Source organism: Paraburkholderia sp. J67 (assembly GCF_905220265.1).
Taxonomy (GTDB): Bacteria; Pseudomonadota; Gammaproteobacteria; order Burkholderiales; family Burkholderiaceae; genus Paraburkholderia.
In genome coordinates this window covers 57,672-173,014 of the sequence record NZ_CAJMZK010000007.1, presented here as the reverse complement: position 1 = coordinate 173,014, position 115,343 = coordinate 57,672, and the positions used below count along the sequence as shown (strand labels likewise).

At 64.2% G+C, this 115,343-nt stretch carries 86 protein-coding genes (2 of these 86 cut by a window edge); 67 read left to right on the top strand and 19 right to left on the bottom strand.

Going from position 1 to position 115,343, the window contains the following annotated elements; genetic code table 11:
* Positions 1-649, bottom strand: the 5' portion of a protein-coding gene (locus U5782_RS15970; protein WP_322044817.1) for a PDR/VanB family oxidoreductase. Its footprint begins 296 nt before the window's first position; 649 of the gene's 945 nt are visible here — the first part of the coding sequence; its start codon is at positions 647-649; the stop codon falls past the left edge of the window.
* Positions 646-1,233: a dimethylamine monooxygenase subunit DmmA family protein gene (locus U5782_RS15965; RefSeq protein ID WP_322044816.1), complete on the bottom strand. Its 588-nt coding sequence runs from the start codon at positions 1,231-1,233 to the stop codon at positions 646-648. Before U5782_RS15965 ends, U5782_RS15970 begins: the two co-directional genes overlap by 4 nt.
* Before the next feature lie 599 nt (positions 1,234-1,832).
* On the opposite strand from U5782_RS15965, the gene U5782_RS15960 reads away from it, so the two are divergent.
* Genes U5782_RS15960 through U5782_RS15950 form a run of 3 tightly spaced genes read left to right on the top strand, consistent with a single transcriptional unit; the run spans position 1,833 to position 4,117 of the window.
* Positions 1,833-2,657 (top strand): sensor histidine kinase, encoded by an 825-nt coding sequence (locus tag U5782_RS15960; protein WP_415914347.1) that lies wholly within the window; start codon positions 1,833-1,835, stop codon positions 2,655-2,657.
* Entirely contained in the window at positions 2,629-3,318 is a 690-nt protein-coding gene (locus U5782_RS15955) for a response regulator (RefSeq protein WP_322044814.1), read from the top strand. Before U5782_RS15960 ends, U5782_RS15955 begins: the two co-directional genes overlap by 29 nt.
* Positions 3,319-3,352: 34 nt before the next feature.
* A complete protein-coding gene (locus U5782_RS15950) occupies positions 3,353-4,117 on the top strand; it encodes a PAS domain-containing protein (protein WP_322044813.1) in 765 nt (254 codons plus the stop codon).
* Between the two features lie 90 nt (positions 4,118-4,207).
* On the opposite strand, the gene U5782_RS15945 is transcribed toward U5782_RS15950, so the two are convergent.
* The 3 genes from U5782_RS15945 to U5782_RS15935 form a co-directional block, all read right to left on the bottom strand.
* The gene (locus U5782_RS15945; RefSeq protein ID WP_322044812.1) at positions 4,208-5,905 is read right to left on the bottom strand and encodes an APC family permease; all 1,698 of its coding nucleotides are present in this window, start codon (positions 5,903-5,905) and stop codon (positions 4,208-4,210) included.
* A 62-nt stretch (positions 5,906-5,967) separates the two neighbouring features.
* Positions 5,968-7,392, bottom strand: coding sequence for a hypothetical protein (locus U5782_RS15940; protein WP_322044811.1), 1,425 nt, complete (start codon positions 7,390-7,392; stop codon positions 5,968-5,970).
* A 268-nt stretch (positions 7,393-7,660) separates the two neighbouring features.
* The gene (locus U5782_RS15935; protein WP_415914346.1) at positions 7,661-8,752 is read right to left on the bottom strand and encodes a LacI family DNA-binding transcriptional regulator; all 1,092 of its coding nucleotides are present in this window, start codon (positions 8,750-8,752) and stop codon (positions 7,661-7,663) included.
* Positions 8,753-8,872: 120 nt separating this feature from the next.
* Here U5782_RS15935 and U5782_RS15930 point away from each other — a divergent pair, with 120 nt between their 5' ends.
* From U5782_RS15930 to U5782_RS15845, 18 genes are all read left to right on the top strand, one after another.
* Positions 8,873-9,958 (top strand): fatty acid desaturase family protein, encoded by a 1,086-nt coding sequence (locus tag U5782_RS15930; RefSeq protein ID WP_322044809.1) that lies wholly within the window; start codon positions 8,873-8,875, stop codon positions 9,956-9,958.
* 34 nt (positions 9,959-9,992) lie between these two features.
* Positions 9,993-10,301 carry a MocE family 2Fe-2S type ferredoxin gene (locus U5782_RS15925; RefSeq protein WP_322044808.1) on the top strand — a complete coding sequence of 103 codons (309 nt, stop codon included), beginning with the start codon at positions 9,993-9,995 and terminating at the stop codon, positions 10,299-10,301.
* 4 nt (positions 10,302-10,305) lie between these two features.
* The gene (locus U5782_RS15920) at positions 10,306-11,538 is read left to right on the top strand and encodes an NAD(P)/FAD-dependent oxidoreductase (RefSeq protein ID WP_322044807.1); all 1,233 of its coding nucleotides are present in this window, start codon (positions 10,306-10,308) and stop codon (positions 11,536-11,538) included.
* A gap of 658 nt (positions 11,539-12,196) precedes the next feature.
* Positions 12,197-13,054, top strand: coding sequence for a sugar phosphate isomerase/epimerase (locus U5782_RS15915; RefSeq protein WP_322044806.1), 858 nt, complete (start codon positions 12,197-12,199; stop codon positions 13,052-13,054).
* A gap of 199 nt (positions 13,055-13,253) precedes the next feature.
* On the top strand, positions 13,254-14,486 hold the full coding sequence (locus U5782_RS15910) for a SpoIIE family protein phosphatase (protein WP_322044805.1): 1,233 nt from the start codon (positions 13,254-13,256) through the stop codon (positions 14,484-14,486).
* 15 nt (positions 14,487-14,501) lie between these two features.
* Entirely contained in the window at positions 14,502-15,062 is a 561-nt protein-coding gene (locus U5782_RS15905; protein ID WP_322044804.1) for a SiaB family protein kinase, read from the top strand.
* 19 nt (positions 15,063-15,081) lie between these two features.
* Positions 15,082-15,468 carry a DUF1987 domain-containing protein gene (locus U5782_RS15900; RefSeq protein WP_322044803.1) on the top strand — a complete coding sequence of 129 codons (387 nt, stop codon included), beginning with the start codon at positions 15,082-15,084 and terminating at the stop codon, positions 15,466-15,468.
* Between the two features lie 14 nt (positions 15,469-15,482).
* Entirely contained in the window at positions 15,483-16,208 is a 726-nt protein-coding gene (locus U5782_RS15895) for a GGDEF domain-containing protein (protein WP_322044802.1), read from the top strand.
* A gap of 197 nt (positions 16,209-16,405) precedes the next feature.
* Entirely contained in the window at positions 16,406-16,843 is a 438-nt protein-coding gene (locus U5782_RS15890; protein ID WP_322044801.1) for a MarR family winged helix-turn-helix transcriptional regulator, read from the top strand.
* Between the two features lie 643 nt (positions 16,844-17,486).
* Entirely contained in the window at positions 17,487-18,992 is a 1,506-nt protein-coding gene (locus U5782_RS15885; protein WP_322044800.1) for an efflux transporter outer membrane subunit, read from the top strand.
* A gap of 70 nt (positions 18,993-19,062) precedes the next feature.
* The gene (locus U5782_RS15880; protein WP_322044799.1) at positions 19,063-20,223 is read left to right on the top strand and encodes an HlyD family efflux transporter periplasmic adaptor subunit; all 1,161 of its coding nucleotides are present in this window, start codon (positions 19,063-19,065) and stop codon (positions 20,221-20,223) included.
* A 70-nt stretch (positions 20,224-20,293) separates the two neighbouring features.
* Positions 20,294-21,853: a DHA2 family efflux MFS transporter permease subunit gene (locus U5782_RS15875; protein ID WP_322044798.1), complete on the top strand. Its 1,560-nt coding sequence runs from the start codon at positions 20,294-20,296 to the stop codon at positions 21,851-21,853.
* Positions 21,854-22,048: 195 nt separating this feature from the next.
* The gene (locus U5782_RS15870) at positions 22,049-22,486 is read left to right on the top strand and encodes a MarR family winged helix-turn-helix transcriptional regulator (protein ID WP_322044797.1); all 438 of its coding nucleotides are present in this window, start codon (positions 22,049-22,051) and stop codon (positions 22,484-22,486) included.
* A gap of 282 nt (positions 22,487-22,768) precedes the next feature.
* The gene (locus U5782_RS41645) at positions 22,769-23,392 is read left to right on the top strand and encodes a GNAT family N-acetyltransferase (protein WP_415914334.1); all 624 of its coding nucleotides are present in this window, start codon (positions 22,769-22,771) and stop codon (positions 23,390-23,392) included.
* 148 nt (positions 23,393-23,540) lie between these two features.
* Positions 23,541-23,924 carry a tautomerase family protein gene (locus U5782_RS15860; protein WP_322044795.1) on the top strand — a complete coding sequence of 128 codons (384 nt, stop codon included), beginning with the start codon at positions 23,541-23,543 and terminating at the stop codon, positions 23,922-23,924.
* Between the two features lie 143 nt (positions 23,925-24,067).
* Complete coding sequence (locus tag U5782_RS15855; RefSeq protein WP_322044794.1) at positions 24,068-25,204, top strand: thiolase family protein; 1,137 nt, start codon at positions 24,068-24,070, stop codon at positions 25,202-25,204.
* A gap of 162 nt (positions 25,205-25,366) precedes the next feature.
* The gene (locus tag U5782_RS15850) at positions 25,367-26,425 is read left to right on the top strand and encodes an alkene reductase (protein WP_322044793.1); all 1,059 of its coding nucleotides are present in this window, start codon (positions 25,367-25,369) and stop codon (positions 26,423-26,425) included.
* Between the two features lie 91 nt (positions 26,426-26,516).
* Positions 26,517-27,272, top strand: coding sequence for an SDR family oxidoreductase (locus U5782_RS15845; RefSeq protein ID WP_322044792.1), 756 nt, complete (start codon positions 26,517-26,519; stop codon positions 27,270-27,272).
* Positions 27,273-27,574: 302 nt separating this feature from the next.
* Here U5782_RS15845 and U5782_RS15840 read toward each other — a convergent pair whose 3' ends face one another.
* On the bottom strand, positions 27,575-28,144 hold the full coding sequence (locus U5782_RS15840) for a TetR/AcrR family transcriptional regulator (protein WP_322044791.1): 570 nt from the start codon (positions 28,142-28,144) through the stop codon (positions 27,575-27,577).
* Positions 28,145-28,344: 200 nt separating this feature from the next.
* On the opposite strand from U5782_RS15840, the gene U5782_RS15835 reads away from it, so the two are divergent.
* From U5782_RS15835 to U5782_RS15810, 6 genes are all read left to right on the top strand, one after another.
* Entirely contained in the window at positions 28,345-29,073 is a 729-nt protein-coding gene (locus U5782_RS15835; protein WP_322044790.1) for an SDR family oxidoreductase, read from the top strand.
* Between the two features lie 53 nt (positions 29,074-29,126).
* The gene (locus tag U5782_RS15830; protein ID WP_322044789.1) at positions 29,127-29,723 is read left to right on the top strand and encodes a 2-hydroxychromene-2-carboxylate isomerase; all 597 of its coding nucleotides are present in this window, start codon (positions 29,127-29,129) and stop codon (positions 29,721-29,723) included.
* 39 nt (positions 29,724-29,762) lie between these two features.
* A complete protein-coding gene (locus U5782_RS15825) occupies positions 29,763-31,412 on the top strand; it encodes an AMP-binding protein (protein WP_322044788.1) in 1,650 nt (549 codons plus the stop codon).
* A gap of 386 nt (positions 31,413-31,798) precedes the next feature.
* On the top strand, positions 31,799-33,250 hold the full coding sequence (locus tag U5782_RS15820; RefSeq protein ID WP_322044787.1) for an MFS transporter: 1,452 nt from the start codon (positions 31,799-31,801) through the stop codon (positions 33,248-33,250).
* Between the two features lie 58 nt (positions 33,251-33,308).
* A complete protein-coding gene (locus U5782_RS15815; RefSeq protein ID WP_322044786.1) occupies positions 33,309-34,781 on the top strand; it encodes an MFS transporter in 1,473 nt (490 codons plus the stop codon).
* 111 nt (positions 34,782-34,892) lie between these two features.
* Positions 34,893-35,096: a hypothetical protein gene (locus U5782_RS15810; RefSeq protein WP_322044785.1), complete on the top strand. Its 204-nt coding sequence runs from the start codon at positions 34,893-34,895 to the stop codon at positions 35,094-35,096.
* Between the two features lie 32 nt (positions 35,097-35,128).
* On the opposite strand, the gene U5782_RS15805 is transcribed toward U5782_RS15810, so the two are convergent.
* Both U5782_RS15805 and U5782_RS15800 read right to left on the bottom strand, forming a co-directional pair.
* On the bottom strand, positions 35,129-35,563 hold the full coding sequence (locus tag U5782_RS15805) for a DUF6691 family protein (RefSeq protein ID WP_322044784.1): 435 nt from the start codon (positions 35,561-35,563) through the stop codon (positions 35,129-35,131).
* Positions 35,560-36,006: a YeeE/YedE family protein gene (locus U5782_RS15800; RefSeq protein WP_322044783.1), complete on the bottom strand. Its 447-nt coding sequence runs from the start codon at positions 36,004-36,006 to the stop codon at positions 35,560-35,562. Before U5782_RS15800 ends, U5782_RS15805 begins: the two co-directional genes overlap by 4 nt.
* A gap of 465 nt (positions 36,007-36,471) precedes the next feature.
* Here U5782_RS15800 and U5782_RS15795 point away from each other — a divergent pair, with 465 nt between their 5' ends.
* The 5 genes from U5782_RS15795 to U5782_RS15775 all read left to right on the top strand — a co-directional run bounded on the left by U5782_RS15795 (position 36,472) and on the right by U5782_RS15775 (position 41,502).
* Complete coding sequence (locus U5782_RS15795; protein WP_322044782.1) at positions 36,472-36,939, top strand: rhodanese-like domain-containing protein; 468 nt, start codon at positions 36,472-36,474, stop codon at positions 36,937-36,939.
* Between the two features lie 102 nt (positions 36,940-37,041).
* Positions 37,042-38,010 carry a serine O-acetyltransferase EpsC gene (epsC, locus tag U5782_RS15790; protein WP_322044781.1) on the top strand — a complete coding sequence of 323 codons (969 nt, stop codon included), beginning with the start codon at positions 37,042-37,044 and terminating at the stop codon, positions 38,008-38,010.
* Positions 38,007-38,270, top strand: a complete 264-nt coding sequence (locus tag U5782_RS15785) for a helix-turn-helix transcriptional regulator (protein WP_322044780.1) — start codon at positions 38,007-38,009, stop codon at positions 38,268-38,270. Before epsC ends, U5782_RS15785 begins: the two co-directional genes overlap by 4 nt.
* A 270-nt stretch (positions 38,271-38,540) precedes the next feature.
* A complete protein-coding gene (locus U5782_RS15780) occupies positions 38,541-39,473 on the top strand; it encodes a family 2A encapsulin nanocompartment shell protein (protein WP_322044779.1) in 933 nt (310 codons plus the stop codon).
* Complete coding sequence (locus U5782_RS15775) at positions 39,448-41,502, top strand: family 2A encapsulin nanocompartment cargo protein cysteine desulfurase (RefSeq protein ID WP_322044778.1); 2,055 nt, start codon at positions 39,448-39,450, stop codon at positions 41,500-41,502. The genes U5782_RS15780 and U5782_RS15775 overlap by 26 nt, the downstream gene beginning before the upstream one ends.
* A gap of 52 nt (positions 41,503-41,554) precedes the next feature.
* Here the strand turns inward: U5782_RS15775 and U5782_RS15770 are convergent, their stop codons facing one another.
* Together U5782_RS15770 and U5782_RS15765 are read right to left on the bottom strand one after the other, a co-directional pair.
* On the bottom strand, positions 41,555-42,295 hold the full coding sequence (locus U5782_RS15770; RefSeq protein ID WP_322044777.1) for a hypothetical protein: 741 nt from the start codon (positions 42,293-42,295) through the stop codon (positions 41,555-41,557).
* Positions 42,296-42,388: 93 nt separating this feature from the next.
* On the bottom strand, positions 42,389-43,081 hold the full coding sequence (locus U5782_RS15765; protein WP_415914332.1) for a nitroreductase: 693 nt from the start codon (positions 43,079-43,081) through the stop codon (positions 42,389-42,391).
* A gap of 169 nt (positions 43,082-43,250) precedes the next feature.
* On the opposite strand from U5782_RS15765, the gene U5782_RS15760 reads away from it, so the two are divergent.
* The 12 genes from U5782_RS15760 (at position 43,251) to U5782_RS15705 (ending at position 68,389) form a co-directional block, all read left to right on the top strand.
* Positions 43,251-43,982 carry a 4'-phosphopantetheinyl transferase family protein gene (locus tag U5782_RS15760; protein ID WP_322044776.1) on the top strand — a complete coding sequence of 244 codons (732 nt, stop codon included), beginning with the start codon at positions 43,251-43,253 and terminating at the stop codon, positions 43,980-43,982.
* A 497-nt stretch (positions 43,983-44,479) separates the two neighbouring features.
* Positions 44,480-44,698: an MbtH family protein gene (locus tag U5782_RS15755; RefSeq protein ID WP_322044775.1), complete on the top strand. Its 219-nt coding sequence runs from the start codon at positions 44,480-44,482 to the stop codon at positions 44,696-44,698.
* Between the two features lies 1 nt (position 44,699).
* The gene (locus tag U5782_RS15750) at positions 44,700-45,494 is read left to right on the top strand and encodes a thioesterase II family protein (RefSeq protein ID WP_322044774.1); all 795 of its coding nucleotides are present in this window, start codon (positions 44,700-44,702) and stop codon (positions 45,492-45,494) included.
* A 90-nt stretch (positions 45,495-45,584) separates the two neighbouring features.
* Positions 45,585-47,027 (top strand): peptide synthetase, encoded by a 1,443-nt coding sequence (locus U5782_RS15745; protein WP_322044773.1) that lies wholly within the window; start codon positions 45,585-45,587, stop codon positions 47,025-47,027.
* Positions 47,028-47,245: 218 nt separating this feature from the next.
* The gene (locus tag U5782_RS15740; protein WP_322044772.1) at positions 47,246-58,597 is read left to right on the top strand and encodes a non-ribosomal peptide synthetase; all 11,352 of its coding nucleotides are present in this window, start codon (positions 47,246-47,248) and stop codon (positions 58,595-58,597) included.
* Positions 58,594-65,370 carry a non-ribosomal peptide synthetase gene (locus U5782_RS15735; RefSeq protein ID WP_322044771.1) on the top strand — a complete coding sequence of 2,259 codons (6,777 nt, stop codon included), beginning with the start codon at positions 58,594-58,596 and terminating at the stop codon, positions 65,368-65,370. The genes U5782_RS15740 and U5782_RS15735 overlap by 4 nt, the downstream gene beginning before the upstream one ends.
* 24 nt (positions 65,371-65,394) lie before the next feature.
* Positions 65,395-66,423 carry a TauD/TfdA family dioxygenase gene (locus U5782_RS15730; RefSeq protein WP_322044770.1) on the top strand — a complete coding sequence of 343 codons (1,029 nt, stop codon included), beginning with the start codon at positions 65,395-65,397 and terminating at the stop codon, positions 66,421-66,423.
* 34 nt (positions 66,424-66,457) lie between these two features.
* Positions 66,458-66,718: an acyl carrier protein gene (locus U5782_RS15725; protein WP_322044769.1), complete on the top strand. Its 261-nt coding sequence runs from the start codon at positions 66,458-66,460 to the stop codon at positions 66,716-66,718.
* Positions 66,719-66,835: 117 nt separating this feature from the next.
* On the top strand, positions 66,836-67,012 hold the full coding sequence (locus tag U5782_RS15720) for a hypothetical protein (protein WP_322044768.1): 177 nt from the start codon (positions 66,836-66,838) through the stop codon (positions 67,010-67,012).
* An 81-nt stretch (positions 67,013-67,093) separates the two neighbouring features.
* Complete coding sequence (locus tag U5782_RS15715; protein ID WP_322044953.1) at positions 67,094-67,567, top strand: type VI secretion system tube protein Hcp; 474 nt, start codon at positions 67,094-67,096, stop codon at positions 67,565-67,567.
* Between the two features lie 46 nt (positions 67,568-67,613).
* Complete coding sequence (locus tag U5782_RS15710) at positions 67,614-68,096, top strand: DUF2778 domain-containing protein (RefSeq protein WP_322044767.1); 483 nt, start codon at positions 67,614-67,616, stop codon at positions 68,094-68,096.
* The gene (locus tag U5782_RS15705; protein ID WP_322044766.1) at positions 68,093-68,389 is read left to right on the top strand and encodes a hypothetical protein; all 297 of its coding nucleotides are present in this window, start codon (positions 68,093-68,095) and stop codon (positions 68,387-68,389) included. Before U5782_RS15710 ends, U5782_RS15705 begins: the two co-directional genes overlap by 4 nt.
* A 122-nt stretch (positions 68,390-68,511) precedes the next feature.
* On the opposite strand, the gene U5782_RS15700 is transcribed toward U5782_RS15705, so the two are convergent.
* Positions 68,512-69,336, bottom strand: a complete 825-nt coding sequence (locus U5782_RS15700) for a helix-turn-helix transcriptional regulator (RefSeq protein WP_322044765.1) — start codon at positions 69,334-69,336, stop codon at positions 68,512-68,514.
* A gap of 185 nt (positions 69,337-69,521) precedes the next feature.
* Between U5782_RS15700 and U5782_RS15695 the strand changes: the two genes are divergently transcribed.
* The 10 genes from U5782_RS15695 to U5782_RS15650 all read left to right on the top strand — a co-directional run bounded on the left by U5782_RS15695 (position 69,522) and on the right by U5782_RS15650 (position 90,552).
* The gene (locus U5782_RS15695) at positions 69,522-71,753 is read left to right on the top strand and encodes a TonB-dependent siderophore receptor (RefSeq protein WP_322044764.1); all 2,232 of its coding nucleotides are present in this window, start codon (positions 69,522-69,524) and stop codon (positions 71,751-71,753) included.
* Between the two features lie 46 nt (positions 71,754-71,799).
* Positions 71,800-79,635, top strand: coding sequence for a non-ribosomal peptide synthetase (locus tag U5782_RS15690; protein WP_322044763.1), 7,836 nt, complete (start codon positions 71,800-71,802; stop codon positions 79,633-79,635).
* On the top strand, positions 79,632-80,534 hold the full coding sequence (locus U5782_RS15685; RefSeq protein ID WP_322044762.1) for an ABC transporter substrate-binding protein: 903 nt from the start codon (positions 79,632-79,634) through the stop codon (positions 80,532-80,534). Before U5782_RS15690 ends, U5782_RS15685 begins: the two co-directional genes overlap by 4 nt.
* An 8-nt stretch (positions 80,535-80,542) precedes the next feature.
* On the top strand, positions 80,543-82,561 hold the full coding sequence (gene fhuB, locus U5782_RS15680) for a Fe(3+)-hydroxamate ABC transporter permease FhuB (RefSeq protein ID WP_322044761.1): 2,019 nt from the start codon (positions 80,543-80,545) through the stop codon (positions 82,559-82,561).
* Positions 82,562-82,582: 21 nt separating this feature from the next.
* Positions 82,583-84,283, top strand: a complete 1,701-nt coding sequence (locus tag U5782_RS15675) for a cyclic peptide export ABC transporter (RefSeq protein WP_322044760.1) — start codon at positions 82,583-82,585, stop codon at positions 84,281-84,283.
* Positions 84,284-84,323: 40 nt separating this feature from the next.
* Complete coding sequence (locus U5782_RS15670) at positions 84,324-85,154, top strand: ATP-binding cassette domain-containing protein (RefSeq protein ID WP_322044759.1); 831 nt, start codon at positions 84,324-84,326, stop codon at positions 85,152-85,154.
* 123 nt (positions 85,155-85,277) lie between these two features.
* Complete coding sequence (locus U5782_RS15665) at positions 85,278-87,824, top strand: penicillin acylase family protein (RefSeq protein ID WP_322044758.1); 2,547 nt, start codon at positions 85,278-85,280, stop codon at positions 87,822-87,824.
* A gap of 131 nt (positions 87,825-87,955) precedes the next feature.
* Positions 87,956-89,128 carry a PepSY-associated TM helix domain-containing protein gene (locus U5782_RS15660; RefSeq protein ID WP_322044757.1) on the top strand — a complete coding sequence of 391 codons (1,173 nt, stop codon included), beginning with the start codon at positions 87,956-87,958 and terminating at the stop codon, positions 89,126-89,128.
* Complete coding sequence (locus U5782_RS15655; protein ID WP_322044756.1) at positions 89,125-89,319, top strand: hypothetical protein; 195 nt, start codon at positions 89,125-89,127, stop codon at positions 89,317-89,319. The genes U5782_RS15660 and U5782_RS15655 overlap by 4 nt, the downstream gene beginning before the upstream one ends.
* A gap of 282 nt (positions 89,320-89,601) precedes the next feature.
* On the top strand, positions 89,602-90,552 hold the full coding sequence (locus U5782_RS15650) for a LysR family transcriptional regulator (RefSeq protein WP_322044755.1): 951 nt from the start codon (positions 89,602-89,604) through the stop codon (positions 90,550-90,552).
* On the opposite strand, the gene U5782_RS15645 is transcribed toward U5782_RS15650, so the two are convergent.
* Entirely contained in the window at positions 90,538-91,251 is a 714-nt protein-coding gene (locus tag U5782_RS15645) for a TetR/AcrR family transcriptional regulator (protein WP_322044754.1), read from the bottom strand. The genes U5782_RS15650 and U5782_RS15645 overlap by 15 nt on opposite strands.
* A 288-nt stretch (positions 91,252-91,539) precedes the next feature.
* Here U5782_RS15645 and U5782_RS15640 point away from each other — a divergent pair, with 288 nt between their 5' ends.
* The 7 genes from U5782_RS15640 (at position 91,540) to U5782_RS15610 (ending at position 99,080) form a co-directional block, all read left to right on the top strand.
* Entirely contained in the window at positions 91,540-92,304 is a 765-nt protein-coding gene (locus U5782_RS15640; protein ID WP_322044753.1) for an enoyl-CoA hydratase/isomerase family protein, read from the top strand.
* A gap of 2 nt (positions 92,305-92,306) precedes the next feature.
* On the top strand, positions 92,307-93,542 hold the full coding sequence (locus U5782_RS15635; protein WP_322044752.1) for a CoA transferase: 1,236 nt from the start codon (positions 92,307-92,309) through the stop codon (positions 93,540-93,542).
* Entirely contained in the window at positions 93,526-94,866 is a 1,341-nt protein-coding gene (fahA, locus tag U5782_RS15630; protein ID WP_322044952.1) for a fumarylacetoacetase, read from the top strand. The genes U5782_RS15635 and fahA overlap by 17 nt, the downstream gene beginning before the upstream one ends.
* A gap of 87 nt (positions 94,867-94,953) precedes the next feature.
* Entirely contained in the window at positions 94,954-96,312 is a 1,359-nt protein-coding gene (locus U5782_RS15625; protein ID WP_322044751.1) for an MFS transporter, read from the top strand.
* A 93-nt stretch (positions 96,313-96,405) separates the two neighbouring features.
* On the top strand, positions 96,406-97,608 hold the full coding sequence (locus tag U5782_RS15620) for a porin (protein WP_322044750.1): 1,203 nt from the start codon (positions 96,406-96,408) through the stop codon (positions 97,606-97,608).
* Positions 97,609-97,793: 185 nt separating this feature from the next.
* Positions 97,794-98,066: a superinfection immunity protein gene (locus tag U5782_RS15615; RefSeq protein WP_322044749.1), complete on the top strand. Its 273-nt coding sequence runs from the start codon at positions 97,794-97,796 to the stop codon at positions 98,064-98,066.
* Between the two features lie 90 nt (positions 98,067-98,156).
* Complete coding sequence (locus U5782_RS15610; RefSeq protein WP_322044748.1) at positions 98,157-99,080, top strand: LysR family transcriptional regulator; 924 nt, start codon at positions 98,157-98,159, stop codon at positions 99,078-99,080.
* A gap of 253 nt (positions 99,081-99,333) precedes the next feature.
* Here the strand turns inward: U5782_RS15610 and adh are convergent, their stop codons facing one another.
* Positions 99,334-100,854 carry an aldehyde dehydrogenase gene (gene adh, locus U5782_RS15605; protein WP_322044747.1) on the bottom strand — a complete coding sequence of 507 codons (1,521 nt, stop codon included), beginning with the start codon at positions 100,852-100,854 and terminating at the stop codon, positions 99,334-99,336.
* A 271-nt stretch (positions 100,855-101,125) separates the two neighbouring features.
* On the opposite strand from adh, the gene U5782_RS15600 reads away from it, so the two are divergent.
* The gene (locus U5782_RS15600; RefSeq protein ID WP_322044746.1) at positions 101,126-101,503 is read left to right on the top strand and encodes a BON domain-containing protein; all 378 of its coding nucleotides are present in this window, start codon (positions 101,126-101,128) and stop codon (positions 101,501-101,503) included.
* Between the two features lie 26 nt (positions 101,504-101,529).
* Here the strand turns inward: U5782_RS15600 and U5782_RS15595 are convergent, their stop codons facing one another.
* From U5782_RS15595 to U5782_RS15575, 5 genes are all read right to left on the bottom strand, one after another.
* Positions 101,530-102,273 (bottom strand): type IV toxin-antitoxin system AbiEi family antitoxin domain-containing protein, encoded by a 744-nt coding sequence (locus U5782_RS15595; RefSeq protein ID WP_322044745.1) that lies wholly within the window; start codon positions 102,271-102,273, stop codon positions 101,530-101,532.
* A 127-nt stretch (positions 102,274-102,400) separates the two neighbouring features.
* Positions 102,401-103,144 carry an SDR family oxidoreductase gene (locus tag U5782_RS15590; RefSeq protein WP_322044744.1) on the bottom strand — a complete coding sequence of 248 codons (744 nt, stop codon included), beginning with the start codon at positions 103,142-103,144 and terminating at the stop codon, positions 102,401-102,403.
* A 155-nt stretch (positions 103,145-103,299) separates the two neighbouring features.
* Complete coding sequence (locus U5782_RS15585) at positions 103,300-105,018, bottom strand: Ig-like domain-containing protein (RefSeq protein WP_322044743.1); 1,719 nt, start codon at positions 105,016-105,018, stop codon at positions 103,300-103,302.
* Positions 105,019-105,339: 321 nt separating this feature from the next.
* On the bottom strand, positions 105,340-106,323 hold the full coding sequence (locus U5782_RS15580; RefSeq protein ID WP_322044742.1) for a DUF6492 family protein: 984 nt from the start codon (positions 106,321-106,323) through the stop codon (positions 105,340-105,342).
* A gap of 33 nt (positions 106,324-106,356) precedes the next feature.
* A complete protein-coding gene (locus U5782_RS15575; protein WP_322044741.1) occupies positions 106,357-108,456 on the bottom strand; it encodes a hypothetical protein in 2,100 nt (699 codons plus the stop codon).
* Between the two features lie 232 nt (positions 108,457-108,688).
* On the opposite strand from U5782_RS15575, the gene U5782_RS15570 reads away from it, so the two are divergent.
* The 5 genes from U5782_RS15570 (at position 108,689) to U5782_RS15550 (ending at position 115,272) form a co-directional block, all read left to right on the top strand.
* Positions 108,689-109,408, top strand: coding sequence for a polysaccharide biosynthesis/export family protein (locus U5782_RS15570; protein ID WP_322044740.1), 720 nt, complete (start codon positions 108,689-108,691; stop codon positions 109,406-109,408).
* A 130-nt stretch (positions 109,409-109,538) separates the two neighbouring features.
* On the top strand, positions 109,539-110,762 hold the full coding sequence (locus U5782_RS15565) for a hypothetical protein (RefSeq protein WP_322044739.1): 1,224 nt from the start codon (positions 109,539-109,541) through the stop codon (positions 110,760-110,762).
* Complete coding sequence (locus tag U5782_RS15560) at positions 110,740-112,395, top strand: glycoside hydrolase family 44 protein (RefSeq protein WP_322044738.1); 1,656 nt, start codon at positions 110,740-110,742, stop codon at positions 112,393-112,395. The genes U5782_RS15565 and U5782_RS15560 overlap by 23 nt, the downstream gene beginning before the upstream one ends.
* A gap of 49 nt (positions 112,396-112,444) precedes the next feature.
* On the top strand, positions 112,445-113,788 hold the full coding sequence (locus tag U5782_RS15555) for a lipopolysaccharide biosynthesis protein (protein ID WP_322044737.1): 1,344 nt from the start codon (positions 112,445-112,447) through the stop codon (positions 113,786-113,788).
* Positions 113,789-114,444: 656 nt separating this feature from the next.
* Entirely contained in the window at positions 114,445-115,272 is an 828-nt protein-coding gene (locus U5782_RS15550; protein WP_322044736.1) for a WecB/TagA/CpsF family glycosyltransferase, read from the top strand.
* A gap of 59 nt (positions 115,273-115,331) precedes the next feature.
* Here U5782_RS15550 and U5782_RS15545 read toward each other — a convergent pair whose 3' ends face one another.
* Positions 115,332-115,343, bottom strand: the 3' end of a protein-coding gene (locus tag U5782_RS15545) for an undecaprenyl-phosphate glucose phosphotransferase (RefSeq protein WP_322044735.1). The gene runs 1,401 nt beyond the window's last position; the window shows 12 of its 1,413 coding nt (coding positions 1,402-1,413); the start codon falls outside the window, past its right edge — the gene reads right to left on this strand; the stop codon is at positions 115,332-115,334.

Here is a 115,343-nt window from a genome sequence, read left to right as displayed (position 1 = left end):
CGCGGCGCGCGGGCCAGCCAAGTGCGCGCGCGGATTCGCGCACGGCTTCAATCAGCGATTGCGGGCCGCACACATAGACGTGCGCGCCAGCCGGTTGCGCGGCCAAAACGCGTTGCACGTCGAGTCGTGTGGCGTGGCCCGTTGCGCTGTCGTAAGCGTGAAATCGCGCGCCGAGGCGCATCTGCAATTCGCTCGCATAGGCGTCGGAGAGGCCGCCGCGCAGCGCGTAGTGCAATTCGAAATCGGCATGACGGCGTTCGAGTTCGGCGATGTGCGCGATGAACGGCGTGATGCCGATGCCGCCTGCGATCAACACGTACCGCCGTGCCGTGGCGTGCAGCGCAAACAGATTCGCGGGGCGGGTGACGCGCAACGTCATGCCGGGTTCGATGGCGGCGTGCACGAAGGCGGAGCCGCCGCGCGAGGGATCGGCTTTGCGTACGGCGATGCGCCAGGCGCTCGGGTCGGCGGGATCGCAGGCGAGCGAGTAGGCGTTGCGCATTTCGCGCTCGGCCGTCGGCATGACGAGTTGAATATGGCTGCCCGACGAGAATGCGGGCAAACGACCGCTTACGGCGTGAAGCGTGAGTTCGCGCACGACCGGCGTGAGCAGACGCGCGGCGCTGACCTTGACTTCGAGCGTGTTCATGCGCGGGCCTCCGCATAGGGATGGTCGGCGTCGGCGCAGACGCCGAGCCAGGCGCCCAGACGTTCAGAGAAGTGGCCACGGACGGCCAGGCGCACGTTGCAGCTTGTGCACGCGACTTCATCGCCAGTGGCGTAGTCGTGCGCTTGAGCGCAATGCACGCAATACACCGTGCGTTGTGCGCCAATCGTTGTGGCGGCAATCTCCTCGCGATCGAGCCCGGCGGCGCGCGCGAGGCGCTGCATGCGCCAGATGAACGCTTCGTCGCCTGCCAGATAGAGGCGCGTGCCAGGCGAGCACTGTGCGAGCGTGTTCGCGAGTTCGGTGGCGAGATCGTCTTCGCTCGTGCAGAAGGTCGCGTCGATGGCGAGCGGCGTTGCGCGCTCCATGCTGAGCACGCGTGACGGCGCGCCGAGTTGTGCCAGGCGCGCGACGAAGGGCGTGGTGGCATCGAGCGTGTGACGCTGCGCGACGAGCAAATGAAACTGCGCGTTTTCGCAGGGTGCAAGCGGCGCGTAATGTGGCGCGCTGCTGAGGCGCTCCGGTGCATGAAGCGCAGGGGCTGGCGTGAGAAGAACAGATGTCATGGGCGGCTCGGCTCAAAACAGTGCATAGGGGCGGCTTCGGTGCGTGGCGCGTGCGTCATCGCGGGGCATGGACTCGCTTGCTTCGGCATCGGTGCAACGTCGACATTGCGTTTCTTTCTGTGCAACATCGTTTCCTGCCAGTAATCGGCGCTCAATCCTGAAGAGGAGGTACGCCTTTCGAGGTAAAAGGCGCGACGGCATGGACTTTGCTTGATCCGGTGCATTTATTTCGGGCGGGAGCCATGTCGGCGAGACGCGAGTTTGGGCAGCTTGAGATGGCGGGCGCGCACGGCGCTGCGCGCGTGCGCGATGCGCTGCTCGATTGCGTTGCCGCATTGGTCTCGGGTACGGCCTGGCGCGAAGCTACGCAGACCTTGCTGGCACGCATCGAAGCCGATGTGCCCGGCAGTCGCGCGCGTCTTTACGAAGGCGGTGGCGCCACGCCGGATGAAGGCGATTTCATGTGCCTCACGAGTGCTGAGGCGTCCACGCATTCCCTGTGCGCATTGCGCGCGCCGTCGCACGACAAACCAGTGAAGCAGGCGGCGCGCGTGTGTGGCGCGTGCCGCGCGCACGGCCGCCATCGGCTCGTTGCGCGCATGGGCGAGCGCGCTCTCACGCTCGACTTGCAAGCGCGGCGTGCCGGCGACACCACCCAGGCTCAGTGCGCCGCGCTTGCGGATGCGCTCGGCAAGGCGGCGCATTTGCTCGGCGGTCTGCGCGAGAGCGAACCGGCGCGCAACAACGAGCGCAACAACGAACGCAACAGCGAACTCGACGCCGCCCGCGCCCTCACGCGAGAACTGCACGATTCCGTCGCGCAACAACTCGGCGTGATCTCTTTCGTCGTCAGCCAGATCCAGCAGCAGATGCGGCGCTCCGAAGTGTCCGAAGCGCTGGTCGCCGAATTGCGTGCGCTCGTCACTCGCCTGCAACGGCAAGTGCGCGAACTCATCACGTCGGCGCGGCTCACGCACGACGGCCGCTCGCTGCGCGAGGCGCTGGCCGGCTCGGTCGAGGAATTCGCGCGGCGCTCGAACGTCGTGTTCGAGATCGACAACCGTGTGCCCGCATTGGCGCTCGCGCCCGACGTGGAAATGCATGTGCTGCAGATCGTGCGCGAGGCCTTGTCGAACGTGGTGCGTCATTCGCATGCACGCCACGCATGGATCGAACTTGCCGCCCATGCGCGCGGCACGCTGCGCGTCGCGGTCACCGACGACGGCGTGGGCATCGCCGCCGAGCCCGTCGATGCGAGCCATCACGGCTTGAACATCCTGCGCGAGCGCGCGCGGGCGATCGGCGCGCACATCGACATCGAAAGCGCCGGGGAGGCGGGCGGCACACGCATCCGCCTGATCGTCCCCGGTCTCAACCTCGACGAGGAGCCACCGGGTGAGCCCGACCACGCTGCTGCTGATTGACGACCATCCGCTGTTCCGCCGGGGGCTGGCCGACTACTTCAATGCGAGCGGCGAATTCGTCGTGGTCGGCGAAGCGTCGAGCGGGCGTCAGGGCATCACGCTCGCGGGCGAATTGCAGCCCTCGATGGTGCTGATCGATCTGCATATGCCGGGGCTAGGCGGCCTCGCGGTGCTCGACGAATTGCGCCAGTTGGGGATGGCCTGCCGCAAGGTGGTGTTGACGGCGTCGATGGACCGCGCGGAACTGCTCGCTGCGCTGCGTCTGGGCGCCGACGGCTACATGCTCAAGGAAACCGAACCGGACGTGCTGCTCAGCTACGTGCGCAACTGCGCGAACGGCATGGTGGCGCTCGACGAAGGCGTGCGCGATCTGCTGGCCGATCAGGGCGCGGGCGAGGAGGAGCGTCACGGCGCGATTGCCCACGCTCCCCCCCACGTTGCGGAGCTTGCGCCTTCGCGCCGTGCCACGCTGACCGAGCGCGAAGCGCAGACGCTCGCGCTGATCGCGCAGGGCATGAGCAACAAGCTGATCGCCCGGCAACTGGGCATCAGCGAAGGCACCGTCAAGGTGTATGTGAAGAATCTGCTGCGCAAGCTCGACGTGCGCTCGCGGCTGGAACTGGCGGCGAGCGTGCATCGCGACGCGCTCGCGCGGCACTAGGCAGACATCGGTTAGATACCAGGCAGGAAGGACTATGGCATCGCTGGCAGGCGGTTTCGACGATATCGGCACGGTGGCGGGACTCGATGCGTTTCCCGTACCGCTTCTGACGCTCGACATGGACGGTATCGTGCGCGGCGCGAACGCGGCCTGGGTGCACGCCATGAAGGCCACGCGCCCAGGTGTGCCGTTCGAGCGCGACGTCCACCCCGAAGACCGCGCGCGCTGGCAGACACTGTTGCGCCAGGCGCGCGCGGGCTATGACGGCGCACGCGGCGGCGGCGTGCGTGGGCGCTTGCGTCTGCTGCATCCCTCGGGCGATCTGCGCTGGTTCGACTGCACGGTGGCGCGCGCGGGTGTGTCGTACTGCGTGGCGCTCGCCGACGCGACCCAGGCGCAACGGCGCGAGGCCGCGCTCGAGGCGCGCCTGCGCGGCGCGCTCGGCCTGCTCGACGGCATGCCGGGGCTGCTCTATCGCGGCCGCAACAACCGCTCATGGACGATGGAGATCGTCAGCGCGGGCTGCGAGGCGCTCACGGGCTATCCGCCCGAGTGGTTCGTCGACAGCCACGAGCACAGCTTCAGCCAGCTGATCCTGCCGGACTATGCCGACTACGTCTGGTACGGCGTGCAGGAGGCGCTGGCGGCGCGCGCGGCGTTCGAATTGCGTTACTGCATTCGCGGCGCGGACACGCGCGTCAAGGCGGTGCTCGAAAAAGGCGTGGGGATCTATTCCGAAGGCGGCGAAGTGCTGGGCATCGAGGGCGCGATTTTCGAGGTGCGCGATAGCGCGCCCTGATAAACCACGTACGAAGCACAAAAGCAGAGGGCGCGCGGTGAGTTTTCCGCGCGCCCTCTGGCTTTCTGGCTCTACCTTGACGCTAGTTGATCACGGCGCGATCCAGTGCATCACGACCACCACCAGGATTCCCAGCACGATCGCCCCATAAGGCAGCCAGCCGGCGCGTCGCTCGGGCGCCTTGAGCGTGGGCGAGGCGAGGTCCATGTCGTTGAGCATCGCATCCGGAAAGCGGCCCTTGTCGGTCACGTAGTGGCGCCACAGGAACACCGGCACGATCAGCGCCGCGAACACCACGCCGGAGATCAGCGTCCCCTTGCCCCACACATCGGCGCCCAGACCCATCAGCGCGAGATTGACGAAAGAGAGCAGCGTGCCGAGCGCGAGCACCCATTTCGGCGCGCGGAACGGCCGAACCCAGTTGCTGCGGTCGAGCCGGTGAATCCACGCGGCGTTGAGGTTGAGGAAGTTGAAGATGATGTAGCCGACATTCGACATGGCCAGCACGACCACGTAATCGGACATCAGCAGCAGAAACAGGTTGAACGCGAGATCGGTCCACATCGCGCGCGTGGGCGCGCCGTTCTCGTTGACGTGCGAGAGATACTTCGGCAGCCAGCCATCGACGGAAGCCTGATAGAGCGTGCGCGACGAACCGGCCATCGAGGTCATGATCGCGAGCACCAGCGCGAATGCGAGCATCGGCTTGAGGATGAACGCGCCCCATGTGCCTGTGTGAACGATCTGGGCCATCGCGTCGGCCACGCCCATGCCGCTATAGATGCCCGGCGAAAGGATGCCGTCGTAGACGGCCGCCTGCGTGACGTTGCCAGCGGCGTCCTTCACTTCGGGCGTAACGAGCTGGCCGAGGCCGAGCGCGCCCTGGAACGCCAGCGGCACCATCGTGAAGAACACGAGGCACAGCAGACCCGAATAGAGGATCGCCTTCACGGTGTCGCGGCGCGGGTCGCGGAATTCGCGCGTGTAGCACACGGCGGTTTCGAAACCGTAGGTGGACCACGCGGCGATGAAGAGGCCGCCCGCCATCAACTGGATACCGCTCAGATCCCATGCGCCGTCGATCACATGACCCGCCGCGTCTTTCGCGAGCGGATAGAGCGGCAGCAGATGCGCACGCGGCAGATCGCCCGTGAGGATCGGATAGAGGCCGACGAGCAGGAGCGGCAACAGCGCGGACACGGCGAGGATCATCTGTAGCCGCGCGGCCTGGAGGATGCCGCGATGCTGGACCGCGAAGGTGGCGAGCAGAATGATCGCGCCGATGATGAAGGTCGCGTTGATGCGCAGCGACAGGCCGCTTGCCAGCCAGCCCAGATCGACGAGCGTGAGCTGCCAGGTGTTGATGGCGGCGGTGGCGGGGAACAGCATGCTGAGCACGTAGCCCGCACCCAGACCCGAACCGATCGCGAGCACCGGCGACCACGCAAACCAGTTGCACCACACCGATAGCGGCGCGAGCAGCTTGCTGTAGCGCACCCAGGCGATGGCGCCATAGACCGAGGCGCCGCCCGACTTGTGCGGAAAGAGCCCGGCGATCTCCGCATAGGAAAACGACTGGATCAGGCCGAAGCAGATCGAGACCGCCCAGATGATCCAGGACGGCTTGCCGACCGTCGCGGCGATCGAGCCGATCGAAAACAGCACCAGCGCGGGCACGCCGCTCGCCACCCAGAATGCGCCGGCCCAGCCGATCTTGCGCTGCAACCCGGCGGCTTCGCCGGGCGCAGCCACGAACAGATCGGCATTCCCTTCGTTGATAGAACTCATCTTCGTCTCCGTGGATGCGGCGTTTGTCCGCCACGAGACGATGGCCAGCCAATAAGTGCGGATCAACTGGCGTGAAGAGGTACTCCTTCGGAGGCAGGGGTGTCGTGCGCGTTTGGGGTGCACTGGCTTTCGGGAGGGTTACGGATCGTGCCGTCACGCTTGCCTTGGCTGTCGTTTTGACTGTGCAGCGGCGCAATGCCAAGCCCACGGCGCTTCAGATTCACCGTCTTCGCGGAGAGGCCGACGCGTTTTGCCAGTTCGAAATCGGATATCCGTCCCAGCAGGCCGAGCTCCTCTTCCGTCCACGTATGACGCAGCGGCGGAATACCCAACTCAGTGCGCTTCTTGTACACGGTGGTGTTGCTGCAACCGATGCGCTCCGCGACGGCTGCGTCACTTGCCGTGCCGAGCAGCGCAATCTGCTCGTCGGTCCAGAGTCGTCGTGCCCTGACGGCCGGAAGTCCACGTTTCGCGCGCTCGTAGCGCACGGTGTTGTAGCTCTTGCAGAAGCGGTGGGCCAGTTCCAGATCCGGCATGGTGCCGACCAGCGCGAGACCCTCGGCGTGCCAGTCGCCCACGGGCTCGCCGGGCTGCGCGAACGGTGCCCGTGCTGTCGCTGCGGCGTGCCAGTCCGCCGGCCTGCTGCCGCGCTCGGCGACCGCGGCCAGACCCAGCTTGCGGCGCTGCAATCGCACCGAGACCGTGGACACGCCGATACGTCTGGCGAGCCTCGCGTCGGGAATCTTGCCGAGCAGCTGGAGTTCCTCGTCACTCCAGTGATGCCGCGCGCGCTCGATGCCCAGGCGCCTGCGCTTCTTGTTGACGACCGTCTCGGACAGATCGAGACGCCGCGCGACCTTGGCGTCGGACATCGTGCCGAGCAGGGCAATTTCGTCCTCGGTCCATTGATGAAACGTCTGGCAGGCGGGAATGCCCCGGATGAGGCGGCCGCGCAGGATCACGCCGACGCTCACCCCCGCCTGCTTCGCCAACGTGGCGTCGGGCACCTTGCCGAGCGATGCGAGGATGTCCGGGCTCAGATCGATCGCGCGCGTCCTGGGCGCGATGCCGAGTTTGCGGCGCATGTGGCTGACCGTCTGCGCAACGATGCCGAGGCGCTGCGCCGCTTCCTGGTCCGTGATCTTGCCGAGCAGGGCGATCTTCTCGCGCGTCCAGTGATGGCCGACCATGCCGCGTTCGCGCGCGGATGCGATGCCGAGCTCACGCCGTTTCGCACTCACCGTGGGCAGCGAGGCGCCGGTGATGTCGGCCACCCGTGCGTCGGTCATGGTGCCGAGTAGCGCTACGATTTCCGGCGGCCACAGATAGCGCGGGGGGCGGCCGCGACGGTCGTGACTGCGCGGGCGGCGGGCGCCGCCTCGAGATTCCTCGATCGCGGTGCGACGGCGCGGTGAACCGGGGTTGACGCGTGGCTTCTGGGGCGTGGCAGTGGGCGGCGTTGTGGCGAGGATGGGGAAGATCGGCATTTAATTTGTCATCCTTATCAAATGGGGGAGTTTCGGGGTGACGAACGATAGAGAGAGGCTGCTACCGGCGCACGCCGCTGCCATAGCCCGGTTTTCGTGTCTCGCATGCCCCTGCCCTCGCAAAAGCGCGGCTTTGCCGCTGATTTCGCTAGAGTGGGCTAAATATCGCTTTCGAAACACCCGAAAAATCCGAATTTGAGCGGACGTTGGGCGCAGCACGCATCGAGCCGTAGAAATTCCCCAGTCACTTGATACGCGACAATTTTTGTCAAAGACGCAGATACGCGCTCTGCCGCACGTTTGCTGAGCAAAACACGCGAAACTCCACGGGCTGGTCGTCAGGCGCCCGCTCGACGATGCCGCACGCATACAACGCATGTTGCAAGGCGGCGATCACCTGGCCGTCCGGGTCCTGGTCGATGGCGATATCCATGATGCCCGCGTCGATGTACTGCCGGTGCGCGTCGAGCATCTCGTGGCCGATCCAGACCACCTTGCCCGCGATCCCGGCCTTGTTTAACGCGGCCTCGATGCCGGCCGATCCGTAGCCCGTGTTGTAGATCCCGCTGAGCGGCCCGCGCCGCAGCGCCGCGTTGACGGCGCGGTAGCAGCGCTCGTCCTGGTCGAGCGATTCCGTGGCCGATACTTCGCAGACCAGATGATCGAAGCGCGTGCCAATCTCCGCCCGACAGCCCTCGATGCGATCCGCGTGCGCGCGATAGTCGAGCCGCGAGGGCAGGAGCAGCACACGGCCAGGTCTCGCCAGGCGGCCGAGGAAATAGCCGGCGGTGTGGCCGGCGCGCAGATTGTCGATGCCGGCGTAGTGCAGCCGGTCGATGCCGCCGATGTCCGTGACCATCGTCACCACGGCTTCGCCCCGCGCGATGGCTGCGGCGAGCGCAGCGCGCACCTCGGGCGTGTCCTGGGCCGTGACGATCAGGGCGGCGCGCCGGTGGCGCGAGCGGCCAATCGAGGCGGGCAGGCGCGCCTCGTCGGCGGTGGAGAGCATGGTGCGGTGCACGATGACGCGCCGGTCGAGCATCTGCGTCGAGCGTTGCAGCGCCTCGCGCAGGCGGCCGAAAAACGGCGAGTCGCTGGCAGGCACCAGGACGTCGATATGGACGAGGCCATGCTGCGTGTCCGGCAGCAGGCGCGGCACCGCAAGCTGCCTGGCGGCAGCGATCACGCGCTCGCGCGCCTTCTCCGAGACGCTGCCGCGCTCGTTGAGCACGCGATCCACCGTGGTGGCGCTTACGCCGGCCAGCTCGGCGATCTCGACGAATCGTGCGGTGCGCTTGCGCCAGCGCGGCGGGGTTTCCTCGGGCACGGCCTCTCTCCAGATCGACGGAATGATCGCCATGCTGGAAGAAAGACGAAATTTCGTCAAATTTCCCGTTGAGGTCGACCCGGCGCTGGCCTATGTTCGTCACATGCGTACCGCACCCAACGAAGCGGGACCATCCTGGACAAGGAGACACAGGTGGCGACTACACAAAGACCGCAAGATCCCCAGGCGCCGCACACGACGGCGCGCGATGCTTACCGGCTGATTGGCGGCGCAGGCGAACGAGCGCGGGCCGCTGGCCTCGTCAACGCGGCCTGGTATCAATGCGCGGTGCCGCGCCCCGTGATGAAACGATTGATGCAGCGCAGCGACGCGCGCGCGATCCGCGACACGATGCTCTGGTACGCCGCGATCCTCGCGAGCGGCGCGCTGGCCGCACTGGCGTGGCATGCGCACTCGCTCTGGGCGATCCCGGCCTTTCTGCTGTACGGCACGCTCTATTGCAGCCCCGCCGATTCGCGCTGGCACGAGGCGGGGCACGGCACGGCGTTCAAGACACGCTGGATGAACGACGTGCTCTATCAGGTTGCGTCGTTCCAGGTGTTCCGGCGCGCGACGGTCTGGCGCTGGAGCCACGCGCGCCATCACACCGATACGCTGATCGTCGGCCGTGATCCGGAAATCGCCGCGCCGCGCCCCACCGACTGGCTCGGCATCGCGCTCAATGTATTCGCGCTCAAGCACGTGTCTCACGAATTGCCGAAGATGGTGGGCGCCGCGTTCGGCAAGGTCGGCGCGGAAGAGGCCACCTTCATCCCCGCTTCCGAGTGGCCGAAGGTGGTGCGCGAGGCGCGTCTGAGCCTGGGTGTCTATGTGCTCGTGATCGCCGCCTGCATCGGCTTTCATTCGATCTTGCCGCTGCTCTTTATTGGCCTGCCGAGCCTCTACGGCGCATGGCTTTACCTCTATTTCGGCCTGACCCAGCACGCGGGCATGCCCGAAAACGTGCTCGATCATCGCCGCAACTGCCGCACGGTGAAGATGAATCCGCTGTTCCGCTTTCTGTACTGGAACATGAACTATCACGTCGAGCACCACATGTTCCCGATGGTGCCGTTTCATGCGCTGCCGGAACTGCACGAAGTCGTGAAGGCCGATATGCCGCCGCCTTACCGCAGCAGCCTCGCCGCGTATGCCGAGATCATCCCGGCGCTGGTCCGCCAGACCCGCGATCCCTTGTACGCCGTTGCGCGTCCGATACCGGACGCGGCGCAAGCCTGATTGATCAGTACACCCTATAAAACTGGAGGCGAACATGACGCAATGGATCGACGCGGCGGCGCTGGACGATATCGATGACGAGGACGTGATGCGCTTCGATCACGCGGGCCACACCTTTGCGATTTACCGCGTCGGCGACGCTATCTACGCGAGCGACGGACTGTGTACGCACGAGCAGGTGCATTTGAGCAACGGACTGGTGATGGGTCATGTGATCGAATGCCCGAAACACAACGGCCGCTTCGATGTGCGCGACGGGCGCCCGCTGGGCGCGCCGGTTTGCGAAAAGCTCAAGACATGGCCAGCAAAGGTCGAGGGTGGCCGCATCCTGATCGAGGTGTGAGGCGATGAATTCCGAACGAGTCATGGTCATCGTCGGCGCGGGCCACGCGGGCGGCCGGGCGGCGCAGGCGCTGCGCGAAGCGGGCTGGAAGGGGGGTGTGGCGATGATCGGCGCGGAGCGGCATCTGCCTTACGAGCGCCCGCCGCTTTCCAAAGGGGTGCTGACTGGCGAGCGTGCTGTAGAGCAATGCCATTTACGTGCGCAGGACGCCTGGCGTGCCGATCTGATCGAGCATGTGGTGGGCGAAGTGGAAGCGATCGAACCGGAGGCGCGCACGCTACGTCTTGCCGACGGCAGGCGCTTTGCGTATGAATCGCTATTGCTGGCGACCGGTGGGCACCTGCGCCGCCTCGCGATTCCGGGTGCAGAGCTTGATGGCGTGGTTGGCCTGCGTACGTTGGACGATGCGGCGGCGATTGCGCCACGTTTTAGCGCGCAGGCGCGCGTTGTCGTGATTGGCGGTGGCTTTATCGGGCTGGAGGTGGCGGCGTCGGCGCGCTCGCGCGGCTGTAGCGTGTCGGTTGTCGAGGGGGCTGGGCGATTGCTGGGGCGCTGTGTGCCGGCGGCCGTTGCTGTGCAGGTCCAGGCATTGCACGAACGGCACGGCGTGCGGGTTTTGTTGGGGGCGACGCCTTTGTCTATCTCTCGCCGTGAAGAGGGGGCGCTCGCTGTGATGCTCGATTCGGGGGAGGTGCTAGAGGCCGATACGGTGATTGTCGGCATCGGCATCGAACCGGCGGACGAATTGGCCCGCATGGCGGGGCTGGAGACCGCGCGGGGCATCGTTGTGAATGAGATGCTCGAGAGTTCGGAGCGTGGGATTTACGCGGCTGGCGATGTTGCCTTGTTTCCTAGCCGGTTTGGCCGACATCGTATTCGGCAGGAGACGTGGCATAACGCCGAAACGCAGGCGCGAGTGGCGGCGCGCAATATGCTCGGCGCGGGCGAGCCGTATCGCGATGTGCCCTGGTTCTGGTCCGATCAGTTTGATCGGCAATTGCAGGTGGCTGGAGAGCCTGCTCTTGGTGTGCGGTCTGTCGTCAGGGAGTTGGGGGGCGATGGGGGGATTCTTTTTGATCTTGATCTGGATGGGCGACTTGTTGCCGTTAGTGGGTTTGGGGCGCTTGAGGTAATCGGTAAGGATATGAGGGTCGCGCGCATGCTGGTTGAGCGTGGTGGTTCTGTCGATGACAGTCTTCTTGCTGATCCTGGTTTCAAACTTAAAGGGCTGATTTGATTTTTTTGTGCTTCATTTTTTGTTGGCATTTCCTTGTTTTCTTGTCGGTCTATTAGCGTTGCCCCTGTGCGGGGCGGCACCTACTTTTCTTTGCCGCGGCAAAGAAAAGTAGGCAAAAGAAAGCCGCTCAAACCGCCAGTGTGACGCCGTTCACAACCAGCCGTTGAGGGGGAATGGTATAGGAGCGTCTGCCACCTCGCACCACCGAACGAAGTGACAAAGGACTCATTCATCCCGCTGCTCGCTCCGCGCGCAGCGGACGGGGCTGCAAGGGAAAGCCCTGTACTCACGGCATTTTCGCAAGATCTAGCAAACCTACGGTTTGCCAATTATGCCCCACGGGGCGCTCCGCGCCCCCGGATGTATGACGGCCTTGTCACTTTGTTTAGTGATGCGATGTGACGGATGCTCCTATACCTTTCCCCCTAAAAGGCGGTTTGCGGACTTCGTCACACTAGCGGTGTGAGCGGCTTTCTTTTGCCTACTTTTCTTTGCCGCGGCAAAGAAAAGTAGGTGCCGCCCCGCACAGGGGCGACGCTAATAGACCGACAAGAAAACAAGAAAATGCCAACACGGCAAGAACCACGAAACCAGGCGTAATCGCCAAAAAAATCTCGCCACATATAACATTCGACCGCAAGGACAAAAGGGAGTCAAGATGCCACAAAGCCTGCTTGTATTTCAGTCACTCTGGGCGATGGAGCGCCGCCACACCGACGGCTACGAGCGCACGCTAGAGGAGAACTTGCGCCTGATAGCATCATCAGGATTCGACGGCGTGAGCGCACACTACACAGATCGCGCAGCAGTAAAACAGCTATCCCAACTCCGAGCCGAATACGGCTTGAACGCCGAAGCCCAATGCTTCCCCCGCACGATCGACGACTTGCAACCGATACTGGAAAACGCCGTAGAATTCGGCGCACACCACATCGACATACAACCCGACGTCCGCCCAAGAACAGTGCCCGAATGCATCCAGTTGCTAGACGGCTGGCAACGCCTCGCGGAACAGACCGACATCCCGGTCTACATAGAAACCCACCGCGACCGCATGACAACCGATCTGTTCTTCACGCTAGATCTCCTCGATGCCCGCCCAAATCTAAAACTGCTCGGCGACATCTCTCACTACCTGGTCGCCCGCGAATTCGCCTGGCCAGTCTCCGAAGAGAACCACGCACTGATGCACCGTATCCTCGATCATTCCTGGTCGTTTCATGGCCGCGTGGCGAGTCGCGAACAGGTGCAGATCGAATTATCGTTCGCACCGCATCGTATGTGGGTCGATCTGTTTCTCGACTGGTGGCGTTATGGCTTTGCGTCCTGGCGCCGCCGTGCGGGCGCAAACGATACACTGGCGTTCACCTGCGAACTCGGACCGAAGCCGTACGCCATCATCGACCGCGATGGCAACGACACAACGGATCGTTGGCAAGAATCGTTGCTGCTGAAAGACTGGATACGGACGCTCTGGAGCGAAGTGGAGAAGGCCATCCCGATTCCTGATGCCTGAACAAGCGTCCACCCATTCCATTACTTCGTATTACCACACACGCTGCAATAAAGCCCCCTGCGCAAACGTTGTCGCCACAACCAATCGACACCAGGCAGAATTAAATGCTTTGCGTCTGGAAATCATTAGGCAAATGTAACGAAAATGACATAAAGAGTCTTTAGCGTGCTGATTCTCTCATCTGACGAATCAGTTCGCCATGCATCCAGCGCTTGCGCAATTTCACCGTTCCGGTTTGTCCGGAGGTCCACGTTGCGCTGGCGATCTGTGTCAGACGGCGCCGGCCATCGACGCTTCGGATTCCAATTCGCGCGTGATGGAAGTCTTCTACTCGCGCCGCGATCTCATCAGCGTTGCCGTCATCGAAGGCGATCGTCCGATCGGGCTGATCAACCGCGATATTTTCCTGTCGCAGATGAGCAAGCCGTTTCATCGCGAGCTCTACGACAAGAAAAGCTGCATCGCGTTCATGGACAAGGAGCCGTTGATCGTCGATGCCGACATGAGCATCGAAGCGCTCACGTTCAAGACCGTCGAGGTGGGCGAGAAGGCGCTGGTGGACGGCTTCATCGTCACGCGCGATGGCCGTTTCGCCGGCGTCGGCAATGGGTTGCAACTGCTGGGCGCGGTGGCTGAAACGCAGGCGGAGAAGAATCGCCAGATCATGCAAAGCATCGAATACGCGAGCGTGATCCAGCAGGCGATGCTGCGGGCCTCGCGCGAAACGCTTTCGACCATGCTGCCTGATGCCGCGCTGGTCTGGGAGCCGCGCGATGTGGTGGGCGGCGACTTCTATCACTTTGCCTCGTTTGCCGACGGCTGGTTCGGCGCCGTGGCCGACTGCACCGGGCATGGCGTGCCCGGTGCGTTCATGACGCTGCTGGCTTCGGCGTCGCTCTCGCAGGCGATCGAGCGGCTGGGTCCGCGCGATCCGTCGAAGCTGCTTGCGGCAGTCAATCGCAACGTCAAGGGCTTGCTCGGCCAGGTCAAGGGAGCGGGCGATGCGCCGCAATCCGACGATGGGCTGGATGCGGCGTTCTTCTGGTATGACGCTGCGCGCCAGCAGTTGCTGTTTGCCGGCGCGCGCGTCGCGCTGCACGTGTTGCGTCCGGACGCCGAGCAGTTCGAGACCATTGCGGGCGAGCGTGTGGGCGTGGGCTACGTGGACAGCCAGGCCGACTATGCATGGCCGCTTCATGCCGTGGCGCTGCCCGAAGACAGCCTGTTGTTCGTGTCGACCGATGGGTTGACCGATCAGATTGGCGGCGCACGCAAGATTGCGTTCGGCAAGCGTCGCTCGCTCGATCTGATTCTTGCGCATCGCGCGCAAACGCCTTCGGCCATTTGCGCCCACCTCGTTGAGGCGTTGGGCGAATGGCAAGGCGCACAATCGCGCCGTGATGACGTCACCTTATTTTTTGCACGCGTTTAAGGTTGTTTATTGAATATGTCTGAACTTCTGGATCAGAACAGCGCCTTCCTGGAACTTGCGCAGCGACGCAACCTGATTTTCTATCACAAAGGCTATTTCTCCCAAAACATCGTCGCGGCGATGAGCGAGGTCGTGAAGCTTCAGCTTGAAATCGCCGGCGTCAATGGGCCCACGCGACGCAAGCTCTTTTCGTCGTTTATCGAGCTTTCGCAGAATATCGTGCACTACTCGTCCGAAGCGCTCGCGGCGGATCAGTCTCAGGGTGGCATTCGCGAAGGCGCGATGTGCATCACGAGCGACGGCGAGCATCATCTCATGGTGTGCGTCAATCCGATCGCGACAGCCGCCGTAGACGATCTGCGCGAGAAGCTCGAACCCTTGCGCAGCATGTCGGTCGATGAAATCAAGCAGGCCTACAAGAATTCGTTGCGTGCTGAAACGCCTGCGGAAAGCAAGGGCGCGGGGATGGGTTTTCTGACGATGGCGCGCGACGCCAGCGCCCCGCTCGAATTCGCCTTTCATCCGCGCGAGGACGATCCCTCGACCACGCTGTTTTGCCTGAAGACCATCATCTGATCAAGATCCGCGCACTGTCATGGAAAACCTTCATATTGCCGCCACGGCGACTTCGCCGGAAATCGACTTCCAGTTTGACCAGAACGTGCTGTCGCTGCGCGGCGAGTCGTACCCGGAAAACGCCGCCGCCTTTTACGCGCCCATTATCGAGCGGCTGGGCGCATGGCTCGCGCAATGCGTCGATGTCGCCATCACGGTGGACGTGACGCTCACGTATTTCAATAGCTCCAGCACGAAGATGCTGTTCAGCATTTTCGATGCGCTCGATCGCGCCGCCGCTGCGGGCAACCGCGTGCAGGTCAATTGGTATCGCGATGAGGAAGACGAAACGATCCAGGAGTTCGGCGAAGAGCTGCAAACCGATTTCACGGCGATCAAGTTCACCGATTGCCCGGTGACCATTTAAGGACAGCGATGGCGGTGACGACTTCCTCTACGGACGCATCGACGACTGACGCGCCGGATCTGTTTCAGAGCGAGAGCGAGGCGCTGGAAAAGGCGCGCGCGATTCGTGCCGATGCCAACGCAGATGCGCAGCGTTACCGCCAGGCGCTGGGCGAACTGATCGGCCACTACGAGCGCCTGATGCGCGAAACGCGCCGTCTGATCGGCCGCAGCGACCGCGCCGAGCGCGAGATGCACGCGCTGACCCAGCAACTGCAATATCGCGCGACTCACGACGCCCTGACCGATGTGTTCAATCGCAGCGCCGTGATCGAGCGTGCGACCAAGGCGCTGCGCACCGATTGCGCCGTCATGATCCTGCTCGATATCGACGAGTTCAAGAAGGTCAACGATGACTACGGCCATCCTGCCGGGGACGCGGTGATTCTCGGCATCGTCGATTGTCTGCGGCGCATCGTGGGCACCAAGGGCATTATCGGCCGTGTGGGCGGCGAGGAATTCACGGTGATGCTGCCGGGCTACGAACTGGCCGAAGCGCTGTTGCTGGCCGAGACCATGCGCTCGTCCATCGAGTGCCATGTGTTCGACGCGCCGGTGAACCGCAGTATCACCAGCAGTTTTGGCGTGAGCGCGAATCTAGCCGGGACCAGTTTCGATGCTGCGTATGGACTCGCGGACGCTGCGCTCTACAAGGCCAAGCGCGGCGGTCGCAACCGGGTGGAATTCACCGGGGCGGACTGAAGCCGCCGATGAGCGTACTTTCCTGCTAGCCATACGACGCGGCCTGGCAGAATGTACGACGATTACAAAACGAAAAGGGGGCCGATCGACGCCCCTATGGACGACCGTCAGCCACTGCCGGAAGCTTTCCCAATTTGCGACAAATTGATGTCGGCAACAGGATGGATCGGCCAGGTCGTCGTCGATATCCTCGCGGTATGGACATCCTTCCTCTTTACGCCGACGACTGCTTCGCGGTTCGGCAGGCCGCCCGGCATATCTCCAGACTTTATGAACGGCATCTCTCTGAAGTTGGCATGACGCCAACCCAATTCAGCATTCTCAGTTCGCTGCGGCGCGTTTCCGGACTGACCATGCTCGAGATGGCCGATACCCTGGTGATGGATAGAACGACGCTCGTTCGCGCGTTGAAACCCTTGCAGCGCAATGGCTACGTGGCCGAATCGCCGGAGTATGCAAACAAGCGGCGCTTGAGACTGCATATGACCGCAACTGGCCGCGATAAGCTCGACGAGGCCGTCGATCATTGGCGCAATGCACAAGCCATCTTTGAAACGCGTTTCGGCGAGGCTGAAGCCGAGCGACTACGCCAGGAACTTTTCCGCATTACGCGCGCTAGCGCTGTCCAGCAATAGCCTGGCCGGGAGCGTCCGGATTCGAATCCGGCAGAAGTCGCTCCGACGCCGCTGAGCCAAGGATGCACGCGACTGTTGTCTGATTCGATAGAAATTGGTGCCACCAGCGTGCTTGATGATGACCCGCATGAGCAATACGATGCGGGGCAATCCTGAATCGCCAGTCCAAACACCGGATTAGTGCTTGTTCGAATGCGCCTGCTACGCAGGCGGTCAACGAGCGATTCCCTATGCCTCTGGTGCAGCGCGTTACGGCTTTAAATCGAACGAATACCGCCTGCGCAACTCACCTGATGCAGTAGTGAGTGAACGCGTTCGCATTGCGGGAAACGCGTGACCTTGCTCAGCGACGGCCGCCCGGATTCAAACCAGCGTGACGTGTCGAATCGTCCTGCCTGATCGCTCAGGAGAGCAGGCGTGATAGGTCGTGCCCGGTCAGGAATCGCCACCATGCGCTGGATTGGAATGTCACGTTGTTGCGCAGCGTGAATGGTGGTCTGGTCAGATGGATCTGCCATTTGCAACAAACTTGTTCCTTGGTCAATGTTGATGCTGTATTGGCAGAACATTAATCTGTGCACATACACCTAAACCCATGAAAAGGCATGTGACCGATATGTTTAATCGAAATACGGAAGCCAGGATGAATACTCGTCGCTCGATCAGGAACACCCGGTTGTGGCTGACGCCACTGGCGGCAGCGGTTACGTTGAGTTTCGCAGGTTGCGTCAACTACGCGGGGATCAAGAGCGATCACCAGCTCGATGCGCCAACCACGCTTCAAACTCAGGAAAGCCTGCCTGCAGAGGGTGGAAAATGGCCGTCGCTCGACTGGTCGCAGCAATTCGGCGATCCTCAGCTACCCAAACTAATCGATGAAGCCTTGAACGGCAATCCGACGATCGATGAGGCTCGTGCGCGCATCGCGAAGGCAACTGCCTACGCCGGCAGCGCCAAGTCGTCGCTTTATCCGAACGTCAGTGGCAGCTACTCCTGGTCGCGCAATCTCTATTCGGAGAACACAGTATTTCCTTCACCTATTGGCGGAAGCTGGAACAGCGAGAACACGGTGCTCACCGGCGCCTCCTGGGACCTCGACCTCTGGGGGAAGAACCATGAGCGGTTGAGGCAAGCCACGTCGGACCAGAAGGTGGCCGAGGCCGATATGGAAGAAGTGCGCGTGACGCTCGCGACGTCCGTTGCCAGCACCTATAACCAGCTTGCACGGCTCTACGAACTGCGCGATATCGCGGCAAACGAATTGAAGGATCGCGAGGATATCGAGCACATCACCAATGGACGCGTGAGCGCTGGTCTCGATACGAACGTGGAGCGTCAGACCGCCAATGGCGACACCGCGACGATTCGTTCGAGCGTGACGAGTCTGGACGGCCAGATCACAACGGTGCGCTACCAGCTCGGCGCGTTGCTCGGTGCCGGTCCCGATCGCGGACTCGCAATCGCGGCGCCGGCACTGGGTACGGGCGCACCGGTCACCTTGCCGGACAACCTGCCCGCCGACCTGATCTCGCGCCGGCCGGACCTGGTCGCTGCGTACTGGCAGGTCGATTCGACTACCCACGGTATCAAGGAAGCCAAGGCGGAGTTCTTCCCCGATATCAATTTGTCCGCCTCGCTTGGCCTGGATGCCTTCGGTTGGGGCCGCTTTCTCACGTCGTCGAGCCGGCAGATCCAGGCGGGTCCGGCCATTCATCTGCCCATTTTCGACGCGGGCGCGCTGCGTTCGCAATTGAAGGGCCGCTATGCCGACTTCGATTATTACGTGGCGAACTACAACAAGACGCTCATCGACGCATTGTCGGAAGTGGCGACACAAGTGACGCTGATCCGCTCGACGGACAAGCAACTGGTCGACGCGCAAGCAGCGCTGGATGCGCAGACGAAGGCCTATCAACTCGCGGCGGTTCGCTACAAGGCCGGACTGACCCAGCAACTCCAGGTGCTCAACGCAGACGATAACCGCCTGGCCGCCGAACAGTCCGTGGCGAATCTACAGATGGATCGACGCAACATGCAGATTGCGTTGGTGAAAGCGCTGGGCGGCGGCTTTGATGCTTCGAATACGGAGCTCGCGACAAAAGCGGGTACCCCGGACACCGCGCTGAAGATTCTGCATTCAGCCGACTGATTTATTCCCTTTTTTGAATTGTTATGCGTCACGGCAAGTGACGCGGGCCAGGTATTGCCGGAGAAAATCGATGAACCAACCTCAGACCACCGTGGAAATCGAGCAGGAAAAGAAAGGCGGAAAGCGAAAAGTCCTGCTTGCGGGTTTCGTCACTGCACTTGCTGCCGCTGCAGTCGCTTATGGTGCGTACTACGAACTCATTGCACAGTTTCACGTCGACACCGACGACGCCTATGTGAATGGCAACGTCGTGCAGATCACGCCCCAGGTGACGGGCACTGTCGTATCGGTGAATGCGGACAACACCCAGATCGTGAAGGCGGGCGATCCTGTCGTTCAGCTCGACCCAGCGGATACGCGCATCGCATTGCAGCAGGCGGAAGCCAACCTGGGGCAAACCGTGCGCCGGGTACATGGCCTCTACGCCGACGACGACCAATTCCGCGCGGATATCGCGCAGCGGCAATCCGATCTGACCAAGGCACAAGACGATTTGCGGCGCCGGCTTGCGACCGGTGTGACGGGCGCAGTTTCGGATGAGGACATTGCCCATGCACGCGATGCAGTCAACTCCGCCAAAGCCGCACTCGATGCCGCCCAGCACAAGCTTGGCGCGAACCTCGCATTGACTGCGAATACGACGGTCGGGCAGCACCCCGATGTGCTTGCGGCCGCCGCCAAGGTGCGCGACGCCTATCTGGCCTTTGCGCGCACGACGCTGCCCGCTCCTGTGACGGGCTATGTCGCGCAGCGATCGGTTCAGGTTGGGCAGCGTGTTTCTCCTGGCGCGCCGCTGATGTCGGTCGTGCCGCTCAATCAGGTGTGGGTGGACGCGAACTTCAAGGAATGGCAACTCCGGCATATCCGTGTGGGCCAGCCGGTTGACCTGAGTGCGGATGTCTATGGATCGTCCATCGTGTATCACGGCAAGGTGGCTGGCTTCACGCCTGGCACCGGATCGGCGCTCGCGCTGTTGCCGGCGCAGAACGCGACGGGTAACTGGATCAAGGTGGTACAGCGTCTGCCCGTACGGATCGAGATTCCGGAAACGGAGCTTGAGAAGCACCCGTTGCGTGTCGGCCTGTCGATGAATGTCGATGTCAACGTGAAGGACGCGAGCGGCGCGCAACTCGGCGCGGATTCCAGTTCCTCCTATAAGACCAACGTCTTCGTCCATTACGGCGACGACGCCGACGCCGCCATCGCCCGCATCATCGCCGCGAACGAATGACCCTGCCATGTCTGGATACGGACTTGAGTTTCACCAGGCCGTATCTCTTGCCACTTGATTCTGGACTACCATGACCACCAGTCAAAAGGAACATCCGCCTCTTTCGGGGGCGACATTAGCCTTGGGCTCGCTATGCGTTGGCCTGGCAGGCTTCATGACCGTGCTCGATTCATCGATCGCCAACGTCGCTATTCCCACCATTTCAGGTAACCTGGGCGTTTCGGGCGACGAGGGCACATGGGTGATCACGGTGTTCGCCGCGGCGAACTCAGTGGCCATTCCGTTGACTGGGTGGTTGACGCAGCGGCTTGGCCAGGTGCGCCTCTTTATTGGCTCGATTCTCCTGTTCGTGATTGCATCGTGGCTCTGCGGCATTGCGCCTACGTTGCCTATCCTGCTCCTTGCGCGCATCTTCCAGGGGGCGGTGGCCGGCCCGCTCATTCCCATGTCGCAAGCGCTGCTGCTTAGCTCGTGGCCCAAAAGCAAGTCGGCACTGGCGCTTTCGATCTTTTCCATGATCGTCGTGACGGGGCCTATCGTGGGGCCCGCGCTAGGCGGTTGGGTGACCGACAGTTATAGCTGGTCCTGGATTTTCTACATCAATATCCCCGTCGGTCTGCTTGCGGCAGGCGGCGTGTGGGCGCTCTATCGTAATCGGGACACGCCGCGCAAGAAAATCCCGCTCGATAAAATTGGATTGGCACTGCTGATCGTCTGGGTCGCGGCGTTGCAGGTGATGCTGGACAAGGGCAAGGATCTCGACTGGTTTTCTTCGAACACGATCATTGCGCTTGCCATAACAGCGGCCGTTGGACTTGTGCTCTTCGTTATCTGGGAACTGACGGACAAGAATCCCGTGGTGGACCTCACGCTCTTCAAGCAGCGCAATTTCCTGGGCGGGACGATTTCGATCGCGGTGGTGTACGGCATTTTCTTCGGCACGCTGGTGTTGCTTCCGCAATGGATGCAGGAGTACCTTGGCTACCGTGCGGTCGATGCGGGCCTCGCTACGGCGCCACTCGGCATCTTTGCGGTCATTGGAGCGCCGATCATGGGCAAGATACTGCCGCGTTCGGATGCGCGCGTTATCGGCACCTGTGCGTTCATCGGTTTCGCTATCGTGTACTACCTGCGCTCGTTCTTTTATACGGATCTCAGCGAGGGCTACATCATCCTGCCAACGCTGCTCCAGGGCATTCCGATGGCGCTGTTCTTTGCGCCGCTGACGGTGATCATCCTCTCGGGCCAGCCGCCTGCGAAGGTGCCCGCTGCAGCCGGTCTCTCGACATTTGGCCGCATGTTCTTCGGCGGCATCGGGACCTCGATTGCGAACGTCATCTGGAACAATCGCACGATCATGCATCATGAGATTCTGACCCAGCAGTCCAGTCCGACCAACCCGATGTTCAATCAGCAACTCGATGCGTATCACTCGATGTTGCATCTGGGACAGGGGGCGTCGTATGCGCTGTTCGATCAGGTTGTACAGAAGCAGGCGGCAATGATGGGACTCAACGACGTGTTCTATGGCTCCGCGGTAGTCATGATCCTCATCATTCCGCTAATCTGGATTACAAAGCGGCCTGGCAAATCGGCCGCAGGCAGCGACGCGGCATCGGCGGCGCATTGAGCGGGTGATACATCGGTGCCACCATTAGCGTAGTGGACGAACGAAGGAAAGGGGCCGTGCGCGTGGGCGAGCGGCCCCTTTCTGGCTTTTTTCGCCCTGATAAAGCGAATCGAATCCAGCGAGCGCACCCCTGTATTCACCTATCGACGAGCGTATACTCAATTCCTGATACGGATCCAACGTAAGGGAATTCAGGTGGAAACTTTGTTGTGTAATTGTGCGTCGCTGCGAGGGGCTACGCGGGCATTGTCATCGGCATACGATGAGGCGCTGCGGCCCAGTGGGCTGCGAGTCAGTCAGTTTTCGATACTGGTGAAAGTCGCATCATCCGGTGAAATATCGATGGGTGAACTCGCCGAGCTGATCGCGATGGATCGGACCACGCTGGCCCGTAATCTGAAACCGCTCGAACGGGAAAACTATCTTCGGATTGCAGTGGGCGACGACAGACGCGAGCGAATCGTCAGCGTGACGGCGAGCGGCCGAAAGGTGATGGAAAAAGCGCTACCCCTTTGGCGAGCGGTACAGACGCGGTTCGAGCAGAAGGTCGGCAAGCGCGAGGCCCGGCAGATCCTCGCGTTGACGAAGTCGCTTGTGGCTATCGGCCGGGAGCTTTCCGCTGAGCAGGAGTGAATGTACCTGGCGGCGGTTGGTTTTCACATGCAAGATTGAGCCGATCGTTTGAGTTCCGGATAATGTTCGCATATGCACACATTTTCAAATCGGCGGCGAGTGACGAATGATGTTGTTCCATGCATCGCAACGTGGTGCATTCGTGCGGAATAAAAAGCCGGGCCAGTGGCGCGACGATTCTTGTTCTGCAAGCAACAAGGCATTCTCGGCTCATCCCTGTTGATTCGGTCGATTCAGTTCTAGAATCCGCTTACCGTAGTTGATGTCGATGAACAGGTTAGCATGATGAGTGTGGCGGAAATTCAGCGTGGATCGAGCGGATGTGACGATACCCCGGATGCAACGCATTCTGGGGGCGGCATCGAAGTGCTCAGAGGTGGCTTCCCGGTACGTTTGCGTCCTATCCGGCCAACGGATATCGAACTCGCTCGCGAATTCGTTGCGGGTCTGTCGCGCCAGACTTGCTACATGAGGTTGATGTCGGTGAGATCGCCCTCACTGGCCGAACTCGAGCGCTGGACGACGCTCGACAGTCGCTACCAGGGTGCCGTAATTGCGACGATATCAACGGGTGAGCGCGAGCAGCAAATCGGCGTAGCGCGCTACGGCATGGAGCCGGGCGACGAAGAGGCCGAGTTTGCCATCGTCATGGCCGACACGTGGCAACGCAGCGGCATCGGGCCTTTGTTGTTGACTGCCCTGATCGATCTTGCGAGGCACCGGCGTGAAGCGGCTATTCGGCGTCACGTTCAGCGACAACCACGCCATGATCGCGTTGGCGAGACGTCTTGGCTTCACCGTGCGTATGGAACCCGGGGCCGCTGTCTATACGAAGTTGACACTTGCTCCCGGCACTCAGGACTGAAGATCGCGGGTTATTGCCCCATTTCTACGAGCCCCCGTTGAGCTGAGGCTGCACTTGCGAGCTGCGGACAAGTACGTTTGAATATATGATGATCATCATGTATAAAGCGCGCTGTGGAAAATAGTTCAGCAGTGCGAGTGCGGCCCGTATTATGCCGCTCCCCATTTTCCAGCCAGATAGAGAGAAACCATGCCGATTGTTCGGATTGACATCCAGAAGCGCAGCGACGCAGCGTTTGTTCGTAAGGTCGGACAAATCGTTTACCAGTCGATGAAGAGCGCGATCAATGTTCCCGACCAGGACAACTTCCAGGTCCTTAGCGAGCACGACAAAAGCCACTTTGTGTATGACCCGAGTTACCTGGGCATCGAACGAACCGACGACGTCATCTTCATTCAGATCACGCTGAATGAAGGCCGCAGCACGGAGCAAAAGAAGCTGCTCTACAAGACGATCGCGCAGCGACTCAATGAAGACCTGGCGGTGCGCCAGCAGGACGTGTTCATCAGTCTCGTGGAGGTCAAGAAGGAAAACTGGTCGTTCGGCGACGGCTTGGCACAGTACGCGGTTTGACGGCAGGCGGGTCTGCATGCGGCCGCACTGGCCACATAAAGCGGGAAGGTTGCCGGGAATGCAACAGATTGATCTTCCCGATGGCATTGATCGTCCCTGCCGCGGTCCTTAGCCTGCATGCACAGTAAAACGAGGAGATTATCTTGACCGAAATCGTAGTTGCCGGATACGCGCGTTCACCGTTTCACTTTGCCCGCAAGGGCGCCTTGATTGATGTTCGACCGGACGATCTTGCTGCACAGGTCGTTTCGGCGTTGCTCGCCCGTACGGGCGTCCAACCTGGGATGATCGAAGACATCGCGGTTGGATGCTCTTATCCCGAGGCCGAGCAAGGTATGAACATCGCGCGAATCGTCGGCTTTCTCGCTGGATTTGGAGACGCGGTCCCGGGCGTGACGATCAATCGTTTCTGCGGTTCCTCGATGTCTGCGGTGCACTATGCGGCAGGGCAAATTGCGCTGGGACTCGGAGAAGCATTCCTATGCGCCGGTGTGGAATCCATGACGAGAGTTCCGCAGGGCGGCTTCAATCGTTCGCCGAATCCCCGGCTTCTGGACGAGTATCCGCAGGCCTATATCTCGATGGGCATGACGGCGGAAAACGTTGCACAAGCCTTCGGGGTCGATCGCGCCGCGCAGGAGCAACTGGCCGTCGTGTCTCACGCGAAAGCCGCCGCCGCGCGTGAAGAAGGGCGACTGGATGAGGAAATCGTGCCAATCAGGACACCTCAGGGCATTATTTCGAAGGACGGGTGCATACGGCCCGGCACCAGTCTTGACGCATTAGGCGCGCTCAAGCCCGCCTTTATCGAAGGAGGGAGCGTGACGGCTGGCACTGCGTCGCCTTTGACCGACGGAGCATCCGCGCTCCTGCTGTGCAGCGCGGAGTTCGCACGGCGCAATGGCCTGCACGTCCTCGCCAGATTCCGTTCTGCAGCGGTGGCTTCCTGCCAGCCCGAGTTGATGGGGATCGGGCCTATCCCGGCAGCACGCAAGGCAATGGCCCGAGCCGGCCTGTCGGCGAAGGACCTTGATGTGATCGAAATCAACGAGGCGTTCGCGAGCCAGGCGATCGCCTGTGTCAGGGAACTCGGACTGGACAGCGAGCGTACGAACATCGACGGCGGCGCGCTTGCGATCGGCCATCCTCTGGGTGCAACAGGCGCGCGGCTGGTTGGGAAAGCCGCTTCGCTGCTGGCACGCGGCGGCGGTCAGTTTGCATTGGCGACGCAGTGTATCGGCGGCGGTCAGGGCATCGCGACGATTCTCGAAGCCGTCTAGCGCGAGGCACGGGCGCGCATGAGTGCGCTTGACTTGTAACATGATAGTCATCATGATTAAAACATGACGCCTATCATGTTTAGCTGCCCGGCAGCGAGATCGTCGAGAGTCAGTCTCAACACAGTTTGTCCCTGATTTACCCTATCTGGTCTGGAAGACGTGATGCCTACTTTGTTCGACCCTATCAAACTCGGTGCGCTGGAACTGCGCAATCGCATCGTCATGGCGCCGCTCACGCGTATGCGCGCTGTCGATCAGCGAGCGCCCGGCGCCTTGAATGCGCAATATTATGTTCAGCGCGCAAGCGCCGGACTGATCCTGACTGAAGCGACTTCCGTAACGAAACAAGGCGTGGGTTACCCGAATACACCGGGGATCTGGTCGGAGAAACAGGTCCGCGCCTGGACGAAGGTGGTCGAGGCTGTCCACGATGCCGGCAGCAAGATCGTCATGCAACTGTGGCACGTTGGCCGTGTGTCAGACCCCATCTATCTGGATGGCGCGCAGCCGGTTGCTCCCAGCGCAATTGCGCCTGAAGGACACGTGACCTTGAGCAGCCCCCGCAAGGCGTATGAGGTCCCGCGTGCACTGGCGACCGATGAAATTCCCGGGATCGTGGAAGATTTTCGCCGCGCCGCCGAAAACGCAAAGCGTGCGGGATTCGATGGGGTAGAACTGCACGCGGCGAACGGTTACCTGTTCGATCAGTTTCTCCACGACGGCTCGAACAAGCGCGATGATCGCTATGGCGGCTCCATTGAAAATCGCGCCCGTTTCCTTCTGGAAGCGGTCGACGCCGTGCTCACGGTGTGGCCCGCGGAGCGCGTCGGCGTGCATCTGAACCTGATGTCGAGTTCCTATTCGATGGCCGATTCCGATCCGGTCGCGCTGTTCGGCTATGTGGCGGAGCAACTGGATCAGCGCCAGTTGGCTTTCATCTTCGGGCGCGAATCGCTGGATGTGGCTCGCCGGATCACCCCTGTCGTGAGAGCGCGCTTCAAGGGGGCGTTCATTGCGAATGACGGCCTCACGCCAGAATCGGCTGAACGGCTCATCGCCGAGGGGGAAGCTGATGCCGTGTCGTTCGGCAAGCTGTATATCGCCAACCCGGACCTCGTCGAACGCTTGCAGGCTCAAGCCTCGTTTAATCCGCTGAACGCCGGCACGATTTACGGCACGGACGGCGTGGGCTACACGGACTATCCGGCTTTGACTGGCTGACCGATAGGGGTGAATGCGCCCGGGTTGTGAGTGCCTGTTTGCAACGCGTGGATGATTGTGGATCTCTCAACGAGTAAAGAAGGTGAGCAATATGTTTGATCTCAGTGGCAAGGTTGCCGTCGTCACGGCATCGACAAAAGGTATGGGTCTGGCGATTGCGCGAGCGCTGGGTTCGGCGGGCGCGAAGCTCGTCATCTCCGGGCGCAGCCAGGAGACGGCCGACGCCGTGGCGGCCCAGTTGCGTCAGGAAAGCGGCGTCGAAATCGTGCCGCTTGCATGTGATATTACGGACCCGGCGAGCGTGCAGCGTTTTGCGACCGATGCGCTCAACGCATTTGGACGTGTCGACGCTCTGGTGCTCAACGCGGCCGGCAATCCACCCGCGGGTTCGATGCTGGGTCAGACGGCCGAGGACTTCGAAAGGACGATGAGAGACGGCGTGCGAGGCAGCCTGGCGCTCGTTCTGGCGCTGGCGCCGCAGATGATCGAGCGAAAATATGGCTCGATCGTATTCATGTCGAGCCGCGCGGCCAAGCGTGGCACCGGCGTGCTCGGACTTTATGGCATGTCGAAAGCCGCCATTGACCAGATGGTTCGCAATCTGGCGATCGAACTCGGCCCGTCGAATATCAATGTCAACTCGATCAACCCGGGGGCGGTGCGCACCGACTTCTCCCGCATGCTGTGGGCGGACCCGGCACGCGAGAAGATGGTGGTTTCAACCATTCCGATGGGACGCATCGCCGAGCCGGAAGACGTGGCGGGTCTCGCGCTCCTGCTCGTCTCTAACGCTGGGCACTACATCAACGGCCAGAATATCAGCGTTGACGGCGGCAATACGGCTTAACGCTGCTCTCCTGACCGGGCGTTGCGCGCGCAACGGTGCGCAACGCTCAACAACCGCTGGAGCCGCATTTTCAGAATGCCACGCCAACTAAAATAAATTCTGAATGGCTTGAGCGAGAGCCCCTTAGTCGATGCTTTTCTCGCACTCGTGGATAACCCTGGGGACGCCTGATCTAGCCCGTCGCCATCCTTGACACTCGTCAGGTGGTGGCGTAATTTGTGTTAACGAACGGTCGTTCATTAAAGAGTTGCTGGGAGCGATGACCGGGGTGGTTGAGGTTGCTTATCAGCGGTGTCCGGGTTTTAGCGCAGGGACTCCATCGCCAGGGCTTTCGCAAGAAAGCGGCGGCTGGCGGCCAGAATCTCCTTGCGGGTTCGTTCGGACTCCACGGTGCGGGCGAGCATCAGCGCGCCCACGCATTGGGCGATGAGCGCCCATGCGGCGTCCGGGTCTCCCGTGCGGCCGCTCCAGCTTTTCTGGGTGCGTTTGAGTGCCCGTTCGACGGCCTCGCGAACTTCCGGCTCGGCACGTGAGATCTCCGCGCCGAGCGTTGGCAAGACACAGCCTTGTTCGGGGTGCAGGGCATGCGCGGAACTCAGGTAGCTGCGCAGGCAGCGTGCAACGTGGTCCTGCGGTGAAGACGCGTTGCCTGCCAGCATTTCCGTGCTCTTTTCGAGCTCTTCGGAGATCAGGGCTTCGAACAGTGCCTGCTTGGTAGGGAAGTGATTGTAGAAAGCGCTGCCCGTCAGTCCGATCGAGGACATCAGCGCGTCGATACCCGTTGTCGCGAAGCCGCCTTGCTTGGCAATCGCCCGGCTGCTGGCCATCAGTTTCTGGCGGGTTTCTTCCTTGTGAGTACTGGAATAGCGCATGGTCGAGTGTGCCCAGATTTTCGTTGACTGTTCTATTTGCCCAGCATAGCGGGCCGTGGCTCGCGGTTCAAGCCTGACGTCGTCAGTCGATGAGGATCCAGGCACCGTACCAGGGTTATCGACGACTAGGCCGAAGCAGGCTTGCGGCCTATAAATGAACGGTCGTTAATTAATAGGAGATGAAAGTGGAAAGTGAGACGATGAAACCCCGTCCCGCAGCGCTGGTGATTGGTGCGGGCGATGCGACAGGAGGCGCGATTGCACGGCGTTTCGCGCGCGAAGGCATGGTTGCGTGTGTCGTCCGACGGCAAGCGGACAAGCTCGAACCCTTGATCAAGCAGATCGAAGCCGAAGGCGGCGTAGCGGTCGGGTTTGGCTCCGATGCGCGCAAGGAAGAAGACGTCATGGAAGTGGTCTCGCGCATCGAGCGGGAGATCGGGCCAATCGAGGTGATGGTGTTCAACATTGGCGCGAACGTGCCATGCAGCATCCTCGAGGAAACCGCGCGCAAGTACTTCAAGATCTGGGAGATGGCCTGTTTCAGCGGGTTTTTGTACGGACGCGAAGTAGCCAGACGTATGGTCACGCGCGGACGTGGCACGATCATTTTCACGGGCGCGACGGCCGCTGTGCGAGGAGCCGCGAATTTCGCGGCGTTCGCGGGAGCAAAGCATGCCTTGCGCGCGCTCGCTCAGAGCATGGCGCGCGAGTTGGGCTCGAAGAACGTTCATGTTGCGCATATCGTGGTCGATGGCGCGATCGACACCGACTTCATTCGTGAAAATTTCCCGGAGCGTTACGCAACGAAGAGCGACGACGGCATCCTCAATCCCGAGCATATCGCTGACAACTATTGGTTGCTTCACCAACAGCCCCGCGACGCATGGACGCATGAAATGGATCTGCGTCCCTGGCGCGAGACGTGGTGAGAGGAAAGATAAGGTATGCGAAGCAAAACGACGATCGACTCAACGGAATAACTATGCCGAAACAGATTGATTTTTACTTCGACTTTGGCAGTCCCACGGCTTACCTTGCGTGGACCCAATTGCCGAGGATTGCCGCCGAATACGAGGCGGCGCTCGTGATGAAACCCGTTCTACTCGGTGCGATTCACAAGGCAACCAACAACATGTCGCCCGCGATGATCCCGGCGAAGGGCGCATGGATGCAGCAGGATCTTGCCCGGTTCGCGAGGAGTTACGGTGTGCGTTACCAGCACAATCCGTTTTTCCCGATCAACACGCTCACGCTCATGCGCGGCGCGACCGGCACGCAGATGCGCGACAGCGCATTGTTTGAGCGCTACGTCGAGGTCATTTTCCGCGCGATGTGGGAGACGCCGCAGAATCTCGGCGACATGGAAACACTGCAATCCGTGCTGCGAGCCGGCGACATCGACCCGCAACTCATCGTCCAGATCGTCCAGGACCCGGAGGTGAAGGAAAAGCTGAAAGCCGATACGGATGCGGCCATCGCGCGAGGGTTGTTCGGAGCGCCCACCATGTTTGTCGGCGACGAAATGTTCTTCGGTCAGGATCGGATGACCTTTATTCGCGACGCGCTACAGCTGGACTAACTGTCAATTCAATAACACGGCATCCAGGAGACGGAAAGCATGAAACGGATATGGCATCGGCAGTATCAGGAGGGCGTTCCGCTTGAAGTCGACATTGACGGCTACACGTCGATGGTCGATTTTCTGGATCGCGCCAGTCGCACGCATCCGCATGAAACGGCGATGGTCTGCCTGGGTGTCGAGTTGACCTATTCGGAACTGGACATCCTCAGCCGGGCTTTCGCCAGTTATCTGCTGAATGTCGAGGGCCTGCTGCCTGGCGATCGCGTTGCGGTCATGCTGCCGAACTTGCTGCACTATCCTGTCGTGGTCTATGGGGCGCTTCGCGCGGGGCTCGCACTCGTCAATCTGAACCCGCACTATACGGCGCGCGAAGTGCTTTTCAACCTCCAGGATAGCGGTGCGAGCCTGGTCGTGGCCTGCGAGGCTTCGCTGGGGGTCATTCCGGACCATCTCGACGGCAAGCCTTGCAAGGTTGTCACGGCGACGGCCGAGGACATGCAGTCGTTTTCGAAGCTTGCCGCGTTGGGCGAGGTGCATGACGAAGAGGCGCCGTCAGCCTCGCAAGAGGGGCGAGGGCATCGGTTCAACGACGCGCTCGCGCTCGGGGCCGCGCATGCATTCGTCGAGCCCGTCGTGACGCCGGACACTATTGCGTTCCTTCAGTACACCGGAGGAACGACGGGCAAACTCAAGGCGGCCGTGCTAACCCATCGCAACATCATCGCGAATCTCCAGATCATGTGCGACTGGTTTCGAAGCGGCTTCGAAACCGGTGATGAATGCATCGTGACGGTTTTGCCCATTTATCACATCATGGGGCTGTCAGTCGGCTGCTTTTTCTCGGTCGCCATGATCCGCAAAAACGTGTTCCTGCCGAACCCGCGCGACCTTCAGCATTTTGTCGCCGAATACCGCGCTCATCGCTTTACTTTCCTCCTCGGCGTGAACACCTTGTTCAATGCGCTGCTGGAATACGCGCCGTTTTGCAGCCAGAACCCGCATACCTTGCGGCAGAGCGTCGGCGCGGGCGCGCAGGTGGAGCAAGCCGTTGCCCGGCGCTGGGCCAGCTTGACCGGGTGTCCACTTCTGGCGGCGTATGGTTTGACGGAAGCCTCGCCCTCGGTGTGCGCGATGCCGCTTCACATAGCGGGTCACGCGGATACGGTCGGCGTACCGTTTTCTTCGACCGATATTGTGTTGCTGGACGAGGAGGGCAACGAAGTCGAGTCGGGGCAAGCGGGCGAGATTGCCGTCAGAGGGCCGCAGGTGATGCGCGGTTACTGGAATTGTCCAGAGGAAACCGCGGCTGCATTTACGACCGACGGATATCTGCGCACGGGCGATATCGGCGTGGTGGATCAGGATGGATTCGTCAAGATCGTCGACCGCAAGAAGGATGTCGTGCTGGTGTCGGGATTCAACGTTTATCCGAACGAGATCGAGGCCATTGTCTGCGGGCACGACAAGGTTATCGAATGCGCATGCATCGGTGTGCCTGACGAAAAAACGGGCGAGGCGCTCAAGGTGTTTGTCGTCGCCCGGGATCGAGGCCTCACCGGCGAGACGCTAGAACGCCATGCGCGCGAACACCTCACCGCCTACAAGGTGCCCCGGCAGTTTGAGTTTGTCGAGGCCTTGCCGAAGTCACCCGTTGGGAAAATCTTGCGGCGAGCCTTGCGCAGCTGAGGACTCGCCATCGCTCCCGACGCTACGCAAGCGCGAGTCCCACGAACTGCGTGACGCGTGCATTCGCATCGCCATAGCGGTGCGCGATGTAAAGCGTCGTCGCGCGCGCGACCTCGGGCTGAATGGGCCGAGCCAGGCGGGCACGACGTTGTTTCCCTGCTTGCCCGCGGGGCTCGTGCTGGCCAGCAATGTTGCGTCGCGCTCTGCTTGAGCGTCAATCCCTTCGTTCGAACGCAGGCGAGTGTGGACATAGCGTGGACATGACGCGCATCGGCATGCGCAACATTCCTGCGATGCCGATAAGGATTCTAGAACTCGTTCGTTGTGCTCGATGAATCCCCCTCGTATAACTGCAGGCTGTTCTTGCCGTCATTCAGGGGATTCACTTGAGCACTCTCGATATCGAGCCCGCTGTTTCAGCGCCCATTCGCTCCGCGAGCGACGTCTCGCGCCTGATCAACACCAGCGCCTCCCGGGCGAGCCACGCACGCGTGATCGTGCTGCTCGCGCTCGGTGGCGTGTTTCTCGACGCGTACGACCTGACGACGCTGTCCTATGGCATCCAGGACGTCGTGCGCGAATTCAATCTGACGCCTACGCTCACGGGCTTGGTCACGTCGTCGATCATGTTCGGCACGATTCTGGGCAGTCTCGTCGGCGGCTGGTTTACCGACCGCATCGGCCGCTATCAGGTCTTCATGGCCGACATGATCTTCTTCGTGGTCGCGGCGATCGCAGCCGGCCTCGCCCCCAACGTGTGGGTCCTGATTGCCGCGCGTTTCGTCATGGGACTGGGCGTGGGGATCGACTTGCCGGTTGCGATGGCGTTTCTCTCCGAATTCTCGAAGTTTCATGGCAGCAGCAACAAGGCATCACGGCTCGCCGCGTGGTGCCCGATGTGGTACGCCGCGTCCTCAGTCTGCTTCCTGATTGTGTTCGGCCTGTATTTCCTGCTGCCGCAGGAGCATGCGGGCTGGTTGTGGCGCGCCTCGCTGATTTTCGGCGCGGTGCCGGCGCTCATCATCATCGCGGTGCGTAGCCGCTTCATGAACGAATCGCCGCTGTGGGCCGCGAATCAGGGCAAGCTCGATGACGCCGTGCGCATCCTGCGCGAGTCGTACGGTATCCACGCCCATAAAGCCGATGCGCCGCCCGCGCAGATTCAGCAACCGCCTGTGAGTTTTCGCGTGCTGTTTCAACGGCCTTATCTGGCCCGCACGATTGTCGCGAGCGTGATGAACCTGTGCATACCGTTCGAGTACACGGCCATCGCTTTCTTCCTGCCGACGATCCTTTCGCAGTTCCTGGGCGCCGGTGTGTTCGAGACCATTTCGGCTTCGCTCGCGCTCAACTTGCTGTTTGCGCTCACGGGCGGCCTGCTCGGCATGCGCCTCGCCCATACGCGGCCGTCGCGTCATGTCGCGCTTGCGGGCTTCGCGTTGCAGACCGTTGCGCTCGTTACGCTCGCGCTGCTGGGTCATCCGCAGACGGCGCTGGGTATCGGCATCGCACTTGCGGGGCTTGGCGCGTGGCTCTTCGCCGAAGGGTTCGGTCCCGGCGCGCAAATGATGATTTACCCGGCCCTGTCGTATCCGACTTCGATCCGCGGCACGGGGCTTGGCTTTGGGCGCGCATTGACGGGTATCGGCAGTGCAGTCGCGCTCTTCGTGCTGCCGATCCTGAACGCGAAACTCGGCACGGACATGTTCTGGGTCGTGGCGCTGGCGGCGGTCATTCCCATCGCTTTTCTCGCGCTCGTGAAGTACGAGCCGACCGAACACGACATCGACGACGAAGAGTCGCTCCTGCGAGACCGCGCGGAAAAGGCCGTTCAATGAGTGGTTGCGCGATAGACCGGCGCTTGGCCAGGAGAGCGTGGCGTGCGGGGCGTGAGTCGTGAGTGAACACGCTGCAAGTCTGGAACTGGATGAACTCGACAGCCATCATGCGCGCCCCGTGCTGGGCATCTGTGTGGCGATGGGTTTTACCACGCTGCTCGACCAGACGATCTTCGGCATGGCGTTGCCCCGTCTGCGCGATAGCCTGCATGCGTCGCCCGGGCAACTGCAATGGATCGTTGCCATCTATTCGATTGCATTCGGCATTGCGCTCGTGCCGGCCGGGCGACTGGGCGATCTCATCGGGCGGCGGCGCTTGTTTCTGATCGGTTTGTCGATGTTCAGCGGGTTCAGTCTTGTCGGCGGGCTGGCCCAGAATGCGCCGGTGGTCATCGTCGCGCGGCTGCTGCAAGGTGTGGGTGCGGGGATGATCAACACGCAGGTGCTCGGCCTGATCCAGGACCTTTTTCGCGGGTCCAGTCAGGCGCGGGCGCTCGGGCGTTACGCCAGCGCCGGTGGATTGGCGGGGCTGGCCGGGCCGGTGCTGGGCGGCCTGATTCTCGCGTTGACGCCCGACGATCTCGGCTGGCGTCTCATGTTTCTCGTCAACGTTCCATTTGGCGTCGTCATTTTCTATCTCGTATGGCGTCATTTGCCGCGCCGCCGGTCATCCGGCGAGCGCTTCTCTCTGGATGCCGTGGGACTGCTCCTGCTGAGCGCGGTGACGCTTTTTTCGATGCTCGCCACGCTGGCGGATGCCGACGCGCGCGTGCCCGCCCGAACGTATCTCGTGGCCGCGCTGGCCGGGGCCTGGCTGTTCGTGCTCTGGGAGCGACGCTATCAGCGCCGGGGCGGCTCGCCCATTCTGGGCGCGGGGCTGACCGGCTCGCCGGGCTATGTGCTGGGCACGCTCGTCGCGATGTTCCAGTTTGCCGGCGGCACCACCTTCGGCATGGTCGCGACGCTGTTCTTTCTGGACGGTTTGAAGACCGGGCCGTTGTGGTTCGCCCTGCTGTCGATTGCACCCGCCGTCGGCATGATGGTGTCGTCGGCGCGAAGCTGGCGCTTTGGCTCGCGGTTTGGGCGTGCGGGCGTGGTTGTGGCCATCGCGGCGTATATGGCGACGCTGGTGTTGCTCGGCATAGGCGTCTTGTGGCTGCCGGTGGCCGGAATAGGGCTGCTGTATCCGTTGCTCGGCCTCGTGCTGGGGGCGCTGGGCGGGCTGATCCACGCGCCGAATCAGGCCATGACGCTCGCAGAAGCCGGCGCGGGCGAGGGTCGGGGAACGGCCGCTGGCTTCTTCCAGCTATCGCAGCGACTGGCCTCGTCGGTGGGCATGTCCTGGGGCGTCGGTCTGTTTGCTGGCGCGGCGGGCGCTCACAGCGGCTTGCTTGCCTGGCGCCACGCATTCGCGGAGGCCCTCGTGCTGGTATTGGGGCTACTGAGCGCAGCGCTGGTTGCGGCGTTGAGTGACGGGATCCGCAGGCGACGTGTGATCGACACTTCCACGCCCAGCGCGAGTCGGGTCTGATCCGCAATCGGGAAAGATGATCGCGCTGCTAAGGATTCAAGAAATGCTTGTTTGGCCGACGCGAGCTTGCTGACTAGATTTGACGATACGAAATACTGCGAGGAAATCGTCATGTCGAATCCAGTCGCCTTCCGATTCTGGGGTTTGTTCAAGCGCGAAAGCGCTTTCGCGCCCGATCACGTTGAATTCGACGATGAACATCCGTCTGCCGATGGGCAGGCCGAGCGTGCCGCGCTATACGCGCGTTATGGCTATTTCAACTTGAGCTTCACGCCGCTGCTCTTTCCGTTCGTGCCTGAAATCCCGCTGGAATAGGCGCGCGATCCCGTCGCGTTAGCAGCGCGAAATTATTGCGCGCGCTCGGCGCGTCCCGCGCTCCAGCGATAAACCCACCATCCGGCGATCATCGAAGGCAGGAAGTAGAGCGCTTCGATATCCGGATGCGCGAGCAACGCGATGGCGGGGCCGGGGCAGTACCCCGCCGCGCCCCAGCCAATCCCGAAGATCGCTGCCCCCGCAACCAGTCTGAAATCGATGGCCGTGGCGGTCGGCAGCGCAAAGCGGCTGTCCAGCATGGGCCTTTTGCGTCGCAGGATGAAATGAAACGCGAGGGTCGAGAGCGTCACCGCACCGCCGAGCACGAACAGCAGACTGCCGTCCCACGCTCCGCTCACGTCGAGAAAGCCGAGCACCTTCTGCGGGCGCGTCATACCCGAGAGCGCGAGGCCGCCGCCGAACAACAGGCCGCATGCAAAGCTTGTCAGCAGTTTCAAGGCGTTCATTGCAGTCCGAGTACGTGGCGCACGAAGAAGGTCGTGACGATGGCGGTGGCGAGGAAGATAGCGGTCGCGACCGCTGATCGGCGCGAGAAGCGGGCGAGGCCGCATACGCCGTGTCCGCTCGTGCAGCCATGCGCGAGCGCGGTGCCATAGCCGGTCGCGAGGCCCGCGAAAATGAGCAGGGCAGGCGGGAAGCCCACGCGCGCCTGCGGCGCGAGATCGGCATGGCCGAACCTGGCGGCGAGCGCGTAGCAGGCCGCTGCGCCCGCGATCAGGCCGAGCAGGAACGCAGCCCGCCACGCGGACTCGCGGCGCTCGCCCCAGATCAGTTGACGCGCGATGCCGCTGATGCCGGCGATCCTGCCGTTGAGCCAGAGCAGCAGGGAGGCCGAGAGGCCGATCAGCAAGCCGCCGGCGAGGGCGCTATAGGGAGTCAGGTGCGTCATGAGGCGAAGGTTCGGATGCGAGAGTGCAGCGCTCAAGGGCGCGGCACGCCGCAGCGTCTAGAACGCCTTGCCAATCGACAGGCCCACGACGTCCTCGGACAGATGCACATTGGCGTTGCCGCCCCCGAATGCTGCGGGAACCGGGTTGACGCCGTCAACCGCTTTCTTCAACGCGTGGTTGTAGCGGAAACCGGTCTCGGCTGCGGTCGTCCACGTCGCGTCTTCTCTACCTGCCCCATTTATGTTTCCCGAGCGTTCGATGGTTTGTGAACGCCTAATGGTTCCGCGGTTCTCGTCCGGGTACGCAGTACGCGATTGCATCAAAGCCGGATGCTCATTTAATTAGCAGTTTTTGTTGGTTGGAACCGGAGTAGATAAATCGCATAGTGGACTCCTGCCGTCTATAGACGGCGACGTGAAGCGAGGCAGCGGCCAGGCCGCCGTCTCGAGAACATGGAGACAGCTATGACGGTCGAGATTCTGGAAAAACCGCTGCACGCCGATCTGGCGGTGGCTCACGAGGCGGCGCAGGCGGCTGGTCTGAGTTATGCCGGCAGCGTGACGCCGCGCCAGGCTTGGAGCCTGCATCAAGCGGGCGAGGCAGTGCTGGTGGATGTTCGGACTGCTGAGGAATATCGCTTTGTCGGTCACGTGCCGGATACCTTGCACGTCGCCTGGGCGACGGGCACGAGCCTCACGCGCAATCCGCGCTTCGTGCGCGAACTGGAGGCCAAAGCGGGCAAGCATGCGATGGTCCTGCTGCTGTGCCGCAGCGGCAATCGGTCGGCGCAGGCTGCCGAGGCCGCGGCCAAAGCGGGTTTTACGCACGTTTTCAATGTGAGCGAGGGCTTCGAGGGCGATCTCGATGCGACAGGCCAGCGCGGCCAGCAGAACGGCTGGCGCTTTCATGGCCTGCCGTGGGTCCAGGACTAACGCCTGAACTGATCCCTCAACCGAAGTACCGCTGCGGATAACGCGCCACGCAAGGTGGCGCGAACCGCGCTTGTTTTACTTGTCATACGGGGAGTAACGAGCGTGACTGTTTTTCGTGTAGCGGAAATCGTGGAAGCGTTGCAGACGGTGCGCCAGCAATGGCGCGAGGTGCAGCGGCGCTCGCTGGAGCCGGGCGGCCGGGAGCTTCCGGCGCGTGAAGCGCTCGCCGATGTCGTCGATACGCTCAAGGGCGTGCTGTTTCCGATGCGGCTCGGGCCGCCCGAGCTTCGTCAGGAGAGCGAAAACTTCTACGTGGGCCATGCGCTCGACGCGGGGCTGCATCAGTTGCTCGCGCAGGCGCGGCTCGAATTGCGCTATCGCGCTCGCCGCGACGAACCCGATCGGGACGAAATTGACCGCCGTGCGGAAGCGGCCGTGCATGCCTTCGCACAGCGTCTGCCAGCGATCCGCGTGCTGCTCGATAGCGACGTGCTGGCGGCCTTCGACGGCGATCCGGCGGCGGGCAGCGTGGACGAAGTCCTGCTCTGCTACCCGGGCGTGCTCGCGATGATCCATCATCGTTTCGCGCACGAGTTGTATCGGCTTGGCCTACCGCTACTCGCACGGATCATCTCGGAGCTGGCGCACGCGGCCACGGGCATCGATATCCATCCGGGCGCGCAGATCGGCCGCGCCTTCTTCATCGACCACGGCACCGGCGTGGTGATCGGCGAGACGGCCGTGATCGGCGAGCGCGTACGGGTCTATCAGGCGGTCACGCTCGGCGCGAAACGATTCCCGCGCGATGCGGCGGGCAAGCTGGAAAAAGGACTGGCGCGCCATCCCATTGTCGAAGACGACGTGGTGATCTATGCGGGCGCAACCATCCTCGGACGTGTCACGCTGGGTCGGGGCGCGGTGATTGGCGGCAATGTGTGGCTCACTGAAAGCGTGCCGCCGGGACAACACGTCACGCAGGCGATCTCGCGTCACGAGACACGCCAGGCGGTGCCCGCACAGACTGCGCAGTCCAGGGCGTCGGGGCAACCCGTCGCGAGCGTGGCGCCGTGAGCGCAATCGTGCAGGATTTCGGCGTGACCGTGCGGCGCTTGCGCGAGTCGCGCGCGTGGTCGCAGGAGCGTCTGGCCGAGCATGCGGGGCTGAACCGCACCTATGTCGGCGAGATCGAACGGGGCACGGTGATCGCGTCCATCGTCACGCTCGACAAACTCGCTCAGGCGTTGGGCATGAGTGCGGCCGACCTGCTAGGCGCGCTCGTGGTCGCCCCGCCTCACGTACGCGCCCAGCCAATTGTCACGGCCTGGCGATAAATCAGCACGCGCCTCGCCTCTTGCTCGTCGAGCGTTAGCTCAAAGAAGCCGCGCGCCGTATCGTCGTTGTCCTTGTCGCTTCCGTTGATCCGCTATTGCAGCTGTTCTCGCGCTGTCTTTTCCGCAGCGCGCCAGGCGTGCGCGCGTTGCACGAACGGCATGAACGGTTGGTGTCTATAGCAGGTTGAGCGGGCTAGCCAGGGGCTTCGATAATCTCCGCGCGTCATAAGCAAAGCTGTTTTTGTTCTTAAGCAACCGGAGTCTTTATCCATGTCCACGAATTTGAACGGCCCGACCGCACTCGGCGATAACGCCGCGCGGCAATTGGCGAATGCCACCAAGACCGTCCCCCAGCTGTCCACCATCACGCCGCGCTGGCTGACCCATTTGCTGCAATGGGTGCCGGTTGAAGCCGGTATCTATCGTTTGAACCGCGTGAAAGATCCAGAAGCGGTGCGTGCGACCTGCACCGCGCGCGAGGACGAAGCCACGCTGCCCACGACCTTCGTGCCTTACGAAGAAAATCCGCGCGAGTATTTCCTCAATGCCGTGAGCACCGTGCTCGACGTGCATACGCGCATTTCCGATCTGTATAGCAGTCCGCACGATCAGATCAAGGAACAGCTGCGCCTCACGATCGAAACGATCAAGGAATTGCAGGAGAGCCAGCTGATCAACAATCCCGACTACGGCCTGCTGGCCAATGTCGAGGAAGAGCAGCGCCTGTTTCCGCTCAACGGCGCGCCGACGCCCGACGATCTGGACGAACTGCTCACCAAGGTCTGGAAAGAGCCGGCGTTTTTCCTCACACACCCGCTCGGCATTGCCGCGTTCGCGCGCGAATGCACGCGCCGTGGCGTGCCGCCGCCCACGGTCAGCCTGTTCGGCTCGCAGTTCATCACCTGGCGCGGCATTCCGCTGATTCCATCCGACAAGGTGCCGGTCGCCGACGGCAAGACCAAGATCCTGCTGCTGCGCGTAGGCGACAAGCGGCAAGGCGTGGTGGGTCTCTATCAGCCGGGCGTCGCGGGCGAGCAGGGACCAGGACTCTCGGTGCGCTTCATGGGGATCAACAATCAGGCGATCGCGTCGTATCTGATCTCGCTGTATTGCTCGCTCGCCGTGCATTCGCCGGACGCGCTCGCGGTTCTCGATGAAGTGGAAATCGGCAAGTACCATGACTATGCAGACACCTATCGGTAATCCGGGCAGCGCAGCGTCCGGCGTGCCGCCGGCGGTGTTGCCAGGCGGTTTGCCCGATCCGGCGCAACTCGCACGGCTCGCCAACGCGTTTTTCAACGCGCCGCCGGGTGGCGTCGCCGCGCCGCCGCTGGCCGCGCCGCCGCCGGCCGCCCCGGAAGTCGCGGCCGGCAGCGGTGCGGTCGGCGGCCTGCCGAGCGCGTTGCCCGCCGCTGCGCCCGCACTGGCGTCGCTGAGCAATCCGGCGCCGCCGGGCTCGCCGCTGGCGGGGCCTGGTGGAACGGGCACGGGCGTGCCGGGACTTTCGCTGCCGCAAGGCCGTGTGCCTGGGGCCAATCTGTTGCCGGGTTCGCCTACGCATGTGCTGTCGCTCGGCAACCGCGCGCCGGCGCTGGCTCCGCATGCCGTCGCGCAAAACGGCTTGCCGGATCAGGCCGTGTCGGTGCTGCCCGCGCTCGAACCGCGTGCCGGTGGCGCGCTGCTGGGCGTGCCGCAGCAAAGCGGGGCTAACGTGCCGTCCGCGTCCGGCGCGTCGCCGTTCTATTTTCTCGACGACGCGTTGCGCGCGGGTTCCCCCGCCGCCGCCCATGCCGACACGCGTTACGATGCGCCCGCGCTGCAAGCCGATCCGCGTGCGTTCGGACTGCCCACGCAAGACGATCTGCGCGATCTGTTGCCTTTGTACCGAAACGGTTTCAACAACGCTTCGGATGCCTCACGATCGTCGGGCAGGCACTACGTGCTCGACGAAGCGCGCGCTGCCGCCCATCCGCGCGAGCAGGCGCGCACGTCGGCGTTTTCCGCCGTGCGCGCACCGTTCGATATCGATGCCGTGCGGCGCGACTTCCCGATCCTTTCGGAGCGCGTGAACGGCCGCCCGCTCGTCTGGCTCGACAACGCGGCGACCACGCACAAGCCGCGTGCCGTGATCGAGCGGCTCGCGTACTTCTACGAGCACGAGAACTCGAATATCCATCGCGCGGCGCATACGCTGGCGGGGCGCGCGACCGATGCCTACGAGCACGCGCGCGAGACCGTGCAGCGCTTCATCGGCGCGGCTTCGCCCGATGAAATCGTGTTCGTGCGCGGCACGACCGAAGCGATCAATCTGATTGCGAAGTCGTGGGGCGAGGAGAACGTGGGCCCGGGTGACGAGATCGTGTTTTCGCACCTCGAACATCACGCCAATATCGTGCCGTGGCAGCAACTCGCCGCGCGTAAGGGCGCGACGCTGCGCGTGATTCCCGTCGACGAAACCGGTCAGGTGCAACTCGACGAATGCCGCAAGCTCTTTAACGAGCGTACGAAGATCGCGGCGGTCACGCAGGTCTCGAATGCGCTCGGCACGGTCGTGCCCGTCGCGCAGATCGTGCAGATGGCGCACGCCGTGGGCGCGAAGGCGCTGGTGGACGGCGCGCAGTCGATCTCGCATCTACGCGTGGACGTGCGCGCGCTGGACGCGGACTTCTTCGTGTTCTCCGGCCACAAGATCTATGGTCCGACGGGCATCGGCGTGGTCTATGGCAAGAAGGAAGTGCTCGAAGCGATGCCGCCGTGGCAGGGCGGCGGCAACATGATCGCCGACGTCACGTTCGAGCGCACCGTGTTCCAGCCGCCACCCGCGCGCTTCGAGGCGGGCACGGGCAACATCGCCGACGCGGTGGGGCTGGGCGCCGCGCTCGACTACGTCACGCGCATCGGCATTGAAAACATCGCGCGCTACGAGCACGATCTGCTTGCCTATGCGACAAGCGTGCTGGCGCCGGTGCCGGGCGTGCGCCTCGTCGGGACGGCCAGCGAGAAGGCGAGTGTGCTGTCCTTCGTGTTGCGCGGCTATCAGACCGAGGAAGTGGGGCGCGCGCTGAGCGAAGAGGGCATCGCGGTGCGTTCGGGCCATCACTGCGCCCAGCCGATCCTGCGCCGCTTCGGGCTGGAGGCGACGGTGCGCCCGTCGCTGGCGTTCTACAACACCTGCGACGAGGTGGATGCGCTGGTGTCGGTGGTACGGCGGCTGGCGGCAAGACGGGCCTGACCAGGCCTCAAACGAGGCGGCGCGACGCGAAAGCGTTGCGCCGCTTCTTCATTCAGAATCCGCGATTGAGCCATCCATAGGCATGAATCGTCGATGTGCCAAGCGGCGTGGCGACGGCGGCGCTGATGTTGCCGGGCATCGGCAGATCGATGACCTTGAAGGCGTTGTCGGTGTCGTCGTCGCGCAGCAGCGACATGGCGCCGATTCGTTGCGTGCACAATGTTTCCACGCAGTCCACCGGTTGCGCGAGCAGTTGCGAAGCGCAGGCGGCGCGCGCGCTGGCGAGATTGCGTTCGGCGCTCACACGCGCCGCGCCCGGCATCAGGGTTTCGAGGCCGAAAGCGTCGGCGCTCATGCCGAGCGTGATCCAGATGCCCGCAAACGCGATGCGTATCGACAGCGGCATCGCGCAGTCGGGCTCGTGCAGCACGGGCTGGCCGTGTGGGTCGTCCGCAATCGCGAGCGACTGGGGCGGCTTGCCGAGTGCATCGGCAAGTATGCGGCGCAGCGACACGCGGGCAATCGCGTAACGCTTCGCGAACGAGGGATTGCGATAGAGCCTTAGGCGCGCCATTTCCTGGCGGGAGAGCCAGATCGCCGCTTCTTCGTGACTCAGATAATCCCAGCTCGCGCCGAAGCGCCAGATCATGAGTTCGCCACTGCGCGGCAGCGCATTGCCCGCGCGCGTGTGCAGGCCCGCGCGATGCGGAATGAACTCGATACCCGGCGTTCCATAAATCGGGTGTGCCGGCTGGAAGCCGCGTGCGGCTCCCGCATGCGCCTGGTCTCGCATGCATCCTCCTTGTCCATGACGTTGCGTCGCTTGCTGCCCGACGCGCAAACGTATGCCTCACGGCGCACGCTGCGCGCCGCAGCGGCGCGATGCTTATCGTTGTGTTGATGCTGCCGTTTCAGCGGCTTCGTTCGATCGTGCCGATGCGTCTTTTTCCGCCGGGCCGAACCATTCGCGCACGTGGCCGGCGCTCGGCGCGCGGGTCTTTTCGCTGACGCGCGTGGGCGGCGTGCCCACGAACAGGAAGCCGAGCATGCGTTCGTGTTCCGCGAAGCCGAGCGCATCGTGCACGCGTGCGTCGTAGCTGTCCGCGCCCGTGGCCCAGAATCCGCCATAGCCGAGCGCGTGAATCGCGTTGAGCATGTTCATCGTGGCGGCGCCCAGTGCGAGTACCTGCTCGACTTCGGGAATCCCTTCGCGGTCCGAAACAGCGGCTGCGAGCGCGATCACGAGCGGCGCGGCAAAGGCCCGCTGGCGACGATGCGCGTGCGCCTCGCGCGGCGAGTCCGGCGTGCGCGAAGCGGCGATATCGACGAGCACGTCGCCGAGCGCGCCGCGCGCTTCGCCACGCACGATCACGAAACGCCACGGTCGCAGCTTGCCGTGATCGGGCGCGCGCATCGCGGCGTCGAAGATCAGGTCGAGTTCGGCGTCGCTCGGAGCCGGTTCGGCGAGCGGCCAGTGCGACTGGCGCGAGAGCAGCATGTCTAGCGCGGCGTGGGTGCGTCCATCGGTGCGCTCATCGGTGCGCGAGGCGGGCAAAGCCGCGAGCGTTGAAGTCGTCATGAAAATGCAAGGCTAAGAAGAGGATTTATATGATGGCGAATTCTCGTCGTAATTGCAAATGATTCGCATTTAAATATATGGTTACCCGATCTTGAACTACACTTCGGCATTGGTCCGCAGCGCCCGCCTGGCGGGGCTCGCGCGGATTCAGACAGGGGACTCCAGAGGTATGATTTTGACTTATGCGAAACGGATTGAAGCGGCGGGGCGTTGGCCTGACGATGTGGAACTTTGGCGCGTCGACTGCGCACCGGCGCTGGCGCAAGGGCTCGACCGCGACGCACTTCGCGATCTCGACGAAACGGAGCGCGAACGCGCGCAGCGCTTCCTGCGCGAGGAGGACCGCGTGCGCTTCGTGCTCGCGCGCGCGACGCTGCGTCAGTTGCTGGCCGAGCGGCTAGGCACGCCGGCGCATGCCCTGCGCTTCGGCGCTTCCGGGCATGGACGCCCTGAACTTCAAGGGCAGGCGGGGGCGCCCGCGTTCAATGTCTCGCACAGTGGCCCGCATGCGTTGGTGGCGCTCTCGTGCGAGCGCGAGGTGGGTGTCGACGTCGAATTGCTGACGCAAGGTCTCGAATGGCGCGCGCTCGGCCGCGTCGCCTGCACCGCGGCCGAGCGCGATACCCTGGAGTGCGTGCTTCCCGCGCAACGCGCGCGCGCATTCATGCGCATCTGGACCGCCAAGGAAGCGCTGCTCAAGGCGGTGGGCGTCGGCATTGCCGAACACCTGCAGGCTTTCTCGATCGACCCGCGTGAGGAGGGCGGTGCCGCGAGCGTATCGGGACTGCACGCACAGCCGCATGGACCTTCGGTCGCGTGCATCGAGACGCTGCGCTTTCATTGGCTCGACGAATTGCCCGGCGCGCAGGCGTGCCTCGCATGGTCGCCCGCCGGGCGATAAGCCGTATTCAACCGCCTTCGACAGGCTTCGTTCCACATTGAGCCCGCTGGTTGATCAAACGATCGGCCGGCTAATCAGGAAAATAGTACGGATTACGAATGATTGAGTAAGGAAAAAATTGCCGCTCAAGTTTGAATTATGCGTTTTGCAATTCAGTTACGAATGCAAGGCGCGTCGTGCGCGCGGAGGGTAATGGCAATGTGTGACATGCGCCAGAAAGCCCCTTCTGCAATCAGTTTTAAATTAGCTTTCAACGTTTCGGGCGCCACAGCGCGATGGCACGCCCAAGTCGTTGACTGCACGAGGGAAGCGCGCGAATGCCGCGAACGCCTCTCACCTCCCTGTCTCCCAGTCAGGTTGACACACGAAAAGTCACCGACTATCGTAGAAAAAGTAATAAGAATGATTAGCGTTTACATTTGTATTTGTTGATCGATGTCGATGCAACGATGTGCGTCGATTCATCGATCCGTCAATTCAAGCCAAGGAGGGCAGCAATGAGCTGGGGCGAAGAGAACGTCATGTTCAACGTCGTGGTGAACCACGAAGAGCAGTATTCGATCTGGCCGGAGTACAAGGCGCTGCCGGAAGGCTGGCGCGCGGCTGGAAAGACGGGTACGCGCGAAGCGTGCCTCGCGCATATCGAGTCCATCTGGACCGACATGCGCCCGCTGAGCCTGCGCCAGGCGATGGCCGCTCAAGCCGCCCAAGGCTGACATGTACGCGCGGCACGCTGGCGCGGCGCTCACCTTGTACTGCCTGCCCTACGCGGGCGGCAATGCGTCGACTTATCGCGGCTGGGGCGAGGCGCTCGGGCCCTGGGTCGACTGCGTGCCGCTCGATCTGCCGGGCCACGGCCGTCTGCGCGCGAAGCCCGCGCACAGCGCGTGGCCGGCGCTGATCGAAGCGCTGCTCGACGAGATTGGCACGTTGCCCGCGCGGCCGTTCGCCTTGTTTGGGCACAGCATGGGCGCGCTGGTGGCGCTGGAACTGGCGCATGCGTTGCGCGAGCGTCATGGGCGCGAGCCGCTCTGGCTGGGCGCCTCTGCCTGCGTTGCGCCGCGCGAGCGCGAACTGGACACTGGGCGTGAGACACACTGGCTCGATTGCAGCCCGGCGGAGATGGTGACCGAGTTGCGCCGCCTGGGCGGGACGCCCGACGAACTGCTCGCCGACGCCGAATTTCTCGATCTGGCGCTACCCGCGCTGCGCGCCGATTTCCATCTGTGCGCAAGCCAGGTGCGGCGCGCGCGAGCGCGCTCGATATGTTTGAGCTGCCCGATCTGGGCTTTTGGCGGCGTAGATGATCCGGTGTCCGAACGAAATGACAACCTGTCGGCGTGGTGTCACGAAACGACCGGAGAATTTCATCGTCGCATGCTCGAAGGTGGGCACTTCTTCGTCGAAACGATGCGCGCGCAACTGATTAGCAAGATCGCTACCGCTTTGCAACCGCTCATGCCGCACGCATGCGCCGCGCCACCGCGTGGCGCGCCCGTCGTTGCCGGTTAAAGCCGCTCGCGCCCTGCGCGCACGTGTTCCGTTTTATCCCTTTCGATTCGTCCGATCTTGCCGGCCCATCGGCACAAGGAGCTTTTCTTCATGACGCAGCGTTATCCCGCTCTATTCGATTTCGACGCCTTTGCCGGGCAAAGCGAAGCCTATGTCGCGATCATCAAGCAGTTTGCCGCCGCGCAGGCGTTTCGTAGCGCCACCGTCGATGAACTCGTGCTCGACGACGATTTTCATCGCCGTCCGCTGCGCCCGGAGGATTTCGAGTTCCTTAAGTTCATGAAGCCCGTGCGCAGCGACAATGTGAGCCGCCTGCCATCGCTCGCGTCGAATCGCACGCTGCTGTCGATTTACGAGCTCGATGTCACACGTGCGCCGCGCAGCGCCGATGCCGCCGACTGGGCGCGCTTCACCGACTTCTATCGCGACGACGTGCGCACGCTCGGCGCGCAGCTCACGCCATTTCTCGAAGCCTATGCGTTCTCGTATCTCGGCGATCAGGCGACAGGCGACGAAGGCGACGAGGCTATCGCGCAGCGTCTCGCACACGTCTTCGATCATGAAAGCACCTTTTGGAGTGAAACGTTTGCGCGCCTCATGCGCAACGACTACCTCGAAGAAGGGCTGCGCTTCATTGCGATCCAGCGCTGGGCGCTCGCGCCTTCGCGCCGTCACGCGATCGATCGCGCGGCGGCGGGCGGCCGCTTTGACGGATTGCCCGACAATGCGCGTCCGGTCGTGGATGGAAACGATCAGGATCACCAATTGATCAGCCGCGTGGCGCAGCATGTGGGCGTGACGCGGCAGCAGCATGCGTACTGGCAGTTTTATCTGCCCACCAGCATGGCGAAAACCAACTTGCTGCTCGCGCTCGCGCGCCGCCCCGATCGCGCCTTCGCGCTCGCGGGCGCAGCCTTCGCGGCCGAGGCCGAATGGCTGGCGTTCGTCGGTGCGCTCGAGCGTGCATGCGCGCATTTGCGCGGGCCGCAGCGCGCGGGCGGCGATATTGCTGCGCGCCGCGCGGATCTGGATGCGCGCATGCGCCGCGCCTTGCACGCCGTCGGCGAGCAGTATGGCGCGGCGGCGCGTGCGCAGTTCGTGAAGGGCCTGGCGGCCGCCGATCATCTGGCGGAGCGCGCACGCTGGGATCTGGGCGAGCAACTCAAATGGCTATCGGCGATTCCGCGTTTCTGCGATTTCGCACGCCGCATCAGCGCGCGCATCGACGTGGAATGTCCCGACATCGACCGCGAGACCTTTATCGAGCCGCACGAAATGTGCTCGACCACGCATGTCCACAACGACCATCGACTCGTGACGATCCAGGAAGGCGAGATGCTGTTCTGGGGCAATCTCGGCATGCAGTTGCAGATGTTCGAAGGCGACATGGTGCTAATTCCCGACGGCCGTCTGCACGGCTCGACGGTGACCTCGGGCGAGTGCACCTACCACCAGCCGATCATTCCCGACGACTGGGTGCGGGCGCTCATGCTGGAACTCGAAGCGCCGCAGGCCGAACGCGCCGCCGCCTGAGGCGCGCGCCAGAGCCGCCGCAACACCATGCAACACCACGCGGTGCCGTGTGCGCCGCGTGCTCCGTTCTCCAGACACCTCTTCAGAAGGTGCGGACTCTCCCCACACAAAAATCATGACCTGCCTGATGCGTGGCGGGCAGCGTGCGCTGCCGCCGCCGTGGGTCGCCGCGCGCGCACGCCTTGGCCGGGCGGGTGCGGAACCAGAGGAACGAGACGATGCAACCGAATGAAGAGTTGATGCAGGATTTGCAGCAGGAAGCACAACAAGACGGCCCGGTATTCGCCGTGGACGACTGGAAAAGCCGCATCATCAAGGGCCGCGCGTGCGGCGCCGACGTGCAGCCGCCCGCGTGGCTCGACGCGTCGTACGCGACGCTGCGCGAGCAGGTGATGCATCCGCAGTATCCGTGCTTCTTCGGCACGATCGCCGAGCGGCGCGGCGAGATGTTCTATTCGTTCGTGAACGGCAAGGACATCGGCGATCTGCCCGCCACCATGCAGACCTTCGCGGAACTGGCCTCGTTGCCGCAGTATCGCAAGAACAATATCGCCGTGTTTTTCGAGCCCGACGCCACGCCGCTCTCGCACGACACCTATCACGAGCTTTTCTGGCACGCGCTGCAACAACTGCACAACGTAGACCCCGACCCTGAAGCTGATCAGCAGCCCGAACCATCGGACGAATCGTGGGAGTTCTCATTCGCGGGCGTGCAGATGTTCGTGGTGTGCGCGTGCCCGTCGTTCTCGCTGCGCCACAGCCGCAATCTTGGGCCCGGCATGGTGCTGCTGTTCCAGCCGCGCAGCGTGTTCGTGGACACCATCACCAACAAGGTGATCGGCCGCGAAGCGCGCAACCAGGTGCGCAAGCGCCTCGAAACCTGGGACGATACGCCCGCGCATCCGGACCTCGGCTTTTACGGCGATCCGGGCAACCTCGAATGGAAGCAGTATTTCCTCGACGACCACAACGTGCGGGCCGCCGATGTTTGCCCATTCCTCAAGCGCAAAGCACGCGAAGCGGGCGTGCGTCCGCTCGCCACGCAGCAGGTGCGCGAGCCCGAAACCGAACCGCAGCCTGCCGCGATCATGACGCCCACGCCTGAAACGTCCACGCCCGCTCCGGCAAGCGCCGATCTCGCGGCCATCGCCCGCAACTACGCGAGCCTGCCAGCGGATAAACGCGCAACGTTTCGTGCGCGTCTGCGCGAGCGCGGTCTGAGCGGCAAGGCGCTGCCCATCGTGCCGCTTGCGGGGCGCACCCAGCGCTTCGCGCTGTCGCCCGCGCAGGAGCGGCTGTGGTTCCTCTGGCAACTGAATCCTGATGATGCCGGCTACAACATCGCCGGTGCGCTGCGGCTCGAGGGCGCGCTCGATGTCGAGCGCTTGCGCGCGGCGCTCGATCATGTGGTCGCGCGTCATGAGGCGCTGCGCACGCGCTTTGAAGAAAGCGATGGTCAGGTCGTGCAGATCGTCGGCGGAGTGAATTACGCGTGGTCGGAAGTCGACCTTGACGGCACCCACCCGCAGGACTGCGTCGAGCAGCGCCTTCAGACGCTTTCGCTCGCGCCGTTCGACCTCACGCGTGGACCGCTCCTGCGCGTCGCGTTGCTGCGCGACGCGACTGCAAGCGAGACGCACGTACTGCACGTCGCGCTCTACCACATCGTCGCGGATCACGCATCGGTGAAACTGCTGCTCGACGAATTCGTGGCGGCCTATGGCGAACTGGCGGCGGGCCGCGCGCCAAGCGCGTCCGCGCTGGCCGTGCAATACGGCGACATCGCGGCGTGGCAGCAGGAGTGGGCCGACGATGGCGAGCGCGAAGCCGATCTGCACTACTGGACCACGCAGCTAGGCGACACGCCTGCCGCGCTCGATCTGCCGATGACGAAGCCGCGCGGCGGCATTCGCAACGTGCCGGGCGCGCGCGCGAGCCTCGACCTCGACGCGGCCGCCACGCGCGCGCTCAAGGCGTTCGCCGCCGCACAGCGCACCACCTTGCCGACGCTGTTGCTCGCGGCCTACGCCGTGCTGCTCGCGCGTTACACGGGGCAAAAGGATCTGCGCATCGGCATGCCGGTCTCGGGCCGCAATCGCATGGAGACCGAACCCTTGATCGGTTTCTTCGTCAACACGCTGGTGATGCGCGCCGATCTGGCGGGCGTGCCGGATTTCGCCACGCTGCTCGAACGCCTGCATCAGACCGTGCTCGATGCCCATCGCCACGACAGCATGCCGTTCGCGCAACTCGTCGAAGCTTTGCATCCCGAACGTAATGCGGGCCAGACGCCGCTGTTCCAGGTGATGTTCAACCATACGCGTGCGCAGCGCGTGGCGTTCGATGTCGCGGGCCTGCACGTGAGCGAGTTGAGCACCGATCTGCCGACTGCGCGCTTCGACCTCGTACTCAACACGGTCGAGCGCGAGGACGGCCTGCGTCTCGCGTTCAACTACGCCGCCGATCTGTTCGAATCCGCGATCGTCGAACAGATGCTCGGCCATCTCGCGCAGATTCTCGCGCAAGGCACGCAACGCACGCAGCAGCCGCTTGCGCAGATCGAACTGACAAACGCAGCGCCTCGCGAACGGGTCGATCTCACAAGCGACACTGAGATATTCGAAGCCGTCGGCGCGCGCTTCAGCCGCCGCGCCGCTACCCAGCCTCAGGCCAACGCCGTGCATTGCGAAGGCGAGCATCTGAGCTACGGCGAACTGGAGCGCTGGAGCGCGAACATCGCGGCGCGTCTGCGCGCGCAAGGCGTTGTAGCGGACCAGCGCATCGGCTTGTGTGTGGAGCGCTCGGCGGCGCTGGTGGCGGGCGTGCTCGGCGTGCTGAAGTCGGGCGCGGCCTTCGTGCCGCTCGATCCCGCTTACCCGCTCGAACGCCTGGCCGCCATGCTCGACGATGCCGATATCGGCTGCGTGCTCGCCGACGCTACCGGCGCGGCGCGTCTGGGTGCATTGCTGCAAGGGCGCGTGACGCTCGACATCGCGTTGCTCGCGCACGAAGTCAGCGAGGTCAGCCACACAACAGCCAGCGCGATCCATCCCGAACAACTCGCCTACGTGATCTACACGTCGGGTTCGACGGGGCGTCCCAAGGGCGTGGCGATCACGCACGGCACGCTCGCGCGCCACCTCGACGATTTCATCGGCACCTATTCGATCAGCGAGCACGACAAGCAACTGCAATCGTCGACGATCAACTTCGACGTCGCGTTGCACGAGATGCTGCCCGCGCTGCTGATGGGTGGTCAGATCGAGATGCGCGGCCCGCAACTCTGGGATCCGGAGACCACGAGCCGTCATCTGATCGAACAGCAGGTCACGTTCGCGCGCATTCCCACCGCCTACTGGCAGCAATGGCTGCGCGAGCCGCCGCCCGCCGACGCGCTCGCGGCGCTGCGCCAGATCACCGTCGGCGGCGAGGGCTTGCCCGGCGACGCGCTGCGCCAGTGGCGCAGCGGCCCGCTTGGCCATATCCGCCTCGACAACCTCTACGGCCCGACCGAAACCACCATCGCGTGCATGTTCCGCGAGACGCGCGAAGCGGACTGCGCGCAAGCCATCGTCACGATCGGCGGGCCGTATCCCTCGCGCACCGTGCGCGTGTGCGACGCCGACGGCAACGAAGCGCCGGTGGGTGCGCTCGGCGAGCTGTGCATCGGCGGGCTCACGCTCGCGCGCGGCTATCTGGGCCGCGCTGTGCTCACGGCCGAGCGCTTCGTGCCCGATTCTCACGGCGCGCCCGGCAGCCGCCTCTATCGCACGGGCGATCTGTGCCGCCGCCGTCTGGACGGCAGCATCGATTTTCTCGGTCGCCTCGACCAGCAGGTCAAGCTGCGCGGCCATCGCATCGAGCTGGGCGAAATCGAAGCCGTGCTGCGCGAGGCGCCTGGCGTCGAAGCCGCGGCCGCCGCGCTGCGTGGCGAGGGCGAGGCGAAGCGGCTGGTGGGCTACGTGGTGGGCGACGCCGACGACATGGCCGTGCGTCGACTGCTGCAAAGCCGCCTGCCAGGCTACATGGTGCCTTCGGCGCTGGTGTGGCTCGACCATCTGCCGACGATGCAGAACGGCAAGCTCGACCGCAATGCGCTGCCCGAGCCGGGCCAGGACGCCGCGCGCCGCCGCACCGCGCCGCGCAGCCAGACCGAAGTGACGCTGCTCGCGATCTGGCAAGCCGTGCTGGGTCGCGACGACCTGGGCGTGACCGACAACTTCTTCGACGTGGGCGGCCATTCGCTGCTGATGATGCGCGTGGCCTCGCGCGTGCGCGAAGCGCTCGATCATGCGGTCTCGCTGCGCACGCTCTTTCTCAATCCCGTGCTCGCCGATCTCGCGGCGCAACTCGATGCCGATGGCGGCTCGACGCAAGGCATCGACGCCATCGTTCCGCGCGAACCCGGCGCGCGCATTCCGCTCACCGAAGGCCAGCAGCGCCTGTGGTTCCTCTGGAAGCTCGATCCCGCGAGCGCGGCTTATACGATTTCCGGCGCGGTCGCGCTCACGGGCACGCTCGATCGCGCGGCCGTGCGCCGCGCGCTCGATGCGCTGGTCGCGCGTCACGAGACGCTGCGCACGCGCTTCGAGGAACACGCGGGCGAAGCCTGGCAGCGCGTGGATGAGGAGGGCAGCTACGACTGGCGCGAGGAACAACTCGCACACGCCGACGAACGCGACGCGCGCCTGAAGGCACTCACGCGTCTGCCGTTCGATCTCGAACGCGGTCCGATGCTGCGCGTGAGCTTGCTTACGCTGCCTGAAGCACAACACGCCGATGAAACCGTGCTGCACTTCGCGATGCCGCACATCGTCTCCGACGCGTGGTCGCAAGCCACGCTGCTGCGCGAATTCGCACAAGGCTACGCGGCCGCGCTGCGCGGCGCAGCGCCCGCGTTCGCGCCGCTGCCGGTGCAGTTCGGCGACTACGCGCTTTGGCAGCAGGCGCGCCGCGACGCACAGGCACGCGTTGCCCAGATCGACTACTGGACCCGCGAACTCGGCGGCGATGAAGGCGCGCAACCCTTGCTTGCGTTGCCCGCCGACCGTACCCGCAGCGGTGCGCGCAGCAGCGCGGGCGCCACGCTGCGCCGCACGCTCGACCCCGCGCTGGTGCAAGCGATCGACGACGGCGCGCGCGCGCAGGGCGCCACGCGCTTCATGAGCTTGCTGGCGGCGTTCGGTTCGCTGCTGCAAGGCTATAGCGGCCAGCAGGATGTGCGCGTGGGCGTGCCGGTCGCCGGGCGCGAACGGCTCGAAACCGAAGCGCTGATCGGCTTCTTCGTGAACACGCTCGTGATCCGCATGAGCACGCCGCGCCACGCGCCGTTCAGCGCGCTGCTCGACGAAGTGCGCGAACGCATGGTGGGCGCGCACGCGCATGCCGACGTGCCGTTCGCCACGCTGGTGGAGCGTCTGCAACCGCAGCGCAGCGTCGCGCATACGCCGCTGTTCCAGGCGATGTTCAACTATGTCGATGAAGCTGGCAAGGACGGCGCGCACGCTGCGCCGTTCACGCTGCCGGGCCTCACTGTACGCACGCTCGCAGGCACGGCGGCATCCGCACAGGTCGATCTCGCGCTCGACGTGACGGCCCGGCCGGACGGCGTCAAACTCGCGCTCACGTACGCGACCGACATCTTCGATCCCGCGACCGTCGAGCGCTTGTTCGACAGCTATATCGGCGTGCTGCAACAGATCGCGCGCAAGCGTGAAACGCGCAGCCCCGCGCTGCTCGACGATGCCGAACGCGCGCGTCTCGTCGCGCTGGGCCGCAACCCGCGCCGCTATGCGCAGGCCGCGAGCGCGCATCGCCTGATCGAGCGCCAGGCGGCCACCACGCCGCACGCGGTGGCGCTCCAATGCGGCGACACCACGTTGACCTACGCCGAACTCGATGCGCGCGCGAACCGCCTCGCGCATCGGCTGATAAAGCTCGGCGTCGTGGCGGAAACGAAAGTGGGCGTGTGTGTGGAGCGCTCGACCGACATGGTCGCGGCGCTGCTCGCGGTGTTCAAGGCGGGCGGCGCGTATGTGCCGCTCGATCCGTCGATGCCGGCGGCGCGGCGCGCGTTCATGGCCACCGATAGCGGCGTGCGCGTGCTCATCACGCAAAGCCATCTGGCGGAAGAGGGCGAAGCGACATCGCTGGAACGTCTCGAACTCGACCGCGTCGATCTCGCCGATGAACCCGCGCATCGTCCGCTCGTGGAGGTGAAGGGCGAGCAACTGGCCTACGTGATCTACACCTCGGGTTCGACCGGTACGCCCAAGGGCGTGATGGTCACGCATCACGCGCTCGGCCATTTCCTGCAAGCGATGCGCGAAGCGCCGGGTTTGGCCGCCGACGATGTGCTCGTGGCCGTCACTTCGCTCTCGTTCGATATCGCGGCGCTCGAACTCTATCTGCCGCTCACGGTGGGGGCGCGCGTCGTGATCGCGCCGCGCGAGACCGTGCGCGACGGCGCAGCGCTCGCACGGCTCGTCGAGACCTCGGGCGCGACCGCGCTGCAATCGACGCCAGCGGGCTGGCGGCTGCTGCGCGCGGGCGGCTGGCCTGCGCAGGCGCCCCAGCGCTTCAAGGCGCTGTGCGGCGGCGAGGCCTTGCAGGCGGATCTCGCGCGCGATCTGCTCGCCATCGGCGCGGGTGTGACGCTGTGGAATATGTATGGCCCGACCGAAACCACGATCTGGTCGGCGGCAGGCGAGGTGACGGACGCAGCGCCCGTGATCGGTGCGCCTATCTCGGGCACGCAGCTTTATGTGCTCGACGCGAATCTCGATCTCGCGCCTGCGAACGTGGCGGGCGAACTCTTTATCGGCGGCGTGGGGCTGGCGCGCGGCTATCTCGGCCGTGGCGATCTGAGCGCGGCGCAGTTCGTGCCGGACCCGTTTGCAGCGGCTCAGCACGGTAGCGGCGCACGCCTCTATCGCACCGGCGATCTTGCGAAGTGGCGCAACGATGGCCGCCTCGAATATCTGGGGCGCGCCGATCATCAGGTGAAGATTCGCGGCTTCCGGATCGAACCGGGCGAAATCGAAGCGCAACTGCTCGCGCATGCCGACGTGCGCGAGGCGATTGTGATCGCGCTGGACGATGCGCAGGGCGCGCGGCTCGTCGCCTATGTCGCGCCGCATGCGAGCGCGCTTGCGCACGAGGAAGCCGACGCCGCCGCGTTCGGCGCAGCGCTGCGCGAACAGCTTGCGCGCACGCTGCCCGACTACATGGTGCCTGCGGCGGTGGTCGTGCTCGCACGCCTGCCGCTGAACACCAACGGCAAGGTCGATCGCCACGCGCTGCCCGCACCTGTCGCCGTAACAGGCGCGTGGGCAGCGCCGCAAGGCGAAGTCGAAACGCAACTCGCCGAAGTCTGGCAAAGCCTGCTGGGCGTCGAACGCGTGGGTCGCCGCGATCACTTCTTCGCGCTGGGCGGGCAGTCGCTGCTCGCGCTGCGCATGACGGCGGCGTTGCGCGACGTGTGGCGCGTCGAGGTGCCTGTACGGCTCGTATTCGGCACGCCTGTGCTTGCGGATCTCGCGCGCGAGCTTGGCGCGTTGCTCGGCTCGCAGGTGCATTCGGGCGAGAACGAAAGCAGCGCGAGCGTCGCCACGATTCCCGCGCGTGCGCCTGGTACGGACGCCGTGCCGCTCTCGCCCGCGCAGGAGCGCTTGTGGTTCTTCGCGCGCCTCAACCCGCACAGCGCGGCCTACAACCTGCCGGGCGCGGTGCGCCTCGAAGGCGTGCTCGACCGCGCGGCAGTACAAGGCGCGCTCGCGGCCCTGGTCGCGCGCCACGAAAGCCTGCGCACGCGCTTTGTGGAAGCCGACGGCGAAGCCACGCAGCGTTTCGATGCGCCCGCACCCGCGCTTAGCGTGCTCGACTTCGAGGACGTGCCGCCTGCGCAACAGGCGCAACGTATCGCCGACACGCTGCAATCGATCTCGCGCGCGCCGTTCGATCTGAGCGCCGGCCCGCTGTTGCGCGTTACCTTGATCCGTCTGGCCGAATGCGATCACGTGCTGCATGTGGTCACGCATCACCTCGTCTCCGATGCGTGGTCGAATCAGATCGTGCTGGATGAGTTCTCGCGCGCCTATGCGGAGCACGTTGACGGCGCGCTGCCTGCGCTCGCGCCGCTCGCTCGCCAATACGCCGACTACGCGCTCTGGCAGCGCAGCGAAGCGCAAAGCGCGCGCGCCGAGGCCGATCTCGCCTTCTGGCGCACGCGCCTCGCGGGCGAACGCGTTGCGCTCGAACTGCCGTTCGACCGTCGCCCGGGCGCGACGCGCAGCCAGGCGGGCGGGCGCGTCGGCGTCACGCTGGCGGGCGCAACCGACGAGGCGCTGCACGCGCTCGCGCGCCGTCACGACACGACCAGCGTGGCCGTGCTGCTCGCGGCCTTCGACATGCTGCTCGCGCGCTACAGCGGCCAGCGTGACATTCGCGTGGGCGTGCCCGCGACGGGGCGCGATCGCCTCGACACCCAGCGCATGATCGGCTTCGTCGTCAACACGCTGGTCGTGCGTAGCGAACTCGATGGACTCGCCGACGTGGGCGCGCTCGTGCGCCACGTGAGCGAGCGCCTCGTTGAAGCGCAGGCGCATCAGCAGGTGCCGTTCGCGCGCGTGGTGGACGCGCTGAGTCCCGATCGCAGCCTCACGCATACGCCGCTCTTCAGCGTGATGTTCAACTACGACCACGGCACGCAAGGCGACGGCCTCAGCCTGCCGGGCCTGCGCGCCTCGCGTCTGGAAACCTCGACGGGCACCGCGCGTTTCGATCTCGTGCTGAACGCGCGCGCGACGGACCAGGGCACGGCGCTGGCCTTCACCTATGCGCGTGACGTGTTCGACGGCGCGACGGCGGCACGCCTGCTGGGCGACTACGTGGCGATGCTCGAACAGATTGTCGCCGATGCGAACACGCCGCTGGCGGCGCTCCAACTTGCACCGGCGCTGACAAAGCGCGCCGCCGATCCGTTGCGTGCGCATCCTTTTGCGGCGGTGGGCGCACGCATCGCCGCGCGCGCACGGACACAGCCGCAGGCGAACGCGCTGCACTGCGAGGGCGAGCGCCTCACCTATGGCGAACTCGACGCGTGGTCGGCGCGGATCGCGCGCGCCTTGCAGCAGCGCGGCGCGGGTGCGGAACAGCGCATTGGCTTGTGCCTCACGCGCTCGGCGGGGCTGGTGGCGGCGCTTGTTGGCGTGCTGCGCTCGGGCGCGGCCTTCGTGCCGCTCGATCCCGCCTATCCGGCCGAACGCTTGCGCACGATGATCGACGAGGCGCAACTGGCGTGCGTGCTCGCCGACGCGCAGACGCTCGACGCCTGTGGTTCGCTTTTCACGGATCGCGACACGATCGATATCGCCGCACTGCGCGAGGCTTCGAGCGACCCAACCACGCACGACGCCGACGCCGCGATCCACCCCGACCAACTGGCCTACGTGATCTACACCTCGGGCTCGGCGGGGCGGCCGAAGGGCGTGGCCGTGAGCCACGACGCGCTCAGCCGCCATCTCGACGATTTCATCGCCGCTTATGGCATCGACGACCGCGACACGCAACTGCAATCGTCGACGATCAATTTCGACGTGGCGCTGCATGAAATGCTGCCCGCGCTGATGCAAGGCGGCCAGGTGGAAATGCGCGGCCCGCAGTTGTGGGACGTGCCGACCACGAACCGTCATCTCAAGGAAGGCCGCGTGAGCTTCGCGCGCATTCCCACGGCCTACTGGCAGCAATGGCTGCGTACGCCGCCGCCGCGCGAGGATCTGGCCGCGCTGCGCCAGATCACCGTGGGCGGCGAGGGCTTGCCCGGCGACGCGCTCACGCAATGGCGTGCGGGACCGCTCGCGCATATCCGCCTCGACAATCTCTACGGCCCGACCGAAACCACGGTTGCGTGCATGTATCGCGAGACGCGCGCGGAAGACGGTGCGCAGACCATCGTGTCGATCGGCGAGCCGTATGCCTCGCGCTGTGTCTACGTGATGGATCGCGACGGCAATGAATTGCCGGTGGGCGCGCTCGGCGAGTTGTGCATCGGCGGGCTGACGCTCGCGCGCGGCTATCTCGGCCGGCCCGGCCTCACGGCGGGGAGCTTCGTGCCCGATCCGCGCCGGCCGGGCGCACGTCTCTATCGCAGCGGCGATCTGTGCCGCCGCCGCGCCGATGGCAGCATCGACTTTCTCGGCCGTCTGGATCAGCAGGTGAAACTGCGTGGCTTCCGTATCGAGTTGGGCGAGATCGAGGCGGTGCTGCGCGAGGCGCCGGGCGTCGAGGCGAGCGCCGTAGCGCTGCATGGCGAAGGCGACGCGAAGCGGCTGGTCGGCTACGTTGTGGGCGCGACGGACGAAGGCGCGCTGCGCCGCGTGCTCGAAAGCCGTTTGCCCGCCTATATGGTGCCCGCCGCGCTGGTGCGGCTCGACCGCCTGCCGTTGATGCAAAACGGCAAGCTCGATCGCGCCGCGCTGCCCGCGCCGCAGGCGAACGTTGCGGCCGCAACCGTTGCGCCGGGCACGCCGCTGGAGGCGCGTCTGCTGCGCATCTGGCAGGACGTGCTGCCTGATACGCGAGGCGCGATCGGCGTCACGGACGACTTTTTCGCGTCGGGCGGTCATTCGCTGCTGGCGCTCAAGGTGCTCGCGCGAGCGCGTGAGCAGGGTTTGCCGGGACTCACGCTCGAAGCACTGTTCCAGCACGCGACGGTGCGTGCGCTGGCGGCGCATATCGAGTCGACGGACGTGGCGCACGGCGAGGCGCTTGCGTCGAACATCGTTGCGCTTTCACCGCGCACCGATCTGCCGCGCGTGTTCGCGCTGCACGCGGCGTCCGGGCTCGTGGCCGATTACCAGCCGCTGGCGGAGGCGCTCGACGGCGTGGCGAGCGTCCACGGCGTGCAGGCGCCGTTCTACACCGAGTCCTGGTGGCCAGGCGATCTCGCGCAACTGGCCGCCGAATACGCGGCGCGGATTCGACGCGTGCAGCCGCATGGGCCGTATCGGCTGATCGGCTGGTCGGTGGGCGGTCTGCTTGCCACGGAAGTGGCGCGCGCGCTTGCCGCGGGCGGCGCACAGGTGGCCTTCGTCGGCCTGATCGACGCCTACGTGCCGCACGAGCGCGACGCCGCGCCCGACGACGCGTTCATTAGCGCCGATGCGATGCGTGCGTATCGCGCGAGCGATGCCGAACTGCGGGCGCTGCTCGACGGTACGCAGCGCGAATGGACGCTGCCTGGTGGCCTCGACGATGAGGAAACGCGCGCGCTGCTCGGCAAGGTGCTGCTGTTCCAACGGCATCTGGGACATATCGTGCGAGCGGCCCGTGATGGACGCGACGCGCTGACGCCAGTCGATCTGACGCTCTGGTGGGCGAGCCAGCGTGCCGATGCTTCGAAAGAGGGAGCAGCGGCATGGCAGGCGCGCGTCACGGGCCGAGTCGTTCAGGCTGGATCGATTGACGCCGATCACCAGACGATCGTGCGGCATCGCGACCTGTTCGACGCACTGGGCCGCGAACTGGCCGCGAGCGTCGCGCAAACAACATGGATGGAGGTGACGCGATGAACGCGCCGCTACGTATCAATGCATTCGCGCCGCAAGGGGCGCGGGATGAAGCCGCCGTCATCGAAGGCGGCGACGCCGTGCCCACGCGTGGCCTTGCGGCGCGCCTGCGCGCACTCGCGCAGCTACGGGCCACGGCCACGGCGCTCGTTACGGTCGACGCGCAGGGCGACACGCGCTACGACTACGCGCAACTCGACCGCCGCGCGAGCGCGCTGGCGGCGCGCTTCGCGCAGGACGGCGCGGCGGGCGAACGCGCGCTGATCCTGATGGATAGCGGCGTCGATTACGTGAGCGCGTTCTTCGGTTGTCTTTATGCAGGCGTGGTGGCGGTGCCGGTCTATCCGCCGGAATCGCGTCGCGAACAGCACCTGGCGCGACTGCGCGGCATCGCCCGCGATGCAGGCGTGCGCTACGTGCTGACCACGGCCGCACTGCGCGAGCGTGACGCCGATGCGTACGACTTGCTCGCGCCCGGCGCGACGGTCGTGGCCGTCGATGCGCTGAACGACACGCCGCATGAAATTGCGCTGCATCCCGTGCGCGATAGCGACATCGCTTTCCTGCAATACACGTCCGGCTCCACAGGCACGCCCAAGGGTGTGATGGTCAGTCACGGCAATCTGCTCGCCAACGAGATCGCAATCCAGTCAGGACTCGGCGTGCGCGACGACGATGTGTTCGTGAGCTGGCTGCCGCTCTATCACGACATGGGGCTGATCGGCAGTCTGCTGCAACCCGTGTTCAGCGGCATCCCGCTCGTGCTGATGTCGCCGCAATACTTTCTGGAGCGGCCATTGCGTTGGCTCGATGCGATCGCGCGCCATCGCGGCACGATTTCGGGCGCGCCCGATTTCGCGTATCGCCTGTGCGCCGAGCGTCTGAACGACGACGCGCTCGCGAAGCTCGATCTCTCGAGCTGGCGGCTTGCGTTTTCGGGCTCGGAGCCGGTGCGGCGCGACACGCTCGATGCGTTCGTCGAGCGCTTTGCGCAAGCCGGCTTCGACGCCGCAGCGCTCTATCCGTGTTATGGCCTTGCCGAAGCGACGCTCTTCGTCACGGGCGGCGTGCGCGGCGCGGGACTCGTTTCGCATGCGTTCAGCAGTGCTTGCTTGTCGGCGGGGCGTGCAGTGGCTGCGCATGCTAACGAGCCGGCTACGGTGCTGGTGGGCTGCGGCGCGGTGCAGGACGCGCATCGTGTCGCCATCGTCGCGCGCGAGGGCGGGGCGATCCTCGAAGACGGCTGTATCGGCGAGATTCACGTCAGTGGTCCTAGCGTTGCGTGCGGATACTGGCACCGCGCTGATGCGAGTGCGCAAACTTTCCGTGATGATTCGCATGCCGAATCGAATGGTGTCGACGCAAACCGCTGGCTGCGCACGGGCGATCTTGGCTTCGTGCACGACGGGCAGCTCTATATCGCGGGCCGCGTGAAGGATCTCGTGATCGTGCGCGGGCGCAATCTCTATCCGCAGGATGTCGAGCAGGCGGTCGAGGCGCACTGCGAGTTCGCGCGCAAAGGCCGCGTGATCGCGTTTGGCGCGCAATTGGGCGGCGACGAGACGCTCGGCCTCGCGCTGGAAATCGCGCCGCGCATGAAAAAGCGCTTCACGGCCGCGCAGATCGTCGAAGCATTGCGCCGTTGCGCGTTCGAGGCTTGCGGCGAGACGCCCGCCGCTATCGTGCTGCTCAACCCGGGTGCGCTGCCGAAAACCTCCAGCGGCAAACTCCAGCGCGCCGCTGTGCGCGACGGCTGGCGCGAGCGTACGCTCGACCTTTACGCGCTCTGGGAGCAGGGCGCGTTTGTGATCGGCGGTGAGAGCGGCGAGGGTGCTGTGGCACGCGAAGGCGCGACGCTCGACGCTCGTGAAAGCGCGCTGGCTGCGCTTTGGTGCGAGGCGCTCGATACGCAAGCGGTGTTGTTGCCCGACGCGCATTTCTTCGCGAGCGGCGGCAGTTCGCTGAGCGCGGCGCGCCTCGTGGCGCTGATTGCCGAACGCCTTGGCCGTCGCATCGAGATCGCACAGATTTTCGAAACGCCGACGCTCGCGGCGATGGCCGCCGCGCTCGATCAAGCGGTGACGGCACATGACGCGCGAGACGAAGCGCCCATCGAACCTGCCGCAGAGGCCGTGGTCTCGCACGCGCAGCAGCGTCAGTTGTTTGCGTGGCGGCTCGACCCTGAGAGCCGTGCGTATCACGTCGCGGCGGGCATCCGTCTGGACGGCGCGCTCGATCTCGATGCCTTGCGGCACAGCCTCGCGCGATTGCATGAACGCCATGCGGCGCTGCGCACGCATTTTGTCGAAGCCGACGATGAAGCGCAGATTTACGCGCCGTGTGTGGCGGATGCCGGGGCGCTCGGGTGGCAGACACTCGACCTTGGCGCAGCCTCGGACGACAGCGATGAAGCCGCGCTCCATCACTGCGCCCAGCGCTTCGCCGCCGAGCCCTTCGATTTGCTGCGCGGCCCGTTGCTGCGCGTTGGCCTGGCGCGCGCGGGCGAGGAGCGGCATTTGCTGATGCTCGTGCTGCACCACATCGCGACCGATGGCTGGTCGATGCAGTTGCTCGTCGAAGACCTGGTGGACGGCTATCGCGCCGCGCTCGACGGCACGCCGACGCCACGCCCCGCGCCGCGCATCGCTTACGCCGACTACGCCGCGTGGCAGCGCCGCTGGCTGGCGAGTGAGGCGGCGGGGCGCCAACTCGCGTATTGGCGCACGACCCTCGCCGCCGAGGTGCCGCCGCTCGCGCTGCCCTTCGATCGCGCGGCCGCCGGCGACGCTCAGGCAGATGCCGATATCGATGCGCGCGCCGCCGGACGCGTCGCCTTCACGCTGCCCGCGCGGCTCGCGCAAGCCGTGCGCGCTTGTGCGAGCCGCCATCGCGCGACGCCCTTCGTCGTGCTGCTGGCCGCGTATCACGCGTGGCTCTATCGCGCGACGGGGCAAGGCGCGATCCGCACCGGCGTACCGGTCGCGAACCGCACGCGGCCCGAAACGCACGACGTGATCGGCTTCTTCGTCAACACGATCGTCCTGCACAGCGACTGCGACGGCGCGACGACGCTCGCGGGCCTGTTCGCGCAACTGCGCCGCCGCACGCTGGACGGGCAGGCGAATCAGGCGCTGCCGTTCGATGTGCTGGTCGATCAACTGCGGCCAACGCGCGACGTGCAGCGCGGGCCGCTGTTCGAAACGAGCTTCAATTACCTGAGCGACGACTACCCGGCGCTTGCGCGTTGGCCCGGCGCGCAGGCCTCGCGCTTCGAGATCGCCGAAGCGCACGTAAAGGTGCCGCTCGCGCTCGACCTGCGCGAAACGCGCGACGGCGCGATGCGCGGCTACTTCACCTACGCGCGGGCACGCTTCGAGTCGGCCAGCGTCGAGCGCATGGCCGCGCAGTATCTGCGCGCGGTGGAAGCGTTCGCCGCCACGCTCGGCGATGCAAACGCCGACAGCGAAACGGCCACGCTAGCCAGCCTCGATTTGCTCGACGCCGACCAGCGCGCGCGCGTGACAGCGGCGAGCGTGGCCCGGCGTGCGGCGGTGGGCGAGCCGATTCACCGGCGCGTCGCGCGTCACGCGGCGCAACAGCCCGACGCGCATGCTGTCGTGGATGGCGCGCTGCGCATGAGTTACGCCGAACTGGATACGCGCGCGCAATATATCGCGCAATGGCTGCTGGCGCGCGGACTGCGGGCGGGCGAGCCGGTGGCGATCGTCGCCCATCGCTCGGCGCGCTTCGTGGTGGCGATGCTCGGCGTGCTCAAGGCGGGCGGCGCGTATGTTGCACTCGACGCGGCCAATCCGCCGCAACGCCTCGCTCAAACACTGAGCGATTGCGGCGCGCGTGTCGTGCTGAGCGAAGGTGCGATGCCCGTGTTCGATGGGGAGAACTTGCTGCACGCTCGCATCGACGAAGCTCAGCTTGAAGCGCAACGCCATGCCCCCATTGCGCTTCCCGATGTCGATCCGCAAAGCGCCGCGTACGTGATCTACACCTCGGGTTCGAGCGGCACGCCCAAGGGCGTCGTGATTACGCATGGCGCGCTCGCGAATTACACCGACGCGGTGCTCGCGCGCATCGACGCGCCGCCGCGCGCGCGCTTCGCGATGGTCTCGACGGTGGGCGCGGACCTGGGCCATACGGTGCTGTTCGGCGCGCTCGCCTCGGGCGGCGCGCTGCATCTGATCGACCGCGACACCACGCTCGACGCCGACCGCTTCGCACACACGCTGGCGAGCGCACGCATCGACGTGCTCAAGATCGTGCCGGGTCATCTGCACGCCCTGCTGCAAGCGGAGCACGCCGCCGACGCGCTGCCCGCGCATACGCTCGTGCTCGGCGGCGAGGCCACGTCGTGGGCGTTGCGCGACACCATCGCGGCGCTGCGGCCCGGCTGCCGCGTGCTCAATCACTACGGCCCGACCGAAACCACGGTGGGGATACTCACGCAGGACGCGAGCGAGGCGAATCGCGACGCGGCGACCCTGCCGCTGGGCCGCCCGCTCGACAACGCCGAGACCTGGCTGCTCGACGCCCATATGAACCCGGTGGGCGAGGGCGAGACTGGCGAACTGTACCTGGGCGGCGCGGGCGTGGCGCGCGGCTATCTGAATCGGCCCGCGCTCACGGCGGAGCGCTTCGTGCCGCATCCGTTCGCGGCGGGCGCGCGGCTCTATCGCAGCGGCGACCGCGCACGGCGTCTTGCCGACGGCAGCCTCGAATACCTGGGCCGTATCGACGATCAGGTGAAGATTCGCGGCTATCGCGTGGAGCCGGGCGAGATCGCGGCGCGCCTGAAGGCGCTCGACGGCGTGCGCGACGCCGCCGTGATTGTGGTGGCGGGCGCGCGCCTGGCGGGCTTCGCCACGCCGCAACCGGGCGTGGCGCTCGACGCGGCCGTGCTCAAGCGCGCGTTGGCGACGGCGCTGCCCGATTACATGGTGCCCTCGGTGCTGCGCGTGATCGACGCGCTGCCGCTGAACCGCAATGGCAAGCTCGACCGCCAGGCGCTCGCGGAACGGGCGCGCATCGCCGCGCCGCGCCGCGAAGCGGCGCGTGCGATGCCCGATGGGGAGACGGAAAGCGCGCTCGCAAGCTGCTGGGCGGTGCTGCTCGAAGTGCCGAACGCGGCGATTTCGCGCGACGACAACTTCTTCGCGCTTGGCGGCCATTCGCTGGCGGCGATGCGGCTGGCGTCGCGCGTGCGGTCGACGTGGTTGGTCGATTTGCCACTGCGCGAGATTTTCGCGTCGCCGACACTGTCCGCATTGGCCGCGCGCATCGACGCGTTGTGCGAAGCATCGTGCGTATCGAACGCTTCAAACGACGCGCCCCTTGAAGCGAGCGCCGATCGCACCGGCCTGCCGCTCTCGCTGATGCAGCAGCGTATCTGGGTCGTCGATCAGCTCGCGGGCAAGACGCTCGCCTCATACAACATGGCTGCGGGCCTCGATTTGCGCGGGCCGCTCGATGCCGACTTGCTGCATCGCAGCCTCGCGGCCGTGGTGGCGCGTCACGAAGTGCTGCGCTCGGCATTCGGCAGCGACGAGGACGGTGATCCCGTGCTCACGATCGCCGCCCATCTCGATGTGCCGATGCCCATGATCGAGCCGCTAGCGGGTGCGGACGATGCGGCGGGCGACGCCGGGTCCGCCGCCCCCGCCGAGGCGCGCGCGCAAGCCGTCGCGCAGGCGCTCGACGCCGCCGCGCGCCTGCCCTTCGATCTTGCGCGCGCGCCGCTCATTCGCGCGACGCTACTGCGCTTCGACGCCCAGCATCACGTGCTGATCGTGTCGCTGCATCACATCGTGGCCGATGGCGCGTCGGTGCATATCCTGCTCGACGAGTTGTGCGAGGGCTATCGCGCGCACCGTGACGGCGCGCCGCCCGCGCTCGCGTCGCTGCCCGTGCAATACGCCGATTACGCGCGCTGGCACCGCGCTCGCTTCACGCCCGAGACCTTGCGCGAGGCACAGCAATTCTGGCGCGGCTATCTCGCCGATGCGCCGCCGCTGCTCGCGCTGCCCACCGACCGCCCGCGGCCAGCCCAGGCCTCGCACGCGGGCGCGGCGCGCTACTTCCTGCTCGACGCGGCGATCGGCGCGCGCGTGCGTACGCTTGCCCGCGCGCACGGCATGACGCCGTTCGCGGTGCTGCTCGCGAGCTTCCAGCTTTTCCTGCATCGCTACACGGGAGCGGACGATCTGGTGATCGGCACCGACGTCGATGGCCGCGAGCGCAGCGAACTTGAAGCGCTGATTGGCTTCTTCGTCAACGTCGTGCCGTTGCGCTCGCGCCTCGCTGCCGAGGGTAAGCGCGCCGCGAGCTTTGCCGCGTGGCTCGACGTGGCGAAGCAGGCGGCGTGGGAAGCACTCGACCACCGCGCGCTGCCGTTCGACCGTATCGTCGACGCGCTTGCGCTCAAGCGCCGCCGCGACGCTAATCCGCTCGTGCAGACATTGTTCGTGCTGCGCGACCTGCCGCGCGAGAGCACGCGCGTGCCGGGCCTTGCGATCGAGTTGCTGCGCGCGCGCACGACGCAATCGAAGTTCGACATGGCGCTGTTCGTCGAAGCCGTGGACGGCGGCTACGAAGTCGAGTGGGTCTATGCGAGCGCGCTGTTCGACGCCGCCACCATCGAGCGCGCGTTCGACGCATGGCGCACGCTGCTCGACGCGGCAAGCGCCGAACCGCATGCACCGCTTGCGTCGCTTACGCCGCTTGCAGCGTCCCAATCTGAGCGCGCCGCGCACGCGGCGCCCTAAGCCATGAACGAGAGTGTTGAGAACATGAACACAGTGCTTTTCCCTGACGCCGCCATCGAGGCGTCCTTGCTCGACGCCGCTCACGCGATGCCGCTCGTGCTCACGCCGCGCGCGCCATTCGAAGACAGCGACGGCCCGCGCGCGTGGGTACGGACCCACCGCGAGGCGCTCGATGCGGCGCTGCTGCGCCACGGTGCGGTGCTGTTCCGCGACTTCGGGCTGGCTGATCCAGCGGCCTTCGAAGCGTTCGCGGAGACCATATCGCCGGGCCTGTACGGCGAATATGGCGATCTGCCGAAGAAGGAGGGCGGGCGCAACACCTATCGCTCGACCCCTTATCCCGAGAAGCAGATGATCCTGTTCCACAACGAGAGCGCGCACCAGCCACGCTGGCCGCGCCGCCAGTTTTTCTTCTGCGAGCAGCCTTCGCCGGTGGGGGGCGCCACGCCCATCGTCGATTGCCGTGCGATGCTGCGTGTACTGCCCGAAGCGCTCGTGGAGACCTTCGAGCGCAAGCAGATCATGTACGTGCGCACCTTCACGCATGGCCTCGATGTACCGTGGCGCGAGTTCTTCCGTACCGACGAGCGACGGGAAGTGGAGGCGCGCTGCGAGGCGGTGGCCGTGCAATACGAATGGCTCGCCAACGATGAATTGCAGACGCGCACCGTGTGCCCGGCGGTGATCGCGCATCCGCGTACGGGCGAGCGCGCGTTCTTCAACCAGGTGCAACTGCATCACGTGAGCTGCCTGGATGAGGATCTGCGGCTCGATTTGCTTGAGTTTGCGGGGGCGAAGCGCATGCCGCGCCAGGCGTACTTTGGCGATGGCAGCGAGATCGGCGCTGAGGCGATGGCCGCTATCGGCGAAGCGTACGAACGCTGCGCGGTGCGGTTCGCGTGGCAAAAGGGCGACGCGATCATGCTGGACAACATGCTGGTGGCGCACGCGCGCGACCCGTTCAGCGGGCCGCGCAAGATTGTTGTGGCGATGAGCGAAATTGTGGAGCGGGCGGACGTTGTGGCGGGCTTGAGCGAACCGGTTGGCGCGTGACGCGCCTAAATTTATTGATTCAGGATTTGACAGTATGGAAACGAACACGACACTAGTTGCCCAACCGATCGACGCCGAATTGCGCGAGCTTTTCGCAGCGCTGCTGGAGATAGATGCGGGAGAGATTGGTGATGATCAGGACTTCTTTGAATTGGGTGGCGACTCGCTGCTAGTCATCAAACTGGTTGCGCGCGTGCGCCGCAAGCTGGGTGTGGAGTTGACGCCGGGGGATGTGTTCGATCATGCGAACGTGGCGGCGCTGAGTGCAATGATTGCGCGACGGCGGGGGGATTGAGGTAAGGCGGGAAGTGCAAGCGCGTTGTGCGCGCAGGTGTTGCGCTTGCACAGGCTCGATCTGCTAGCCGTGCGTTTCACGTCGCATGAAGCAGTTAGTCGAGGCTGGAAAGCCTCGATGGTGATCGTAGCCACGCAGCCGAAACGCTATGCGACGAACGGCGAATGGCTGTGGCTCCGGAGAGCGTGCGCATTGCGCGCCGCCGCTGAAAAATTGTCTAGCTATCCGCTTTCGATTGAACTCGAAAATTCAGGTAAATCTGATACCGACGAAGTCCAAACCGCAGTTCACTAGAAAGTTAGCGGCGTGCTTGCGCTGCGCCTGGCCGATTGTAATGTCGAGTCGGTCGATTTTCTACTTCGAAGAGGTATGGAGATGTCGGACATTTTTCTTAAGATCGTGGGCATATCTGGCGAGTCGCAAGATGCTAGCCACAGAGGTGAAATTGACATTGCTAGTTGGCGTTGGAAGATGACCCAGCCATCTTCCATGATGTCTGGATCGGGCGGTGGTGCGGGTAAAGCGACGATTAACGATCTGGAAGTATTCCATCAAATCGATCGGGCAAGCCCAAATTTTATGCGCTATTGCCTGACCGGCCGGCATATCCCAGAAGTGATTCTGACGGCGCGGAAAGCTGGTGGCGTTCCACTCGAATTTCTCAAAATCGTCATGGGTGATGTCGTGATTACCACCGTTGAGCCTGGCGGTGCTGAAGGTATGTATTCGGAGCATGTGACATTTTCATTTTCACGAGTGAAGATGGAATACACGGTGCAGAGCGAAATGGGAACGAGTAAAGGCACTGTTTCTGCCTCATTCGATATCAAAGAGAACATTGCTCAATGAAGGTATAAAGATATCCAGTTAATGCCTGTTTAAATAGGGAAAAACCATGCCCCTAAGATGCGAATTTATCTTAAACAATAAAAAAACATCAACGCTAACCTGCTCCGGATTCGGAGCAGTGGAAGCATACTCCGGACAGAAACAAGGCCGTGACAATCCTGCCGATACGGCGATGCCCGAGATCGGACCTTTGCCTGCTGGGACGTATTACGTCGTTGATCGGCAATCGGGTGGCAGGTTTGGCTGGGCTTATGATTGGTGGGATGCACATGGCTACGGAACAACCGATCATTCTAGTTGGTTCATGCTATGGAACGCGCATGGCGGCGATACGACGATGATCAACGGCGTCAAGAGGGGAAACTTCAGGCTCCACCCGGAAGGACCGGCTCGTCTCAGCGAAGGTTGTATTACTATCGTTAGCCCGTTTGCCTTCGATAATTTGCAACGATACATTCGCAAACAAAAGCCTACGTTGTTTGTTCCAGACTCTACGTTACGCGCATATGGCACGGTGGAAGTTCGATGAGACGCCCTGCGTTAATTACCTGGTCTATTCTTTGTATGGCGCTGATTCTTGTCAGCGCCTACTATCTGACCGCCATTTTCCTCACTTTGCCATTTGACATGCCATACTGCGTTGATATGGCGATTCGGTCTGGCTTCAGACTATTCCTGCATGACGATATGCCTGCCCCTGAAGACATGGGGGTTATTGCGGTGCTGATGTACTTTGTTTGTGCGTGCGTGTTCGCGAGTTTGATCGTCGGTCCTATAGGTGTGTTTGCATGGAGGCGCATCATTTCTCCGCGCCTGAACTAAGAAAAGGCCCCCTTCGGCGGTTTTTCCGTTAACGCTTATACGCGAAGCCGCAGCGCAGCGCGATTGCGGTCCACACCCGCACGGGCCAAGATGGCGGCGTTACGGTGTACGCCGGCTGCGCCTTAAACCACCTGCGCTACCGAACCAGTTTCCGCACCCCCACCCCGATTGCGCAAAAACCGCTGCGGCGTTTCCCCCATCGCTCGCCGAAACATGGTGATGAACGCACTGGAGTTCCGATACCCCAACTCAGTAGCGATAGTAGAAACCGGCATCCCCTTGGCGAGTCGCGAAATCGACTCCACGAGCCGCAGGCGCTGCCGCCACTGCCCGAAGGTGAGCCCGGTCTCCTCCTTGAAAGCGCGTTCGAGCGTACTCTCACTCGCCCCGACCCGCATACCCCAGTCATTGAGCGGGGTGTTATCCGCGGGCGCGTCCATCAACTGCCCGCAGATCTGCTGCAAGCGACGGTCCTTGGGCAAAGGCAGCAGCCCTTCGGAGGCAAGCTGCGCCTCCCGCATCTCCTGCAACAACAGCGGATCGATCAACGCCGAGCGCCGTTCGGGATGCCCATTCTGCTGATCGACCACGAGCGCCCCCACCAACTCATTGAGCAGCGACGAAATCATCAGCACATGACAGCTAGGCTCGTCACGCGGCGCGACATCGACTTCGAAGTAGACCGTATACATGACCGCCGGGCTGACCGCCTGTAACTCATGCGCGACGAGCGGCGCGATCCAGAGCCCTCGATAGGGCCCTAGCGTCCACGCGCCGTCGGGCGTGATGACGCGCAGCACGCCGCGCGTGGTGTAGACGAACTGTGGCTGCGAGTGCGAATGCCAGCTTTCGCTATCGCCGGTCTCAAAATCATATCGTTTGGCTATGACTGGACGCTTGAGATAGCGCCGTTGCATACCGGTAAAGCGTTGCCAGATTTCAGCCATTTTGTGAGCCGTGGGAAAAAGTATCGCCAAACCGTCAAATTTCGACGGCTTCGCGCAGCTAATTGACAGGACGACGGCGAAGGTCAGCCCGTATTCTATCGTCCGTGTGCCGCCTTGCGAATGACAATAGTAATGATTCTTATTTGTACTGCGGCGTGTGTTAAATCTTAAACAGGGTAGACGGGATGAATCGGGGATGGGGCGGGGAGTCGTCGGGCAACATGGATAACCAGGCGGGCAGGGCGCGGCGCATGAAGGTGCGCACGATCACGGCGGTGGTGGCGCTGGCGATCGCGAAGATCGCGAGTGCGCAGACAGCGGCGCCTGTGGCGGCGTCGGATGCGGCCGCGACACAGGCCACGCAGCCAGGTCAGCAGCTGCCGGCCGTGAAGGTGCAAAGCGCGCGCGACCAGGAAACCGGCACGGGTCCGGTGGTGGGCTATGTGGCCAAACGCAGCGAGGCCGGCACCAAGACCGACACGCCGATCATCAAGGTGCCGCAAGCGATCTCGGTCGTCACGCGCGACCAGATGGACGTGCAGGACGCGCAAAGCGTGGCCCAGGCGCTGCGCTACACCTCGGGCATCAACCCCGAGCAGCGCGGCACCAATACCGATTCGCTCGAATACCTCTACGCGCGCGGCTTCCTCGTCGACGAGTACTGGAATGGCCTGCGTACGCCCGGCCCGAACGGCGGCTTCGGCTACAACGTCACGAGCTTCGACCCGTACATGTTCGAGCGCATCGAACTGCTGCACGGCCCGGCCTCGGTGCTGTACGGCCAGGGCTCGCCCGGCGGCACGGTCAACCTCGTGAGCAAGATGCCGACCGACACGCCGTACCATGAAGTCGGCATGCAAACCGGCAGCTATGGCCGCGTGCAGGGCTACTTCGATTTCAGCGGCCCCGTGGACAAGGCCGGCACCGTCCTTTACCGCGTGACGGCCGACGGCTACAACACCGGCACGCAGACCGACTACGTGAACCAGCAGCGTTTCTCGATCGCGCCGACCATCGAGTTCCGCCCGAGCAAGGACACGACGCTCACGATTTTCGCCAACTATCAGGCGGACCCGGAAGCGGGCATCTACAACTCGGTGCCGTACACCTGGAAGAACCGCAGCGAGAATCCGGGCGATCCGGACTTCGACAGCTTCCGCAAGACCCAGGAGTCGATCGGCTATCAATTCGAGCATCGCTTCAACGATACGTGGTCGTTCAAGCAGAGCTACCGCTTCCTGCATAACAGCCAGACGATCCAGTACGTTGCGAACGACGGCTTCAAGTCGGGCACCGACACGCTTTCGCGCGACGCTTATCTGAACCGCGGCACGGTGAATTCGCATACCGTGGATAACCAGTTGAACGCGAAGTTCGACACGGGTCCGCTCAAGCACAACGTCACGTTCGGCCTCGATTACCAGAACCTGCAGTTCGACCATTACTTCTATGGTGGCTCGGCGCCGGGTCTTTCGGAAAGCAATCCGGTCTACGGCCAGACGATCCCGTATCCGACCACCATGTTCTCGACCTCGAACGCCACCTCGATCAAGCAGCTTGGCGTGTACGCGCAGGACCAGATCGACATCGACAAGTGGTCGTTCCTGTTCGGCGTGCGCGAAGACTGGGCCAACGAGGACGTGACCTCGTACAAGACCGGTGCGACCACCGAGCAGTTCAACCGCGCCTTCACTTGGCGCGCGGGCGCTGTTTATCAGTTCGACAACGGCGTGGCGCCGTACTTCAGCTATTCGCGCTCGTTCCAGCCGCAGGTGGGCACGACCTATAGCGGTCAGTCCTTTGCGCCGATGACCTCCGAGCAGTACGAAGTGGGCGTGAAGCTGCAACCGAAGGGCTATAACAGCTTTATCACGGTGTCGGCGTTCCATCTCACCGAGAACAACGTCGCGACCACCGACCCGGTGCATACCAGCTACAGCGTGCTCACGGGCCAGGTGCGCTCGCAGGGCTTCGAGGTGGAAGGCCACGCGAGCCTGAGCAACAACCTGCAACTGATCGCCAACTACACCTACACGAACCTGCTCAACACCAAGAGCAACACGACGAGTCTGAACAAGGTGCCGGTGGGCATTCCGCGTAATACGGCGTCGCTGTGGGCCGACTATTCGCTCACGGGCGGTCCGCTCGCGGGCCTGCAGTTCGGCGGCGGCGTGCGCTATATCGGCGGCTCGTATGGCGATACGGCCAACACGTTCATGACGTCGTCGGCGACGCTAGTCGATATCTCGCTGCGCTACGACCTGGGTCGTCGCTTCTCGAGCCTGCAGGGCTGGACTACTTCGCTCAACGTGTCGAACCTGCTCGATCGCAAGTACTTCGCCTCGTGCACCAGCGCGAACTACTGCTACTACGGCCAGGGTCGCCTGTTGATGGCGGGCGCGAAATATCAGTGGTAATTCAACAGGAGGCAGTGCTGCAATGCATGTTCAAGTGGATCGTTCGATGAGTGCGGATGAAGTCTCGTCCGCGTGGCAGCGGCTGTCTCCTGTGCAAGAAGGCATGTGGTTCATGCAACGCCTCGCGCCCGATTCGGGTGCGTGGCATCTGGCCCGCGCGTTTCATCTGCGCGGGGCGCTAGACATCGCTACGCCTGGTCGCGCGCTTGCGCGCGTGCGCCAGCGTCAGGCGGTGTTGCGCACGCGTTTCGAAGAGCGCGAAGGCACGCCTTATCAGATCGCCGATCTGCGTGCCGACGCGCCGCTCGACGTGCTCGATCTGTCTGAACTGGACGACGAGGCGCGCCATGCCGAACTCGCGCGCGTGCTCGAAGGGCAAGCGCAACGCCCGTTCGATCTCGCACACGAAGGCGCGGCGCGTTTTCGCCTCGTGCGGCTCGCGCCGGACTGGCACGTGCTCTCCGTGGTGGTGCATCACCTGATTTCCGATGGCGGCTCGAACGCGATTTTCGCGCGCGAGTTCGCGCAGGCCTGGCGTGACGTAGGCCCTGGCGCAAACGGCGCCACGCCGATCACGTCGCCTGAATGGCAATACGCCGATTTCGCCGCCTGGCAGCGCACGCAGCTCGCGAGCGACAAAGCGCAGGCCGACCTCGCGTGGTGGAAGCAGTACATCGGCACGCCCGACGACAGTTTCGAACTGCCAGGCGATTTCGCACGCACGAGCGCGGCCGAACGCCGCGCGCTCACGCATACGTTTGCGCTGCGCGGCACGACGCTAGACGCGTTGCGCACGCGTTGCAAGGCGGCGCGCTGCACGCCTTTTGTCGTGCTGATGGCCGCGTATCAACTGCTGTTGTGGCGTCATGCAGGCAGCCGCGACTTCTGCATCGGCGTGCCGACGAGCGGGCGCACGCTGGCCGAATGCGAGGACCTGATCGGCCTTTTCATCGACACGCGCGTGCACCGCGCGCGTATTGATCCCGCGATGACGGTCCACATGCTCATCGAGAGCGTGCGGGGCGACGCGCGCGCCGCGCTCGATCACGCCGACGTGACCTTGCCGATGCTCGTCGATGCGCTGGGCGTGCGGCGCGAGGCCGATCGGCATCCGCTGTTCCAGACGCTGTTCAACGTGCAGGGCGCGGCGGCGGCCGGGCGCTTGTCGCTCGATGGCCTCGACGTCGAAATCGTCGATGCGGAAAGCCCGCTCGCGCGCTTCGATCTGAGCTTTGACGTGCGCGTGGCCGCCGACGCCGTCAACGTGACCGTGCGCTACGACGCCTCGCGCTATCGCCCGGAGACCATCGCGCGTCTGTGCGCGCACTACGAGGCGCTGCTGGCGGCCTTGTGCGCCGATCCAGAATGCGCCGTGGCCGAACTCCCGTACCTGAGCGTCGATGAGCGTGCACAGCTTGCCGCCTGGAGTACCGCGCACGCCGATTACGGCACGAGCGTGCCCGTGCATCGCCTGTTCGAACGCGAAGCCGCTGCGTATCCCGACGCCCCCGCCTTGCTGTTCGGCGACCTCACGCTGAGCTATGCCGAACTCGACGCGCGCGCGAACCGTCTCGCGCAGCGGTTGCGGCGACTCGGCGTGGGCCCGGACGTGAAGGTGGGGATCGGCGTCGAGCGTTCGGTGGAGATGGTGGTGGGGCTCTTCGCGATCCTCAAGGCGGGCGGCGCGTATGTGCCGCTCGACCCCGACTATCCGGCCGAGCGCCTCGCGTACATGATCGAGGACAGCGGCATCGGCCTGTTGCTCACGCAGCATGCCTTGCGCGAGCGCTTCGCAGCGCTGATCGAGAAAGATACGGATAACGAATCATGTCGCGTGATCGAACTCGACACGCTCGATCTCAGCAACGAATCCGGCGCTTGCCCCGACGTTACGCTCGACGCTGAAAACCTCGCCTATGTGATCTACACGTCGGGCTCGACGGGACGCCCGAAAGGCGCGGCGAACCGGCATGGCGCGCTCTATAACCGCCTCGCGTGGATGCAGGCCGCGTACCGGCTCGACGCGCGCGACACGGTGCTGCAAAAGACGCCGTTCAGCTTCGATGTCTCCGTGTGGGAGTTCTTCTGGCCGCTGATGACGGGCGCGCGTCTCGCGCTTGCGCGGCCCGGCGATCATCGCGATCCGGCGCGGCTCACCGCCTTGATCGACACACATCGCGTGACCACGCTGCATTTTGTGCCGCCGATGCTGCAAGCCTTCGTGGCCGCGCTCGATGCCTGCGCGGCGTCGGCATGCGCGAGCCTGCGCCAGATCGTCTGTAGCGGCGAGGCGCTGCCCGCGACGTTGCAGGACCAGACGCTCGCGCGTCTGCCGCACGTGCAGGTGCATAACCTCTACGGCCCGACCGAAGCGGCCATCGACGTCACGCACTGGACCTGTCGCGCGGGCGACGCCGTGGTGCCGATCGGGCGGCCGATCGCCAACGTCAGCACGCATGTGCTCGACGCGGCGCTCAATCCGCTGCCCGCGGGCGTGGCGGGCGAACTCTATCTGGGCGGCGCGGGCCTCGCGCGCGGCTATCTCAACCGGCCCGCGCTCACGGCCGAGCGCTTCGTGCCCGATCCGTTCGAGCCGGGCGCGCGCCTGTATCGCACGGGCGACCTCGCGCGCTGGCGCGCGGACGGCGCGCTCGATTATCTGGGCCGCCTCGATCATCAGGTGAAGATTCGCGGCTTTCGTATCGAACTCGGCGAGATCGAGGCGGTGCTGCAACGCCAGCCCGGCGTGGAGACGGCTGTGGTCACGGCGCAAGACGGGCCTAACGGCAAGCGTCTGGTGGCCTACGTGAGCGCGCGGGCGGGGCAGCGCGTCGAGCGCGAGACGCTGGCGGCTGGGCTCGCCGCCGAGTTGCCCGACTACATGGTGCCCGCGGCCTGGGTCGAACTCGCGTGCTTCCCGCTCTCGCCAAACGGCAAGATCGACCGGCGCGCGCTGCCGCAGCCGGGCCAGGACGAACGCGCCTGGGAAGCGCCGCAAGGCGTGACCGAAGACGCGCTCGCGACGATCTGGCAGCAGGTGTTGGGCGTCGCGCGCGTGGGGCGGCACGACAACTTCTTCGAACTGGGCGGCGATTCGATCCTGAGCCTGCAGATTGTCGAGCGTGCGCGCCAGGCGGGCTGGAAGCTCACGCCGCGCCAGTTGTTCGAGCGCCAGTCGGTGGCGCAACTGGCGGCCGTGGCGCAGGCGCTCGATGCGAATGCGGCCGCCCAGGCCATGCTTGAAGCGCCCGTGGGCACGCCTGGCGCGCTGCTGCCGATGCAGGCGTGGTTCTTCGATCAGCCGATCGCGCAGCGCCATCACTGGAATCAGGCCGTGCTACTGACGAGCCGCGCGCCGCTCGACACGAATTTGCTGGCGCGCGCGTTGCATGCGCTGGTCGTGCATCACGCGGCGTTGCGCATGCATTACGAAGCGGATGCGGCGGGTGTCTGGCACGCGCGTCATGGCGAAGCGCCTGCGCCCGAAAGCCTGCTTTGGGTCCGCCACGCCGCTAGTGCCGACGAGATCCAGGCGCTGTGCGACGACGCGCAACGCAGTCTCGATCTCGCCAATGGACCGCTCTTGCGCGCGCTCGCCATCGCGATGCCGGACGGAAGCTGGCGCTTGATGCTCGCGATCCATCACCTGGCCGTGGATGGCGTGTCGTGGCGTTTGCTGATCGGCCAATGGCGCGATGCCTATGCCGCGCTGCAAAACGGCGCTGTGCCGAATCTGCCCCCGGTCATGGCGTCGACTGATCTATGGGCCGGCCGCCTCGCGGCGCACGCGCGCACGCCTGCGCTGCAAGACGAATTGCGCTACTGGCAGGAGGTCGCGCGCGTGAGCGCGGCGCTGCCTTGCGATTTTCCCGAGGGCGCGAACACCGTCGCGCAACAGCGGCACGTCGCGCTTACGCTCGATCGCGCGCAGACGCATACGCTCCTGCACGACGCCGCCGCTGCGTGGCGCACGCAGGTCAACGATCTGTTGTTGACGGCGCTCGGCCGCGCGTTGAGCGGCTGGATGGGCGATCACGACCGGCGCATTCGCATCGACCTCGAAGGCCACGGCCGCGAGGACCTGTTCGACGATGTCGATCTGAGCGGTACGGTTGGCTGGTTCACGAGCCTTTATCCGGTTGTGCTCGACGTGCAGGGCGATCCCGGCGCCGCCTTGCGTCGCGTGAAGGAAACGCTGCGTGCCGTGCCCGCGCGCGGCATCGGCTACGGCGTGCTGCGCTATCTCGGCAATGAGGCGGCGCTTCGGTCGCTTGAACCGTCGCAAGTGGTTTTCAACTATCTGGGCCAGTTCGACCAGCATTTCGACGAGGCCGAGGCGTGGCAGCCCGCGCGCGAGCTTGCGGGTTCTCAATCGAACGCACAAAGCATCGCGCAAGCCACCTCGCAATCCGCCGGCGCGCCGCTAGCCTACGCGCTCGCGGTCAGCGGCAAGGTGCTGGATGGCGCGCTTACGCTCACGATCGGCTACAGCGGCGCGCGCTATCGCGACGCCACGGTCGAACGACTCGCGGTCGCTTTCGGCGCCGCATTGCGCGAACTGATCGCGCAATGCACCCACGCTCGCGCAGGCGCGACACCCTCCGATTTCCCGCTCGCCGCGCTCGGCCAGGATGAACTCGATGCGCTGCCGCTCGCGCTGGCGGATGTCGCCGATCTGTATCCGCTCTCGCCCATGCAGGCCGGCATGCTGTTCCACGCACTCTATGCGCGCGGTGGCAGCGTCTATCTGAACCAGTTGCGCGTCGATCTCGACGGCCTCGATGCCGGACGTTTTCGCGCTGCCTGGCATGCGCTCACGCAGCGCCACGACATCTTACGTACCGGCTTTGTCGCGCAAGGCGAGGGCTGGCTGCAATGGATTGCGCGCGCGGTGGAGCTGCCGATCGAAGAGCACGACTGGCGCAATCGGGCCGATCAGGATGGCCTCGACATCGCGCTGGACACTTTCGCCGCAGAGCAACTCGAACGCGGCTTCGATCTCTCGCGCGCGCCGTTGCACCGGCTTGCGTTGATTCGCACGGGCGAGCGGCGCTATCACTTCGTCTGGACGCACCATCATCTGCTGATGGACGGCTGGAGCGTCTCGCAACTGCTGGGCGAAGTGCTGCGCCATTACAGCGGCCAGGCGCTGCCCGTGCACAGCGGCCGCTATCGCGACTACATTGGCTGGTTGCAGGGCCAGGATAAGGCGGCGAGCGCCGCGCACTGGCAGGCGCAGATCGCGCGCCTCGACGGTCCGACGCATCTGGCCGAGGCCATGCCAAAGCGCAACACCCAGGTGCCCGATGCGGCGTCCCACTACGCGCTGCACACGCTGGAACTCGACGCGGCCACCACGGCGCGCCTTGTCGCCTTCGTGCGCGAGGAGCGCGTGACCGTCAACACGCTGTTGCAGGCGGCCTGGGCGCTGCTGTTGCAGCGCTATACGCACCAGCCGGCAGTGGTGTTCGGTGCGACGCTCGCGGGCCGACCCGCCGACTTGCCGGGCGCGGCGCATCTGCTCGGCCTCTTCATCAACACGCTGCCGGTGGTGGCCGAGCCGCGCGCGCATCGGCAACTGGGCGACTGGCTGCGCGAGCTTCAGGCGCAGGGCATGGCCGCGCAGGAGCACGCGCATACGCCCCTGCACGAGATCCAGCGCTGGGCGGGCGCGAGCGGGCAAGGGTTGTTCGATACGCTCGTGGTGTTCGAGAACTATCCCGTCGACGCGGTGCTTAAGGACGCGCAACCGGGCGGCCTCGCCATCGACAAGGTGAGCGCGCGCGACGAAACGAGCTATGCGCTGACGCTGGGCGTTACGCAAGGCGAGACGCTGCGGCTGGGCCTGCGTTATGCGCGCGACGCGTTCAGCGACGCCGATGCCGAGCGCCTCGCGCAACAGATGGCGCGCTTGCTGCGTGAAGCCGCGCTCACGCCGGGTGCGGCGCAACAAGCGCTCGGCGCGTTCGATCCGCTCGATGAAGTTGAGCGTGATGCGTTGATCGAGCTTGGCTGCGCCGATACGTCACCGGCCGATTCGATCGACACGCCCGTGCATCGGCAAATCGCCGCGCGCGCCGCGCACACGCCCGACGCGCTGGCCATCGTCGCGGGCGACACACGCATGACGTACGCCGAACTGAACACGCGCGCCAATCGCCTCGCGCACCGCCTCATGCACGCGGGCGTCGGGCCGGAAGTGCGCGTGGGGCTCGCGGTGAGTCGTGGCGCGCAGATGATCGTCGCGATGCTGGCGGTGATGAAGGCGGGCGGCGCCTACGTGCCGCTCGATCCCGCGTACCCGGCCGAGCGCCTCGCGTACATGATCGAGGACAGCGGTATCGGCTTGTTGCTCGCGCAACCAACTGACACGAACGCCAACGCCATGCTCGCTGCCGCGTCGCTGCCGGTGGTGAATCTCGACGCGCCCGATCTCGCCGATGAACCGCCGCACGAGCCGCAATGTACGGTGCAGGCGGGCAATCTCGCCTACGTGATCTACACCTCGGGCTCGACGGGGCGTCCGAAGGGCGTGGGCGTGGCGCATGGCGCGCTGGCGATGCACTGTGCGGCCATCGGCGCGCGCTACGCCATGACCGCCGCCGACCGCGAGCTGCACTTCGCGTCGATCAACTTCGACATCGCGCACGAACGCTGGATCGTGCCGCTGTGCGCGGGCGGCGCGCTCGTGATCGCCGAGCCCGCGCGCTGGACCACCGCGCAACTGATCGAGGCGATGCGTCGCGAGCGCGTTTCGGTGGTGTTTCTCACGCCTTCGTATCTGAACAATCTCGTGGCGGAATGCGCGCTCGATACCGCCGATGCCTCGGATGCGCCGCTCGCGCTGCGCCTGTGCATCGTGGGCGGCGAAGCGTGGAGCGCGCAGGCGATGCAGGCCGCGTGCCGCGCGTTGCCGGGCTGTCGCCTCATCAACGCCTACGGGCCGACTGAAACCGTGATCGCACCCACGGCGTGGGATGTCGATCCGGCCTTCGAGGGGACTTACGCGCCGATCGGCCGCCAGATCGGCGAGCGCGTCGCGTACGTATTCGATGCGGCGATGAATCTCGCGCCGCGCGGCGTGGCGGGCGAACTGTATCTGGGCGGCGCGGCCCTCGCGCGCGGCTATCTGCAACGGCCCGCGCTCACGGCCGAACGCTTCGTGCCCGACCCGTTCGACGCGGCGGGCGGGCGTCTCTATCGTACCGGCGACCTCGTGCGCTGGCGCGACGACGGTGCGCTCGAATACCTCGGCCGCCTCGATCAGCAGGTGAAGCTGCGCGGCTTTCGCGTGGAGCTGGGCGAAGTGGAGGCGGCGCTGCTCGCGCAGCCCGGCGTGCGCGAAGCTGTGGCGCTGGTGGAGGGTGGCACGCGGCTGCTGGCGTACGTGACGCCACAGACGCAGGCACGAGTGGACGAACTCGATCCGCAGGCGCTCAAGCATGCGCTCGCGCGCACGCTGCCCGATTACATGGTGCCCGCCGCGATCGTGGTGCTCGACGCGTTGCCGCTCACGCCCAACGGCAAGATCGACCGCCGCGCGCTGCCTGTGCCGCAAGCGCAGGCAAGCGAGGATTACGCCGCGCCGCAAGGCGCGACCGAAGCGGCGCTCGCGCGCCTCTGGAGCAAGGTGCTGGGCATCGAACGCGTCGGCCGGCATGCGCACTTCTTCGAACTCGGCGGCGATTCGATCCTGAGCCTGAAGCTGCAACGGCGCGTGGCGCGCGAGTTCGGCGTGGAGGTCGCGCTGGCGGCACTGTTCGCCGCGCCCACGCTCGATGCTTACGCACGCGCCGTGGACGAGGCGCGTGCGCAAGGCTCGCAGCACGAAACGCCCATTGCCGATACCCTGCAATCCCTTCTTTCCGATCTGATGCAATGAACCGTAGGGCAATCCTCGCCGCGCTGGCTGGCGGCGCTTTTCTGGGCACTGGCGCGCGCGCCTGGGCGGCCGCGCCGCGCCGCGTGATCGTGCTCGACTGGGGCCTCGCCGAGTTGACGCTGGCGCTCGGCGTGGTGCCCGTGGGCATGGCGAATACGCCGGGCTTCCGGCGCAATTTCACGGCGTGCCCGGTGCCCGCTTCGGTGGTCGATCTCGGTCTGATGTTTCAGCCCAACATGGAGCTGATGCTCGCGCTCAAGCCCGATCTGATCGTCATCACGCCCGCGCATGCGTCGATGCGCGGTGCGCTCGAACGCATCGCACCCACCGTCACGCTCGGCATGTTCCGCGCGAGTCCCACGCCTTATACGGCCGCGTGCGACGAGACGATGCGCCTTGCGCGCCTGTTCGATCGCGAGGCGCAAGGCGAGGCTGCGCTCGCGCAGTCGCGTCGCGCTATCGACGCGGCGCGCGCGCGGCTCGATGCGCTGCCCGCAGCGTCGCAGGCACGCAGCGCACCGGTGTATCTCACGCGCTTCATCGACGAATCGCATCTGCGCGTGTTCGGCACGCATAGCCTGTTTGGCGAGCTGCTTGCGCAACTCGGCCTGCGCAACGCGTGGGGCCGGGCCGATGGCGCGGCGGCCTCGGCGATGATCGGCTTCGATGCGCTCGACGCCGATCCGCGCGCGACGCTCGTCTACGTGGAGCCGCTGCCCGCCATGACCGCGACGATGATGCAGACGAGCCGCGTCTGGCAAGCGATGCCGTTTGCGGGCGCGGGGCGCATGACCGGCATGGCTGCCGTGCCGCCCGAAGGCGGCATCCTGAGCGCGGCGTTTTTCGCGCATGCGCTCGTGGATGCGCTGGGCGCGCGGCGCGTCGCGGAGGCCGCATGAAAAATGTCATGACCACGCCCTTTGCGCCGATGCACCGCACCCCGCTCATGGCGGTTTGCGCGCTGTTTGCACTGGCGGCGCTGCTGTTCGCGCTGCGCCTCGATACGCGCCTTGCGCCCGCATTCTGGTGGCAGGCGCTCGTATCGCCCTCGGCCAGCGATGTGACGCAATTGCTGGTGCACTACGGCGACTTCCCGCGTGTGGCCGTCACACTGCTGTGCGGGGCCGCGCTCGGTCTCGCGGGCGTGGCGACGCAGCAGGTGTTGCGCAACCCGCTGGCGGAGCCGATGACGCTCGGCATCTTCTCCGGCGCGTGGCTGGCGCTTGCGCTGGCCACCGTCTACGCGCCGTTCCTGCTCGCGAGCGGGCGCGACGCGGTTGCGCTCACGGGCGGCGCGCTGGCGCTGGCCGCCGTATTCGCGCTGGCGGCGCGGCGCGGGATGTCGCCGCTCGCGCTGATCCTCGCGGGCATGATCGTCAATCTGTGCGGCGGCGCGTTCTGTCTCGCGTTGGCGATCTCGCACTACGACCTGTTGAGCGGCCTGCTGGTGTGGGGCGGCGGCTCGTTCGCGCAGCACGACTGGCACGTCGCGCTCGCGCTGGCGGTGCGCTTCGTGCCGTGCGCGCTGCTGTTGCTGCTGTTGCTGCGGCCGATGGCGGTATTCGATCTCGGCGATACGGTGGCGTCGAGCCTGGGCGTGTCGCTGCGCACCACGCGCGTCATCACGCTCGGCCTCACGCTGCTGATCGCCGCCTTTGTGGTGAGCGCGGTGGGCGTGATCGGCTTCGTCGGGCTTTCGGCGCCCGCGCTCGCGCGGCTCGCGGGCGCGCGCCGCCTGCGCGAACGCGTGATCTGGTCGCCGCTGATTGGCGCGGCGCTCTTGTGGCTCGCCGATCAACTCGCACAACTCTGCGCGGCGCGCTTCGGCATGGCGATGCCCACCGGCGCGATCACGACGCTGATCGGCGCGCCGCTGCTGCTGGTGATGCTGCGCCGTCTGCGCGGCCGCCGCGATGTTGCGCCCGCAACCACCCAGCCCAGCGCGCCGATTTCGCCGCGCGGCCTGCGCGTGGTCGCGCTGGCGAGCGCGCTGGGCCTGGCGCTGGTCGTCGTGCTGTCGCTCACACTTGGGCGCGGCCTCGCGGGCTGGCATCTGAGCGACGCCCACGAAGCCGCCGCGCTGCTGTTCCTGCGCCTGCCGCACGTGGTGGCGGCAGCGGGCGTGGGCGTGCTGCTCGCGCTCTCGGGCGGCATCGTGCAGCGCATGACCGGCAATCCGATGGCGAGCCCCGACTTGCTCGGCATCTCGGCGGGCGGCGCGCTCGGCTTGACGGGTGCGCTCTTTCTCACCGCGCATCCGGGGCTGCCGACCTTTCTCGTCTGGTGCGCGGCCGGTTCGATGGTCACCTTGTGCGCGCTGGTGCTGATTTCGCGAGCCTCGTCGTTCTCGCCCGACACGCTGATCCTCGCGGGCATGACGCTAAGCGCGGCATTCCAGGCGGTTTCCGTGATCGCGGTGTCGAGCGGCGACCCGCGCGTCATCATTCTCTACAACCTGCTGGCGGGCTCGACCTATAACGTCGGGCCGCTGATGGCCGCGCTGGTGGCCGTCTGTGCGCTGCTGGCGCTCGCAGCCGTGCCGTTGTGCCGCCGCTGGCTGGAAATCCTGCCGCTTGGCGATGCGGTCTCGGTGGGCCTCGGCGTGCGTATCGCCGGGGCACGTTTCGGACTGCTGATGCTGAGCGCGTTGTTGAGCGCCGTGGCGACGCTCGTGATCGGGCCGCTGTCCTTCATCGGCCTGATGGCGCCGCATATGGCGCGTTTGCTCGGCATCCGCCGCGCCATGCCCTTGTTGTTCATCAGCGCCGCGTTCGGCGCGACCTTGATGATCGGCTCGGACTGGCTCGGCCGCTGGGTGTTGTTCCCGCAGGAAATGCCGGCTGGCGTGATGGCCACGCTGCTCGGCGGGCTGTATCTGATCCTCACGATGTTCCGGCGTCCGGCGCAAGACCGGCCCGGTTCCTGACGCACCGTACCTGGGAGTCTCATGTCTTTGCTCTTGAAGCTTGCGCGCAATTCACGCTGGACCCTGTTCGTCGCGCTCGTCACCAGCCTTGTCAGCGGCTTTGGCAACGCGGGTCTCGTCGCGCTCATCAACCAGGCGCTGGCGGCCACCACGACGCAGCTCGTGCACCTGGGATGGGAGTTCGTCGCGCTCGGCGTGATCGTGCTCGTCACCCGCACGCTCTCGCAGACGCTGTTCATGGACCTCGGCCAGCGCGCCAAGGCGGACCTGCGCATGCAGACCATCCGGCGTCTGGGCGACGCCTCGTTCCGGCATCTGGAGCAGCAAGGCGCGGCACGCTCGCTGGCCGTGCTCACCCAGGATCTGGACGCCATCGTGATGCTGTTCGTGCGCATGCCCGCGCTCGCGATGCAAAGCGCGGTCATCATCGGTTGCCTGGCCTACCTGAGCGTTTTGTCGTGGCAGATCCTGCTGGTGGCGATCCTCACGATCGGCATCGGCGCGGCGGGCTTTCGGGTGGCCAATGGCCGCGCGCTGTTTCACCTGCGCGCGTCGCGCAAGCGCGAGGACGATCTGGTGCGCCACTTCCGCGCGCTGTTCGACGGCGCCAAGGAGCTGAAGCTGCATCGCCCGCGCCGCGCCGCCTTTATCGACGACACGCTTTCCACCAACGTGGAAGCCGTGCGCGTGCAGCGTACGCGCGGCTACGTTCTGTATGCGGCGGCCGCGAGCTGGGGCAGCTTCATCCTGTTTGCCTTCATCGGCATCACGCTGTTCGTGGTCGCGCGGCTCTTTCCCGTGAACACGCATGTGATGTCGGGCTACGCGATGGTGTTCCTCTACATGATCATGCCGATCGAGTCGCTGCTTTCGGCGATTCCGAATATCAGCACCGCGCGCGTGGCGCTGGAGCGTATCGAACAGGTGAACGCGGAATTGCCGCTCGAAATCGCGCATGACGCGGGCCGTGTCGATACGCCTGTGAAAAATGCGTTCGACAGCATCGTGCTCGATGGCGTTACGCATCGTTATTTCCGCGAGAAGGAAAACGATGTATTTACGCTCGGACCGGTCAACCTCGCGTTCAAACCGGGCGAACTCGTCTATCTGATCGGCGGCAACGGCAGCGGCAAGACTACGCTGGCGAAGATGATCGTGGGCCTATATCCGCCCGAAAGCGGGCGCATCCTGCTCAACGGCGCGAGCGTGGACGAGGCCGGGCGCGATAGCTATCGGCAGTTGTTTTCGGTGGTGTTCAGCGACTTCTTCCTGTTCGACAGCCTGCTGGGTATGCGTTTCGACGGGCTCGACCAGACGGCGCAGGAACTCCTCGTGCATCTGCAACTCGATCACAAGGTCAGCATCAAGGACGGCGCGTTTTCCACGCTCGAACTCTCGCAGGGGCAAAGAAAGCGTCTCGCGTTGCTGGTGGCGTATCTGGAAGACCGGCCGTTCTATCTATTCGACGAATGGGCCGCCGATCAAGACCCGCTCTTCAAGGACGTGTTCTATCGCAAGCTGTTGCCCGAGCTGAAAGCCAAGGGCAAGACCGTGCTGGTCATCACCCACGACGACCGCTATTTCCATCTCGCCGACCGCTATATCAAGCTCGAATACGGTCAGCTTGTGGAGGCGGGCGCGGGGGCGGATCTCAGCGCGCGATATGTCGGTGGAAGCGGCGAGGGCGCGACTTCGCACGTGCTGCTTGCCGCGCGTGGATAAGGTTGAATTGCTGTCGAGTTTTTTGCCAATGAGTTTGTCTATGAAACTGCCGTCCGACGATACGCTTCAGGAAGCGCCACTCAGCGCCGCGCCCGCGCAAGCGCTATTCACGCTCGATAACGTCTCGTTCGAAGCGGGTGGCCGCACGCTGCTCAAGCCCTTGTCGCTGACCCTGGCGAAGCACCGCGTGTACGGCCTGATCGGCCATAACGGCTCGGGTAAATCCACGCTCGTGAAGTTGCTCGCGCGTCAGCAGCAGCCCGCGTCCGGCGTGATCGATTTCGCCGGGCAGCCGCTCGCGCAATGGGAGAGCCGCGCGTTCGCGCGCAAGGTCGCCTATCTGCCGCAGCAGTTGCCCGCCGCCGACGGCATGACGGTGCGCGAACTCGTGGCGCTCGGGCGCTATCCGTGGCACGGCGCGCTTGGCCGTTTCTCGCGCAACGACGCGCAAAAAGTGCTCGAAGCGATGGAGCAGACCGACGTGCTGCGTTTCGCCGATCGCGCCGTCGACAGCCTCTCGGGCGGCGAGCGTCAGCGTGTGTGGCTCGCGATGCTGGTTGCGCAGGATAGCGATTGCCTGCTGCTCGACGAGCCGATCTCCGCGCTCGACATCGCTCATCAGATCGAGGTGCTGGCGCTCGTGCGGCGCCTGAGCGAGGAGCGCGGCATCGGCGTGGTGGTGGTGCTGCACGACATCAACATGGCGGGCCGCTTCTGCGACGAACTCATCGCGCTCAAGGGCGGCAGCCTGCTCGCGCACGGGCCGTCCGCCGCCTTGATGCGCGCCGAGACGCTCAGCGCGATCTACGGCATTCCAATGGGCACCGTCGCGCATCCGGACGGCGGCTTGCCGATCAGCTTCGCGCATTGAGCGCGCCTGATACTATCCTTGATGTTCGCTCGAAGCCTGATTTCAGGTCTGTCATGAAACCGCAATCGAATCCGGCCGCCGCCGCTGGATTCGATTGCCGACTCGCATTCCCAGGTTCTCCCGATGAAACGAATCCCCGCAGCAAGCAGTCTTGTCGCCGGTGCGTTGTGCGCCGCTTTGCTCGGCGCGTGTGCGCGTCTGGGTGCGGAACATGCCGATCAGGCTACGCAGATCGACAGTGCGCAATCGACACAAAGCGAACCGTATCGCGCAGAGATTCGCCGCACCGCCGATGGCATCCCGCATATCCGCGCGAACGACTGGGGTGGTCTCGGCTACGGCGCGGGCTACGTGCAGGCGCAGGACAATCTCTGCACGCTCGCGGATGCCTTCGTGACGTATCGCGGCGAGCGCTCCGCGCAGGCCGGCCCGCATTTCGGACCCGATGCGCGGCCGCCGTCCGCCGCGTCGTTTGGCCAGCCGCGCAATCTCGACGCTGACTTCTTTTTTCGCCTCGTGGCCAATGACGACGCCGTCGCGCGTTTTCGCACCGCCCAGACGCCGCGCGTGCGCGCGCTCGTGGCAGGTTTCGCGGCGGGCTACGACCGCTATCTCGACGATCTTCGAGCGGGGCGGTTCGCGGGCGCGCATGCCGCTTGCGCAAGCGCCGAGTGGGTCCGTCCGATCAACGCCGACGATGTGTATCGGCGCCTGATCGCCGCCACACTCGCGGGCGGCGAGGGGCATTTCGTCGAAGCCATTGCTCATGCGCAGCCGCCTTCGGCGCAGGCTGCGCCCGCGCAACCAGAGGCGGCAAGCGCACCCCATGCCGATCGTGGCGCAACCCCCGTTGCCATGAACATCGCGCCGGCGCGCTTCGAGATCGCCCAGCGGGCAGGCATCGGCAGCAACGCCCTGGCGTTCGGCGCGGCCAAAACGCGCGACGGCGCGAGCCTGCTGTTCGGCAATCCGCACTGGTTCTGGCAGGGTCCTGACCGCTTCTACGAAACGCAGCTCACCATTCCCGGCCAGCTCAACGTTGCGGGTGCAACGTTTCTTGGCGTGCCGGTCGTGATGATCGGCTTCAACGACAACATCGCCTGGACGCATACGGTCTCGCAGGCGCGCCGCTTCGGCATCTTCCAGCTCACGCTCGTGCCTGGCGCGCCCACGCACTATCTCTACGATGGCCGCGACGAAGCCATGCAGGCCGTACCGATCACCGTACAGGCACGCCAACGCGACGGCACGCTCGCGAGCGTCACGCGCACACTGTACCGCTCGCGCTTCGGGCCGCTGATCGACCTCGCGTCGATGTCGCCCGCGCTCGCCTGGAATGCGCAACACGCCTTCGCGCTGCGCGACGTGAATGCCGACAACACGCGCGTGTTCGAAAACTTCCTTGCCTGGGACGGCGCGAAGTCGCTCGACGATTTCATCGCGATCCAGAAGCGTTACGCGGCCGCGCCGTGGGTCAATACCTTCGCGATCGGGCGCAACGATGCGCGCGTGTGGTTCGCCGACATCGGCGCGACGCCGGGCGTGAGCGACGCGCTCGCGCAGGCTTGCACGCCGCCGCTGGGCCGCGCTTTCGACGCGAAGGCGCCGGGGGTGCCGTTCCTCGACGGTTCGAAGAGCGCCTGCGAATGGCAGAGCGAAGCGGGTACGCCTCAGGCGCGTACGCTGGGCGTGGCGCACATGCCTTCGCTGCTGCGCGACGATTACGTGGGCAACTTCAACGACAGCTACTGGCTCACGAATCCGGCCGTGCCGCTCACGGGCTTCGCGCGCGTAACCGGCATCACGGGCATCCCGCAGACGTTGCGCACGCGCCTGGGTCATGCACTTGCCGCGCAATTGCAGGCCGCGCCGGGCGGCGTCACACGCGAGGCCGTGGAGCAGGGCGTGCTGACGAGCCGCTCGATGTCGGAGGAACTGTTGCGACGTCCGGTGCTCGATGCACTGTGCAAGGCTGACGCGCCCGACGTTGCGGCGACCCGTAACGGTAGCGACGATGCCGATGTCGCGCAGGCCTGCAAGGTGCTCGCGGCGTGGGATGGCACCGCGCGCAGCGACGCGCGCGGCGCGAATCTGTGGGACGAGTTCTGGCGGCGCGCCAGCGCACTGCCGCCCGAAAAGCTCTATCGCACGCCGTTCGATCCCGCCGCGCCGCTTACCACACCGAGCGGCCTCAAGACCGACGACGCAGCCACCCTGGCGGCGCTGCGCCACGCGCTCGGCGAGTCCGTGCGCGCGCTGCGCGCCTTCGGCTTCGCCGCCGACTCCACGCGTGGCCAACTGCTCTATACGCAGCGCGGCGCCGTGCGCGTGCCGCTCTATGGCGGCTGCAACGACGCGGGCTATTTCACGGTGGTTTGCGCGCAGCATCCGCTCAACGCGGGTGGCTACGCGATGGACGGCAGCGGGCACGGCGACAGCTATGTGCAGGTCGTGAGCTTCGGCAAGGACGGCGTGGACGCCGATACGATGCTCGCGCATTCGCTCTCCGACGATCCGGCCTCGCCGCACTACAGCGACGCCACGCGCGAGTTCGCTCGCGGGACGTGGCAGCGATTCCGCTTCACCGAAAGCGCCATTGCCGCCGATCCTGTGCTTTCGGCCACCACGCTGCAATCGATGCCATCGGCACCGGCTGCTCCCGCGCAATAAGTTGCGTTGTCATCAAACTGGCCGATCGCCCGGCATACAATGCCCGCCAACAGGAATGCGCGGGCATGGCAGGCGTTGCAGGTAGCGTGGTTTGCGCATTTCATCCAGAACCCTGATTTTGGGCGAAATACGTGTCTCCCGTTACACTGCGCCGCTGGTCGAGCGTGCATCGCTGGTCGAGTCTGATCTGCACGCTGTTTCTCTTCGTGATCTGCCTCACCGGGCTGCCGCTGCTCTTTGCCGATGAGATCGAAGGCTGGCTCGATCCGCATGTCTATGCGAGCGTGCCAGCCGGGACGCCTCCGGCGAATCTCGATCGCATCGTCGCGCAAAGCCGTGCGCGCTATCCCGGCGAGATCGTCACCTCGGTCTTTCGCGACGACGACGAACCGCAGGTGGCGGTCTGGATGGCGCCGTCGTGGGACGCCTTTGAAAACCGGCCGTCGACCCGCCATTCGGTGCGCTTCGACGCGCGCACGGGCGCGTTGCTCGAACGCGACGTCTCTCCCGGCAGTCAGCAGTGGACCTTCCTGAACGTCATGTTGCGGCTGCACCGCGATCTGTTCGCGGGTCTACCCGGTGAACTGTTTCTCGGCTTTATGGGCCTGCTGTTCGTAATCGCGACGGTCTCGGGCGTCGTGCTCTATGGGCCGTATATGAAGCATCTCGCGTTCGGCACGGTGCGCGCCGCTCGCGCGCGACGCGTGCGCTGGCTCGATCTGCATAACCTGTTCGGCATCACGACGTTCGTCTGGGTGTTCGTGGTGGGAGCAACCGGCGTGCTCAACGAATTGTCGACGCCGCTCTTCGCGCTCTGGCAACGCGGCGATGTGCATCAGATGCTCAGCCGTTATCAGGACGCCGCGCCGCCCGCGCTGCATGAGCTCGGCTCGGTGCAGGCCGCGTTCGACACGGCGTCGCGCGCGGCGCCCGGCATGACCGTGACGGGCCTCACGTTCCCGACGCGCGCCAACGGCAGTCCGTGGCATTACCTGCTGTGGGCGAAGGGGAGTGCCACGCTGACCTCGCGGCTGTTCAGCCCGATTCTCGTCGATGCCCGCACGGGCGCGCTCACGGCGGTCGTGAACATGCCGTGGTATCTGCGTGCGCTCGAAGTTTCGCGGCCATTGCATTTCGGCGACTACGGCGGCATGCCGCTCAAGCTTCTCTGGGCCATGCTCGATCTCATCACCCTTGTCGTGCTCGGCAGCGGGCTGTATCTGTGGTTTGCACGCGCGCGGCGCGTGAAGGAGGCGCGTGCACCCGGCCTTGTGGCGCGCGTCGTGGATGGAGGAGGCGTATGACCACGGCTGCACGTCATCGAACGGGCGGGTTGCGCCGCGTGTGGGCGATTCCACTCACGCTCGCCGCGTTGACGGCGGGCGGCCTGGCCGCCGCCTTGTTGGGCTCCGACGCCGGGCGGGTGTTCGCGTGGTGTGCGCTCGCCACGCCCGTGGCGGTGGCGTTGCGATTCGCGTTCGCGCGGCGCGGGTAATCGCCTGATCGATTGCTCAACAATCTGTTGCCGTTACGGTCAACAGAATTGGAAATTAACGCGTATATACTCGCAACAGAAGTGAGCCGTGCCCAGGCGGCATGAATACTTCGCTGAACAAGGGCAAGTCCCCCCGTTTTTTTCGTCGCGGATGACCTCCGAAACCCGTGGCAATTGTCGTAACCGACACTTGCCGGGGATGGTCGCGCCTGCTGTTGGCGAAAAGCTATGTATTAACCATTTCGCCGGTTTTTTGATGCCGTGAAATGGTGGGAGTACTGTATGGACTATATCGAAAGCCTCCGGATATTTCGGACGGTAGTCGAAGCCAAAGGGTTTCGACGAGCAGCAGACAGGCTGGGCACCACGCCGCCGGTTATTTCGCGCGCCGTTGCTTCGCTCGAGCAACGTCTTGGCGTTCGACTGTTCAATCGCACCACACGTCAGGTGTCCTTGACGGAATCGGCCACGCGCGTTTATGACCGGTGCTGCCAGATTCTCGACGATCTCTCGGTTGTCGAAGACGAAATGACGGGGCAGACGCATACGCCCTCCGGCGTTCTACGGCTCGTTGCGCACACCACGGCGACCAACAAGCGGCTGGTGCCACTCATCGCCAGTTTCAAGCAGCGGTATCCCAAAGTCAGTCTCGACATCACACTGACTGAACGCCCCGTTGACCTCGTGGCCGACGGTTTTGACCTGGGCGTCGTTTTGCCCTTCATGCTGAGTTCCGATCAAGCCGTCACCCGATTGCTGGAGCGCATGCCATTGGGCATCTTCGCGACAGAAGCGTACCTCGCGAGCCACGCGCGACCGGTCACGCCAGAGGATCTTGCGGCGCACACGTTTGTCGTTATGCCACCGTCGTTGCGAAAGCCGGTGCTCACGTTTCGTGGCGAAGAACACCAGGATCTGACGATACCGATCCGCTACGATGTCTCTTCGAATAATCCCGTCTTTAATCGGGAAATGGTTCTCATGGGATTTGGCATCGGCGCACTGCCCATTGCGCTTGTTGAAGAGGAAATCAGTTCGGGGAAACTGGTCAGGTTGCTGGAGGCGTTTGAAATCCGGGAAGGGGCAGTCGAAATCCGGCTCGCCTATAACACCCGAACCTTGATGCCCGCCAAGGTGCGCGCATTCATCGATCATGCCGGCGAGTTTTTCGACGAACTGGCAAAGACCACCGCAACTGCGGGCGGGCGTTCGAACGCGTCAAGCGCGTCGTGACGACGCCGGCAGCGTTTTCATGATGCCTTCGAGATGGGTTGGACCGGCCGCAATGGCGCTCAGAAAGAGGGAGATCGTGAAATGCACCATCTGGTCGAGCGGAACCGCACCGCTCGAACGCGGCACGCGGTCGGAAAGAATCAGCGTAGCGAGACCATGCTCGACGCTCCATGCCGCGTGCGTCGCAAGCGGAAGCGATCGCTTGGGCCAGGCGCTTTCCTGCGCCGCGGATTCGATCACGGTGGCGAAGAGATCAAAAGATTTCGAGCCTTCGTCCGTCAACTCGGGATACAAATCTCTCGCGACAAGGCGCGGCCCGATCATCAAATCGAAGAGCCCTTTGTGCGTTCGCGCGAAATCGACGTAGGCGTGCATCATCTGATACGCCTTGGTCATGGCGGGGCTATCGGCCAACAGTATTTCCCGGCGCATCGTCGCGAGGTCGCGAAAGCCATCAGCCGCAATGGCCGCGAGAAGACCGTCCTTGCCTGCGAAGTGGCGTGAAGGCGCGGCTTCGGAGACCCCAACGGCGCGCGCCAGGTATCTCAAGCTCAATTCGTGGGCACCCACTTCTTCGAGCGCACGCCGACCTTCGGCGATTAACGCATTGCGCAGATTTCCGTGGTGATAAGGCGTAGCGGCGGCAGCGGACGGTTTCGAACTCACAGTGCGGGAATGGGCGGTCCAGAGGCGAATCATTATAGGCGGGCGGCTTTGGCACGCGCAACGATTGCCCTGGGATGCGTACAAATGGGGATTGATCACGGAGGGAATGCGCTTTTCTTCTCCCGGGAATACCCTGATTTGCATCTAAGTTAACACTGTTATCATCAACTCACGCTGAACCGCCGGGTCGATATCGAGCGAGGAAGCAAGAAGCTGATTTCGGCCAGGCAGATCCGCGAGTCGTTTCGCTGTCCTACCTAAGGTCCGTTCGTTTTAACCCCCACGCCCGCCGTATTGACGGGTCACGATGCAGGACGAGAGATGAGCACTGTCGTGTTTGAAAAGGATGGCGCGGTTGGCGTCGTCACGATGTCGAAGCCGCCCCACAACCTGATCGAGGATACGTTTCTGAAGGACCTCCTCGCGGCTTATAGCCAGGCCGTGGAGCAGGGCTGCCGCGCAATCCTGCTGCGTAGCGCGATGCGTCACTTTTGCGCGGGCGCCGATGTGGCCGGTTTTGCGGGGGGCGGTCGCCGTCGCGATCAGGCGGGCCTCGATGCCTTGCTCGACTCGCTCGAGAACGTTCCGCTGCCTACGGTGGCGGCGGTGCATGGCGGTTCGCTCGGTGGCGGCCTTGAATTGGCGCTGACCTGCGACATGATTATTGCGGCCGACACGGCTTTCTTCGCCGCAGCGGAGTCGAGCCTCGGTCTGTTGCCGCTGCTCGGCGGCGTGCAGCGTCTCGTTCAGCGCGCGGGTCCCGCGCGTGCGAAGGAGATCGCCATGTTCGGCCGCCGTCATGACCCCGTGGCGCTCGAACGGTGGGGCGTCATCAATCTCGTCACGGCCGAATCCGAATTGCCGGCAGTGGCGATGTCGTGGGCGCGCCAGCTCGCGGCGGGCCCGACCGTCGCCCTCAAGGGTATCAAGACGCTCGCCAACCTGTCGGCGCGACACGGTATTGCGGGCGCGGACGCAAGACAGACCGAAATCAGCAACATGATGTGGGCGAGCGCCGATCAAAAGCGCGGCCTCGAATCGTTCGCGAAGTCAGGCCCGGGTTCGGCTATTTTCGAGGGGAATTAATCATGGGCGCTCCTCTCGATGGACTGAAGGTTATCGATTTCACGCGTGTTCTGGCGGGCCCGCTGTGCACGAAAACGCTGCGCGATCTTGGCGCGGAGGTCATCAAGATCGAACCGCCGAGCGGGGACACGGGGCGTGGCGGCGTACCGCACATCGGCACGATGTCGGTCTACTACGCCCAGCAGAATGCGGGCAAACGCAATCTGAGTCTCGATCTGAACTGGCCCGAGGCGCGGGCGATCGTGACGGACCTGTGCCGTGACGCCGACATCATTGTCGAGAACTTTCGCCCCGGCACGCTGGCCCGTTTCGGGCTGGGTTACGAGCAGGTTCGCGAGTTCAATCCCGCAGTCGTGTACGTCTCCATGAGCGGCTATGGCCAGACGGGGCCGTGGCGCAACCGGCCGGCCTTCGCGCCGACTGTCCAGGCGGAGACGGGCCTCACCGACATTCTGCGCGATCACTATGAGTTCGGCCCGGACGAGCTGAAGAACGACGCGTGCAGTCATGCCGACGTCTACACCGGGCTGCATGGGGTGATCGCCGTGTTGTCGGCGCTGCAACATCGGCATCGTACGGGCGAAGGACAGCACGTGGACGTGTCGATGGCGGCCACGATGCTTGCCGTCAACGAACGTGCGGGCGCGCAATTGTCGGGGGTCGATACGCAAGGCGAGCCGCCTGCCTTGAGCGCGACCGAGTCGCATATATTCCGCATGCCCGATGGGCGTCATGTGACGATCGCGGCCAGCCCGATCTATTCGCCGATGTTCGTGCGTTTCTGTTCGATGATGCGTCGCACCGACCTGTTGCTCGACCCACGCTTCGCGACGGCCAACCTGCGCAGGCAGAATCTCGACGCACTGCTGGCGGAGGTGCGTGCGTGGATTCTCACCTTCACGGATCTGGAAGAGTTGCAGGCGCAGGTCAGCGAGCAGGGGCTTGCAATCGGCATAGTTCGGACGACGAATGAACTGGCCGAATCCGAATGGGCCGAGGATTGGGGCGCCATTGTGGAAATCGACGACCGCAATGGCGGGACGATGCGCATGCCCGGTGTGCCGTGGCGTTTCAGCGGCGCGACGCTCCCGGCGCCCGGCATTCCCGCCTTTCAGGGCGAGCACAACGTGGAGTTGCTGACCGAGCGCAATGTCGATCCTGCGCTGATCCAGACGCTGCGCGAACGTCGCATTCTCCTGAGCCGCCGCAGCCTGCGTGGGGATTTCGATGCGCCTTGATCATACGCATGACCCCGCGGCGAGGAGCTGGGTCGAATCGGCTAATCAGGGGGGCTGTGCATTCCCTCTGCAAAATCTGCCGTTTGGCGTGTTCCGGCGCGCCGGTTCGACCGAAGCGTTTCGTGGCGGCGTTGCGCTGGGCGATTGCGTCATCGACCTGAAGGCACTGACCGCCGTAGGCGGTTTGTCGGGGATGGCCGAGCAAGCCGCTTTCGCCTGCGCAAACCCGCAGCTCAATGATTTTTTCGCTATGGGGCCGCTTGCATGGCGTGCGCTACGTCATGCGCTTTTCGCGCTGTTCAAGGCTGACGACCTGGCCGTGCGCGGGGGGCCTTCGCGCGATGAACTCATGCGTTGCCTCGTGCCCCAGCGTGAAGCCGAATACGCATTGCCTGCGCAGATCGGCGACTACACCGATTTTTATACGTCGGTCGATCACGCGCGCAATATCGTCAAGCTGATGCGGCCGGACGGGACGCTTTCGCCGAATTTTCAGTGGATGCCCGTCGCTTATCACGGACGCGTTTCGAGTATCGGCTTGTCGGGGCAGTCTGTCCGGCGACCCGTCGGGCAGCGTCTGGCCCCGGGCAGGCAAGAGCCGGAGTTCGGCGCATGCGCGAAACTCGACTACGAACTCGAACTGGGCATCTTCATCGGTGTCGGCAATGAACAGGGCACACGTATTCCAGTTGAGGCCGCCGCAGAGCATGTTTTCGGCCTGTGCCTGCTCAACGACTGGTCGGCGCGCGATATCCAGGCGTGGGAGTCGACGCCGCTTGGACCCTTTCTCGCGAAGAACTTCGCCACGACGATCTCGCCGTGGATTGTGACGATGGATGCGCTCGCACCGTTCAGCATGGCGTGGACGCGTCCGGCGGGCGAGCCTCAGCCACTGGAGTATCTCGCGTTGACGGCGGTCGGTAATCAGGCGGCGTTCGATATTCAACTGGAAGTATCCATCGAGACGGCAAGTGCCCGGCGCAATGGAAAGGGCGCTAGCCGACTCTCGCGAACGAGCTTCCGCCACCAGTACTGGAGCATCGCGCAGATGGTCGCGCACCACACAGTCGGTGGCTGCAATCTGCGCGCGGGCGACCTGCTCGGCAGCGGGACGATTTCCGGGCCGGGTGCGAGCGAAGCGGGGGCGCTGATCGAATTGTCGCGAGCCGGGCAGGCGCCGGTGGAGTTGGCCGATGGCGAGCGGCGTTCGTTTCTCGAAGACGGCGACCGTGTCGTCATCAGAGGTTGGTGCGAGCGAGCGGGGTTCGCCAGTATCGGCTTCGGTGAAAACCGTAGTGAAGTCCTTCCCGCAAAATGGGAATGAGCCTGACCGTCCGGGCACAACCCGGACGGTCAATTCTTCAAATGATCCCGGCGAAAGATCGGGACGTTTGTGCCTGGAGACGAAGCGATGAGCGTGTTGTTCGATACGGATGCAATCAAGCCGGCTGGTGAGTCGGAGCGCGATCTAAACAAAGCCTTTCTTGCGTCGGAGTGGCGTATCATCCCGCTTCTTTTTTGCCTGTGGCTGCTCGCCTGGGTGGATCGTGCCAACGTGGCGTTCGCCAAATTGCAAATGCTTTCGGATCTGCACTTTAGCGAAACAGTGTATGGACTCGGCGCAGGGCTGTTTTTCCTGGGATACGTGGTGATGGGTGTGCCTTGCACCGCGCTTCAGCAGCGCCTGGGCGCAAGGACCACGATATCGGCCATCGCCGTGGGTTGGGGGCTTACGAGTGTCGCCATGATGTTCGTAAAATCTCCCGCGACGTTCTACGCCTTGCGCTTCCTGCTTGGGGCATTCGAGGCAGGGTTCTATCCTGGCGTCATTCTTTACTTTAACGAGTGGTTCCCCACAAAGCGTCGTACGCGCAATTTCAGCATTTTCCATTCGGCAGCGATTTGTTCGACGATCGCAGTGGGGATGAGCGGCGGATTCGTGCTTGAACACATGAACGGGTTCGTCGGACTGGCGGGCTGGCGATGGATGTTCGTTCTTCAGGCGATTCCCACCGTCTTGCTGGGCTGCGTGGCGTTCTTTCTGCTGCCCGACGGCCCCTCTACTGCGCGCTGGCTGAGCGCTAGCGAACGAGAGCAGATCCTGAGGAGCATCGCCGAGGATCGCCAGAACGGCGCTCCGCAAACCGGCAAGGCGTCACACAAACTCCTCGCCAACCCCATGATCTGGGTCCTCGCGGGCATCTACTTTTGCATACTGACCGCCAATTCCGCCTTGGGATTCTTTATGCCCACGATCCTGCGTGAAGCAGGGTTCGGAGGCTACCGTTCGGTTGGCAATGCCATTGCAGCGATCTGCCTGCTGGGCGCGGCGGGGAACATTGCGTTCTCGACATTCGCGGGCCGCTATCGGGACATTCGCTGGCATTGTGCGGTTGCGTCGCTGGTGAGCGTCGTGAGTCTGATCGTACTGGTGTTCGCGTGGCACAGCGACCGGACGACGACATTCTGTACGCTGGTGCTCGCGATCGCCGGGACTGGAGCGGGTGTGTCGTTGTTCTGGCAAATCCCTGCACGTTTCCTGAAAGCTGCGGAGATGGCGCTCGCCGTTCCGCTTATCAGCTCGATCGCCAACTTCGCGGGTTTTCTTACGCCGTGGTTGACCGGCTATGTGCGCGACGTGTCGGGAAGCTACGCGAGTGGCTTTTTAGCGGCCGGGATCGTCCAGGCATTTTCCGCTGTCCTGCTCGTCGTAGGGATTCCCGTGGTGGCCCGTCGACTGTTGCCGGGCCTTTCGCAAGCACGCGAGTAAGGCAAGGGTAGCCGACGAGGTGGGGTGAAACCTCGTCGGTCGCCCGTGATTTTTTTGTCATAAATAATCAATAGTGCTAAGGAATGGAGACTCATGAAACGGAGCATGAACAGGCGGATTCGGGTGATGTCGTTGGCGATATCCAGTGCCTTGCCTGGCGTCGCGCATGCACAGAGCAGCGTGACGCTCTATGGCATCGTGGACGCAGGCCTGAGTTACGTGAACAACGTCGCGGCTCATCCAGGCGGTGTCGGCGCGAGCAAATTCCAGGAAACAACCGGTGTTGGGGTGCCCTCTCGCTGGGGACTGCGTGGTGTCGAGGATCTGGGCGGCGGGAATTCAGCCGTTTTCGTTCTGGAAAACGGATTTAGCGTGGCCAACGGGACCCTGTTGCAGGGATCGCGGTTGTTCGGCCGACAAGCCTATGTCGGTTTGCAGAACGATGCGGTCGGCGTGTTTTCACTCGGGCGTCAGTATGAACCGCTGGTCGATTTCGTCGGGCCGTTTGTCTCGTCCCGACAGTGGGGGACGCAATACGGCGCGCACATCGGCGATGTCGACAATCTCTACACCACATTTCGTCTGAATAATACGGTCAAATTCGAAAGTGCGAATCTCGCGGGGTTCACGTTCGGGGGGCTGTATGCGTTCAGTAACCAGGCGTCCGGTTCGAACGGGGACGGCTTTGCGAATAATAGTGCGTGGAGTGTTGGCGGTAGTTACACGCGCAACGCGCTTTCGCTGGGCGTCGCGCACTTCCATCTGAGCAATCCGTCGGCGGGGGCGACAGGCGGTAGCAATACATCGGGCGCAGTAGCAGGGGATTATTCGAACACCACGTCGATCTTTTATACACAGCCGGTCAGTTCGCAGGATATTACCGGGGCGGGTGCCTCCTACGAGATGGAAAAGTTCACGATCGGCGGAGCTTATACCTTCACGAAGTTGCGATACACGAATCACACGAGTTTCTCGATCGCGAATTACGAAGTGAATGGGAGATATCGTTTCACCCCCACGCTGCAAGCCGGGGTGGCCGCCATTTATAGCGTCGGCAATGTCGAGGGTGCGCAGTCCATGGCGAATATCAGCGACGGCCCTCATCCTCATTGGCTGCAATTCAACACGGGACTGATCTACTCGTTGAGCAAGCTTACGGAGATGTATGCGGTTGTGGTCTATCAGAAAGCGCTGAACGGAGCGTTGACGGCGGCAATCAATAACGTTGGCGGCTCAACAGGCGCCAATTCCCGCTATCAGGTGGCCGCAGCCGTGGGTGTACGGCATCGCTTCTAGTCGCACTTAAGCCCTCCTGCGCCGCTGCGAGGTGCAGGAGGCTTACCCTTTGCGTGCTGTCGACAAATATGGGGTGGCATGCATGTTGATAATCTGGTCAACAGTGTTCTGCGTCCGCAGGGCTGCACCCGCCAGCGACACCGGCATAGAATCGAGCGTCAGATGATTCAATAGTCAGGTGTCCCGTGCATTCGATCCTTGCAGGTTTGCTGTTTGCCTTTGTCGCAACCGCCTATTTCATGCCGGCCATGATTGCCCAGCGAAAAATGAAGCAGGAGGCGGCGCGAATATTCGTGCTCAATCTTCTGCTTGGATGGACGGTCACCGGATGGATGGGCGCCTTCAGTTGGGCCGTGAGTTCAGAGGACACGGACAGTCGTACCGCGGCAAATGCTGCGCGGTGGCGCAAAGCAGGCGACTACGAAAAACGGGTCGAACGGTCTTCCTGTTCGTCCTGATCCACACGCCGTTGTGTATATTGCATTTAGATCAATCGTTTCGACTATTCGTCATAGGTTACGTCATGCTTTCTAGCGGGGTGGATGGCTATGGATTACGTCGAGACGTTGCGCGTCTTTCGCACGGTGGTCGAGGCACGTAGCTTCACACGGGCTGCCGACACTCTGGGCGTGACGACGCCCGTCGTTTCCCGGGCGATTGCATCACTCGAACAGCGCATGGGAAGCCGCCTGTTCCATCGGACAACCCGGCAGATTTCGCTGACCGAGACGGCCGAGCGATTCTACGAGCGTTGCGTCGGGATTCTCGACGATCTCGAGTCGCTCGAAGCCGAGACATTTAACGAGGCCAGGGAGGCGACCGGCGTTCTGCGTCTGGTGGCGCATACGACTGCCACTGTCGATCGTCTCGTGCCGCTACTGGCGAGTTTCAAGCGCCAGAATCCCAAGGTCAGTCTTGACGTGACCCTAATCGAGCGGCCCGTGGATCTGGTTGCGGATGGTTATGATCTGGGAATCGTCGTGCCCTACATGCTGACGAGCGACACCACGGTCACCAGGCTTCTTGAGCGCGTTCCGCAGATTATCGTTGCATCGCCGGGCTATCTTGAGAAGCACCGCGCGCCAGCCGAACCGGCAGATCTTGCCGAGCACGTTTTCGTTGCGGTCTCCCCGTCCATCAGAAAGCCAACGCTTGCATTCAAGGTCGGCGAGGAAGAACGTTCGGTTTCGCTGAAATTCGATATCGCATCGAATAACCCTGTCTTTAACCGCGAGATGGTTCGACAGGGCTTTGGTCTGGGCGTGCTACCCGAAGCGCTGCTACACGACGATCTGGCGGCCGGTCGACTGGTGCGATTGCTGGAAGGATACGAACTGGCTGATCATGCCATCGAAATCCGCCTTGCCTATGTCACACGGACATTGATGCCCGCCAAGGTGCGTGCCTTCATCGATCACGCAACGGCGTTCTTCGAGTCGCGCGCGCGAGGCCAGGATGCGTCACGCGCGTGACGCTGTTGCCGCTGGCGCTGCGCTCACCGTGAGCGCCCGCGCGTTTCGATTCCGGCATCGGGTGATTCACCGGTACTGGGCGTATGCATCGGGAGAAGAGGAGCGAATAAGGCTGTGATGCAGCCCGTTATCCTGGCTGGTCTGGGGTACTTAGGCACACAGGCAAACCGGTGCAGCATTCTGCGAGGCATAAAACAGCTGCGCCCCGCCGTGAGGCAGGGCGCGCGTCTGGCCGCGAACCAGTAAAAACCGATCAGAAGAAGCCGAGCGGTTTGTCGCTATAGCTCACCAGCAGATTCTTGGTTTGCTGGTAGTGGTCGAGCATCATCTTGTGCGTCTCGCGCCCGATGCCCGACTGCTTGTAGCCGCCGAACGCCGCATGCGCCGGATAAGCGTGATAGCAGTTGGTCCAGACGCGTCCCGCCTGGATCGCGCGGCCGAAGCGATACGCGCGTGTGCCGTCACGCGTCCAGATACCCGCGCCCAGGCCATAGAGCGTATCGTTCGCGATTTGCAGCGCTTCTTCCTCGTCCTTGAAAGTCGTCACCGACACAACCGGTCCAAAGATCTCTTCCTGGAAAATGCGCATCTTGTTATGGCCTTTGAAAACGGTTGGCTGTACGTAATAACCGTTCTTCAGATCGCCATCGAGCGCATTGCGCGTGCCGCCGGTGAGACACTGCGCGCCTTCCTGCTTGCCCAGATCGAGATACGACAGGATCTTCTCGAGTTGCTCCTGCGAGGCCTGCGCGCCGATCATCGTCTTCGTGTCGAGCGGGTGGCCCTGCACGATGGCTTCGACGCGCTTGAGCGCACGCTCCATGAAGCGGTCGTAGATCTTTTCGTCGATCAACGCACGCGACGGGCAAGTGCAGACTTCGCCCTGATTGAGCGCGAACATCGTGAAGCCTTCCAGCGCCTTGTCGATAAAGCTGTCGTCGTGATCCATCACGTCGGCGAAGAAGATATTCGGGCTCTTGCCGCCCAACTCCAGCGTGACGGGAATGAGATTCTGGCTCGCGTACTGCATGATGAGCCGGCCCGTGGTGGTCTCGCCAGTGAACGCCACCTTGGCGATGCGCTTGTTCGAGGCGAGCGGCTTGCCCGCTTCCAGCCCGAATCCGTTCACGACATTGACCACGCCCGCTGGCAGCAGATCCTGAATCAACTCCATCAAGACGAGGATGGAGGCGGGCGTTTGCTCGGCGGGTTTGAGCACCACGCAGTTGCCTGCTGCGAGTGCGGGCGCGAGCTTCCACGTCGCCATCAGGATGGGGAAATTCCACGGAATGATCTGGCCGACCACGCCTAGCGGCTCGTGGAAATGGTAGGCCACGGTGTCGTTGTCGATCTGCGAAATCGCGCCTTCCTGTGCGCGGATCGCGCTGGCGAAATAGCGGAAATGATCGATTGCGAGCGGAATGTCGGCCGCGCAGCTTTCGCGCAGCGGCTTGCCGTTGTCGATGGTCTCGGCCACGGCCAGACGCATCAGGTTGGCCTCCATCCGCTCGGCGATCTTGCCCAGGATATTCGCGCGGTCAGCGGGAGAGGTGCGGCCCCAGGCATCCTTCGCCTTGTGCGCTGCATCGAGCGCGAGTTCGACATCGGCTTCGCGTGAGCGCGGAATCGACGTAAAGGGCTCGCCCGTGATCGGTGAAATATTGTCGAAGTACTCGTTGCCGACGGGCTTGACCCATTGTCCACCGATGAAATTTTCGTACTGCTTGCGGTATGGGTAGTCCGTGGTGAGGTACTGCAACTCTGCGTGGTTCATGCGGATGCTCCTCGCAAATCGTCGCTGATGGACGTCGGTGGACCGACAGGGGAAAGGCGGCTACGTTGTATCGCAAGGAATACTACGCCCGTCGGCGCATGACGTCCGAAGTTTTGATTTTGCGCTGCACAAGCCGGAGTGGCCGCTCGCAGGGAGGGCGCATCCGTTTAGGCGTACGGTACGTATTGCAATCCGTGCGCGACTTGCGCGCGCTTTGTACTGACGCTTTGAACTGATGTTTCGGATGTCCGTGATTCCCTTGGAGACCGTCATGAAAACAGCATCACGTGTCGTTTCGGCCCTGACCCTCAGTCTGTTCGCGGCGGCCGCTTACGCCCAGAACGACGCCATGTCCGCGAGCATGCCGATGGACGCCATGACGCCCAACATGGCGTCTGCCCCGGCGCATTCGGGGCATGCGACCAAGGCCGACCGCACATTGGCGCGCGCGGTGCGGCGCGCGCTCGGCAAGACTTCGGGTTTCGATGTATCGGGTGTGTTCGTGCGGGCGCGCGATGGCGCGGTGACCTTGAGCGGCACGGTGCGCAACGGCGACCAGATCCGCCAGGCCGAGGACGTCACGCGTTCCGTTCAGGGCGTGACCTCAGTCACGAACAAGCTCTCGCTCTTTCATGGCGGCAACGGTTGATCCGGTCGCGCGGTTCGAGCCCGCGATCATGCCTTGAGGTTCAGCGCAGACACACCCTTGCGGCTGCTCGTCCAGCGTTTGCCGGGTCCGAGCCGGTCGACATGCTGTTGCAGATCCCGGCCCCATGCGTGGCCGCTCGCCGCGCCCAGGTCGCGCACGAGCTTGACGACCTTCACGCGCGTGCAGTGTGAGAGCAGCCGGTCGAGCACCTTGGGCCGCAGATCGTGCAGCGTGGCGGCGATGGCGACGGCCTCGTCGAGCGATTGCCCTTTGCCGCCCCGCTTGCCGATATCGCTCGCGAGTTCGAGCAAGGCGCGCTCAGGCCGCGAAACGAGAATCGACGGATCGAGATTCGGTAGCGGCGCGACGGCGTGCTTGTCGGGCAGCGCGTCGTCGAAGAGGCGCGTGGTTTGCAGCGTGTGGGGCAACTGCGCGTCGAGCCAGTCGGGCATGACGTAGGGGCGCTCGGCCCAGAGCACGAAGCGCGTGTGCGCGTCGATGCTCAGCCGGCCGCCTTGCCACTCCAGCGCGGTCTTGCCGCCGATATGCAGGCCGGTAGCGTGCCGGCCCAGATACGCGAGGATGCCGGCGCGCGTGGGCTGATCGCCCGCGAGCAGATAGGCGCCTTTGGAAAGACGTTGCAGCCAGCCGGCGCTGACGAAGTAGGTGGTCTGTTGCGCGCTTACGCCGCAATCGCGCAGCATGTGCGGGTCGAGCGGTTGTCCGCGCGGGACGCCTTCCATGAGGCGTAGGAGTGTCTTGCTGGCCATGTGTTCGAATGACGGGTTACGGGCGGACCGGCTGGCCAGAAGGCTCGATCTCGCGCATGATTTATTTTAATTGAACCCGGTAATTTTTGTATTTGATACGAAAAAAGTATGGATTCGCGCAAAGCTGCTAAGTGAGGTTCAGGCCGCCATCGGAGAGCAGGATTTCGCCGGTCAGATAGTCGGAGGCGACGAGCATGGCCACGGCCTGGGCGATATCGTCGGGCGTGGCGGCCCGGCGCATCGGCGAGCGTTCCTTCCAGAGTTGCTGCGCGCCGGTCCAGTCCGCCGTAAGTGGCGTATCCACGAGCCCAGGCGCCACCGCATTCACGCGAATTTCGGGCGCCAGCGAGAGCGCGAGCAGGCGCGTCACGTGATTGAGCGCCGCCTTGGTCGCTGCATAAGGGATCGACGCGCCCTTGGGCCTCACGCCCGCATGCGAACTCACGTTGATCACGCAACCTGGTTTGCCGCGAGCGGCGGCTTCGCGTAGCGCCGCCTGTGCCTCGGTCACGAGCCGGAACGGCGCAATCACATTCACCTCGTGAAGCTCGGTCCACACGGCCGGCGTGGCTGCTGCCAGATCGTCATGAGCAATCACGCGACTGATGCCGGCATTGTTGACCAGCACGTCGAGCCGGCCCCATACCGCGATGGCCTCGCGGATCAACCTGACGCGCTGCGCGTCGTCGGCGAGATCGGCCTGCACGTAGGCGGCGCAACCCAGTTCTTCGGCGAGCGCCTGGCCGGCCTGCGCCGAGCTGCGCGAATGCAGGACGACGGCATAGCCATCGCGCGCGAGTCGTCGGGCGATGGCCGCGCCGATTCCAGACGTCGAACCGGTGATGAGCGCAACGGGGCGGGTGGTGTTCATCGTGCGTGCGTGAGTGAGTGATGGGTGAAGTGTTCGGGCGCAGCGTGCTGCGCGAGTGTGGACAGTCTAGCGATCAACGCCGGTTTCTGGCGGCGAACCCGCCACGCCTCGTTTCTCGATCCGTAATGCGTTTCGAACGCGTCGATGCGACCCGCTCACGCACTACCGCTCATGAAATCGAGCACCGCCTTGAACCATCCCGCTGTCGTATCGATCACGAGCAACTGACCGGTGGCGGGGTCTTTCTGTCCGCTCGATATCCAGAGCACGCAGCCGTCCGCGCCTGCTGCTCTGAGCGCTTTCAGGCGATACAGCATCTGGTCGTAGGTGAGCAACTGGCTCGCGCCGCTGCTGTCGGTCCAGACCGGTGTGATATACGGCAGCACGTTCTTCGTCGTGCCGTTGAGCGTGTCGAAGGCGTGCGATTGATCGATCGCGTAGATCGCCGCGTTGTTCCAGTTCGCGTCGCCGGTTGCGGTGCCGTCGTAGCCATAGTTGTAGAGCGAAGGGCTGTAGTAGTCGACGAGCGCCGCCACTGCCGCATATTTCGCATTGAGCGTGTCGTAGGTTTGCGTGGTGGTGGCGCTCCAGCCAAAGGTGTTTTGCGGCACCTCGGCGTAGAGGCCCACGCGCGCGCCGGGATTGTCGGCCTTGAAGGCGGTCAGCGCGTCGCTCAGGTTCTGCACGATGCTCTGGCCATTGCCGGTTGCGGTGGTGGGATAGAAACGCTTTGTGTCCCACACTTCGAGGTCGAGCGACACGGGCGTGGCGCCGGTGCTGTCCGCGCTCGCGGCGGCCGTTGCGATCTTGGTGGCGTCGACCGTGTATTGATCGGTGCAACTGGAGAGCGGGCAGGTGACGAGGTTGCCGGAATAGATCAGGTTGAGCGGTGAGATGCCTAGGCTGCGAAACCAGGCGTCCGAGATCGCATTGACGCCGCTCGCGTTCTGGTACGACTTCAGTTTGAGGAATTCGAACACGGCGAAGGGGCTGGCGCACGTGACGCTTGCGCTTGCCTGATGGCCGTCGCTCGTCGCGGCCGTGATCGTGGCGCTGCCGGTTGCCCCGCAGGTCACGGTGCCGCCGTTCGTCACGCTTGCCACCTGGCTGTCGCTGCTGGCCCACGTCAGGGTGGTGCTCGTGGCATTGGCGGGCTGCACGCTCGCCGTCAAGGCCGCGGATTGCGCGGGCGCGAGCGTCAGCGTGGTGGGGGCGAGCGTCACGCCGGTCACGGCGATGGCCGCCGGCTGCACCGTGATTGTTGCGCGGGCAACGAAGCCGCCGTCGGCCGTGGTGGCGGTGACGACAGCCGAGCCTTCTGCGATGGCCGTGACCTGACCGCTCGCATCGACCGAGGCGATGGCGGGCGCGGCGCTGCTCCATGTCACGCCGGGGTTGGAGGCGTTGGACGGACTCACCGTCGCGGTGAGCGCATACGTGCTGCCTGCGTCGAGGGTCAGCGCGCTGACATTGAGGATTACGCTCGTCACCTTGCCCGGTGCCGTACTGCCGCTTTCCGGCACGGACAGGGCGGCGCCAGGCTGCGAGCAGCCGGCCGCATTGCAGGCTTCCACGGCATAGTTGCCGGCATGGCCGGAGTTGGCTGCATCCACGTAGTGCGTGGTCGTCAGGCCGCTCGCGAGCACTGCGCCGTTGCGCAACAGCGTGTACGAGGTGGCGTCCGCGCTTGCGCTCCAGTTGATGACGGTCTGCTGGGCCGCATCGACGGCATAGGTCGGCATGGTGGGCGTGCCGGGTTCGGTGGCCGCGAGGGTCGTTGCGTTCGACCCGGCGCCGCACGCGGTTAGCGCCACGAGCGTGGCAAGCGTGGTCGTCAAGGTGATTGAAAAACGGCGTCGTACTTTAAACCTCATGAATACTTTCCTGCTCCTTTCGAATTTCGATGTGTCGATTTCCCGCGCAATGGATGGCCGTTTTAATCGATTAATGCGCGCGCTAACGTTTGCGCCAATAAAAAGACTTCGCCTTTTCGATTAAAATTGATTAATCGAAAAAAATATGGGCTCGGCTATTTCGCCTTGAAGGCGTTTTTAGCGCACGGTCGTTTTATCGGAAGGACGGAGGAAAAATTGAGGGGCAATTCATAAATCAACGCGGCTTCAGCTTCGACCTCGCTTGCGTGCCGATGTCGAAGCCGCCTGGCTAAAGGCTCAACGATGGACTCCGCCGAGCCCTCAAGCCGTCACCACGCCACGCAACTTGTTGAGCAGCTTGAGCCCGCGCCGCGCGACGGCGGAATAAAGCTCCGCGCCCTTGAGCGTCGCATCGAAGTGCCGCTCGTAGGCCTGCACGCTGATCGGGAAATACGGCGAAAGCTTCTCCACCACCTGTTCGAGCGGAATGCGCGTATTGCTCTGGATCACGGCAAAGAGGCCGTCGCTATCCTTTGCGAAGTGCTCGGCGCCGCTCCATTCCTTCATCTCGTCCGCGTACCACACGCTGTTGCTCGCGTGCAGCGTGCGCTCGCCCGGCTGTGCGCCCACGTGGTACTGATCGAGCAGACCTTCGCGGTCGGCGTTGAGCCAGTACAGCGTGTACTCGGTCCAGTCGAGCGCGTAGTTGGCGAGCAGCACGCGGCGCCAGTCGGTGCCGTACTGGGTTTCCAGGCGGCGATGCAGATTCAGGCAGAGCGTGCGCGAGAGAATCGTCGGCGTCCACCAGAGCCCTTGACGGTCGAGCCCCGGATCGACGTCGAGCAGCCTGGCCGAAGCCTCCCAGAAGCGCTGCCCCTTGTCGCGCGGCTGAAAATGCGTGAGCGCCCGGCCGTCGCGGATCAGCGTGTCGGCGGTGAAGGGATGCGTGGCGAAACAGTCGGGGTCGAACACGAGGAAATACTCGGTCTCGATCAAGGCGGGCGCGTACAGCTTGAGGATCTGCTGGCGGTGCCAGTTGCGGATCTGATGGCGCTGCGAGAACTCCGCGAAAATGCCCATGTGCAGCGACTCGTCGATCACTTCGACCGGGAAATCGGCCCACGCCTTTGCGTAGCCCCTGACCTCGTCGATTTCGTCGTGCGGCACCACCAGCACGAAGCGGTGAAAGGTCTCGGGTGTCGTGAAGTGGCGCAGCGACGAAAACAGGATGTCGCAACGGCCGATGTTGTCGGCGTAGTGCCGTCCCCGGGTCTTGAGCGGCAGGATCGCGCTGATTTGGGTCATGTTGTTATGGCCGTTCGCCGGCACTTTGAGTTATTAGAAGAAGCGGTAGACGAAGTCGGGAATGTAGCCGCGACGATGCGTCAGGGCGAACCCGACCAGGCGGCCACCCGCATCCTGCACCTGCGTTTTCAGGCTCAACGCCACGGGCTTGCGGGTCGTCTCGGCGCGCACGGCGAGAAAGGTCGCGTCGGCCAGCGCGGCGTTTTCGATGCCGGCGAACGACTGGCTCGCGGGCGGCGCATGCAGCACGATGTAGTCGTGCGCTTCGCGCAGCGCGGCAAAGAGCTGGCGGGTCTGTTGCCACGACGAGGGGAACATGCCGTTGTGCGTGCGCGCGACTACGATATTGTGCCCATCGACATGCTCATAGACGAGGCCGTGGCTGCCCGATACGTCGGTGGGCGCGTTGGTGCGTTCGCGCGCGGCGCTATGGCCCGGCCAGGGCAGCAGGCCTTGTCCGTCGGGCTGGCCGTAGAGCGGCGCCGCATCGGGCGCCGATGCCAGATCGAGCACGAGAATGGGTCGGGCCGAGCGGTGCTCCAGTTCGACGGCGAGCCCGCGAATCACGGGCTGCAAGCCGTCGTGATCGCCGAAGGACAGCGCCATGACCACCTTCGAACGGGCATCCGTGCTCGCGTTGATGGCGGCGATCATGCGGCCGTAGGCCAGATGCGCGGGGCGGCTGGCGGCGTTCGCGTCGGCGCTGGCGATGCTCTGTGCGCCGGGCCGGCGCGCGCCGCCCAGCATCAACGGGGCAGCCAGCACCGGCAGCAGCAGCGAGCGTTCGACCTGCTCCGGGCTCAGGAAAGTTTCGCGCAGGGTCGCAAGCACCAGCACGACGAGCGCGGAAATCACGAGGCCCGCCGCGAGCGCTGCCGCGATGATCAGGCGGCCCGGCACGCTGCGCACCGAAGGCGGGTACGGCGCCTGGATCACGCGCACGTTCGTGCTGTTGACTTCGCTGACCTGGCCTTGCTGGATCTTTGCCTGCTCGACCTGGCGTGCGCGCTCCTTGTAGTTGTCGCTGAGCAGGTCGCGGCTGGCCTGCAACTGGCGCAACTGGCTCGAGATATCGCTGAGGTTTTTCAGCCGCGTGCGTGCGTCCTTGATCTGCCCGTCGAGCGCGCCTTGCAACGCGGTTTCGCCTGCAATGCTCGCATTGAGCGTGGAGAGCTTGCCCTGCACCACGTCGTAATAGTCGTTGTGGCCAACCCGGGTCGCCGTGGTCATTTCCCGCTTCTGGCGCGCGATATTCGCGCGCATGTCGGCGACCTGCTGGTCGAGTTGCTGCACGAAGGCCGAGCCAGGCAGGTAGCGCGAGGCGAAATCGGCGCGGCGCGTCTCCAGCTGCATCAGCGAAACCTGCATCGTGTCGAGCGCGTGCGCGGCCTCGGAGTCGTCGGTGTAGATCGGAATGGTCGCGTGCACGCCCTTCGAGGATGCCTGCATCGACTTCAGTTCGCCACGGTCCTGGGCGAGCCGGGTGTCGTTCGCCAGTTTGTTCTGCACGAGCTGGCTTTCGAGCAACACGGCGCGCGAAATCTGGTCGTCGATGTCGACGATGCCGTGCTGCTTCTGGAACGCGAGTAGATCGGCATTGGCGCGGTCGAGTTGCGCCTTGACGTCGTCGAGCTGGCCGGTCAGGAAATCGACACGCCCCGACGTGAAAATCGTCGCGCGGCGGCGGAAATACTTGTCGAGCAGGCGCGCGAGCGCATCGGCCGCGACTTTCGGATCGGCATCGTAGTAGGACAGCTGGATCGTGTTGGCGAGATCGTTCTGCTCGATATGCAGGCGGTGCTCGAAATCCTGCAACTGGGCGTTGATTTCGCGCTCGCTCGCGCTCGGACCCAATTTCGAAATGATGACGTCGCGATGGAGTTCAGGGCTGCTGAGGATCTGCGCTTCCACACTGTCGAGCTGGCCGGCGACGGGTTGCAGGCCGGAGGAACCGTTGGCATTGTTGGACTGATCGTAGTAACCGGCAAGCAGGACGAGCAGGGTGGCCTGGGCGCGAAAGGGCATGGGCACCGCAAGCGACACCACCACACCCATTGCGACAATGGCAAAAAATACCGCTGCTGCAATCTTGCGGTAATAAAAAAAGGTGTTGAGATAATCCCGGATAGTCAAGTCAACAACAACTGCTCTGCGCTCAGGCCTGGTCCTAGTTGTAATAACCATAAGGTTGTGGTTCCCGGCCCACAAGTTAGATACCGAAGGCGCATATAATACGTAAGAAAACATGACGCAGTCTGCATTTCTATAAATTTAGCGCGGCCCCTGTCGTTCCCTGATGACACTTTTCGGCGCTTATCGTTTGCGCCCACGGAACAGGCAGTTAGCGCCACCAACCACTCGCTCGATGAAGACAATTCGCCCGGCTTTCGTCCTGGTGCTGATGACGCTGACCGCCTGCACCCGCACCTGGGTGGAGCCGCAATATCAGCGACCGGCAAACTTTGCCACATGGGTCGATACGGCCCCTTCGGTCTATCGCATCCTGGCCGGCGACGAACTCTCGATTACATTGCCTTTCAATAGCGAGCTCAATTTTCACGGGCCGGTTGCGCCGGACGGCACGCTGACGATGCCGTTCGCGGGCACGCTGCCCGCGGCGGGGCTGTCGGTCACGCAGCTCGCGCAGGACATCGACCGTGCGCTCGCGACCAATGGCGTTGCGGGCAATGCGCATGCATCGGTGGCCATCACGCAGTCGTATGCCCATGTTTATGTGGGAGGCCAGGTCGCGCATCCCGGCGAGGTCGCGTTGCGTCCCGGCATGAGCGTGATGCAGGCCGTGTTCGCCGCGCAGGGTCTGCTCGATACGGCGCGCACCAACGAGGTCGTGCTGATCCGGCGCAGTCCGGACGGCCGCCCGATGCTGCACACGGTCAATTTCGACGCGCTCACTCACATGGCCGATCCAAGCCAGGACGTGGTGTTGCAGGCCTCGGATACGATCTTCGTGCCGAAGTCGTCGATCGCCGAAGTCGATCAATGGGTCGATCAGTACATCGAAAAAGTACTGCCGTTCAGCCGCAGCCTCGACTTCTCCATCTCGAACAATCCCACCTGGCCCTAAAGGGGCGTGGCAGTCCGGTCCCGGCACAGGAACCCCTTCCAGGCAGATCACCTTGTACGAGATGGAAACAGCCTCTTCGACGGCCGGGCTCGCCCCTGTCTTTTCAGCCGAACCGGCAAGAGTGCGCGTCATGTTATGGCTGCTCGCGCTGCTGCCGCTGTTCGGCCAGACTTTTCACTACATCAGTGCGCTCGTGCCGCTGTGGGCCTTGTCCAAGGCGTTTCCGGTGCTGTCCCTGCCGGCCGCGCTGCGGCTCGCATCGCAGCCGCGCTTTCCAGGCACGCGACAGATTCTCATCAGCTTCGGATGGCTCACGCTGTTGCCGAGCGTCGCGGCGATGTTTTATTTCCACGAGAGCTTTTTCACCAGCCTGACCGCGCAGGTGAAATTGCTGCCCTTGCTGTATTTTTTCTCTTTCCTGGCCGTCCTGCTTGCGCTCGAGCCGACCCTGCACGAGCTCAAGCGCAGCTTTATCGTCGCGGGCGCGATCGTGATCGTGGCGCTGATCGTGATGTGGGCCGTGGTCCCCGCGAGCTGGTACAGCGGTCACTATGTGATCGGCCAGTCGCAGTTTTTCACCGACGATGGTCGTGGGCACCGCATCCGCATGTCGATGTATTTCCCGATCATCCTGCTGTTTTTCTGCTATCGGCGTGCATTCTTCGAGCGCCATGCGGGCTACCTGTGCGGCGCGCTTGTCGCGTTCGCCGTGACGCTGCTGATCGTCAAGACACGCGCGATGATCATCGGCATCATGGGCGTGCTGATCATCAATACGCTGTGGTGGTCGCGGCCGATCGTGCGCATCGCCCTGTTGCTGTGCGCGCCGTTCGCGCTAACGGCGATATTCTCGATGGGGTATCTGGCCAGCACGTTCGACACGAGTGCCGAGAGCGGCTTCGATACGCGGCGCACGTCGATTCTGCTCGCCTCGCGCTTTCTCGGCAGCGATCCGATGCGCTGGATATTCGGTGTGGGCACCATCAGCCCGACGAGCCACGACAGCCTGTTCGACTTCTTTCATCACTTTTTCTTTCTTGCCGATATCACCTGGCTGGGCATCGTGTTCGAATACGGCCTGATCGGCGCGACGATCCTCCTGTTTTACCAGCTGCGCGGACTGTTCCTCTACCGGCGCCTGCGCGCGAAGGTGGACGACGATTTTCTCGGCGCGCTGTACGACTACCTCATCTATATTCTGGTGATTTCGTTCTTCTACCCGCCGACGCTCACGCCGGGCGAGACCGCGGTGATTCTCGCGATCTTCGTCTATGTCTGGCGCGCGGGCGGTCTGGACGATCATGCCGATCCTGTTGATTCACGGAGCCATCATGCTGCGCACGCGACGCCCTAAAACTTTCATCGCGCCGTTCGGGGCGGCGTTGTCGCTGATGTGCGCGGCGTCGTGCACCGAAGCGACGTCCGGCACGTCGACGCCGGTGGCGATCGCTGTCGATGCGGCCGCGAATCGCCATCCAATCAGCCCGCTGATTTATGGCATCAACTTCGGCAACACCGCGACGCTGCGCGATTTGCGCGTACCGATCAACCGCTCGGGCGGCAACAGTGCATCGGCTTATAACTGGCGGCTCGACGCGCGCAACGCGGGCAAGGACTGGTATTTCGAAAGCGCCGCGGTCAATCCTGCCGATATCAATGAACAGTTCGGCGAGCGCTTCGTGACGCTGAGCCAGGCGGCGAACGCGCAGCCCATCGTGACCATTCCGATGCTGGGCCGGGTGGCGAAGCTCGGGCCGCAGCGGCAGAAGCTGGCGAGCTTTTCGATCGCCAAATACGGGGCACAGCCGAACCATGATGTCGACGGCATGCCCGACGCGGGGAACGGTATCGCCCAGGGCGGCGCGCCGATCGCGGGCAACGACCCGAACGATGCGAGCGTGCCCGACGATCCGCAGAACGAACAGGCGCGCGTGGCCGCGCTGGTTGCGCAGTTCGGCGGCGCGAACGCGGGTGGCGTGCGTTATTACGCTATGGATAACGAATCAAGTTTGTGGCACGACACGCACCGGGATCTGCATCCCGTGGGCGCGCATGCCCGCGAAATCGCCGACAAGGTGATCGTGTATTCGCGCGCCGTGAAAACGGCGGACCCGCACGCGCAGGTCGTCGCACCCGAAGAGTGGGGTTGGGCCGGTTATTTCCACAGCGGCTTCGACCAGCAGATCGTGCACGATACAACGCAAACGCCTGACCGCGAGACCCAGACTCAGGGCATGGACTACGTGCCCTGGCTGCTCGCGCAATGGAAGGCGGCGGGGCATCCCGTCGACGTGTTCAGTCTGCACTTCTACCCGCAGGGCGGCGAGTATGCGGACAGCGGCGCGGCCGACACGCCCGAGATAGCGCTCAAGCGCAACCGTTCCACGCGTGACCTTTGGGACCCGCACTACACGGACCCCACGTGGATCAACAGCGTGGTGGCCTTGATTCCGCTGATGCGCCATTGGGTCGATACGTACTACTACCCGGGCACGCCCATCGCGCTGACCGAATATAACTGGGGCGGTGAAAAGCTGATGAGCGGCGCGACGGCGCAGGCGGATCTGCTCGGTATTTTCGGGCGCGAAGGGCTCGATATCGCCACGCGCTGGGGCACGATCGATGCGTCGATGCCGGTGTACAAGGCGATCAAGCTCTATCGCAACTACGACGGCGCGGGCGGCGCGTTCGGCGCGACCAGCGTCAAGGCCAGCGTGCCCGACGCGGATGCGGTGGCGGCATTCGCGGCGCTGCGCGACAGCGATCATGCGCTCACGCTCGTTGTCGTCAACAAGCAACTGGACCGTCCTGCCGATGCAGCCGTGACGCTCGCGAATTTCGCGGCGACTGGCGTAGCCGAGACGTGGCAACTGGCGAATAACCAGCTCGCACGCGCGCAGGACGTGCACTACACGAACGGCACCTTGCGCGCGAGCCTGCCGGCGCAAAGCGTGACGCTGTTCGTGCTGCGCGGCGCGGCGTCGTGATCGGTTTCATGTTCTTCTCTTTCGATCTCTGTAACCGGACAGCCCGCACGTGAGCGAAACCCAGACCGCGCCCGCTTCGAGCGGCGCTTCGATCATCCGTGGTTCGTTGATCAGCCTCAGCGTGCGCCTGCTCGATCTGCCGAGCCGCTACGGTTTCCATCTGCTGGTCGCGGTGGCGCTGGGCGTGGTCCAGGCCGGCAACTTCTATATCGTTTTCAGCACGATGGTGGCGCTGGCAGGCTTCGGGCGTCTGGGCATCGATCAGGCGCTCACGCGGCAGATCGCCGTGGACGTGGCCTCGGGGCGTAGCGACGCCGTGCGCCCCACGATTCGCCGCGCGTTGATGCGGGTCGTCGTGGCGTCCGCGACGGTTTCGATCTTGCTCGCGGCCTGCGCGGTGCCGCTCGCGCAGCATGTGCTGAAGAAGCCCGACCTCGCGTGGCCGCTCGTGCTGGGCGCGCTTGTATTCGTGCCGCAAAACGTCGGTGCGGCGCTGGCGGGCGCGCTCGCCGGGCTACAGCGTGTGGGCTACAGCCAGATGATCTATTCGTGGCTTTGGCCGTCGATCTTTTGCGTTGTGGCGATTCCGCTCGAACTCGCGGGCGGCATGACCGTTGTGCACGCACTGATATTGATTGCCGCCAGTTTCACGCTGGCCGCGCTGGTGGGCGCGATCCTGCTCAAGCGGGCGCTGGGCGCAGTACCGGCCGGCGCGGCATCGGCAGGCGAGACGTCGCGTCTGTTCAAGGCTGGCTTGTCCCTATTCGGCCTGGAATTCACCAAGCTGCTGATTACGTCGGCGCCCGCCATCGTGCTCGGCATCGTCGCGACGTCGCGCGAGACCGGTTTGTTCGCGCTGGCCTGGCGGCTTGCGCTGGTCGTCAATCTGTTGATCAGCGGCGTAACGGGCATGGCCGCGCCGCGTTTCGCGAGTCTCTACGCGCGCCACGATCTGGAGGGATTGCAGCGCAGCGCGGCGCAGGCGGTCGGCATCGTGCTGTGTCTCGCGTTGCCGCTCACGGCCTGCATGCTGCTGTTTCCGGGCCACCTGCTGGCGCTGTTCGGCGCGGGCTATGGCGCGGGCGCAGCGGCGCTGCGCGTGCTCGCGCTCGGTCAACTGGCCGCCGCCTGCTTCACCGCGATGCCGGAATTGCTCGGCATGACGGCGCACACGTCCGTGCTGTACCGGATCAACTTCTATTCGGTGGCCGTGCTGCTGATCGGTCTCGCCGTGCTCGCGCCGCTGGGCGGCAGCGTTGGTGCGGCCGCCGCCGCGTCGCTCGCCGTGGCGGTCAATGGCGCGATCGCCGCGTGGTCCGCGCATCGCCTGCTGGGTGTTGCGCCGCTGCCTGCGTTGTGGCGCAAGCTCAACTCACGGTTTGCTCGTAGCTGATCAGGATGCCGACAAAGCGCCGTACGCGCGCCGTATGCGATAAGTCGGCCTTGCTGTAACCCGATCCGGTCAGAGGCCCGACGCCAGCAACGATAAGGGCGTGGCGCGCAATGAGTGAAGAGGCGATTCACGGATTGTCACGCGCGCAAACGTTAGCGCGGTCCATTTGCGTGGATTTTCGCGCGCATTCGGGTGATATTGCCGATTGTTTTACGTGGCGCCGTATTTTAAATCGCGCCAATTGTTCGCTTGTTATTAACTCGATAGAGACACTCCGTGGCGAGTGCATCGGGTCGCGGCGAATGAGGTCGATTAGCCCATTGATTACGACATATTTCCGCCGTTCCTGTGTTGGCAGGGGCAACGTTTCCTTGTGACGAAATGATTTCATTCGAAGCGTTGCCTATATCGAAACGAACACGCGCGGGATAATTTCTTTTTAATTTGTCGCTGAAAAAACACGACGATATCACCCGGCTTTTGAGGTGCGCTGGTAACATTCTGTCTGTAGTTAGCCGCACATAAAACCATACGTCTTGGCACACGCCAGGAGACCAAAAAACATCACGTCGGACGCATCGCGCCGTTGGACCGCGCTCGTTTTGCGAGCGCACGCGTGGCGCGTACCGGGCGGGAAGTCGGGGTTTCAAAAAATAATGAGCACTGTGCTCTATCAGACGGCCGCGCCAGAAGCGGCCGCGCGGGCTAACGGGTTGCCCAGGATTGCGCTGTTCGGACTGGACATCGCCGCCGTGTCGTTCGACACGGCGCTCGATGCGCTCAGCGAAGCCGCGCGGCAACGCGATGGCCGTGCGCGCGTGGCGGTCACGCCGAACGTCGATCATCTCGTGCGCCTCGACCGGCAGCCCGACCTCAAAGCCCTTTATCGCACGGCGGATTTTCTGTTCGCAGACGGCATGCCCGTCGTGTGGATGAGCCGTATGTTCGGCATGCCCTTGCCGGGCCGCGTGACCGGCGCCGACCTGCTGCCCGGCTTGTGCGAGCGAGCACGCGTGGGCGGCTGGAAGGTGGTGATCGTGGGTGGTCAGCCGGGCCGGGAGCACCTGCTGATCGACGGACTAGCCAACTATTTTCCAGGGCTCGACGCCGAAGTGATCGCACCGTCGATGTCTTTCGATCCGACTGGTCCGGAAGGCGACGCGATTGCCGAACGCGTGCGCGCGGCAGCGCCCGATATCGTGTTCGTGTGCATCGGCATGCCCAAGCAGGAGCGCTGGGCGTTCCGTCATGCCGCGTCACTGCCGGGCGGTTTGATGCTGTGCGCAGGCGCGGCGATCGAATTTGCCGTGGGCCTGCAAAAGCGCGCGCCGCGCTGGATGCAGCGCTCGGGCGTGGAGTGGTGCTACCGCATATTGCAAGATCCGGCGCGCCTGTGGCGTCGCTATCTGGTCGACGATCGCCACTTCATTCGCATCTGCTGGCGCCAGTGGCGCCTCGGCCGTGCGTCGCGCGGTACGGTTTGATCGGCTAAAGAAAAAACGCCGGCGCCCGAAGAGGGCGCCGGCGTTTTTTATTTCCCGACCTAGATCGCGTT

Excerpts from the sequence above, each read along its gene's own strand:
- U5782_RS15755 (WP_322044775.1), top strand. The coding sequence starts at position 44,480 with ATGAGCTGGGGCGAAGAGAACGTCATGTTCAACGTCGTGGTGAACCAC.
- U5782_RS15770 (WP_322044777.1), bottom strand. The coding sequence starts at position 42,295 with ATGCGAGACCAGGCGCATGCGGGAGCCGCACGCGGCTTCCAGCCGGCA.
- U5782_RS15835 (WP_322044790.1), top strand. The coding sequence starts at position 28,345 with ATGAAACCCCGTCCCGCAGCGCTGGTGATTGGTGCGGGCGATGCGACA.
- U5782_RS15685 (WP_322044762.1), top strand. The coding sequence starts at position 79,632 with ATGAACCGTAGGGCAATCCTCGCCGCGCTGGCTGGCGGCGCTTTTCTG.
- fhuB (WP_322044761.1), top strand. The coding sequence starts at position 80,543 with ATGACCACGCCCTTTGCGCCGATGCACCGCACCCCGCTCATGGCGGTT.
- U5782_RS15595 (WP_322044745.1), bottom strand. The coding sequence starts at position 102,273 with ATGGCCAGCAAGACACTCCTACGCCTCATGGAAGGCGTCCCGCGCGGA.
- U5782_RS15560 (WP_322044738.1), top strand. The coding sequence starts at position 110,740 with ATGCTGCGCACGCGACGCCCTAAAACTTTCATCGCGCCGTTCGGGGCG.
- U5782_RS15705 (WP_322044766.1), top strand. The coding sequence starts at position 68,093 with ATGAGACGCCCTGCGTTAATTACCTGGTCTATTCTTTGTATGGCGCTG.
- U5782_RS15710 (WP_322044767.1), top strand. The coding sequence starts at position 67,614 with ATGCCCCTAAGATGCGAATTTATCTTAAACAATAAAAAAACATCAACG.
- U5782_RS15920 (WP_322044807.1), top strand. The coding sequence starts at position 10,306 with ATGAATTCCGAACGAGTCATGGTCATCGTCGGCGCGGGCCACGCGGGC.
- U5782_RS15625 (WP_322044751.1), top strand. The coding sequence starts at position 94,954 with ATGAGCGTGTTGTTCGATACGGATGCAATCAAGCCGGCTGGTGAGTCG.
- U5782_RS41645 (WP_415914334.1), top strand. The coding sequence starts at position 22,769 with ATGATGAGTGTGGCGGAAATTCAGCGTGGATCGAGCGGATGTGACGAT.
- U5782_RS15840 (WP_322044791.1), bottom strand. The coding sequence starts at position 28,144 with ATGCGCTATTCCAGTACTCACAAGGAAGAAACCCGCCAGAAACTGATG.
- U5782_RS15745 (WP_322044773.1), top strand. The coding sequence starts at position 45,585 with ATGACGCAGCGTTATCCCGCTCTATTCGATTTCGACGCCTTTGCCGGG.
- U5782_RS15570 (WP_322044740.1), top strand. The coding sequence starts at position 108,689 with ATGAAGACAATTCGCCCGGCTTTCGTCCTGGTGCTGATGACGCTGACC.
- U5782_RS15730 (WP_322044770.1), top strand. The coding sequence starts at position 65,395 with ATGAACACAGTGCTTTTCCCTGACGCCGCCATCGAGGCGTCCTTGCTC.
- U5782_RS15720 (WP_322044768.1), top strand. The coding sequence starts at position 66,836 with ATGGTGATCGTAGCCACGCAGCCGAAACGCTATGCGACGAACGGCGAA.
- U5782_RS15715 (WP_322044953.1), top strand. The coding sequence starts at position 67,094 with ATGTCGGACATTTTTCTTAAGATCGTGGGCATATCTGGCGAGTCGCAA.
- U5782_RS15645 (WP_322044754.1), bottom strand. The coding sequence starts at position 91,251 with ATGATTCGCCTCTGGACCGCCCATTCCCGCACTGTGAGTTCGAAACCG.
- U5782_RS15620 (WP_322044750.1), top strand. The coding sequence starts at position 96,406 with ATGAAACGGAGCATGAACAGGCGGATTCGGGTGATGTCGTTGGCGATA.
- U5782_RS15900 (WP_322044803.1), top strand. The coding sequence starts at position 15,082 with ATGGAAAACCTTCATATTGCCGCCACGGCGACTTCGCCGGAAATCGAC.
- U5782_RS15690 (WP_322044763.1), top strand. The coding sequence starts at position 71,800 with ATGAGTGCGGATGAAGTCTCGTCCGCGTGGCAGCGGCTGTCTCCTGTG.
- U5782_RS15750 (WP_322044774.1), top strand. The coding sequence starts at position 44,700 with ATGTACGCGCGGCACGCTGGCGCGGCGCTCACCTTGTACTGCCTGCCC.
- U5782_RS15670 (WP_322044759.1), top strand. The coding sequence starts at position 84,324 with ATGAAACTGCCGTCCGACGATACGCTTCAGGAAGCGCCACTCAGCGCC.
- U5782_RS15565 (WP_322044739.1), top strand. The coding sequence starts at position 109,539 with ATGTTATGGCTGCTCGCGCTGCTGCCGCTGTTCGGCCAGACTTTTCAC.
- U5782_RS15580 (WP_322044742.1), bottom strand. The coding sequence starts at position 106,323 with ATGACCCAAATCAGCGCGATCCTGCCGCTCAAGACCCGGGGACGGCAC.
- U5782_RS15860 (WP_322044795.1), top strand. The coding sequence starts at position 23,541 with ATGCCGATTGTTCGGATTGACATCCAGAAGCGCAGCGACGCAGCGTTT.
- U5782_RS15795 (WP_322044782.1), top strand. The coding sequence starts at position 36,472 with ATGACGGTCGAGATTCTGGAAAAACCGCTGCACGCCGATCTGGCGGTG.
- U5782_RS15805 (WP_322044784.1), bottom strand. The coding sequence starts at position 35,563 with ATGAACGCCTTGAAACTGCTGACAAGCTTTGCATGCGGCCTGTTGTTC.
- U5782_RS15800 (WP_322044783.1), bottom strand. The coding sequence starts at position 36,006 with ATGACGCACCTGACTCCCTATAGCGCCCTCGCCGGCGGCTTGCTGATC.
- U5782_RS15830 (WP_322044789.1), top strand. The coding sequence starts at position 29,127 with ATGCCGAAACAGATTGATTTTTACTTCGACTTTGGCAGTCCCACGGCT.
- U5782_RS15965 (WP_322044816.1), bottom strand. The coding sequence starts at position 1,233 with ATGACATCTGTTCTTCTCACGCCAGCCCCTGCGCTTCATGCACCGGAG.
- U5782_RS15590 (WP_322044744.1), bottom strand. The coding sequence starts at position 103,144 with ATGAACACCACCCGCCCCGTTGCGCTCATCACCGGTTCGACGTCTGGA.
- U5782_RS15775 (WP_322044778.1), top strand. The coding sequence starts at position 39,448 with ATGACTATGCAGACACCTATCGGTAATCCGGGCAGCGCAGCGTCCGGC.
- U5782_RS15650 (WP_322044755.1), top strand. The coding sequence starts at position 89,602 with ATGGACTATATCGAAAGCCTCCGGATATTTCGGACGGTAGTCGAAGCC.
- U5782_RS15725 (WP_322044769.1), top strand. The coding sequence starts at position 66,458 with ATGGAAACGAACACGACACTAGTTGCCCAACCGATCGACGCCGAATTG.
- U5782_RS15825 (WP_322044788.1), top strand. The coding sequence starts at position 29,763 with ATGAAACGGATATGGCATCGGCAGTATCAGGAGGGCGTTCCGCTTGAA.
- U5782_RS15905 (WP_322044804.1), top strand. The coding sequence starts at position 14,502 with ATGTCTGAACTTCTGGATCAGAACAGCGCCTTCCTGGAACTTGCGCAG.
- U5782_RS15845 (WP_322044792.1), top strand. The coding sequence starts at position 26,517 with ATGTTTGATCTCAGTGGCAAGGTTGCCGTCGTCACGGCATCGACAAAA.
- U5782_RS15675 (WP_322044760.1), top strand. The coding sequence starts at position 82,583 with ATGTCTTTGCTCTTGAAGCTTGCGCGCAATTCACGCTGGACCCTGTTC.
- U5782_RS15610 (WP_322044748.1), top strand. The coding sequence starts at position 98,157 with ATGGATTACGTCGAGACGTTGCGCGTCTTTCGCACGGTGGTCGAGGCA.
- U5782_RS15695 (WP_322044764.1), top strand. The coding sequence starts at position 69,522 with ATGAATCGGGGATGGGGCGGGGAGTCGTCGGGCAACATGGATAACCAG.
- U5782_RS15885 (WP_322044800.1), top strand. The coding sequence starts at position 17,487 with ATGAATACTCGTCGCTCGATCAGGAACACCCGGTTGTGGCTGACGCCA.
- U5782_RS15700 (WP_322044765.1), bottom strand. The coding sequence starts at position 69,336 with ATGGCTGAAATCTGGCAACGCTTTACCGGTATGCAACGGCGCTATCTC.
- U5782_RS15910 (WP_322044805.1), top strand. The coding sequence starts at position 13,254 with ATGCATCCAGCGCTTGCGCAATTTCACCGTTCCGGTTTGTCCGGAGGT.
- U5782_RS15945 (WP_322044812.1), bottom strand. The coding sequence starts at position 5,905 with ATGAGTTCTATCAACGAAGGGAATGCCGATCTGTTCGTGGCTGCGCCC.
- U5782_RS15640 (WP_322044753.1), top strand. The coding sequence starts at position 91,540 with ATGAGCACTGTCGTGTTTGAAAAGGATGGCGCGGTTGGCGTCGTCACG.
- U5782_RS15850 (WP_322044793.1), top strand. The coding sequence starts at position 25,367 with ATGCCTACTTTGTTCGACCCTATCAAACTCGGTGCGCTGGAACTGCGC.
- U5782_RS15600 (WP_322044746.1), top strand. The coding sequence starts at position 101,126 with ATGAAAACAGCATCACGTGTCGTTTCGGCCCTGACCCTCAGTCTGTTC.
- U5782_RS15960 (WP_415914347.1), top strand. The coding sequence starts at position 1,833 with ATGGGCGAGCGCGCTCTCACGCTCGACTTGCAAGCGCGGCGTGCCGGC.
- U5782_RS15940 (WP_322044811.1), bottom strand. The coding sequence starts at position 7,392 with ATGCCGATCTTCCCCATCCTCGCCACAACGCCGCCCACTGCCACGCCC.
- U5782_RS15810 (WP_322044785.1), top strand. The coding sequence starts at position 34,893 with ATGTCGAATCCAGTCGCCTTCCGATTCTGGGGTTTGTTCAAGCGCGAA.
- U5782_RS15935 (WP_415914346.1), bottom strand. The coding sequence starts at position 8,752 with ATGGCGATCATTCCGTCGATCTGGAGAGAGGCCGTGCCCGAGGAAACC.
- U5782_RS15890 (WP_322044801.1), top strand. The coding sequence starts at position 16,406 with ATGGACATCCTTCCTCTTTACGCCGACGACTGCTTCGCGGTTCGGCAG.
- U5782_RS15740 (WP_322044772.1), top strand. The coding sequence starts at position 47,246 with ATGCAACCGAATGAAGAGTTGATGCAGGATTTGCAGCAGGAAGCACAA.
- U5782_RS15925 (WP_322044808.1), top strand. The coding sequence starts at position 9,993 with ATGACGCAATGGATCGACGCGGCGGCGCTGGACGATATCGATGACGAG.
- U5782_RS15950 (WP_322044813.1), top strand. The coding sequence starts at position 3,353 with ATGGCATCGCTGGCAGGCGGTTTCGACGATATCGGCACGGTGGCGGGA.
- U5782_RS15655 (WP_322044756.1), top strand. The coding sequence starts at position 89,125 with ATGACCACGGCTGCACGTCATCGAACGGGCGGGTTGCGCCGCGTGTGG.
- U5782_RS15735 (WP_322044771.1), top strand. The coding sequence starts at position 58,594 with ATGAACGCGCCGCTACGTATCAATGCATTCGCGCCGCAAGGGGCGCGG.
- U5782_RS15585 (WP_322044743.1), bottom strand. The coding sequence starts at position 105,018 with ATGAGGTTTAAAGTACGACGCCGTTTTTCAATCACCTTGACGACCACG.
- U5782_RS15635 (WP_322044752.1), top strand. The coding sequence starts at position 92,307 with ATGGGCGCTCCTCTCGATGGACTGAAGGTTATCGATTTCACGCGTGTT.
- adh (WP_322044747.1), bottom strand. The coding sequence starts at position 100,854 with ATGAACCACGCAGAGTTGCAGTACCTCACCACGGACTACCCATACCGC.
- U5782_RS15915 (WP_322044806.1), top strand. The coding sequence starts at position 12,197 with ATGCCACAAAGCCTGCTTGTATTTCAGTCACTCTGGGCGATGGAGCGC.
- U5782_RS15880 (WP_322044799.1), top strand. The coding sequence starts at position 19,063 with ATGAACCAACCTCAGACCACCGTGGAAATCGAGCAGGAAAAGAAAGGC.
- U5782_RS15550 (WP_322044736.1), top strand. The coding sequence starts at position 114,445 with ATGAGCACTGTGCTCTATCAGACGGCCGCGCCAGAAGCGGCCGCGCGG.
- U5782_RS15765 (WP_415914332.1), bottom strand. The coding sequence starts at position 43,081 with ATGACGACTTCAACGCTCGCGGCTTTGCCCGCCTCGCGCACCGATGAG.
- U5782_RS15665 (WP_322044758.1), top strand. The coding sequence starts at position 85,278 with ATGAAACGAATCCCCGCAGCAAGCAGTCTTGTCGCCGGTGCGTTGTGC.
- U5782_RS15780 (WP_322044779.1), top strand. The coding sequence starts at position 38,541 with ATGTCCACGAATTTGAACGGCCCGACCGCACTCGGCGATAACGCCGCG.
- U5782_RS15760 (WP_322044776.1), top strand. The coding sequence starts at position 43,251 with ATGATTTTGACTTATGCGAAACGGATTGAAGCGGCGGGGCGTTGGCCT.
- U5782_RS15875 (WP_322044798.1), top strand. The coding sequence starts at position 20,294 with ATGACCACCAGTCAAAAGGAACATCCGCCTCTTTCGGGGGCGACATTA.